Origin of the sequence: Phycicoccus jejuensis (genome assembly GCF_000720925.1) — a bacterium.
GTDB classification, from domain to species: domain Bacteria; phylum Actinomycetota; class Actinomycetes; order Actinomycetales; family Dermatophilaceae; genus Phycicoccus; species Phycicoccus jejuensis.
On sequence record NZ_JOEE01000008.1, the window covers coordinates 114,552 to 227,404 of the forward strand.

Sequence of the window (112,853 nt, forward strand, 5' to 3'; positions counted from 1 at the left end):
GCCGCGTACACGGGTTCAAATCCCGTCTCCACCTCGAGTAGGACCCCACGGGCGATTGGCGCAGCGGTAGCGCGCTTCCTTGACACGGAAGAGGTCACTGGTTCAAACCCAGTATCGCCCACCACGAGAAACGGCCCCTGACCTGCAGAAATGCGAGTCAGGGGCCGTTCGTTGTCTGCGGCGTGTCGGATACGTGTCGGACGGAGCGACGCCAGACGGCGCCGGTTGACGGTGAAACGCTGGCTTGGCGCCGCGGTTGATCAGCGGATCTCGAGAGGTCAGAGGCCGTCAGGTAGGAGACAAAGGTCACCGAGGTCTCGCCCACAGTCATTCGTCAGCGACGTGCCACAGCGAAGCGCGGCGTTCTGTCAGCTAGGGCCGAAAGATGGCCTCGCGACCTGTCAGGCGCAGTTCATCGTTGAGGTCGGGCGATGTTCGTGCGACCTCTGGCGATGAGGGGATGCGCGACTGGATTCAGCGGGAGAGGTCACGCGCGTCACCCAGCCCCGTCGCCCAGGGCTTTGCCGACGGCCTTCGTACGGTCAGCCCGAAGGAGCGGCGCCCGTCGACCTCGGCCCATGCCCCGCTCCCGGGGCCTCGACCTGGTCGCGGTGGGTCTGACGTCCGATGAGGCCCAGGGGTGTGCAGCGCTCCTGGCCGCCGGCAAGGGTCTGGACGACGCACCCGTCCCCACTGACGACGCGGTCACCGACGGCTGGCGCTCGCTCACCGACACCGCCGGTGCACTGCGTGCCGAGCTCGTGATCGGGCGGGAGGGCGCCGAGGCGAGCACCGTGCTGCCCGACGGCGACGCCGCATCAGTCCCGGACCGAAGATGTGTGCCTCCGCCTGCCGGCCCGGAGAGAGGCCCGGGAAGACGTGCCCGGCGGTGAGCACCAGCGGGCCGCGCTCGTCGCAGAGGAGCCGTGGGCCGACCGTGCCCAACGCGTGGCGTCCGGAGTTCTCGGGACCGATGCGGAACGCCGCGACCGGGCGTGGCGGTGGGAGGAAGATGAGCTCGACTCCCTCGCCGGGAGGAAGGAGCCCGTCGAGCTCACGCAGGGGACTGCTCCAGCCCCATCGCCTTCGCCGCATGAGCCACCGCCCACCCCTGGCGACGGACCCGGTCCACCAGAAGACGACGACCATGAACATTCAGACGAGCGTTAGCGTGCATGGGCGATCGACGATGGGTCGGGGGCCGGGCGTCATGGCTGAGCTCGCGTCCCGACCAGGGGTTCGAGTGGTTGCTCGTCATCCGGCGGTTCGCGCACCCTGGGTGGGGTCGGGCCAGGTCCGGGTCGTGGGGCTGTCGTCACGGACACAGATGTGCTGGGTCGGCACGACGTCGGGGAGGGCTGTGATGTGTCGCGATCGTCGGCCGCCAACCTGGGCTGCTGGCGACGTGTGCGGGACGACACGCCGGTCGTCTCTGGTGTTGATGCGACCGGCGTGCCATCCTGAAATCAGCACGGAAGGCCAAGACGATGCGCCGGCACGGGAGAGCTGGACCCCCCTTCAGCCCCGGTAGGCAGGGCGACGCACCGCCCTTCGTGCGCGAGCCGCCTTCGAGCAGGGAGGGCGGCTCGCTCACGTGAGAGGCCGCACGACGCCAGACCCTAACCTTTGACAGAGCCTTTCCCCACCGCCCTTCGACGCATTACCGTACTAACACGTTCGCGGTAGGTCTCGTGCAAAGCCTGACCGCCGGCTTGGCAGTTGCCAGGCGTGTGCCTTCAGTGCGAGTGCCGTGGACGAGGCGCCCTACCGTTCCCCTGCACGGAAGGGCGCCGCCCGTGAGCCGGCTGGCCGCAGATCGTGCGTGCGACGTCATACGGAGCGGAGGGAAGAGTCAAGCGCCGCCTTCGTGTCGGATGCTGAGCGACGCTGGTACTGCCTCGCTCGTCGTCGATGCTGTAGAGCTCGTCGGCCGCAGCCCGGGGCACTCTGGACGTCGTTGATGCGTGTCCGGGTGCTGGGCGGCACCGGTCTGCACGACGTCGTCTGCGACGTCTCAGAGTTCGCACTAGGCCGCGTTGATCAAGTGGTTCCATGGTCGGGTGGGCGAGTTTTGAACGGTGACACGACAGGAGATCTCTGACGACGGGTGGGCAGTGGTGGAACTGATGGTGCCGACGGTGACCGGGACCTTCGCGGGAACGCCGTCAACACTTCGACGGCGGCAGGCTCGATGCTATTCACGACCCTTGCGGCGCTGACCCAAACGGAGCGCGAACGCGCCCGCGACTCGGTCGAACGACGTCGCCATGTCGGCAAGAGTTTCAGCGGCCGCCCCCTCGTCTTCAGTGATGATCAAATCCGAAGAGCCGTACGTCTCGTCGAGGAAGGACAGTCAGCCGCCAAGGTCGCATTCAATCCAGGAATGTCACGCGGCACGTTCTACATGAAGTCAAATGCCGTCGAGAGATGAAGCCAGACCGCCGACACCAAGCGATCACAGAACGCCACCACCGACCGTTGGTACTCACAGTTGAGCGAGCATCGCTCAGTCCCCGCTTGTGTCTCCGTATCCTTGGCCCGTGAGTCATGACGACGCGGCACGAGTCGCCGGACTGAGCGAGGAAGCAGCTCGCTTCCTGTCAGAGAACGAGGCGAGTCGCATACCCGTCCCGCTGAGCCGCTGGAGGGCCCCCGTGCTGCGTCGACTGGTGGGTCGGAGAAGCGCCGAGTCCATTGCGATAGCTCGCTCGCGCATGTCCGGACCCTTCGAGCATGTTCAGGTCCAGGACACGCCGGTCGTTTCCATCGGCGGCGCGGATCAGGCCGGGCGAGACGACTACATGATGTTCATCCATGGCGGAGCGTTCGCGTTCGGTGCGGCCATCGATCCCATCGGCCTGCAACTGGCTACCGCAACCGGGCTGCCAACCTACTCGATTGACTACCAGTTGGCGCCCGAGGCGCGTTTCCCAAGCGCTGCATGAATGCCTGCACGTGTGGGACGACCTGTCGTCCCGTCACCCCGGACGAGGTGCGCTCGTCGGCGTCTCGGCGGGAGCGAACCTGGCACTGGGATTGCTGCAACTTCTTCGGGCGCAAGGGTCAGGGGGGCGCCTGCCCGATGCCGTGGTGGCAATGACGCCGCTCACCGACGCTCAAGAGGACCCCCGGGCCCGGGTGTCGTCAGTCATGGAGAGAGCCATGACCGATCCGCACGTCAGCATGAACGGGCCGTCGCTGCACTCGACACGCAACCCTTGAGCCCGCCACCACGTCTTGGCCTTGGTCGTAGTCTCGCCGCGGTTGGCGGCCTCGGCCGTCGACGGTGGGCTAGCACGGCAGCGCGGCCAGCTGGATCAGACCCACCATGCCGACGGGAGGGGTTGACCCCAGCCACCTGCGAGCAGGCCGGCGCGAGATATTCCTGCGCGATTCAGGACGAATGAATGACGTCTGCCCGCACGCGGCCAAGCGCGGACCCACTCACCCTGAGTGGGTGCGGGCTGTTCTCGCTCAGGGCACGTGCAGTACTTCGGTGCTGCCTGTCTCTACGATGTACTCGGCCAGGTCGCGAAGCTTGCAGTTGCCACGCATGCTGGCCTGCGCCAAGGCGTCGAACGCGACTTCCTCGGTGACATTGGTGCGTGCCATCACGATGCCGACGGCCGCGCCGATCCTGCGAGACGTGCACAGGGCGTGCCTCAGCTGTTCGGCGTGACGGGTGCTGACGAGGCCTTGGGCCTGGAGCTCAGCGATCTGCTCCTGTCCATCAGTGACCTGGCTCTCGAGTGCGTCCAAGCGGGCGCTGTTCCGGGCCACGGTGGCCAGGAGCTGGTCTATGGCGTCGGCGTCATGGCCGCGCCCTGAGGGCTGTCCGGTCATGACAGCATTGTGAACTTCCCCGCGCGGCGGGGCAACGCCGCTCCGTTCGCTTCGAGGGCTACACAACGCCGCTTGTCCTACGGGAAGTCTGCGTGCTCTGGGACGCGCTGAACGCCCGCGGGGGCTAGTCACGGTGCCTGTGCCATGCCATCCTGAAGTCAGCACGCAGGGCGTGAAAACGCGCGACGGGGATGGGCTGGTCGATCACCCCCTCTGGCCCCCATGATCCGGGATCCGCGCCCGCCCTGCGTGCGCGGGCCGCCTTCGAGCGGGGAGGGCGGCGGCCCGCTCATGTCGCCGACAGGTTCGCCCACTCTGACCTGCACGGATACCTTCACGAGCGGTCATCTCGGGTGAATAATCTGACGTGCACACGAGGTGCGGAGCGGCTGATCGGTCGTCGCGAGCGGCCATGAGCCGGTGCACGCCACCCACCCCGCGTGCAGGCGGTGTCCTTTCGCAGGGGGAGGGACACCGCCGTACGGGGTTGGACAAGACCCAGCGCCCCACCCCGTCACGGCGCTACCGTCCTTCATCGCTCATGGTTGGCCGTAAGTCGGGCGCGAGTGTCCTGTGACCCGCGCTGACCCTGCAGGGTCACCGACGTCGGTGCCGCCCGGGTGATACCTCCTCCCTGTTCCGGAGGTTCTCGCCGGGCCCTGACATGCGCATCGTTTGGGGTGAGCGAGGGGGTGCGCGCCGCACGCGTCACACCGAGGCAGCGCCTCGCTCTCGAGCCAGCGGTGGATCGTCGACGACAACCACACCGGTCGCCCCTTCGCCGTGACCCAGTCCGGCTCAGGCAGGTGCCGCCACTTCCGCACGGCCGAGTCGCTCACACCGGCCCGGCGGGCGATCGACTCGCGCGTCTCGATCCCGTCCGGAACCTGCGCCGGGCGGGGGACGGGCCGTGCGGCGTCGTGAAGCGCTGCACCGTCGCCGGCCGGACGCCGAACTGCAAGGCGATCGCCCCCAGCGAACGCCGACGCTGGCGCGCCTCCACCCACGCCTCCACGGTCTCCCGGGCGGGGTAAGGGCCCCAGCCGCTGGTCGCGCGCGTCACGGTCTGATGGTTGACGCCGTCGCGCTCAGCGATCTCCTTCACGCGCACCCCGCGCCGGCGGTCCGCGATCCACCGTTGACGCCGCTCCTCGAGCAGGAACGTAGTGAGATACGTCCGGCCAACCCGCCGATCGGCCGGCGGGAACGGCCCGAAGCGCTTCGTCGCCTTCGTCACCTCCCACGGCGAGACGCCAGCGCACTGCGCGATCAGGCGAACCGACTCGCCGGCGCGGCGTCGCGCGAGCCAGTCGAGCTCACGGTGGCTGTCGACCATGGGCGGCACCATATGACGGCCGGCGGCGCGCCACGTGTTGCACCCACGGTGCGGGCCGTGGCCGGGTGGTCGAACGGCCGCCGGCCCCAGTTGTTTCGACGTCGACCCCATGGTTACCCCTCCGCCGGCGGCGTCGTCTGACAGAAGGCGGCGTCGCCGGCCCAGCGGGGCGGTATCTGCCAGGGTCCGCGAACCAGCGACGTCCGGTGACGATCAAAGCTTGTCCGTCCTCGTCGTGGTGAGGTGTGTCCTCCTCAAGAGCGAGCTCCCACCCATCACCGCGGAGAGGCTCAGCCCAGGCTTCAACCGGACCCAGCGCAGCGCGCCAGATGAGGGCGCGGTGCATCCCCACGCCCTGGTTGCCGGTCATGACGCGAGGGGAGGTCGCGATCCCCCAGGTGCTCACCGGGTGCGTAGGAACTCGGTGATGCCCGTCTCGGCGATCTCGTCCGCCAGGTCCCGGACTTTGCGCTGGCTGTCCGTGCTGGCCTGCGTCAGGGCATCTAACGCCCGCTCTTGGTGACGGTGCGCCGGCCCATGACAATGCCCACGGCCGCACCATCCTGCGTGACGACCGCTGGGCCTGCCGAAGCTGCTCCTCGAGCGCGTCGAGGCGGGCGTTGTTCCTGGCCACCGGGGCCAGGAGGTCATCGATAGCGTCGGCCCCGTGGCCTCGCCCCGATAAGGGTCCGGTCATGGGTGTCCGTATCGGAGATCGCGCCGATGACGGGCGACCTGCCGGGGGCGGGGCGCTCCGCCGGGGTGAGCACACCGCCGCGCGGTGTTGGACAGGGCCCGCAGCGACGCCCTGGAGCACCGCCGGCCGGAGGGGTTGTCCCCCGTCAGCGGACGGTGACGGTCGGCCCACCTCGCGGCACGAGCTGCCCGACGACCGGGTGGCCGGGGACCTCGCCGGCGACGAGCAGACCACCGCTGGTCTGGGCGTCGGCGAGGAGCAGCAGCTCGTCCTCACCGACCCCGGACTCCAGGTGCGGCCGCACCCAGTCCAGGTTGCGCCGGCTGCCGCCGGGGACGTAGCCGTCGGCCAACGCCTCGCGCGCCCCCGTGACGTAGGGGACGGCGGCGGCGTCGACGACGGCCGACACGCCGCTGGCGCGGCAGAGTTTGAACAGGTGCCCCAGCAGGCCGAAGCCGGTGACGTCGGTGGCGCAGACGGCGCCGGCCGCGAGCGCGGCGCGGGAGGCGTCGCGGTTGAGGGTCGTCATCACCTCGACCGCCTCGGGGAACACCTCGCCGGTCGCCTTGTGCCGGTTGTTGAGGACGCCGAGACCCAGCGGCTTGGTGAGGGTGAGCGGGACCCCTGCGACGCCGGAGTCGTTGCGCAGCAACCTCTCCGGGTCGGCGAGCCCGGTGACGGCCAGCCCGTACTTGGGTTCCGGGTCGTCGATGCTGTGGCCCCCGGCGAGGTGGCAGCCGGCCGCCCGGGCGACGTCCCCGCCGCCGCGCAGGACCTCGGCGGCGAGGTCGAACGGCACTCGGTCGCGGGGCCACGCGAGGAGGTTGACCGCCACGAGCGGCTCGCCACCCATGGCGTACACGTCCGACAGGGCGTTGGCCGCGGCGATGCGGCCCCAGTCGTAGGGGTCGTCGACGACGGGCGTGAAGAAGTCAGTGGTCAGCACGACCGCGCGACCGCCCTCGATGCGGACCACGGCGGCGTCGTCACCGCTCTCGACGCCGACGAGCAGGTCCGGACCACCGGCCGGGGTGAGACCGGCCAGCACCCGCTCGAGCTCGCCCGGGGGCACCTTGCAGGCGCAGCCGCCCCCCGACGCGTACTGGGTGAGCCGCTGGGTCGTGGTGTCCGCCGTCATCGACCCAGTGTCCTGGCCCGCTCGGCGGCACGGGCCCGCAGCCGCTCGCGCTGTGGCTCGACCGTGTACTTCGGGTCGCGGGCCGAGGCCGTCCCGGCCTCGAAGATGCCGAAGCGGGTGAGCACCGAGGCGGCGACGCACGCCGCACCGGCGAGCACCGACACCGTGCGCGAGCGTCGCCCGGCGACGAGGGCGGCGGTGCCACCGACCGCGGTCAGCACGCGGGCCGTCCGCATCAGCCGTCCGGGACGACCCTGGCCGTAGGGCTCGCCGACCAGCCCGAGCCGACCGGTGAGCCGCTCGGCGGCGGCCAGCTCGACGAGGGCGCCGGCCGCCAACATCCGTCGGGCCGGGCCGGCCTGGTCGAGCGGGGTGAACAGGCAGGCGAACCCGCCCGCGGCCGTCGCCCCGGACCCGGCGAAGACGAAGGGCAGCTCGCGGTGCGCCTCGTGCCAGGCCGGGACCGCCGTGTTGGCCAGCAGCGCAGCCGTGTACGTCGCGAGCGGGGGGCCGAGCACGGTGGCGCCGACCCCTGCCAGCCGGCCCACCCGCGGCAGACGGCCGGTGACCGAGGAGGCCGCGGCGGCGGCCGAGAGCCCGCTGAAGGGGGCGAGGATCCACGACCCGACCGACAGGGGTGAGGTGGGCTTGAGGACCCGCAGCATGTTGAGGAAGCGCTCCGGTCGGTGCAGGTCGTGGACGAGCGCCACGGTGCCGAGGGCGGCGCCCGCACCCGCCGCGACCCGGGCGACCCGCTCGAGGTCCGGCCGGTCCGTCACCGCAGCACCCTCGGCGAGGACGGCGGACGCACCGGCCAGCCCGCCGAGGAAGAGGTAGAGCGGCACGTCCGGCGTCTTCCACGTCGGCTCCTTGATGATCGGCCGCCCGTAGTACGAGTCGGGGCTCGCCTCGGGGACCATCCGCTGCTCCCTCACCGGCGCCTCCCCAGGAAGGACGCGACCCCGAGGCCCACGAGCGCGCCGGCGGCGGCACCCACGTGGCGCCACATCGAGCCGAGGTCGCGGGTCGTGACGACCGGGTCGGGCGGCAGCCCGTAGACCTCGGGCTCGTCGAGGAGGAGGAAGAACGCCCCGTCGCCGCCGACACCGTCGTCGGGGTCCGCGCCGTAGAGGCGCGCCCCATCGACGCCCTGCTCCTGCAGCTCGCCGAGGCGGCGGCCGGCCCGCTCGCGCAGCTCGTCGAGCTCCCCGTACTGGATCGACTCGGTCGGGCAGGCCTGGGCGCAGGCGGGAGTCATCCCCTCGCCGATGCGGTCGTAGCAGAGCGTGCACTTGAAGGCGCGGCCGTCGCCGGGGCGGATGTCGATGACGCCGTATGGGCAGGCGGGTACGCAGTAGCCGCACCCGTTGCAGATGTCCTCCTGGACGACGACCGTTCCGAACTCGGTGCGGAACAGCGAGCCGGTGGGGCAGACGTCGAGGCAGGCGGCGTGGGTGCAGTGCTTGCACACGTCCGAGGACATCAGCCAGCGCACACCGCCCTCGCCCGACTCGGTCTCCTGGCCGGGGCCGGCCGGGGGAGTGGCGTCGGGTGGCGGGCCCATCCCCGGCATCCCGAGGTCGGTGCTGCGGGAGGCGCGACCGATCGGCTGCTCGACGAACGCCACGTGCCGCCAGGTGCTCGCCCCGAGGGCGCCGGTGTTGTCGTAGGACATCCCGGTGAGGGATAGCCCGTCCTCCGGGACGAGGTTCCACTCCTTGCACGCCACCTCGCAGGCCTTGCAGCCGATGCACACCGAGGTGTCGGTGAAGAATCCCATCCGGGGCGGATGGGCCTCGTGGCCGGCGTCGCCGGCCACGTCATGGAGTGGTCCGGACAGCGAGTTGCTCATGAGTCGTCCTCCTCGGCCGGGTGGGCGCCCGAGCGGCGCCGGTAGTCGTCGACGAAGTCGACCAGCGCCGGGCCGCGCGGCCGCCGCCCGGGTCGGATGTCGCACGTGCCGACCTTGTCCTGGATGTGCACGTTGGGGTCGAGCGCGATGCCGACGAGGTCGTTGACCGAGTCCCCGGTCACCAGGCCGTTGGCGCCCCAGTGGTAGGGGAGCCCCACGTGCTCGACCCACCGCTCGCCGAGCCGCAGGGAGCGCATCCGCGCCGTCACCATGACGCGCGCCTCGATGGCCGAGCGGGAGGTGACGATGGTCGCCCAGCCGCCGTGATCGAGACCGCGCTCGCGCGCCAACCGCGGCGAGACCTCGCAGAACATCTCCGGCTGGAGCTCGCTGAGGTAGGGCAGCGTCCGCGACATCCCACCCGCCGTGTGGTGCTCGGTCAGGCGGTAGCTCGTGAAGACGTAGGGGAAGACCCGGCTCTCGGGCGGGTTGAGCGGGTTGGCCGGCTCCGCGACGTCCTCGAGCGCCGGGTTGCGCTGGGGCCGGTGGGCGGCGTTGCGCACGGGCGACTCGACCGGCTCGTAGAAGGTCGGCAGCGGGCCGTCGGCCAGGCCGGTCGGCACGTACAGCCAGGCCTTGCCGTCGGTCTGCATGATGAAGGGGTCGCGCCCGCCGAGGGCGTCCGGACCCTGAGCCCCCTCCTCGGGGACGTGGTCCGGGGCCCGGTCGGCGACGAAGTCGGGCACGTCGTCGCCGGTCCACTTCCCCTGCTCTGCGTCCCACCAGACGTACTTCTTGCGCTCGCTCCACGGCTTGCCGTCGGGGTCGGCCGAGGCGCGGTTGTACAGGATGCGCCGGTTGGCCGGCCAGGCCCAGCCCCACTCGGGGGCGACGAGTGACTGCTCCCAGTGGGGCTTGCGGCGGGCGGCCTGGTTGGTCTCGTCGGCGTACACGCCGCAGTAGATCCAGCAGCCGCACGCGGTCGAGCCGTCCTTGGCGAGCTGGGTGTACGACGAGAGCGCGTCGCCGGAGCCGTCCCAGCCGTTGATCTCGCGCAGCACCGCCTCGGCGTCGGGCTCCCCGAGCGGGCCCTCGGTGGGGTAGTCCCACGTGAGGTCGAGCAGCGGCCGGTCCATCTCGTCGGTCGACCCGGCCAGCCTTGCTCGGATGCGCTGACCCAGCTCGTAGTAGAACTGGAGGTCGCTGCGGGCGTCCCCGGGCGGCTGCACCGCCTGGTGGCGCCACTGGAGCATCCGCTGGGTGTTCGTGAAGCTGCCCTTCTTCTCGACGTGCGAGGCCGCCGGGAGGAAGAACACCTCGGTCCCGATGCCCTCGGTGCTCAGCTCGCCGGACTCGATCTCCGGGCCGTCCTTCCAGAAGGTGGCGGTCTCGACCATCGTCAGGTCACGCACGACGAGCCACTCGAGGTTGGCCAGCCCGAGCCGCTGCATCTTGCCGTTGGCCGAGCCGACCGCCGGGTTCTCGCCGACGACGAAGTAACCCGGGCTGCGTCCCTCGATCTGGTTGACGACCGTGTCGTAGGTGCCGTGGTGGCCGGTCAAGCGGGGGAGGTAGTCGAAGCGGAAGTCGTTGTCCTGCGTCGCTGCGTCGCCCCACCAGGCCTTGAGGAGGCTCACGGTGTAGGCGTCCATGTTGCCCCAGAAGCCGGTCGAGCCGGCGTCCTCGGCGACGAACTCCTCGAGCGAGCGGTGCTGGGCCGCGTGCGGCATCGGGATGTACCCGGGAAGGATGTTGAACAGGGTCGGGATGTCGGTGGACCCCTGGATGCTCGCGTGCCCGCGCAGGGCGAGGATGCCGCCACCCGGCCGGCCGATGTTGCCGAGCAGGGTCTGCAGGATCGAGGCCGTCCGGATGGTCTGCACCCCGGTCGAGTGGTGGGTCCACCCCACGGCGTAGCAGAACGCGCTGGTGCGCTCGCGCCCAGAGTTCTCGGTGAGGGCCTTCGCGACCCTCAGGAAGTCCTCCTCGGAGACCCCGCACACCTCGGCGACGAGCTCGGGGGTGTACCGGGCGAAGTGCCGCTTGAGGATCTGGAAGACGCACCGGGGGTGTTGCAGCGTCTCGTCCCGGTCCGGCTTGGCCGGCACGGTCGGTCCGCCGGAGCCGGCCTGCTCGGACCGTGCGGCCTCGTGCTCCTCCGAGGCCGCCGGGCCGCCGGGCTGGCCTGGGTCGCGCATCCCCGCCGCCGCGGACTGGGGTGCGTTCTCGTACTGCCAGGTGGTCGGGTCGTACTGCTGCTCCTCCGCGTCATAGCCGGAGAACAGGCCGTCGAGGTCCTCGGTGTCGCGGAAGTCCTCGGACACGAGGGCCGCCGCGTTCGTGTAGTGCACGACGTACTCCCGGAAGTCCAGGTCGTTGTCGAGCACGTGGTGGACGAGCCCGCCGAGGAACGCGATGTCGGTACCCGCACGCAGCGGCACGTGGAGGTCGGCGACCGCCGAGGTGCGGGTGAAGCGCGGGTCGACGTGGATGATCGTCGCGCCCTTGCGCTTGGCCTCCATCACCCACTGGAACCCGACGGGATGGCACTCGGCCATGTTCGAACCCTGGATGACGATGCAGTCACTGTTGGACAGGTCCTGCTGGAAGGTGGTGGCCCCTCCCCGGCCGAAGCTCGTCCCCAGACCGGGAACGGTGGAGGAGTGTCAAATACGCGCCTGGTTCTCGATCTGCACCGCGCCCATCGCGGTGTAGAGCTTCTTCATGAGGTAGTTCTCCTCGTTATCGAGGGTCGCTCCTCCGAGGCTCGCGATGCCAAGGGTGCGGCGGGTGCGCCGGCCGTGCTCGTCCTCCCACTCCCAGTACTTCCGGCGGGTGGCGACCACGCGGTCGGCGATCATGTCCATCGCGGTGTCGAGGTCGAGGTCCTCCCACGCCGTCCCGTGCGGCCGACGGTAGCGGACCTTCGTCACTCGGTGGTCGGACGTGACGAGCTGTGTGCTGGCGCTTCCCTTGGGGCAGAGGCGACCACGGGAGATCGGGCTCGCCGGGTCCCCCTCGATCTGGGTGACCTTCTCGTCCTGCACGTAGACCTTCTGGCCGCAGCCGACGGCGCAGAAGGGGCAGACCGAGTCGACGACGCGGTCTGCGGTGCGGGTGCGAGGGGTGATCGACCGGGTGGTCGCGGACTCCACCGCGGCGCCGCGACCGAGGCGGTCACGCCCGCGCAGCTGGCGCAGCAACGGCCACTCGAGCGGTGTCGGCACGGCGGATCCTCTCGACGTCGGGAAGGGGCCCTCCCAGCACCGTAGCCCTCCCCGGTCTCGGACGGGGAAACCGGTGCGCCCCTCTCGCGGCGGGTCGGTACGCAGCGGTCTAGGGTCGGTCGCGGAGGCGTTTCTTGTCTGGTGACGGGCGCGGTCTTCAACACCGACGTGACCGGGTCACCCGGTCAGGCGGGTTCGATTCCCGTCCGCCTCCGCCAGCTTTCGCCTCGTGAGGAGCCCCGTGGACGACCGCCGCCGTGACGTGCCGCGGACCGACGCCGTCCTCGCCGAGCCCCGGGTCGCGAAGGCGGTCGGCCGGCTGGGCCGGGCGGCCGTCAAGGCGATCGTCGTCGAGGTCCTGCAGGTCTGCCGGGACGGTGGGCTCGCACCGGTGGACGTGCCCGCCGAGGTGCTCGCCCGGCTGCCGCGCTCGAGCACCTCGCTGCGCGCGGTGCTCAACGCGACCGGCGTGGTCGTGCACACCAACCTCGGTCGGGCCCCGTTGTCCCGGGCCGCGGTCGAGGCCGTGGTCGTCGCGGCGGGGGCCACCGACGTCGAGCTCGACCTCGCCACCGGACGGCGCGGACCCCGCGGCACCGGGGCGCTGGACGCCCTGCGGTCCGCCGTGCCCGACGCCGGCGACGTGCACGTCGTCACCAACGGCGCGGCGGCGGTCGCGCTGGTGTCACGCGCGCTGGCCGCGGACCGGGAGGTCGTCGTCGCGCGCGGCGAGCTCGTCGAGATCGGCGACGGCTTCCGCGTCCCCGAGCTCGTGGAGTCCTTGGGGGTGCGGCTGCGCGAAGTCGGGACGACGAACCGGGTACGCCTGGAGGACTACGCGCGGGCCGTCGGCGATCGGACGGCGTTCGTGCTCAAGGTGCACCCGAGCAACTTCCGCGTCGAGGGGTTCACGTCCTCCGTGGGGGTCGGCGAGCTCGCCACCCTGCCGGTCCCCGTCGTCGCGGACCTCGGGTCGGGGCTCCTGCGTCCCCACCCGAGGCTCCCGGACGAGCCGGACGCGGCCGGCGCCCTCCGCGCCGGGGCCGCCCTCGTCACGGCGTCCGGCGACAAGCTGCTCGGCGGCCCGCAGTGTGGCCTCGTGCTCGGCCGTGCCGACCTCGTCCAGCAGGTCCGGCGCCACCCGATGGCGCGGGCCGTCCGCGTGGGCAAGCTGACCCTCGCCGCCCTCGAGGCGACGTTGACCGGACCCGAGCCCCCGGTGGTGCAGGCGCTCGGTCGGGCACGAGAGTCGCTACGCGAGAGGGCGGACCACGTGGCATCCGCGCTCGGTGGCGACGTGGCCGTCGTCGACACCGAGGGGCGGGTGGGCGGCGGCGGCGCCCCGGGCGTGCCCCTGCCGAGTGCGGCAGTGTCGCTCCCGTCGGCTCTTGCTCCCGTCCTGCGCGCGGGCGACCCGCCGGTGGTGGGGCGCGTGCACGGCGGTCGTCTGCTCCTCGACCTGCTGACGGTGGACGAGGCGGACGAGGACGTGCTCGTCGAGGCGGTGCACCGGGCGAGGGCGAGCGCGGAAGCGGGAGGCTGACGTGCACGTCGTCGCCACCGCCGGGCACGTCGACCACGGCAAGTCGACCCTCGTGCGGGCCCTCACCGGCCAGGACCCCGACCGCCTCGCCGAGGAGGCGCGCCGCGGGCTGTCCATCGAGCTCGGCTACTGCTGGACCGACCTGCCGGGGGTCGGTGAGGTCGCCTTCGTCGACGTGCCGGGCCACGAGAGGTTTCTCGGGACGACGCTGGCCGGGCTGGGGGCCCTGCGGGTCGCCCTGCTCGTCGTGGCGGCCGACGACCCGTGGATGCCGCAGGCGGCCGAGCACCTCGCCGCCCTCGACGCCCTCGACGTGCGGCACGGGGTGCTCGTGGTGACGCGGGCCGACCTCGTGGACCCGGCGCCTGCGCTGGCCCGGGCGCGGGCGGAGGTCGCCCGGACGTCACTGCGGGACGCCCCGGACGTCGTCGTGAGTGGCCGGACCGGGCAGGGGCTGGACGCCCTGCGCGACGCGCTCGTCGGCGTGCTGGCGGCCGTTCCGCGCCCCGACCCGGCCGCCGACGTGCGGCTCTGGGTCGACCGGCGCTTCCGCGTGCGCGGCACCGGGCTCGTCGTCACCGGCACGCTCGCCGCCGGCACGGTGCGGCCCGGTGACGTGCTCGAGGCGGACGGCGAGCCCGTGCGAGTCCGCGGTGTGGAGGCGTTGGGCACACCGCGGGCCCAGGTGTCGGCGCCCGCGCGGGTCGCGCTCGACCTCGGGGGCCGGGCCCCGGCGGGCGTGCGCCGGGGGGCGCAGCTCGTCGCCCCCGGCTCGGTGCTCGCCCCGGTCGAGGTCGACGTCCGCGTGCGACCCGGCGACCGCCCACCGCGGCAACCGGTGCTCCACGTCGGGACCGACCACGTCGAGGTGCGGGTGCGACCGCTGGCCGGTGATGTCGTGCGCCTGCGGCCGACCCGCCCGCTGCCCCTGCGGGTCGGCGACCGGGCCGTCCTGCGCGACCCCGGCGACCGCCGGGTCTGGGGGGTCGAGGTGCTCGACCCGGCGCCCCCGCCGCTGCGGGGCCGCGGCGCCGCGGCGGCCCGGGCCGGCGAGCTCTCCACGGTGCGCGGCACCGTGGCCGACGAGGTCGAGCGGCGTGGCGCGGTCACGTGGGGGCTGCTGCGGCGGCTCGGTGTCGGGGGACCGGTGCCCGAGGGCAGCATCGTCGCGGGGGAGGTCGTGGTGGCGCCGCACCGTGCACAGGTCCTGCGGGAGGACGTGTTGGCCGCGGTGCGTGCGGCCGGCGCGGGCGGGCTGGCGCCGGCCGCCGCCGCACGGGCCGCGGGTCTCGGGGACGCCCTCCTCGTGGAGGCCCTGCTGGAACCGCCTCTCCGGCTGACGGGCGGACGGGTCGTGCTCGACGAGCAGGGCCGTACGACACCGGAGGACGCAGCGGCGCTCGCCGCCCTCGCGGCCGACCTCGACGAGGCGCCGTTCGGGGCCCCGACGGCGGAGCGGTTGCGCGAGCTGGGCCTGGTCGGGGCGCGGCTCGACGCCTTGGTGCGCGCGGGGCACCTCGAACGGGCCGGGCGCGGGGTGGTCCTCCTCCCCGGGGCGACGGCGGAGGCCACCCGCCGGCTCGGCGAGCTGGAGCAGCCCTTCACCGTGGCGCAGGCCCGCGTGGCCCTCGGCACCACCCGTCGGGTCGTGCTGCCGCTGCTGGCCCACCTCGACGCCGCCGGGATGACGGTGCGCCTGGCCGACGACACGCGTCGGGTCAGGCCGCCACGGGGGCCGGCCGCGGGTCGGGACGCCAGCGGCTGAGCACGGCGAGGGCCAGGGCCACCTCGGCGAGGTCGCCGAACCAGTACATGAGCTGGGCTCCCGCCATCCGGTCCGCGGCCGGGCCGGGCACGTCGACGAGCCACCCCGCGTAGAGCAGCTGGGCGAGGACGGCGTGGGCCGCGACCGCGACCGCGAGCACCACGAGGCGGCGCGGCACCGAGGGCGGTGTTGCACCGTCGAGGCTGGGCCACCCCCGAGGTGGCGCCGCAGTTCCGGCGAGAAGCCGTGACCGAGCCGCAGCATGAGGAGACCGACGTGGGTGCGCGAACGATTGGCCAGGCCGGCGGCACTACCGGTCCGTGGCGCCGCCACGCGAGCCGGTCTGGTTCTGGCGGTGGGCGGACCGGCGGCCGGGGGCGGCGAGGGCGCGCAGCCACCGGGAGCGGGCGGCGACCGCGTGCCCCTCGGCGGCCGGTGCGTCCGTGCGCCGCCAGTCCCGGACGGGAGCCTCACCCGGCAGGAGGCGGGCGGCCAGCCCGAGGGCCCGGACCGTCGTCGCCGGGGCGAGGCCGTGCACCCGGCGGGCGAGGGCCACCCACGGCGAGACGCTGACGACCGGCCGCCCCGCGAGCACGCCGTCGACGATGCGCCGGGCGGCCCGCTCGACCGGCAGGCTGACCCCGGGCCACGTCGCGCCCGGCGCGAACCACGCGTCGTCGGCGGCGGCGTCACCCGTGAAGCGGGCGTGCACGTGTCCGCCGGTGCGCATCAGCCAGGGGGTCACCGAGGTGACCGTGACCCCGGTGCCCGAGAGCTCGGCCGCGAGGCCCTCGGCGAGCCCGACGGCCCCGAACTTGGCGACCGAGTACGGGACCAGGCGGGGGACCGCGACGAGGCCGCCGACCGACGACACGATCCCGATGCGACCCTCGCGGCGGCTGCGCATCGAGGGCAGGACGGCGAGGGCGAGGTGCACCGGACCCCAGAGCATCGTGTCGACGGCCTCGTGGACGTGACCGAGCGTCACCGACTCGACCGCGCCCACCCCGATGACGCCGGCGACGTGGACGGCGGCGTCGACCCGGCCGTGCTGCTCGAGGACGGTGGTGACCACCTCGTCGACGGCGGCGGGGTCGCGCGAGTCGGCGACGTGCACGTGGTGGCGTCCGGGCGGGGCGTCGAGCAGGTCGAGCGCACGCTGCAGCGCGGCCGGGTCGCGGCCGGTGGCGTGCACGACCCATCCCCGCTCCAGCAGCACCCGCGAGATCTCGAGCCCGAGCCCGCGCGAGGCGCCGGCCACGAGGGCGACCCCGGCGCTCCCGTCGGTGCCCGTCCGTCCCGGCCGTGAGGTGGTGTCCATGCCCGTGCGCTACCCGGTTCGGATGTCGCCACACCGGTCTCGGGAATCCCCGTGTCAGGCATGCCGGTGGAGCATCGGGGTAGTGGTCCGTGCGACCAGGGGGTGGGCGGCAGGGCTGCCCCTTGGTCGTCACCCCCGGAAGGAACAGGCATGTCGCACACGGCGCTCGTCGGCGTGGTCGTCACCCAGCACCGGCGGCTGCGCGAGATGGTCGCTGACGTGGCGCGCGCAGCACCGGGGGCCCGGGACGCGGCGCTCCACCGGCTTCTGCGCCACCTCGCGGTCCACCTGGCCGCGGAGCGCGTCGCCCTCGCGGCCGACGGGGTGGCCGGGGCCGGGGACGCCGCCGAGGAGCACGAGATCGTCGAGGGGGCGGAGCGCCTCGACGACCTGGGCACGGACTGCCCGTCCTTCGTGGTGCAGCTCGGGCTCCTCGCGGCGGGGATGGTGCACCACGAGACGAGGTCGGAGCGGGAGGTCCTGCCACGCTTCGTGACGACGCACGAGGCGGGGGACCTCGACCGGGCGGCGCAGCTGCTGCTCGGGTGTGACGACCTCGCCGTGCTCGACGAGGAGGTGCCCCCCGGCACAGGGTTCGGCCACATGCTGCGCGACGCCCGGGCGGTGGTCCGCGAGTGAGCCCGGCTTCCGTCCTGAGCGGTCGGTCACGACCGCGCGAGAACTTCGCGTCACCAAACCCCCGTGCGGGACCCATCCGTGGCACCGTCGAGGTATCGGTCCAGACCCGGCCGCGTAACGGGTCAGACAGTGCGCCCTCCTTCTCCCTGATGGAGGACAGCCATGTCCAAGACCCTTCGTTCCACTGTCACCGGCGAGCGCGACCAAGTCGTCGAAGGCCTCCTCGACCGCGTCTCCGTCACGACGGATCCTGCTGAGCAGCGACGGCTGCGCGCCCAGGTCGTCGAGGAGATGCTGCCCTTGGCCGACGGTCTGGCTCATCGCTACTCCGGGCGGGGCATCGAGCGGGACGACCTCGAGCAGGTCGCCCGGACGGCTCTCGTCGCCGCCGTGGACCGCTACGCACGGCTGTGCAGCAGCGGTTTCCGCCCGGCATCGCTGGACGCGCCGGTGCTGGCCGGCGGGACCGAGGGCGACCGCCTCGCCGGCGTCGGGGACTTCTACCACCGCTTCGAGCTGCACACCGACCTGCGGCTGGCCCTGGACTCCTTGGGGGAGCGGGACCGCCGGGTGGTGCGGCTGCGCTTCGTGGAGGAGCTGACGCAGTCCGAGATCGGGTCGATGCTCGGGGTCAGCCAGATGCAGGTCTCGCGGATCCTGTCGCGCATCCTGCGCCAGCTGCGGGGGAGCCTGGACGTGGTCGCCGCCTGAGGGTCGTCACCGCCTGCGCGCAGCGGGGGAGCCGGCGGAGGAGCACTTCTCCGGGGAGAAGCGTTTCTCCATTGTTGCCCCGGGTACCTGATCGCCGCCCACCGGCACGGAGCCGGTCCGGAGACGAGGAGGTCGAGTGATGGCGACGACGTGGCGACGGTGGCTCGTGGTGGTCCCCGTGGTGGCTCTGGCCGGGTGCGCCGGCGTGGGTGGCAACCGGGGGCGGGACGAGGTGGTGTCCTCCAAGGACGACGCGCAGTCCTCCTGGGCGGGACGCGCCACCGGCTCGATGACGACGATGGGCTTTGGCGGCGAGGACGAGGTGGGCCAGTCCCGCGTCCAGGCTTTCAAGACGGCGAACCCCGACGTCGACGTCACCGTCAACCCCGGCGGCTTCGACGCCCAGCAGTTCCTCACGGCGCTCGCGAGCGGCAACCCGCCCGACGTCGTCTCGATGGACCGCACGCTCATCGGCTCCTACGCCGCCAAGGGCGCGATCCAGCCGCTGGACGACTGCATCGCCGGACAGGGCATCGACGCCTCGCAGTACCGGCCGGCCGCCATGCGCTCGGTCACCTACGACGGGCACCCCTACGGCATCCCCGAGTTCTCCATCGTCCAGACCGACCTCGTCGACGCGAAGACGTTGGAGGCCGAGGGCGTCGACCCGTCGCAGATCCAGACCCGCGACTGGGATGCCCTCGCCGCGACCGCGACGAAGCTCTACCGCGCCGACGGGTCGAACATCCAGCGCATCGGGTTCGACCCCAAGCTGCCCGACTCCTTCCCGCTGTGGGCCAAGATCAACGGGGTCGACATCGTCGGCGAGGACGGCGCCCCGCACCTCGACGACCCCAAGGCCGTCGAGGCGCTCGAGTACACCGTCGGGCTGGTCGAGGCCCAGGGCGGCTGGACGAAGTTCAAGTCCTTCCGCGACAGCTTCGACATCTTCGGTGCCGACAACCCGCTGACGCTGGGCACCATCACCGCCTTCCCGATGGAGAACTGGTACGTCAACGTGCTGCGCGACTCCATCCCGAGGGGCCTGGAGCTGGAGTCCGAGATCATCACGGACCGCCAGGGGCAGCCGGTCAGCATGCTCGGCGGTTCGGCGTGGGTGATCCCGAAGGGCGCGAAGAACCCGGTCGCGGCGTGCCAGTGGGCCAAGACGATGACCTCGACGGACACCTGGATGAAGGCCGCCGAGGCCCGCATGCAGACCGTGGAGAAGGACAAGTCGTTCTTCACCGGGCTGTTCACGGCCAACACCGAGGCCGACGAGCAGATCCGCGAGCAGTACCTCACGCAGGCACCCGACCCCGGCTTCGCGCACGCCATCGACAACTACTACTCGGTCCTCGACAAGGCCACCGCGGTCAACCCCTCGCCGGCCGGCGCCGAGATCGACGCCGCCTGGCAGAGCGCGGTCTCTCGCGCGCTCGAGGGCATACCGGCCGCGCAGGCCCTCCAGCAGGCGCAGGGGGAGGCCGAGTCCGCGTACGAGAAGGCCGCGCGATGAGCGGGCGGCTGCAGCGGCAGGAGACCCGGGCCGCCTTCGGGTTCATCTCGCCGTGGGTCGTCGGGTTCCTGCTCTTCACCGCCGGGCCGATGGTCGCGAGCCTCGTGCTCTCGTTCACCGACTACTCGATCGTCGACACCGCCCACGGGGTGGGGCTGGCGAACTACCGCGAGCTGGCCGAGGACCCGCGGGTGCGGACCGCCCTGACCAACACGGTCGTCTACGCGCTGCTCTACGTTCCTGCCGCGACGGTCGTGGCGCTCGGGCTCGCGCTGCTTCTCCACCGGGTCGGCCGCGCGGCGGGCTTCTTCCGCACCGCGTTCTACCTGCCGGTCATGACGCCGGCCGTGGCCGCGGGGGCGATGTTCCTGCTCCTCCTCAACGGCCAGCGCGGACTGCTCAACGAGGTCCTCGGCTGGTTCGGGGTGCAGGGCCCGAGCTGGACGACGGACCCGACGTGGATGAAGCCCTCGCTCGCCGTCGTCAGCCTGTGGGCGGTCGGCGGCAGCGTCGTCATCTACCTCGCGGCGCTCAAGAACGTGCCGGTCGCTCTCCACGAGGCGGCGATGCTCGACGGTGCCGGCCCGGTGCGGCGCTTCTGGCACGTCACCGTGCCGATGATCTCGGGGGCCATCTTCTTCGGGGTCGTCACGCACACCATCGCGGCGCTGCAGATGTTCGACCAGGCGTACACGATGTTCTACGGCCCGCAGCAGAAGGCCAGCGCGTCCGACTCCTCGCTCGTCTACATGGTCTACCTGTTCCAGAACGCGTTCCAGTACTTCCGGATGGGCTACGCGTCGGCCCTCGCGTGGCTTCTGTTCGTCATCATCCTCGTCGTCACGGTCGTCCAGGTGCGCATCGGCAACCGCTTCGTCCACTACGAGGGGAGCCGCTCGTGACCACGCCCACCTCGGACGCCCGTCCTGACCTCGCCCGGCTGCCGGTCGCCGACACGGAGCCGACCCCGGCAGGGCCCGTCCCCGAACCGGTCCCGCTGCGGCGCAAGCCCGCTGCCGGTCCGACGACGGTGCGCCGCCGGCTGGCGCAGGCCGCCTACCTCGTCGTGCTGCTCGGCGCGACGGCCCTGTTCGTCTACCCGCTCGCGTGGCTGGTCTCCGCGTCGCTCAAGCCCAAGTCGCAGGTGTTCGACAACTCGCTGCTGCCGGAGACGGTGCAGTGGTCGAACTTCGTCGAGGTCTGGCAGGCCGGCCCGGTGCTGCGCTGGGTGTTCAACTCGGCGACGGTCGGGCTGATGGCCGCGACGGCCGTCACGCTCTCGAGCGCATTCGTCGCCTTCGGGTTCGCCTACTTCCGGTTCCGTTGGCGCGGGCCGCTGTTCGGCCTCGTCCTCGCGACGATGATGCTGCCCGGTGCCGTGACGATGATCCCGACCTACCTCATCTGGAACCAGGCCGGTCTCGTCAATACGCAGGTGCCGCTGTGGGCCCAGAACCTCTTCGGGTCGGCGTTCTACATCTTCCTGCTGCGGCAGTTCTTCCTCGGCATCCCGCGGGAGCTGTTCGAGGCCGCCCGCGTCGACGGCGCCAGCCACCTGACGATGTTCCGCCGCATCGCGCTGCCGCTCGCCCGGCCGGCGCTCGTCATCGTGTTCGTCTTCGAGCTCCGGGCCAGCTGGTCGGACCTCATGAAACCCCTGATCTACCTCCAGACCCCGGAGTACTTCACGATGCCCCGGGGACTGAAGCAGATCGTCGACACCGTCGCCCTGTCTGGCGAGTACCACTGCGAGATCGCCATGGCCGCAACCCTCGTCGCGACGGTCCCGATGATCGTCGTCTTCGCGTTCACGCAACGCTTCGTCCTCGACGGCATCGCGACGACGGCGAGGCAGGGATGAGCGCCGCCGCCCGGCTCAGTGACGTGGGGGCCGCCTCGTGCCGCCGGTGCGGTCGCCTCGTGGGGATGCTCCGTGCCGAGGTGCCCTTGGTCCCGCGCGCCTCACCCTCGCTCTACTGGGCCGACTCGATGCGCGAGTGCCGTTGCGAGGCAACCCTCCTCCCCAGGCCGGCCTCGTTGCCCTCGTCGGTCCGCGTCCGTCTGCGGGAGGTGGTCGCCGCCTCGGCCGGCGCCCGACCCTGGGAACAGCTCGTGACGCGTGAGCCGCTCGAGATCCTCGTCTGAGGCCACCCGGGCCCGGACCGCCCGCGGCGGGGCGGGCGCGTCCGGCCCGGGTGTGACGCCGCCGGCGGCGGGTACGGGCTGGAGGTGCCGCCGGACCCGGCGGTGCCCCGAGACCGAGGAGCACCCCGATGACCGAGATCCCCGCCCAGGAGCAGCAGTGGCCCGGCACGACCGCCGCGCTCGACCCGCAGCCGGACCACGGTGAGACGTCGTGGGTGGGCCGTGACCGCCTCGTCGGCAAGCGGGTCCTCGTGACCGGTGGCGACTCCGGCATCGGTCGGGCGGTCGCCGTCACGTTCGCCCACGAGGGTGCGACGCTCGTCGTCACCCACCTGCCGGAGGAGGCCGAGGACGCCCGCGAGACGGTCGCCGCCGTCGAGGCCGCCGGCGGCCGGGCCGTCGCGGTCGAGGCCGACCTGCGCACCCACGGAGCGGTCGTCGAGGTCGTCGACCGGGTGCGCGCCGAGCTCGGCGGGCTCGACGTGCTCGTGAGCAACGCGGCCTTCCAGATGACGCACGACGGTCTCGAGGACTTCCCGCCCGAGCAGGTCGAGCGGACCTTCGCGACGAACGTCTTCGCGACCTTCTGGCTGGTCCGCGAGCTGGCACGCGACCTCGAGGAGTCGCAGGGGTCGGTGGTCGTCACGACCTCGGTCCAGGCCTACCAGCCGGCCGAGCACCTCCTCGACTACGCGGCGACGAAGGCGGCGCTGACCAACCTCGTCGTCAACCTCGCCCAGGAGCTCGGCCCGCGGGGGATCCGCGTCAACGCAGTCGCCCCCGGACCGATCTGGACCCCGCTCATCCCGGCGACGATGCCCGCCGACAAGGTCGAGGGCTTCGGGACGCAGACACCGCTCGGGCGGGTCGGCCAGCCGGTCGAGGTGGCCGCGGCCTTCGTCTTCCTCGCCTCGGACGAGGCGAGCTACGTGTCCGGGACGGTGCTCGGTGTGACGGGCGGCAAGCCGGTCTTCTGACCGGACCGGCCGTGCCGACGCACCACCCGCCACACCGGCCTGCCCCCGTCGACGCCGTCGGTCTCGCGCGTCGGCGGGCTGCCGGCCTCGTCGGCCTCGGGCTCGCTGCGCTCGGCGTCGCCGGGTTCCTGCCGGGCATCACCTCCGGGCTCGGCGAGCTCGCCCCCGCCGGCCACGCGTCCGGGGCGCACCTCCTCGGGATCCTCCAGGTCTCGGTGGTGCACAACCTCGTGCACCTGGGGCTCGGGGTGGCGGGGGTGTGGGCCGCCCGGTCGGCGCGTGCGGCCGGGGCGTTCCTGCTGACGGCCGGTGCGGTGTTCCTCGGACTGTGGGTGCACGGCCTCGTCGTCGAGCCGTCCTCCGCGGCCAACGTCGTGCCGGTCGACGACGTCGGCGGCGTGCTGCACCTCCTGCTCGGGATGGTCCTCGTCGCCCTCGTCCTGCTGCGTCCGCGCCCGGTGACGGCCGAGGACGGATGACCTCCTGGCTGCGCACATCGTCGGACGTGGAGTGCGCATCCGTTCCGGCAGAACGTTTCCGGCTCCCACCACCGGGTACGCCCCGGCCACGCCGTCGAGGGTCGACGGCGGGAGAGGACGGGCGCAGATGACCACCCAGACGAACCGGACGGACGCCGAGGGCGTCCAGGCCACGGGGGAGCACGCGAAGCAGGCGACCGCCGACGTCGCGGGCACCGCGGCCGACGAGGCGCGCAACGTCGCCCACGAGACCAAGGACCAGGCCCGACAGCTGTGGGACCAGGCCCGCTCCGACCTCACCGACCAGGCCGGGACCCAGCAGCAGCGCGCGGCCGAGGGGCTGCGAGCTCTCGCCGACCAGCTCGGGGCCATGGCCCGCGACGCCGAGGACGGAGGCCCGGCCCGGGACCTCGTCGACGACGTCGCCCGGCGGGCCGGGACCGCGGCCGGATGGCTCGAGGACCGCGACCCCGGAGCCCTGCTCGACGAGACCCGCCGTTTCGCGCAGCGCCGCCCGGGGACCTTCCTCGCGGTCGCCGCCGGGCTCGGCGTGCTCGCGGGGCGGATGAGCCGCGGCATGGCCGCCGGTGAGCCGAGCGGTTCCTCGAACACCTCCGGCGGCGGCTCCGCCACGACGGACGGAGCCGGCGGCTCGAGCGCGACGGGCAGCGGGTCCGGTGCGCGCGCAGGGTCGCCCGACGGCACGGGTGACGCCGGAGGCGCCACGCTCCCTGACGACGAGCTGCGGGGCGTCCACCGCCAGACGCAGCCCATCGACCCCGACGGACGCCCGACGCCGATCGGCGACGACGGCCTCCTCGAGGGGCCGGGCGACCTCGGCCGGAGCGGACGATGACCGAGCGGAGCACCCGGCCCGACCTGCCCGAGCCGTCGCTGCGGTCCGTCGGCGAGATCCTCGGCGAGGTCACCTCCGACCTCTCGACGCTCGTGCGGCAGGAGGTCGACCTCGCCAAGGCCGAGCTGCGCCAGAGCGCCGACCACGCCAAGGCGGGGGCCTCGATGCTCGCCGTCACCGCGGTGGCCGGGCACCTCGTGCTCGTCTTCCTGTCGGTCGCGGCCTGGTGGGGGCTCGGCCAGTGGATGGGCCGGGACTGGTCGGCGCTCGTCGTCGCCCTCGTCTGGGCGCTCGTCGCCGCCGTCACCGCCGTCCTCGGCCGCAACCGCCTGCGCCGGGCCACCCCCGTCGCCCCGCGCACCGTCGACACCACCACCGAGATCCCCGACGCCCTGAGAGGACAGTCATGACCCCGACCCAGCAGGACCCCGACGAGATCCGCCGCGAGATCGACCGCACGCGCGGGCGGCTGACGGAGGACGTCGACGTCCTCGCCGAAAGCGTCCGCCCGTCGAGCGTCGCGCGCCGGACGACCCAGCGGGCGGGCTCCCGCGCCGCCGGGCTCCGCGACCGCGTTATGGGCACGGCCCACGACGTCGCGGGCGCCGGCGGCGACACCGCGCACGGAGCGACCGACGCGGTCCGCGAGGTGCCCGGTCAGGTGCGCGAGACCGCCCGCGGCAACCCGCTCGCGGCCGGGGCGGTCGCGTTGGCCGCCGGCTGGCTCGTCGGCTCTCTCCTGCCGCCGAGCGCGGCCGAGCGCCGCCTCGCGGCGAGCGCGGCCGAGAAGGCGCAGCCCCTCGTGGACGAGGTGAAGTCGGTCGCCGGGGAGACCGCCGGCGGCCTGCAGGAGAGCGCCCAGGAGGCCGTGCGGTCGGTGCGGGACACCGCGTCCGACAGCGTCTCTCGCGTCAAGGACGAGGGCTCGTCCGCGGCGCAGGACGTGACACAGGAGGCGAAGGAGCAGACCTCCTCGGGCGGCTGAGCCACCGCCGGCACGGGCCCATGACCGCTTCGGCGGCCGTGGGCCCGTCGCCGTCCCGGGACCAGCCCTGTCAGCTCGTGCGGCCCTGGCGCTCCCAGACCCGGTGCGTCGACAGCGCCCGGACGAGGTCGCCCGCGAGGCCGTCGAGGTCGCCGGTCAGCACCCCCGGCGCCGAGGTGTCGACGCCGAGCCGCTCCGCGATCGAGGGCTCGAGGACGGCCACCGGCTTCGCGTGCCGCAGCGCCTCGCTGACGAGAGTGGTGACCCGCGGGTCGACGGCGGGCACGGTCGCGTCGACGACCGGCTCGTCACCGAGCGGCGGCGGGGCGTCGGCGAGGACGACGGCGTCGAGCTCCACCGACCGGGCCGTGTGGAGTGTGCGGTGTGCCTGCTCCGGCCGGTCCGGCCAGACCGGGCCGCCCACCGGCGCGACGAGGAGGACCGTGACGAGCGCCTCGCGCAGCGCCGTGGTCAACGCCTCCACGTCCGCGGGGTCGGTGTCGGCCGACACGACGACCCCCACCTGGCGCCCCTCGACCGGCCACTCGCGGCCGATCTGCGAGAGCGCCGGGCTCGGCTCCACCTCGGGGACGTCGACGCTCGCCGGCGCCGGCATCCCCAGTCGGGTGGCGACCCGCGCGGCCAGCCCGTCGTCCACCTGTGCGAGCGCGAGCAGCTGCCTGGTCCGGATCGTGGAGTCCCAGCACTTGCCGAGCTCGAAGGCGTACGCGGCGACGATGTGGTCCTGCTCGACCGGGCTCATGCTGACCCAGAACTGCCGGGTCTGGCTGAAGTGGTCCTCGAAGGACGCCGGGTTGCGACGGACCTTGGTCGCCTCGGCCGCGACGGCCGCCGGGAAGTCCTGCAGGGCCGGCTCGCCGGCGCCGACCGTGAACGGGCAGCCACCGTCGAGGCTGTTGGGCTTGTACGGCGCCACTCCGCCGTGGACCGCGCTCTGGTGCATGCCGTCGCGCAGCATGTCGTTGACCGGGGCGTGCGTCCGGTTGACCGGCAGCTGGTTGAAGTTCGGGCCGCCGAGGCGCGTCAGCTGGGTGTCGACGTAGGAGAAGAGCCGCGCCTGGAGCAGCGGGTCGTCGGTGACGTCGATGCCCGGCACGAGGTGCCCGAGGTGGAAGGCGACCTGCTCGGTCTCGGCGAAGAAGTTCGTCGGCGTCGCGTTGAGCGTCAGCTCACCGATCGGCTGCACCGGGGCGAGCTCCTCGGGGACCAGCTTGGTGGGGTCGAGCAGGTCGATGCCCTCGAAGGTCTGGTCCGGGGTGTCGGGGAAGACCTGGACGCCGAGCTCCCACTGGGGGAACGCCCCGGCCTCGATGGCGTCGTAGAGGTCGCGCCGGTGGAAGTCGGGGTCGAACCCGGCGAGCATCTGCGCCTCCTCCCAGACGAGGGAGTGCACCCCCAGCCGCGGCTTCCAGTGGAACTTCGCGAGCGAGCTCGAGCCGTCCGCGGCGACGAGCCGGAAGGTGTGGACGCCGAAGCCCTCCATCGTCCGGTAGGAGCGGGGGATGCCGCGGTCGGACATGTTCCACATCGTGTGGTGCTGCGCCTCGGTGTGCAGCGACACGAAGTCCCAGAAGGTGTCGTGCGCCGACTGGGCCTGCGGGATCTCGCGGTCGGGGTGCGGCTTGCCCGCGTGGATGACGTCCGGGAACTTGATGCCGTCCTGGATGAAGAAGACCGGGATGTTGTTGCCGACGAGGTCGAAGACCCCCTCCGAGGTGTAGAACTTCGTCGCGAACCCCCGCGTGTCACGGACGGTGTCCGCCGAGCCGCGGGAGCCGAGGACGGTCGAGAACCGGACGAAGACGGGGGTGAGGACGTCCTTGCCGAGGAACGCCGCGCGGGAGAGGTCGCCCGCGGTGCCGTAGCCGAGGAAGACGCCGTGCGCGCCCGTGCCCCGGGCGTGCACCACCCGCTCGGGGATGCGCTCGTGGTCGAAGTGCGTCATCTTCTCGCGGAAGTGGTGGTCCTGCAGCAACGTCGGCCCCCGCTCGCCGGCCTTGAGCGAGTGGTCGGTGTCGCGCAGCCGGGTGCCGGTCGACGTGGTCAGGTACTCGCCCTGCTGGGCGAAGTCCGTGGGGTCCGCCTCGAGGGACACCCCCGTCGGGGTGCGGGGCTCGGGGGTCCCCTGCTCCGGCTTCGGGGGCGGCGGGGGACGGGGGTCGGTGGGCTCCTCCAGCGTGGGCGGCTCCGAGGACGGGGCTCCGGGGACCGTGGCGGTCGGGTCGGGTGTCGTGTCGCTCATGCGGCGCGGATACCCCTGCGCCCCGGGGCCATGCGTCACCGTGGCGACGGGTGTCCGCGGGCTCGTCTAGGGTGAGTGACGGAGTGCCGGAGGTCCAACCAACGGCTGACCGGCGCTCCGTGCGACACGCCAGGACCTCGATGACCGACCCGTCCCCCCGGGCCCGCGCGCGCGACCCGCGCGAGAGCCCCCGGGCCTTGCTCGACTCCCTGTTCCCCGGCGGCGACGAGACCTCCGCCCTCGCCCGCTCGACCGACTGGTCGGCGACCTCGCTCGGCGATCCCTCGACGTGGCGACCGGAGCTCGCCGCGGCGATCCGAACGGTCCTCCCCGCGAGCATCCCGATGCTCCTGTGGTGGGGCGAGGACCTCGTCCAGGTCTACAACGACGCCTACCGTCCGGTCTGCGGCGTCAAGCACCCCCGCTCGATGGGCCAGCCGGCCGCGCAGTGCTGGCCCGAGGCCTGGCCGGAGCTCGGACCCCGCGTGCGGCGGGTCGTCGAGAAGGGCGTACCGGACCACGAGGAGGCGCTCCTGCTGCTCCTCCAGCGCCACGGCTTCGTCGAGGAGACGTACTGGCGCTACTCCTTCAGCCCGGTGCGGGCGGCCGACGGGGAGGTCCTCGGGGTCTTCGTCGCGACGACCGAGGTGACGCCCGTCGTCGTCGAGGGCTACCGCTCGGCCGTCGTCCGCGAGCTGGCGGCCCTGCCGAGCCTCGCGGTCGGCTCGGCGCAGGAGGCGGCCACGCGGGTCGTCGAGCTCCTCGCCGCCGACCGTCGGGCCGTACCCTTCGCGGCCCTGCACCTGCCCGACGGCGACGGCGCCCTCGTCCGGGCGGCGAGCACCGGTGTCGTGGACGGGGGTGAGGTCGTCCCCGCCCGCGTCGAGGAGGCCGGGGCGCACGCGCTCGCCGTGTCGGGACGGACCCGCTCGGCGCAGCACGTCGGGATCGGCCCGGGGGACCTCGTCGTCGAGCCCCCTCCGCTGGCCGGCCACCGCCCGACCGGTCTGGTGCACGTCCCGCTCGGGACGGCGGAGGGTCCCCTCGAGGGTGTGCTGACCCTCGGCCTCACGCCGTACCGCTCCGTCGACGAGGAGTACGAGCGCTTCGTGACCCTCCTCGCGCATCAGATCTCCACCCTCCTCGGCGACGTCCGCGGGGCGGCGGCCGAGCGGGCCCGGGTGGCGGCCTACGCCGAGCTCGACGCCGCGAAGAGCGCCGTCGTCGCCAACGTCAGCCACGAGTTCCGCACCCCGCTCACCGTCGTGCTCGCGGCCGCGCGCGAGCTGCGCGGTCTCGACCTGGCGGCGGACGAGGCGCAGCAGCACCTCGACGCCGTGGAGCGGGCCGCGGTCCGCCTCGACCGCCTCGTCGGGGCCCTGCTCGACGTCGCCCGGGCCGAGGCGGGTCGGCTCGAGGTCGAGCGTGCGGCGGTCGACCTGGGTGGGCTGACCCGGGACGTGGTGGCCATGTTCCGCAGCGCCGTCGAGGCGGCGGGCCTCGTGCTCGACGCCGACGTCGAGGACGTCGTGGCCCTCGCCCACCCCGACTCCTGGAGCACCGTCGTCGCCAACCTGCTGTCCAACGCCTACCGCTTCACCGCGGACGGCAGCATCTGCGTGGCCCTGCGGCGGGAGGGCGATGACGTCGTCCTCGAGGTCGCCGACACCGGCCGGGGCATCGCGCCCGACGAGGTCGACGCCGTGCTCGAGCGGTTCAGCCGCGGCCCCGGTCGTCCGGTCCGCGGCCACACGGGGACGGGCATCGGGCTGGCCCACGCGCGGGACCTCGTCCGGGCGCACGGCGGCTCCCTGACGCTGGAGCCGGGCGCGGGAGGAGGCACGCTCGCCCGCGTCCGGGTGCCGGTCGGCGACCCTGGCGGTGGCGGCACGCCCGCACCCGTCGTCAGCGACTCCTCTCTCGTCGCCGGGCTGCTCGACGGGGCGGTGACCGCCGGTCGTCGCGAGCCGGTCGCCGTCGACGAGGGAATGCCCGACGACCGCCCGCTCCTCGTCCTCGTCGAGGACCACGACGACGTGAGCGGCTACCTCCGGCGGATGCTCGAGGGGGACGGGTGGCGGGTGGTCGCCGTCCCCGACGTCCCGGCCGCGCTCGCCGTCCCGGTCGTCCCGGACCTCCTGCTCTGCGACGTCATGCTCCCCGGCCCGAGTGGGCTCGACCTCGTCCGCGTGCTGCGGGCCGAAAGACGCTGGAGCACGGTGCCGATCGTCCTGCTCACGGCGCGCTCCGGGGCACGGGAGGCGGCGGAGGGGCTGGCCGCCGGCGCCGACGACCACGTCGCGAAGCCCTTCGACCCCGTCGAGCTCCTCGCACGGCTGCGCACGCACCACGAGCTCGCCCGGCGGCGCAACAGGCTCGTCGACGAGGCCGAGACCCGGGCCGAGAACCTCGAGGTCGCGCTGCGCACCAACCGCAGCATCGGGATGGCCGTCGGGGTGCTCATGGCGCGCCACCGGGTCCCGAGCGAGCGGGCCTTCGAGATGCTGCGCCGGCGCAGCACGTCGACCAACCGCAAGCTGCGCGACATCGCCGAGGAGGTCGTGCACACCGGCGTGCTCCCGGGCTGATACCCCGTCCTCAGCGACGTACGCACCACCCAGTCCACTGTTCGACGCGCCTCCCCGCCCCGCGCAACGGCCCGGTCGTCTACGAATGAGGTTGAGACGCAGGGGTAGAGACCAGCCAGCACCTACTCCAAGGAGGGACCCATGTCCACGTCACCCCACAGGTCCGAGCGCGCCGACACCCACCGACCCGGCGTGCACCCCGCCCGCCGCGCCGCGCAGGTCTTCGGCGTCGTCTTCCTCGTCGTCGGCATCCTCGGCTTCGTGCCGGGCATCACGACCGACTACGACCAGCTGGAGGTCGCGGGCCACCAGTCGCACGCGATGCTCCTCGGCATCTTCCAGGTCTCGGTCCTGCACAACGTCGTCCACCTGCTCTTCGGCGTCGCCGGTCTGCTCATGTCCCGGACGGCGGGCGCCGCGCGCACCTACCTCGTCGGCGGCGGGGTCGTCTACCTCGTGCTCTGGCTCTACGGCCTCGTGGTGGACGAGACCTCGCAGGCGAACTTCGTGCCCCTCGACACCGCCGACGACTGGCTGCACCTCGCCCTCGGGGTCGTGCTCGTCGCCCTCGGGATTGCCACGACGCGCCGTGCGCCGGCCGACGGGGAGCGTGCCCGCGCATGAGCAGGGTCCTCGAGCTGCCCCTCCCGGGAACGGATCCCGGGGAGGGGCGGCCCGACGGGCTGGTCGTCGTCGGCAACGCCACGACGCTCCTCCACGTGGGGGGTCTCACCGTCCTCACCGACCCGACCTTCGTGCACCGGCACGAGTCGGTCGACCTCGGTCACGGGCTGAGCACCCGACGGCTCCTGGACCCGGCGATGGACATCGACGACCTGCCGCCGATCGACCTGGTCCTCCTCTCGCACCTCCACGGCGACCACTTCGACCAGGTGGCACAGGCCCGGCTCGACCACGACCTGCCGGTCGTCACCACCCCGGAGTCGGCCTCGGCGCTGCACGAGCTCGGCTTCCACGCGGCGCTCGGGCTCGACACCTGGGACGCGGTCGTCGTCACGCGTGGCGACAGCCGCGTGCGGATCACCTCGACCCCCGGGCGGCACGGCCCGCCCGGCGCCGGGCTCGTCCTGCCCGACGTCATGGGCAGCGTCCTCGAGTGGGAGGCGGACGGTCGTGGGCGCCGCCTCTACGTCACCGGTGACACCCTCGCGATCGACGACCTGCGGGAGGTCCCGCTGCGGCACCCCGACATCGACGTCGCACTCTTCCATCTCGGCGGCACGCGCGTCCTCGGGGTGCTCGTGACGATGGACGCCGACCAGGGTGTCGAGGCGATGCGGATGGTCGACCCGCGACAGGTCGTCCCCGTGCACCACGAGGACTACGACGTCTTCACCTCATCCCTCGACGACTTCCTCGAGGCCGCGACGGCCGCCGGCTTGAGCGACCGCGTGGTCGTCGTCGACCGCGGCCGTGAGCACCTCATGACTCCACCCGAGGACGGCACCGCCGGCGGGGTTGGTCCGCCGGGGGCGGGGTAGGACCCCTTCCGGCCGGTGAGCCCCGGTCGTCAGGAGGCGCACGATGGGCACCGGTGAGGACGACGGCACGCAGGAGTCCGGCGACCCGCCCCGGGTGGACGACGCGGACGTGGACCGCGACGGGGGCCCGCTGCTGCGGGACCCTCCACCCCCACCCGGGTGGACCGACCCCTTGGAGGACTCGCCGCTCCTGCGCGGGGCGGGCTTCACGTCCGGCTGAGCGCCGCCGTCCCGTCGGCGGCGGTGTCAGGGCCGGCGCGACGGCCGCGGGACGGGCAGCGCTCCGGTGTCCGCGACCTCGCCGGCCACGTCGCGCAGCGTGGCGTTGAGCGTCATGCTCGTGGACCGCAGGAGCGCGAAGGCGGTCTCCCGGTCGGCGCGGAAAGTGGTCATGAGGATGCCGACCGCCATCCCGATGGTCCGGCTGCTCTCGAGCGCCGCGCGCAGGTTGGTGTTGTCGGCCCGACGCACGTGCGACTCGATGACGAGTGCGGCCAGGGCCGACCCGCGCACCACGTCCGCGTGGCGTTGCGTCGCGACCTGGCGACGGCTCGGCGGGGCGCGAACGTCTCGTGCGTTGGCGGACTACGGGAGCTTGGACGCGAGGACGTCGGCCGCCAGGATCTCGGGTGCTGCGCCGAGGAGGTGCTGGTTGGCCATCAGGGCTGCGACGATGGCGCCGTTGGCGTGGGCGTCGCGAGCGGCCTCGTCGGGGAATGCATCGAAGATCCAGAAGGTGTCGGCGTGGGTCCTGACCGCGAACCAGACAATCGTTCCTACTTCCTCGTTGGCGAGCGCGACAGCGCCGGCGAGCAGATCGGCGAGCGCGTCGTGCTGTCCATCGGCCGCGACGATCTTGGCGACGAAGGCATACGGAAGTGATGCGGGTGTGGACATGAGGGGTTCTCCTAGGCGTCGAGGTTTCTTGGTGAAGCGAGTTCAGCGTATGACGACCAAGGGCATGTGAGAAGTGGCGTATACGGCAGTATTGCTATTGTTCGCGCCATGCGTATCGGACTGATCGCGATCGACGGCTGCTTCGGTTCGGCTGTCGCGTCGGTCATCGACATCGTGCGGGTGGCCGACGGAGCCCGCGGCGATGTCGACCCGCGGATCGACCCGATCGAACTCGCCATCCTCGGACCGAAACGGAGAGTGACCACGACGGCATCGATGACCCTGTCGGTGGACCACCCACTGTCGGAGTCCGCAGAGTTCGACGTGGTCGTCGTCCCTGCGCTTGGAACCCTCACGGCCGCCGCTACCAACGACGCCCTCCAGAGCCGAGATGCTCGTTCGGTTATCGCCTCGCTCGGGCGCCTCGACGACGCGACCACCCGGATCGCCGCGGCGTGCACCGGCGTGTTCGCTGTCGCCGAGACCGGACGGATGCATCGTCGGCGGGCGACGACCAGCTGGTTCCTGGGGCCGGAGTTCCTGAAGCGCTATCCGACCGTCGCCCTCGATCTCGACACCATGGTCGTGGTCGACGGGAACCTCGTCACCGCCGGCGCCGCGTTCGCCCACATCGACCTCGCGCTCTCACTCGTGCGATCGATCAGCCCCGACCTGGCCCAACATGTCGCCAAGCTCCTCATCATCGACGAGCGTCCGTCGCAGGCGGCCTTCGTCGCCTACGAACATCTCCGGCACGAGGACCCGATCGTCGTCGAGTTCGAACGCTTCGTGCGCGCCCGCCTGGACGAACCGTTCAACGTCGCCTTCGTCGCGCAGTCGCTCGGCACCAGCCGGCGCACCCTCGAACGACGAGTCCGTGCGGCGCTCAACCTCACTCCGCTCGGCTTCGTCCAACGGCTTCGCATCGAACGAGCTCGGCACCTCTCAGCAACCACGGACCTTACCTCCGCCGAGATCGCGCTACGGGTCGGCTACGCGAACGCCGAGACTCTGCGCTCCCTCCTGCGTAGGGAGCGACGCCGTTCCTGACCTATCGCCAGGCCTGTAGCCGGTGTCCTGGTTGTTGCGGGGCAGGAGGTTGATGTCGCACCCGCTCAAGCGTAGATGTATGCGAATCGCATAGAGTTTTGGCTATGGAGCCCAACCTTGAAGAAGCGATCAACGAGTGGCACGCCAGTGTCAATGCCGGCGAGCTGCAGCGATCTGCGCGGGCGGTCGGCGATCCGGTCGTCGTGCTTGGCCCGAAGGGCGCGGGTCCGATCACGCCTGCGCAGTTCGCCGAGTGGGTGGAGCGCTCGGGGATCAAGTTGATACCTCGGTCCTGGCACCCTGTCAGCGAGCGACTGATGGTGGTCGAGGAGGACGCGACCTGGCCCGAGAGCACGGAATCCATGCGGGTGGCGACGGTCTTCCGCGCTTCGGGCGGGAAGGTCACGGCTGCGCTCAGGCTGCCGGACCTGAAGGCCGCTCTCGAGCTGGCCTACATCTGCCGCGAGATGGCGGCAACGGAGTGATAGACCCCGGCCCGGGACAGGTCCTGTTCCATTTCGTCAGGCACTGGTCACGTCGGTCTGTCGCAGCGGACGCGGGCGGTGAGCAGGGGCGACTCGTGCTCGTTTGCGAGGCTGTCCATGCGCTGAGTCAGCGCGCGACCTCGGCAACGGTGAACGCAATCGCACAGGAGGTCGGGATCGACCAGAGCGGCGCGTCACGGTTGATCAAGAGTGCCACGGCAGCCGGGTATCTCGTCATGGCAGCGTCCGCGACCGATGGCCGACGACGCGAAGCATCACTCACGTCTGCGGGCCGGTCGATGCTGGACCAGGCGCACCGCTGGCAGGAAGACATCTTCCTTCGGCTGACCGAAGACTGGAGCGACCAGAAGCGCCATGACTTCCAGCAGGCGATGACCGACCTGATCGAGCGTTCCTACGCGATGGACGAATGAGCCACGCCAACGCCCCACTCAGCCTCGAGGGACGCCGCCGGCTGCTCGGACTGGGCAGGCGAAAGTTCATCGATCCTGGCGGCGACAAACAACCGCAAGCCCGGGAAGATCACCCCGCACTGGCCCGGACACATGGTGCATCTGGACGTGAAGAAGGTCGGCAGGATCCCCGATGGTGGCGGTTGGCGCATTCACGGCCGCGACAGCGACCATGCCAAGACCGTCGATCGAGCGAAGTCGGCTGGTGCGAAGCGTGGCTACACCTACCTGCACTCTGCCGTCGACGGATTTTCCCGGCTCTCCTACACCGAGCCGCTGCCCGACGAAAAGGGAGCCACCGCTGCAGCGTTCCTGGCACGAGCCAAGGTCTGGTTCGCGGCGCACGGCATCACGCACATCCACCGGGTCGTCACAGACAACGGGGCCTGCTACCGCTCTGGTGACTTCGCGCGGATCGTCGGACGACGCACGCGACATCAGAAGACCAAGCCGTACACCCCGCGCCACAACGGCAAGGTTGAGCGGTACCAGCGAATCCTCGCCGAGGAACTGCTCTACGCCCGCGAGTTCGATAGCGAGGACGCTCGCACTTCCGCGATCGCCGTCTGGAACATCCACTTCAACTACCACCGCCCGCACAGCGGAGCCGGTGGACGGCCGCCAGCATCTCGACTTCGGGACGGCGTCACCAAAGTCCAGCCCTCATACACCTAGTGCTCGACTGGAACCACCTCTCAGCACGTCGCGTCGACGCTCCGCCGACCAGCACGGCGAGCAGCCCGCCGAGGCCGAGCTCCCACAGGCGGGCGGTGGTGTCGAAGTAGGCGAAGGACTGCCGGGTCGCCGTCGTGTGCACCGACCACGCGAACGAGGCGAGGGTGACCACCGCGAGGGCGGCGACGACGGCCGCGGGGACGCCCACCCTCCGGGTGCGTCGGGCGACGGCCGCGCAGGCGAGGACGAGGAGGGGCCACACGAGGAACAGCTGCCCCTGCACCGACAGCGACCACATGTGCTGCAGCGGGCTGGCCGACCCCTTATCGGCTGCGTAGTAGTCGACGGCGCGGTGGGCGAGGACCCAGTTCTCGGAGTACGTCATCGAGCCGATGCCGTCGACGAGGACCGACCGCCAGCGCGGCGCGGGCAGGAGCAGCAGGGCGGCGCCGACCGTCGCCGTGACGACGACGGCGGCCGTCGGGACGAGGCGCGAGAAGATCCGCGCCCACCCCCGGGGCGGGCTGACCCGCTCACCCCGCTCGAGCCGGCGCACGAGCCCACCGGTGAGGAAGAAGGCCGACACCAGGAGGAAGACGTCCACGCCGCCGCTGACGCGCCCGAACCACACGTGGTAGGCGACGACGAGCAGCACGGCGAGGGCCCGCAGCCCCTCGACGTCGTTCCTGCGGGACGGGCTCGGACCGGGCACCCGGACATCCGAGCGGCCCGCGGTGACCCCCGGTCGGACACCACGTGACGCGCAGGCGAACACCTAGGCTCGGGTCCATGGCAGCACGTGCGGGCATCGTCGTCACGGGCACCGAGGTGCTCACCGGCCGCGTCACCGACCGCAACGGTCCGTGGCTCGCCGAGCGGCTGCGGCTGCTCGGGGTCGACGTGGGCCAGGTGGTCGTCGTCGGCGACCGTCGCGAGGACCTCGCCGCGGCGCTGCGCCACCTGGCGGGGGGCCACGACCTCGTCATCACGACGGGCGGTCTCGGCCCCACGGCCGACGACCTGACGGCCGAGGTCGTCGCCGAGGTGCAGGGCGCGGTCCTGCGCCTCGACCCCGACCTCGAGGCCCGCATCGCGGCCCGCGTCGCCTCGCTGACCGCCGCCCGCGGCTGGGCCACCGCCCCGGAGGCGATGGCCCGCGGGGTGCGCAAGCAGGCGATGGTGCCCGAGGGGGCGCACGTCCTGGAGCCGGTCGGCACCGCGCCGGGGCTGGTGGTCCCCTCCGCCCAGGGCCCCGCGGTGCTCGTCCTGCCCGGTCCGCCCGGGGAGCTGCGGCCGATGTGGGAGGACGCGGTGCGGGACACGCTGGTCCTCGCCGCGCTCGCCGGGCGCGAGGAGCTGCGCCAGCGGACGGTGCGCATCTGGGGCCCGCCGGAGGCCGAGCTCGCAGAGGTCCTGCGCACGCACGAGGCCGAGCGCGGGCTGGAGGGACTGGAGGTCACGACCTGTCTGCGCGAGGGCGAACTCGAGGTCGTCACCCGGTTCGCACCCGCCGCCCAGGGCGCGTACGACCGGCTCGAGGCGGCGCTCGTCGCGGCCTTCGCGGACGCCGTCTACAGCACCGACGGGCGCACCGTCGACGAGGTCGTCTTCGACCTGTTCGCCGGCACCGGCGCCACGCTCGCGACCGCCGAGTCCTGCACCGCCGGGCTGCTCGCCGGCCGTGTCGCCGACCTGCCGGGGTCCTCGGCCCACCTCGTCGGCGGCTTCGTCACCTACGCGAACGAGGCGAAGACCGCGCTCGTCGGCGTCCCCCCACGGCTGCTCGAGGAGCACGGGGCGGTGAGCCCGGAGGTCGCCGAGGCGATGGCGCGGGGGGCGCGCGAGCGGCTGGGCACCACGTGGGGGGTGGGGGTGACGGGGGTCGCCGGACCGGGGGGAGGGACGCCCGAGAAGCCGGTCGGCCTCGTCCACGTGTGCGCCAGCAGCGCCGACCGGACCGAGCACCGGGTGCTGCGGCTCGGCGGCTCGCGGGAGGCCGTGCGTCGGCGGACCGTCGTGGAGTGCCTGCACCTGCTCCGGGTGCTGCTGGACGAGGGCCGCTGACGCGCGGTCAGCCGCCCGCCCGCTCGGAGGAGTCCACGAGGCTCGCGACGTGCGGCGGCAGATCCCCGTCGAGGAGGTCCTGGAGGCTCGTGCCGTCGAGCACCTCGCTGAGGCTGGAGCGCACCGCGACCCACACCGCCGGCAGGTGCTCGGCGACGCCCTCGTAGGCGGTGTCCTGGGGCCGCAGCCCGCGGACCTCGGCGAGCGGGCCGTCGACCGCCCGGAACACGTCGCCGAGCGAGATCTCCGCGGCCGGCCGGGCGAGGACGTAGCCACCCCGCGGCCCGCGCCGGCTCGTGACGAGCCCGGCGACCCGCAGCTCGAGGAGGACGGACTCGAGGAACTTGTGGGGGAGCGACTGCCGCCGCGCGAGCAGCTCCGAGGTGAGGTGCTCGGCGCTCGCCGCCCGGGCGTCGGCGAGCGCCAGCATCGCCCGGACGGCGTAGTCGGTGCGGGCCGAGATGCCGAGCACCGCGCTGTGGCGGACCGGTCGGGGCGGCCCCTCGCGCAGCCTGCCCGTCATGCCACGGGCCCGGCGCCGACCGGCTCCTCGCTGCGCAGGGCCCACGCGACGACGTCCTCGCCGGCGGTGTACCGGCGGCGCTCCGCCTCGGCCCGGGTCACCTGGGCCACGAACCGCTCTCCGTCGTCCGCGGTCAGCTCGATGCGGACCTCGAACCCGAGCCGGACGACCCGGTCGACACGGGCGGCGACGAGCGGGCCGACCGCCCCCTCGGCGGCCTGGCGCGACGCGGCCGTCGCGTGGTCGCGCTCGAGGACGATGTCGTGCGGACGCACCAGCCGGTCGCCCAGGCGCGAGACGGCGCCGAGGAAGGACATGACGAAGTCGTTCTCGGGCCGCTCGTAGAGGCTGACGGGGTCGCCCACCTGCTCGATGCGGCCCTTGTTGAGCACCGCGATTCGGTCGGCGACGTCGAGCGCCTCCTCCTGGTCGTGCGTGACGAGGACGGTCGTCACGTGGACCTCGTCGTGCAGGCGGCGCAGCCAGCGCCGCAGGTCGGCGCGGACCTTGGCGTCGAGGGCACCGAACGGCTCGTCGAGGAGCAGCACCTGGGGGTCGACGGCGAGGGCCCGGGCGAGGGCCATCCGCTGCCGCTGCCCACCGGAGAGCTGCGCCGGGTAGCGGTGCTGGAACCCGTCCAGCCCGACGATCTCGAGCAGGTCGTCGACCTTGCGGGCGACCTCCGCCTTCGGGCGGCGGCGGATGGTCAGCCCGAAGGCGACGTTGTCGCGCACCGTCATGTGCTTGAAGGCGGCGTAGTGCTGGAAGACGAAGCCGATGCCGCGGTGCTGGGGCGGCTGGTGCGTCACGTCCTCGCCGTCGATGCGCACGTTGCCGCCGTCGAGGTCCTCGAGCCCGGCGATCGAGCGCAGCAGCGTCGACTTGCCGGAGCCGCTCGGGCCGAGCAGCGCCGTGAGGGACCCGGCGGGGATCTCGAGGCTCACGTCGTCGAGCGCGACGAAGTCGCCGTAGGTCTTGCGGGCGTCGGTCACGGTGATCATCGGTGGGTCCTCTTCCGGTCGAGCAGCGTCATGCCGAGGAGCGTGAGCAGCGCGAGGCCCATGAGGAGGGTCGCCGCGGTGTACGCGCCGTAGGTGTTGTGGTCGTCGATGTAGCGCGAGTGGACGAGGAGGGTGAGGGTCTGGCTGACGCCCGGGAAGCCGGACGACACCATGATCACCGCCCCGAACTCGCCGAGGGCCCGTGCGACGGTGAGCACGACGCCGTAGGTCAGGCCCCACCGGATGGCCGGCAGGGTGATGCGCCAGAACGTCTGCCAGCCGGACGCGCCGAGGGTGGCGGCCGCCTGCTCCTGCTCGGTGCCGATCTCGTGGAGCACCGGTTCGACCTCGCGGACCACGAAGGGCAGCGTCACGAAGACGGTCGCGATGACCATGCCGGGCAGGCCGAAGATCACCTTGATGCCGGTGCTCTGCTCCAGGCCGCCGAACCACCCGCCGACCCCCCACAGCATGATGAGGGAGACACCGACGACGATGGGGGACACCGCGAAGGGCAGGTCGACGACGGCCTGGACCACCCCGCGGAACGGCACCCGCCACCGGGCGAGCGCGATGGCGGTGACCACGCCGAAGACGACGTTGAGCGGCACGGTGATCGCGACGATGAGCAGCGAGAGGTTGAGCGCCGAGACCGCCGCGGGAGTGCGCACGGACGCCAGGAACGGGCCGAGACCCTCCCCGAAGGTGCGCCAGAGGATGACGACGATCGGGACCGCGAGGAGACCGACGAGGTAGACGAGGGCGAGCGTGCGCAGCGCGAGGGTCGCCCGACGGGAGGTCCTCATGCGGTGCTCGCCTCCCGCCGCTGGCTGAGCGTGGCCCAGACCCGCAGGACGAACAGGGTGAGGAAGGACACCGACAGCAGGGCCACCGACACGGCGGCCGCCGCGGCCGGGCTGTCGATCTCGATCTGCTGCTGGATGTACTGCGACACCACCTGCGTCTCCCGCGGGATGTTGCCCCCGATGAGGACGACCGAGCCGTACTCGCCGACCGCCCGGGCGAAGGCGAGCCCCGTGCCGGAGATGACCGCCGGCGCGAGGGAGGGCAGGACCACCCGGCGGAAGATCGTCGTGTTCGACGCGCCGAGCGAGGCCGCGGCCTCCTCGACCTCGCGGTCGAGCTCGATGAGGACGGGTTGCACGGACCGGACGACGAACGGCAGCGTGACGAAGGCCAGGGCGACCCCGAGCCCCCAGCGAGTGGCGTTGAGGTGCACGCCGATCGGGCTGTTCGGGCCGTAGAGCGAGAGCAGGACGATGCTCGCGACGATCGTCGGCAGCGCGAACGGCAGGTCGATGAGGGCGTTGACGACCCGCTGCCCCGGGAACTCGTCGCGCACGAGGACCCAGGCGACGAGCGTCCCCATCACGGCGTTGACGAGGGCGACGACGACGGAGACCCCGAGCGTGACCTCGAGGGCCGCGAGGGCGGCCGGCGCGGTGACCGCGGCCCAGAAGCCGGACAGGCCGTCGTCGAACGAGCGGACGGTGAGGGCCGCGAGCGGGAGCAGCACCATGAGGCTGAGCCACAGGCCGACGACGCCGAGACCGAGGGCGCGGCCCCCGGGACCGCCCCGGCGGCGCCTCCCTCCCTGTGAGGAGGCGCGCGCCGGGGCGGCCGACGGGGGAGCCGGGGACGGGGGAGCCCCGACCGGCTGGGTGGTGGTGGACACGCCTGCGCTCACTGCGTCGCGGCGTTGTAGATCTTCGCGACGGAGCCCTTCTCCTTGTCGAAGAGGGCCGGGTCGACCGTGCTCCAACCGCCGAGGTCGGCGATCGTCCAGAGCTTCTCCGGGGCGGGGAAGTCCGCGGCGAACTCGGCCGCGACGGTCTCGTCGACCGGCCGGAACCCCGCCTGGGCCCAGAGCTTCTGCGCCTGCGGCGTGTAGAGGAACTCGTCGAAGGCCTTGGCCTTCGCCGCGTTTTTGCTGGTGCTGAGGACGGCCACCGGGTTCTCGATCTTGAAGGTCTGCGGCGGGGTCACGTGCTCCACCGGGTCGCCCTCCCGCTCGATGAACAGCGCCTCGTTCTCGTAGCTGAGCAGGGCGTCGCCGCTGCCCTGGAGGAAGGTCTCGGTGGCCTCGCGCCCCGACTTCGGCTGCACCTTGACGTGGTCGCTCACGAGGGCGTTGACGTAGTCGAGGCCGGCCTGCACGTCCTGGCCTCCCTGGCTCTTCACGGCGTAGGGCGCCAGGAGGTTCCACTTCGCCGAGCCCGAGCTGAACGGGTTGGGCGTCACGACCTCGACGCCGGGCTTCAGCAGGTCGTCCCAGTCCTTGATGCCCTTGGGGTTGCCCTTGCGGACGACGATCGTCACGACCGACCCGAAGGGGATGCCCCGGTGCTCGCCGGAGCTCCAGCCCGGGTCGACCATCTTGGCGTCGACGAGGCGGGTGACGTCGGGCTCCACGGAGAAGCTGACGATGTCGGCCTCGGCGCCGGCGGCGACCTTGCGCGACTGGTCGCCCGAGGCGCCGTAGGACTGCTGGAACTGCACCCCCTTGCCCGCCTCGGTCTTCTGGAAGGCGGGGATCACCAGGTCGTAACCCACCTTCGGGACGGCGTACCCGTAGAGGTTGAGCGTCGTCGTGGCGCCTGCGGCCCCCCCGCCGGCGGCGGCGTCGACGTTGTCGCTGGCCCCGCCCCCGGCGCAGGCGCCCACCATCAGGGTTGCCCCCGTGAGGAGGGCAGCCAGTGCGGTTCGTCGGCTCGTCATCATGTGCTCCTGCGGCTCGTGCGTGTGTCGCGGACCCCTGCCCGCCACACGAACCCTATGGGGTTAGTAGGAATTGCCGCAAGGAAACGGAGAAAGTGGCGAGCGAGCACAGGAGCCCGGCCCGAAACCCTCAGGTCGGGACTCGTGCGACCGATGGGGCGGGCGTGGTGGACCGTCTCGACCTGCCGACTCGGCGCGCCCGGTCCATGATGGGCACACCCCCTCGTTCCCTGTCCTCGAGGTCCCGCGTGCTCGTGCGTTCCCTGTCCTTCGGTGTCGCCTACGCCCTGGCCACCGTGCTCGGGCGTGCCGTCGTCGACCCCGCGACGGGCCTGGCCCTCTTCTGGCCGGCCGCCGGGGTGGGCGCCCTCTGGGGGCTGATGGCGCGCGGACGCCGCGAGCTCGCGGTCGTGGCCGCGGTGGCCGGCGTCGTCGCCGCCGTCGCCAACGGGCTGACCGGGTTCGGCTGGGGCACCGCGCTCCTGCTCGGCGTGGCCAACGCGGTCGTCGCCGCGGGCACGCGCCTGGTCTACAGCGAGTTCCGGGTGCGCACCAGCCGCCGGCAGGGAGGCCGCCCCCGCTGGGACGCCGAGCGCTACGCGAGCCTGTCCGACTTCTGGCGGCTGATGCTCGCCGCGTTCGTCGCGACCACGGCCAGCGCCCTGGTCGCCGTCGTCGCCCTCGGGCCCGTCGGCGGCGCGCCGGTCACGCCGGCCACCGCGCTGGCGTGGGTCCTGCGCAACGGCGCGGCGGTCGCGGTCCTCACGGCGCCAGGCCTGACGACCAGGCACGCCCGCGCCCGCACCACCTGGGCGCAGCTCGCCGAGTTCGGCCTCGTCCTCGTCGTCACGGTCCCCGTCGTCTGGTCCGTCTTCGGGACCCGCCACACGCTGCCGCTCGCCTTCCTCCCCATCGCGCTGCTCCTCTGGAGCGGCATCCGGCTGCCGGTCCCGCTCGCGGCGGCCCACGGGGCGCTCATCGCGCTCGGGACCTTCCTCCTCGTGCGGTTCGCCGACGGTGGTCCGTTCGGCGCCATCGCCGACCCGGTCTCCGCGGCCCAGGTCCTGCAGGCCTACATGATCCTCGCCTCCGGGCTCGCGGTGATCCTCGCGACCGTCCAGACCGAGCGCGACCGGCTCCTGGAGTCGCTCTCGGTGTCGCGGCGCTCGGCGCGCATCCAGGCCGCGGACCTCGTCGCCATCACCCAGACCATCCCCGACGCGCTCGCGGTCGTCGACCGGCTCGGCCGGATGCGTCCGCTCAACACCGCCGCCCACCGCTGGCTCGGACCGCCGTTGCCGGACGGCTTCGCGGCGCGGCCCCCGCTGGCGCTCTCGGCCGAGAGCCTGGACCGCGCCGAGGACACGAGCGCACCCGGCCGGGCCCTGCGGGGCGAGCGCGTCGAGGACGAGCTGGTCCTCCTCGAGGACGTCGAGAGCGGCGAGACGCGGATGGTGACCGTCCACGCCGTCCCGCTGCGCGACCTCGACACCCGCAGCCCCGACCGCGCCCTCGTCGTGCTGCACGACAGCACCGAGGAGCACCGGCGCGTCACCGACCTCGACGCGGCGCGCGAGCGCTCCGAGCGGCTCGTCGCCGACGCGCCCCACGGGATCGCCGTGCTGGACCGCCAGGGCCGCATCATCCGGGCCAACGACAGCCTCGCGGAGGTCACCGGGCGGCCGCTGCACGAGCTCGAGGGCCTGCCGGTCGACGGTCTCTCGCCGCGCCACCCCGACGACGTCGCCCGCCACCTCGAGCGCGTGCTCCACGAGAACGGCCGCCCCGTCCGGGACGAGTGGACGCTCACCCGGCCCGACGGCGTCGACGTGCGCGTGGCGCTGACCAGCCGGGTGCTCTCGGCGGGGGAGGAGCGGGCCGAGACCGACGGCGTCGTGGTCATGAACGTCATCGACGTCTCCGAGCGGCACCGCTACGAGCAGCGCCTCACCCACCTCGCCGACCACGACGCGCTGACCGGCCTGCCGAACCGACGCCGGTTCGAGGAGGACCTGGAGCGCCAGCACCGCCGCGTCGAGCGGTACGGGCCCACCGGCGCCCTCATCCTCCTCGACCTCGACAACTTCAAGGACGTCAACGACACGCTCGGCCACGCGGCCGGCGACCAGCTGATCGTCTCGACGGCGAACGTCCTGCGGGCGACGGTGCCCCCGTCCGACCTCGTCGCGCGGCTGGGTGGCGACGAGTTCGCCGTGCTCCTGCCGGACGCGGACCGCGCCGGCGCGGAGATCGTCGCGGCCGAGATCGTCGAGCGCGTGCGGGCGCACACCTCCACCCTCGACGGCGTCAACCGGCGGGTCACCGCGAGCGTCGGCGTCGTGACGTTCGCCGACGCCCAGCAGCAGGACTCCGACATCCTCGCCCTCGCCGACATGCTCATGTACGACGCGAAGGACGACGGCCGCAACTGCTACGTCCTCCTCGGGGACTCGGCGCGACCGGAGCCGCGCTCGGGCGCCCGGCTGGCCTGGCGCTCCCGCCTCGAGAACGCCATCGAGAACGACCTCTTCGAGCTCTACCTCCAGCCGATCGTCGACGTCCGCACCAACCGCGTCAGCGGCGCGGAGGCCCTGCTCCGGCTCGTCGACGAGGGAGAGCCGGTCGCCCCCGGGCGCTTCGTGTACATCGCCGAGCGGACCGGTCTGGCCCCGGCCATGGACGCCTGGGTGGTGCGGCACGGGATCGCGATGCTCCGCCGCCTCCAGGCGCTGGCCCCCGGGCTCACGCTGGCGGTCAACATCTCCGGCAGCTCGATGGGGGACCCCGGCATCGAGGCCGAGCTCGTCGCCGGCCTGGAGCCGCACGACATCGACGCCGGCTCGCTCGTCGTCGAGGTCACCGAGACGGCCGCGGTCTCCGACGTGCTCGCCGCGCGGGCCTTCGCCGCCCGCCTCGGTGCCCTCGGCGTCCGCTTCGCCCTCGACGACTTCGGCACCGGGTTCGGGTCCTTCTCCTACCTCAAGCACATGCGCTTCGACGTCGTGAAGATCGACGGCGAGTTCGTCGCCGACTCCGACCAGAGCGACACCGACCGGGCCATCCTCGAGTCGATCGTCCGCATCGCGCACTTCCTCGGCAAGCGCACGGTGGCCGAGTTCGTCGGCCGGTGGGAGACCCTCGACGTCGTCCGTGACCTGGGCATCGACTACGCTCAGGGCTACCTCCTGGGGGAGCCGGTGCCGTTCGACGAGTTCGTGGCCCGTCACCTGGGGGATGAGGTGGGGGCCCCGGGGGGACGGCGCCGCGACCTCGCCCGGGCAACGACGCCGCACGTCATCGACCCGCGGAGGGATGTCCCGTGAGCAGCACGACCAACCGGCTCCAGCGGGGCACCGGCATCTTCGTCGTCCTCATGGCGACGGCCGCCGCCGGGATGCTCTGGTTCGCCCTCACGCTCACCGACCCCGAGGCGCGGCGCCCCGCCAAGGAGGGCGCGGTGTTCGGGGTCTGGCAGGTCCTCTACGACACGCAGGCTCCCTCGACCCAGCTGCTCGTCGCCGCGATCGGCCTCGCCCTCCTCCTGGCCGCCGGGGTCGCGCTCGTCGAGAGCCGCATCACCAAGCGCTACCGCCGCTCGGAGAACTCGGGCGAGACGCCGCTGGCGCCGAAGCTCGTCATGGCGCGCACCGCCGGGGTCTACCACGGCCCGGTCACGGTGACGGTCCTCATCCCCGCGCACAACGAGGAGGACCGGATCGTCGCCACGCTCGCCTCCCTCCAGGAGCAGACGACCCGTCCCGACCGCGTCGTCGTCGTCGCCGACAACTGCACCGACGCGACCGAGGAGCTGGCCCGGGCGGCGGGGGTCGAGGTCTTCACGACCGTCGACAACGCGCACAAGAAGGCCGGCGGCCTCAACCAGGCCCTCGCGAGCCTGCTGCCGGAGCTCGGCGAGAACGACACCGTCATGGTCATGGACGCCGACACCGTCATCGGCCACGAGTACCTCGAGACGGCGAAGCAGCGGATGACCGAGGACCGCGCCCTCATGGCGATCGGCGGCCTCTTCATGGGCGAGGACGGTCACGGTCTCATCGGGCAGTTCCAGCGCAACGAGTACATCCGCTACAGCCGGGACATCAAGCGCCGGCGCGGGCGGCTGTTCGTCCTCACCGGCACGGCGTCGGTCTTCCGGTCCGCGGCGCTGCGCGAGGTCGCGGCCCAGCGCGGCCGGCTGCTCCCGGGCGTCCCCGGCGACGTCTACGACACGGTCGCGCTCACCGAGGACAACGAGCTGACGCTCGCCCTCAAGTCGCTCGGAGCCCTCATGACCTCGCCGGCGCAGTGCACGGTGGTCACCGAGGTCATGCCGACCTGGCGGGCGATCTGGCACCAGCGCCTGCGCTGGCAGCGTGGGGCGCTCGAGAACCTCGGGGCCTACGGCCTGACCCCGCAGACCTCGCGGTACTGGGTGCAGCAGTTCGGCATCGGGTACGGGTCGGTCGCCCTGCTCAGCTACTACGCCGCGATCTTCACGATGGCGGTGTCGCTCGACGACTGGGTCTGGTTCCCCTTCTGGCTCGGCGTCGGTGGGATCTTCATGGTCGAGCGCGTCGTCACCGCCTGGCGTGGGGGATGGCGGGCCCGTCTCGTCGCGGCCACGCTCTTCCCGGAGCTCGTCTACGCGACGTTCCTCAACGTCGTCTTCCTCAAGGGCGTGGTCGACATCCTCGTCGGGCGGCAGGCGCAGTGGTCCCACGTGACCCGGTCGGCCGACGGCAAGGTCGTCGTCCGGGACGGGCCGCACGCATGACCGCCGTCGCCGTGCCGACCGGGCTCCTGTTCCCCGAGAGCACGATCTTCTCCCCGTGGTTCGCCGTGCTCAGTGTCTTCGTCGCCATCAACACGGTCATGTACGTCGCGCTGGCCGTCGCGAAGATCCTCCCCAAGGTCGACCCGCGCGAGTGGCTGCCGCGGCGCTACCAGCGCGCCCAGTCGCGCAGCATCCACCCGGTGGCCCCGGATGCCGCGAGGGACGAGGACGCCCTCAGGCGCTGACCTCCCGCTCCCGCCCCGCGAGGAGGGGCGCGAGCGTCGGGCCGGGCTCGTCGCCGAGCAGCGAGGCCGCCACCCACCGGGCGGCGAGGCCGTCGAACGTGCCGAGGTGGCGCAGCATCGAGTGGCTCCCGCCGGGCACGGTGACGATGCCGCCACGCGTGCCCGGCCCGAGACGCCGGGCGACGTCGCGCGCGAGGTCCGGACGGGCGACGCGGTCGGCGTCCCCGTGGACGAGGAGGACGTCGCGGCCGGACAGCGGCCCGACGGGGTCGCCGTGAGCCAGCCACGTCGCGAGGCCGACGACGGCCCGCACCCGCTCGTCCCCGGCGGCCAACAGGGCGGCGCGGCCCCCGAGGCTGTGCCCGACGAGCGCGACCGGGACGTCGCCGACCTGCTCCGTCACGCGGTCGAGCGCCCACCGCGCGTCGTCGACCGGGTTCGGGTGGCCGGACCAGCCGCGGGTCGAGTTGAGCAGCCGCCAGACCGCGAGCCGGCGCCGTCCGGTGGTGGCCAGGCGGCCCGCGACCGGCACCATCCGCAGCACGGACAGCTGGGTGGGGCTGACGGGCACGCCGCCGGTCCGGCTGCCGCCGCCGTGCAGGACGACGACGGCGCCCCGCGGCTCGGCGGGCACGGTCGTCGGCTCCAGGCGGCTGCGCACGTCGGTCACGGGTCCTGTCTACCCCGGGCGCCCGTGTCCCACCCGGCCGGCTCCGATCCGGTGGGCAGGAGCGGGCCGAACTCCCGGCGTGCCCACCCGTCGTGACCGTCCCTACCGTGCCGTCGTCGCCGCGGCGCGGTTCCTGTTCCGCGTGCTCGGCCTGCGCGTCGAGGTGCGGGGGGCGGAGCACCTGCCGGCCACGGGGCCGGTCGTCGTCGCGGCGAACCACCAGAGCTTCGCCGACTTCGCGGTCGTCGGTCTGCCCGCGGTGCAGCGGGGTCGGCTCGTGCGCTTCCTCGCCAAGGAGGCCGTCTTCCGGGCGCCCGTCGCCGGGTGGCTGATGCGCGCCATGGGGCACGTCCCGGTCGACCGCCGGGCGGGCGCGGCGGCCGCGGTCCGGGCGCTGCGGCTCCTGCGCGCCGGCGAGGTGGTCGGCGTGTACCCGGAGGCGACCATCGGCCACGCCTTCTTGCTCAAGGAGCGCGCGGACCTGCGACCCGGTGCGGCCCGGCTCGCCATGGAGACCGGTGCCCCGCTCGTCCCCGTCGCGCACTGGGGGCTGCACCGGGTCCTCACCGTCGGGGGCCGGCTCTCGGTGCGGCGCGGACGGTGGGTCGGCGTCGTCGTCGGCGAGCCGCTGGTACCCCGGCCGGGGGAGGGTGTCGAGGAGCTGACCGACCGGCTGCACGCCCGCCTCGAGACGCTCGTCGAGTGCCTCGTCGACCGCTACCCGGACCCGCCGCGGGCCCCGGTGTCCGCATGGTGGTGGCCGGCCGCCCGCGGTGGCGGGGCTCCGAACGCGGCTGACGCCGCGCGGCTGGACCGGGCCGCGATGGACGAGGCCGACGACCACGCGGCTCGTCGACGGGCCCGACAGCGTTGACATCGTTGTCGCACAGGCGGAATCGTTTACATCACACGTAACCGGTCAGTAGGTGTGAGCAGGATCTCTGGCGGTATGTCGGATGTGACGAAGGACTCCCGCGTCGAAACGCTTCGACCGTGGACCGGCCACCCGCGCCTACGGTGCAATGGCTGTCTCGCAGGGCGGGATGCACGACGTCGTGGTCCCGCCCTCGGGTTGACCTGCGTGACGACCGAAAAGGGTGAGCATTGTGGCCGACCTGGAGAAGTCCCTGGACGAAGCGGGACTGACCAACGAGAGCGTCCGGGAGTACGTCCGTCACTGGGCGGACTTCCTCGGCGCCGAGCGCATCGAGGTGGTCTCGGCGTCCGACGACGCCCGCCTCGTGCGGGAGGCCCTGGAGGCGGGGGAGATCGAGCCGGCCGGGGAGGGGCTCTACTACTCGCGCAGCTACTCCAAGGACACCGCGCGCTCGGAGGAGCGCACGATCGTCGCCACGAGCCGCCCCGAGGACCGGGGCGTCTACAACAACTGGCGCCACAGCGACGAGATCCGGCCGGTCGTCGAGGGCCACATGAAGGGCGCCATGGCCGGCAAGACCATGTACGTCATCCCCTACCTCATGGCCCCGCCCGGCAGCCCCCTCGAGCGCTTCGCCGCGGGCGTCGAGATCACCGACAACCGCACCGTCTGCCTCCACATGATCCGGATGGCGCGCGTCGGCGTGAACCACATCAACTCGCTCGCGGAGCAGGACGTGTTCGTCCGCGCCGTACACGTGACCGGCGATTTGCCGAACCTCGGCCAGGGCACGCCCGACGACCAGCGCTACTTCGTCACCGTCGCGGACGAGCGGACCATCCTCCACTTCGGCAGCAGCTACGGCGGCAACGCGCTGCTCGGCAAGATCGCCCACGGCCTGCGCCAGGCGGCGTACGACGGCTGGGCGTCGGGCGAGTTCCTCGGCGAGCAGTTCATGCTCCTCGGCATCACCGACAAGGAGACCGGCGAGACCCACCACGTCTGCGGCGGCTTCCCCAGCGCCTCGGGCAAGACGAACCTCGCGATGACGCTCGCCCCGGACGCGCTCGGCGACCGGTACCACGTCAGCTTCTACGGCGACGACATCGCGTGGCTCTGGGTCGACCCGAGCGACGGCCAGCTCTACGGGCTCAACCCCGAGAACGGCGTCTTCGGTGTCGCCAAGGACACGAACGAGAAGACCAACCCGACCGCGCTGGACTCCATCGCCGAGGGCACGCAGGCGCTCTTCACGAACGTCGCCTACAACGAGAGCACCCACGAGGTCTGGTGGGAGGGCAAGACGCCCGAGCGCCCCGCCGACGTCACCGGCTGGCGGGACTGGAAGGGCGAGCTCATCGCCGACCGCAACCCCGACGAGGCGAACGACCCCTGGGCACACCCGAACTCGCGGTTCACGACGACCCTCGCCAACGTGCCGAACGTCGCCCCCGACTTCGAGGACCCGAAGGGCGTCAAGATCGACGCGATCATCTTCGGTGGCCGCACCCGCGACCGCGAGCCGCTCGTGCGCGCCATCACCGACCTCGCCGAGGGCGTCTACGACGGCCTGACGCTCGGCGCCGAGGCGACCTTCGCCGCCGAGGGCGTCGACGGCAAGCTGCGCTACGACCCGATGTCGATGCGCCCGTTCATGTCCTACCCCGAGGGCCCCTACGCCGCGCACTGGCTGAAGATCGTCGGGGCCGCGAAGGACCAGCCGATCTTCGCGCACGTCAACTGGTTCCAGCGCGACGAGGAGGACGGCCACTTCCTCTGGCCCGGCTACCGCGAGAACCTCCGCGCGCTCCTCTGGCTCGTGCAGCTCAAGAAGGGCGAGGTGACCGGTCGCCGCACCGCGGTCGGCATCCTCCCGACCAAGGACGAGCTCGACCTCGTCGGTCTCGAGATCGACGAGGACGACCTCGACACCATCCTCGACGTCGACGTGCAGCGCTGGCGCGAGGAGATGGGCCACCGCGAGGAGCACCTGCGGCAGTTCGCGGACCTGCCCGAGGAGATCTGGGAGGCCCACCGGCGCGTGGCCGCGGCCCTCGAGGCGGACGCCAGCGTCCGCGCCTGAGCGACCTCGGACGGGCCCGGGCCCCGTGGGTGCGAACCCTCGGGGCCCGGTCCCTCCCGCGTCCACCCCTACGATGCTCGGCGTGGCGGTCGCACGGTTCGCGGGGCTCGAGGCCCGGGGCGTCGAGGCGGTCGTCCACGACCCCGACGCGCTGACCAGCGGCTTCTGGGCCGTCGTCGTCACCTTCGAGGGCGAGCTGACCGCCGTCCGGATGGGGGAGGTCAGCCGCGGGGCGCCGCCGGCCGTCGACGCCGGCTGGGCCGGCCTCGCGGGGGAGTGGCGCACGAGCCTGGACCGGGACGGGTACGTCGCGGCCGTCGAGGAGGTACGGGCGCGCATCGCCGTGGGCACGGTCTACCAGGTCAACGTCTGCCGGGTGCTCGAGCACGACCTGCCCGACGACGCCTCGATGCTGGGGCTGGGGGCGGTGCTCGCCCGCGGCAACCCCGCGCCGTACGCGGCGACCCTCGACCTCCCGGAGGCCGGACTCGAGATCGCCTGTGCCTCACCGGAGCTGTTCCTCCAGCGGCGTGGTGACCTGGTCCGCTCCGGACCCATCAAGGGCACCGCGCCGACCGCCGGAGGGCTGCTCCCCAAGGACTACAGCGAGAACGTCATGATCGTCGACCTCGTCCGCAACGACCTGGGCCACGTCAGCCGTCCCGGGACGGTGGAGGTCGAGGCGCTCTGCCGGCTCGAGGAGCACCCCGGGCTCGTCCACCTGACCTCCGACGTCGCAGGCCGCCTGCGCCCGGGCACGGGGTGGCGCGAGGTGCTCGCGGCGACCTTCCCGCCGGGCTCGGTCAGTGGCGCGCCGAAGCACACGGCGCTCCGGGCGATCGCCGACCTCGAGCCGGTGCCGCGCGGCCCCTACTGCGGCGCGGTCGGCTGGGTCGACGCCGACCGCGGCGAGGCGGAGCTGGCCGTCGGCATCCGCACCTTCTGGGCCGCCCGCACCGACGACGGACGGCGCGTCCTGCGCTTCGGCACGGGCGCCGGGATCACGTGGGGCAGCTCGCCGGAGGGGGAGTGGGCCGAGACCGAGCTCAAGGCGGCGCGTCTCGTCGCCCTTGCCGCGGGACGGCCGGTCGCGTCTGGGACAGTGTGCGCATGAACGACATCCGCGTGTGGGTCGACGGCGCCCGGGTGGCGGCGGACGGCCCGGCCGTCAGTGCCGTCGACCACGGCGTCACCGTCGGCGACGGAGCGTTCGAGACCGCGAAGATCGACGCCGGCGTGCCGTACGCCGTGAGCCGGCACCTGGCCCGGATGGACCGCTCGCTCGCCGGGCTCGGCCTGCCCGCCGCCGACCACGACCGCGTCCGCGAGGGCATCGCGGCGGTCCTCGACGGCCCCGCCATCCCCTTCGGGCGGCTGCGCTGGACGGTGACCGGCGGCCGGGGGCCGCTGGGCTCGGACCGGCTCGACGCGGGGCTCACCTACATCGTCACCGCCGTCGAGCACGCACGTCCTCCCGCCACCGGCGCGGTCGTCACCGTCCCCTGGGTGCGCAACGAGCGGTCGGCGACCGCAGGGCTCAAGACGACGTCCTACGCCGAGAACGTCGTCGCCCTGGCGCGCGCGCAGGAGCAGGGCGCCGTCGAGGCGCTCTTCGCGAACACGCGCGGCGAGCTGTGCGAGGGCACGGGCAGCAACGTCTTCGTCGTCACCGGCGGGGTCGTGCGCACCCCGCCCCTGTCCAGCGGGTGCCTCGCCGGCATCTCGCGCGAGCTCGTCCTCGAGTGGTGCCGCGCCGAGGGCGTCGAGGTGCTCGAGGAGGACCTCCCGCTGTCGGTGCTCACCGAGGCCGACGAGCTCTTCCTCACCTCGTCCGTCAAGGACGTCATGCCCGTCTCGGCGGTCGACGGGCGGCCGCTGCCGGCGCCCGGACCGCTGACCGCCGCCGTCCGGGCCGCCTGGGCCCGTCACGCCGCCGCCGAAGGAGTCGACCCGTGACCGAGACCCCCACCCGCCGACCCTTCTTCCGACCGGCCGACGACCACGACGAGTGGGCGTGGCGGCAGCGGCTGCGGGCCAACCCCGGCACGCGGTTGGCGCTGCGCCTCGTCGTCGCCGTCGTCGGGCTGGTCCTCGTACTCGGCGGCTTCGCGCTCGTGCCCTTGCCCGGCCCCGGCTGGCTCATCGTCATCCTCGGTCTCGGCGTCTGGGCCTCGGAGATCGAGCCGGCGTCCGACCTCCTCGAGTGGGTCAAGAAGCAGGTGCGCCGGTGGGAGCACTGGATGCGCCGGCAGTCCCGCGGCGTCCAGGCGCTCGTGGCCCTCGCCACCTTCCTGTTCGTCCTCGCCGTGCTCTGGGTGACGTTCCGGCTCACCGGGGTCCCCACGTTCCTGCCCGACGGGCTCGAGGCCTGGATCCACGGCCACCTCGCCCTCTGAGGGGGCCGCACCACGCCGGCCACCCCGATTTCCGCCGGGCCCCCGGCGCCGGGTATCCTCGGCAGGCCGCACGGCGCGGATGTGTAGCTCAGTTGGTCAGAGCGTTCGCTTCACACGCGAGAGGTCGGGGGTTCGAGCCCCTCCACATCCACCAGCACGACGACAGGCCCCGGACCGCGACGCGGACCGGGGCCTCACGCGTCCCACTCCTCGACGCGTGACAAACGGAGGGGTGCGACGTCGGGGCGGAGGTGTATGCATGGGGGATGCACCTGACCGTCCGGGCCATCCACACCTTCCCGGTGCGCGGTGGGGACGCCGTGGCGCACGAGTCCGTCGCGGTGGAGGCCGACGGCCTCGAGGGCGACCGGCGCAAGCGCGCGGCCGTCTCGATCGTCGGCCACGACTCGCCGCACACCCGGGCCAACTTCGTGCTCGACGCGCCGACGGCGGCCGTCGAGGGGCTTGCCGGCACCCTCGTCCGGGTCGGGGGCACGTTGCTCGCCGTCGAGGGCACCGGCAACGCGTGTCCCGGGCTCTACGCCGCGGTCGGCCGGGTCGGCACGGTGCGGGTGGGTGACGTCGTCGAGCGGGTGGAGCACGAGGCGTGAGCACGGTCGCCACCACCGCGCACGACGCGGGCGTCGAGCGGCTGCTGGCCAGCCACCGGGCCATCCCCGACGGCGCCCCCGTCCGCCTGGCCAAGCGCACGAGCAACCTCTTCCGGGGCCGCACCCCGACGGGCGTGCCCGGGCTCGACACGAGCGGTCTCGGGGGCGTCGTGTCCGTCGACCCCGACGCGCGGACGGCCGACGTCCAGGGCATGTGCACGTACGAGGACCTCGTCGACGCCACGCTGCCGCACGGCCTGACGCCCCTCGTCGTCCCCCAGCTGCGCACCATCACGCTCGGGGGCGCGGTGACCGGCCTCGGCATCGAGTCGACGTCGTGGCGCAACGGCCTGCCGCACGAGTCCGTTCTCGAGATGGACGTGCTGACCGGCGGCGGCGACATCGTCACCTGCGACGCCGGCGACCGGCACCCCGACCTCTTCCATGGCTTCCCCAACTCCTACGGGACGCTCGGGTACGCGACCCGGCTGCGCATCGAGCTCGAGCCCGTCGGCCGGACCGTGTCGCTGCGCCACGTGCGCTTCCACGACCTCGACGCCCTCCTCGCGGCCGTCGGCGAGGTGATGTCCACCGGCGCCCACGAGGGCGAGGAGGTCGACTACCTCGACGGCGTCGTCTTCAGCGCGGACGAGTCCTACCTCGTCCTCGGCCGGCGCAGCGACGAGCCCGGCCCGACCAGCGACTACACGGGGCAGCGGGTCTTCTACCGGTCCATCCAGCACGACCACCCGCGCCCGACCCGCGACACCCTGAGCACCCTCGACTACCTCTGGCGCTGGGACACCGACTGGTTCTGGTGCTCGCGCGCGTTCGGGGCGCAGAACCCGTCGCTGCGCCGGGTGTGGCCGCGACGCTGGCTGCGCTCGAGCGCCTACTGGCGGCTCGTCGCCCTGGACCGCCGGTTCGACGTCGCCGACCGCCTCGAGGCGCGCAAGGGGCGGCCTCCGCGCGAGCGCGTCGTCCAGGACGTCGAGATCCCGCTCGAGCGCACGGCCGAGTTCCTGCGCTGGTTCCTCCGCGAGATCCCGATCGAGCCGATCTGGTTGTGCCCGTTGCAGCTCCGTGACGAGCGGACGTGGACCCTCTACCCCCTGCGTCCCGGCGAGCGGTACGTCAACGTCGGGTTCTGGTCGACGGTGCCGATCGACCCGGCGCAGCCGCCCGGCGCGGCGAACCGCCGCATCGAGGACGCGGTGAGCGCCCTCGGCGGGCACAAGTCCCTGTACTCCGAGGCGTTCTACGACGAGGAGACCTTCTGGCGCCACTACGGCGGCGACCACTACCCGGCGCTCAAGGAGCGCTATGACCCCGGTCACCGGCTGCCCGACCTCTACGCGAAGGCCGTGCGCGGTGCCTGACCACCACCCAGGAGGAGAAGAGTGAGCATCGCCCAGATCGTCGAGTCCGTCGTCGACGGACCGCTGCCGCTGCGCGTCGAGGCGTACGACGGGTCGAGCGTCGGACCCGTCGGCGCCGACGTCCGGCTGCGCATCGAGAACCGGCGCGGGATGTCCTACCTCGCGACGGCGCCGGGGGACCTCGGGCTGGCGCGCGCCTACGTCACCGGCGACCTCACGGTGCACGGCGTGCACCCCGGCGACCCGTACGACGTGCTCGCCGCGATGTCGAGCATCCGGTTCCGCCGCCCGGGGCGCGAGCAGGTGCTCGAGCTCTCGCGGATGCTCGGGATGAAGGGCTTCACGCCGCCGCCCCCGCCGCCCCAGGAGAGCCTGCCGCGCTGGCGCCGGCTCGCCGAGGGGCTGCGCCACTCGACGGTGCGCGACGCCGAGGCGATCCACCACCACTACGACGTCTCGAACCGGTTCTACGAGATGGTCCTCGGGCCCTCGATGACCTACACCTGCGCCTGCTACCCGACGGCGGACGCGTCGCTCGAGGAGGCGCAGGAGAACAAGTACCGGCTCGTCTTCGACAAGCTGCGCCTGCAGCCGGGCGACCGGCTGCTCGACATCGGGTGCGGCTGGGGCGGGATGGTCCGCTATGCGGCGCGCCGGGGCGTCTCGGTCGTCGGCGCGACCCTCTCGCGCGAGCAGGCGCTCTGGGCGCAGAAGGCCATCGCCGAGGAGGGGCTGGCCGACCTCGCGGAGGTCCGGCACACGGACTACCGCGACGTGCGCGACACCGGCTTCGACGCCGTCTCGTCGATCGGCCTGACGGAGCACATCGGCGTGCGCAACTACCCGGCGTACTTCGGGTTCATCCGCGACCGGCTGCGGACCGGCGGGCGCCTGCTCAACCACTGCATCACCCGGCCGCACAACCGGCGCACCGAGACCGGCGCCTTCATCGACCGCTACGTCTTCCCCGACGGCGAGCTGACCGGCTCGGGGCGGATCGTCAGCGAGGTGCAGGACGCCGGCCTGGAGGTGCTCCACGAGGAGAACCTGCGCGAGCACTACGCGCTGACCCTCGCCGGCTGGTGCGCGAACCTCGTCGAGCACTGGGACGAGGCCGTCGCCGAGGTCGGCGAGGGCACCGCACGCGTCTGGGGCCTGTACATGGCCGGATCACGACTCGGGTTCGAGCGCAACGAGATCCAGCTGCACCACGTGCTGGCCGTCAAGACGGACGCGGAGGGCCGGCACGACCTGCCGCTGCGCCCGTGGTGGTCCGCCTGACGCGGCTCAGGGCCGCGGGCGCAGCCCGTCCCACACGAGGTCGGTGAGGTCGTCCGAGAGCTCGTCGGCGGTGCGGCCACCGGCGGCCGCGCCGTCGGCGAGCCATGCGTCCGCGGCGGCCCGGACCATCCCGACGAGCGCGACACCCCAGAGGTGGTGGGCCCCGAGCAGCCCCGCGACGTGGTCGGCGATGCGGCCGGTCATGCCGGCGGCGACGTCACCGGCCGGTCGCTCGCCCGGCGGCAGGATCGGCGCGTTGACGATGAACCGGTAGACCTCCGGGTCGTCCTCGACGAGGTGCAGGTAGGCGCCGATGACGGCGCGGACGAGCTCGCGCGTCGGGGGGACCCCGGCGGTCTCGCCGGCGGCGCGGGTGATGCCGCGGATGATCGTGCCGTCGACCCGGTCGGCGACCGCGGCGTAGAGGCCGGCGCGGTCGGTGAGGTGGCGGTAGACGACGGTTTTCGAGGTGCCGGCCTCGGCCGCGATCTCGTCCATCCCGACCTGGGCCCCGTGCCGCCGCACCGCCCGGACGGCGGCCTCGACGAGCTCGCGGCGGCGGGCGAGCCGGTGCTCGTCCCAGCGCGCGCTGCGGCCGTCCGGGGCTGCGCTCGAGGTCACGGGAGCCGACGGTAGCAGGGACCGGCGGTACCTGTTACCTTCGGTATCGGATACAAGCGGCGGGGACCCCCGCCGACCCGGCAGACCCAGGAGCCACCCGGTGCCCACCACCCGTCGCGCCGCCGTCCTCGGCGGCAACCGCATCCCCTTCGCCCGCCAGTTCGGCCCCTACGCGGAGGCCTCGAACCAGGACATGCTGACCGCCACCCTCGAGGGTCTCGTCGCCCGGCACGGGCTCGCGGGGGAGCGCGTGGGGGAGGTCGTGGCCGGCGCCGTCATCAAGCACAGCCGCGACTTCAACCTCACCCGCGAGGCGGTGCTCGGCTCCAGCCTCGCGCCCGACACCCCGGCGTACGACATCCAGCAGGCCTGTGGCACCGGCCTCGAGGCGACGATCCTCGTGGCCAACAAGATCGCGCTCGGGCAGGCCGAGTCCGCGATCGCGGGCGGGGTCGACTCGGCCTCCGACGCGCCGATCGTCGTGCCCGAGCGGCTGCGCCGCAAGCTCCTGCGCCTCTCGCGCGCCAAGACCCCGGCCGACCGCGCCCGGGCGGCGATCACGTTGCGCCCCACCGACCTCGGTATCCAGGTGCCGGCGGCCACCGAGCCGCGCACCGGCATGTCGATGGGCCAGCACATGGCGATCACCGCCGCCCGGTGGGGGGTCACCCGCGAGGCGCAGGACGAGCTCGCCCTCGCGTCGCACCAGCACCTCGCGGCCGCCTACGAGCGCGGCTTCTTCGACGACCTCGTGACGCCGTACCTCGGGCTGACACGGGACCAGAACCTGCGCCCGGACACGACGCTCGAGAAGCTGGGGTCGCTGCGCACCGCCTTCGGCTCCGGCCCCGACGCGACGATGACGGCCGGCAACTCGACGCCGCTGTCCGACGGCGCCTCGGCGGTGCTGCTCGGCTCGCAGGAGTGGGCCGCCGCCCACGGGCTGACGCCGCTCGCGTGGTTCGTCGACGGCGAGACCGCCGCGGTCGACCACCTGGGCGGCGAGGAGGGCCTGCTCATGGCGCCGGCCTACGCCGTCCCGCGGATGCTCGCCCGCCAGGGCCTGACCCTGCAGGACTTCGACCTCTACGAGATCCACGAGGCCTTCGCGGCGACCGTGCTCTCGACGCTCGCCGCCTGGGAGAGCCCCGAGTTCTGCCGCGAGCGCCTCGGCCTGGAGGCGCCGCTGGGGAGCATCGACCGGTCGAGGCTCAACGTCAACGGCTCCTCCCTGGCCGCCGGCCACCCGTTCGCGGCGACCGGTGGGCGCATCGTCGCGTCGCTGGCCAAGCAGCTGCACGAGAAGGGCTCCGGCGCACGGGGGCTCATCTCGATCTGCGCCGCCGGCGGGCAGGGCGTCGTCGCGATCCTCGAGGCGGCCTGAGATGCCGCGCTCCGACGGCTACACCTCCTTCGTCAACAGCGGCCTCGGCCGGCGGCTCGCCTCCTCGCTCGGGCTGCCGCAGCCGGTCCCGCTGCGCCGGTACTCGCCGGGCGCGCCGCTCGTCGAGGGTCCGGTCCTGGTGGGCGGCCACGACGACACCCCCGCGGTCGGGGCGCTGCGCGACGGTCTGGCCGCCGCCGGGGCCGAGCTCGTCGACACCGTGCCCGACGGCGCGCGGCTCGGCGGTGTCGTCGTCGACCTCACGGCCGCGCGTGCGCCCGAGGACCTCGAGTCGCTGCGCGCGACCCTCGGTCCGGCGCTCAAGCGGCTCGGGCGATGCGCCCGCGTCGTCGTCGTCGGCCGTCACCCCGAGGCCGCGGCCACGGTGGCCCAGAGGGCCGCGCGGCGGGCGCTCGAGGGCATCACGCGCTCGGTCGGCAAGGAGCTGCGGGCCGGCGCCACCGCCAACCTCGTGCTCGTCACCGAGGGATCCGAGGCCGCGGCGCTCGGGACGGTGACGTTCCTCCTGTCGGGCCGGTCGGCGTACGTCGACGGTCAGGTGTTCCGGGTCGGCGAGGGGGAGGCGGCCGCACCCGCGGACGCCGAGCGCCCACTGGCCGGCAAGGTCGCCGTCGTCACCGGGGCTGCGCGCGGCATCGGGGCCGACATCGCCCGCACGCTGCACCGCGACGGCGCCACCGTCGTCTGCGTCGACGTGCCCGCCGCGGGCGCCTCGCTGGCCACGGTGGCCAACGGCGTCGGGGGGACCGCACTGCAGCTCGACGTCACCGCGGCCGACGCGGGTGCCCGCATCCTCGAGCACGCCCGCACCCGGCACGGTGGCCTCGACGTCGTCGTGCACAACGCGGGCATCACCCGCGACAAGCTGCTGGCCAACACCGACGCCGACCGCTGGGACTCCGTCGTCCGCGTCAACCTCCTCTCGATCCTCGCGATGAACGAGACGCTCCTCGCGAAGGACGGTGTGCGCGAGGGCGGCCGGGTCGTGCTCGTGTCGTCGATCGCCGGTATCGCCGGCAACCGTGGCCAGGCGAACTACGCGGCGTCCAAGGCCGGTGTCATCGGTCTCGTCGACGGGTACGCGGACGACCGTGCGCTGCGCCGACGAGGCATCACGGTCAATGCCGTCGCACCGGGCTTCATCGAGACCGAGATGACCGCGCGCATCCCGCTCGGCACCCGCGAGGTGGGGCGCCGGCTCAACAGCCTCGCGCAGGGCGGGCTGCCGGTCGACGTCGCGGAGGCCATCGCCTTCTTCGCCGGTGACGCCCAGGCCGCGGTGTCCGGCAACGTCGTCCGCGTGTGCGGCCAGAGCCTGCTCGGGGCCTGACGGTGGCCGTCGAGACACTGGCGACGCTGCCCGCGACGGCGCCCCTGCTCGCCCGGGCCGCGGTCACCGCGCGTGGCCGCCGGGGGAGCGAGGTGCCCCAGCGGACGCTGCGCGTCGAGGACGTGCGCGTCGACCGGGGCCGGCTCGCGGCCTACCAGCGGCTGACCGGGTACGACGTGTCCGACACCGTGCCGCAGCCGTACCCGTGGGTGCTGGCCTTCCCGCTGCAGACGGCGCTCATGACGCGACCGGACTTCCCGCTCGCCCTGCCGGGGCTGGTCCACCTCGAGAACCGGGTCACGACGCATCGCCCCCTCGACGCCTCGGAGCCGCTGACGTTCGACGTGACGGCGGGAGACCTCCGTCCGCACCGGAGGGGGCGCACGCTCGACGTCCGCCTCGAGGCGCGCGTCGACGACGAGCTCGTCTGGACGTGCGACAGCGTCTACCTCTCCCGCGGTCGCGGCGACGAGGACGCTCCGCGCGGCGACGCCCCGCCGCAGGCCCCGGACGGGCCGGCCGTCGCCGTCTGGCGGCTGCCCGACGGGCTGGGGCGTGAGTACGCCGGCGTCTCCGGCGACGTCAACCCCATCCACCTGCACCCGCTGGCGGCGCGGGCGATGGGCTTCCGGCGGCACATCGCCCACGGGATGTGGACCTACGCACGCACCCTCGCGGCGCTCGGCCGGACCTCGCTCGGGCCCTCGACGAGCCGGGTGTGGTTCACCAAGCCCGTGTTCCTGCCGAGCACGGTCGAGCTCGTCGTCGGGCGCGCACCGGGTGCCACCACGGCCGCGCTGCGGTCGCGTCGGGACCCCCCGACGACGCACCTCGTGCTGACGCTGGAGGCCTGACCCGGCGGTTCCGTCGACCTCCGGCGGTGGCTAGGGTCGGGAGGATGACCACCCAGGCCACGACCCGCCGCGGCATCCGCGCGACCCTCGAGCGGTGGGGCGACACCGCCCGGGCCGTGCTGCGTGGCCCGGGGCCCGAGCGCGACGACGCCCTGATGCTCGTGAAGTCGGCGGCGGCCGCCGTCCTCGCGTGGCAGCTCGCCGTCGTCGTCGTCGACAGCAGCACCTCGTTCTACGCGCCCCTCGCGGCGCTCCTCGTCGTCGACCGCACGATCGTCCGGTCGCTGTGGCAGAGCGTGGAGCGCCTCGTCGCCGTCGTCGTCGGGATGAGCGTCGCCTGGGGGGTCGGCAACCTCGTCGGCGTCACGTGGTGGTCGATGGTCCTCGTCCTCCTGCTGGCGCTCGTCATCGGCCGGTGGGACCGGCTGGGGGCGCACGGCATCCAGGTGCCGACGATGGTCCTGCTCTCGCTGCTCAGCCTCCAGTGGGACAGCGTCTCGTTCACCGCGGTGACCATCCTCGACACGATGCTCGGCGGTGTCGTCGGCGTCGTCGTCAACGCGGTGGTCCTCGCCCCGATGCACCTGACCGGTCCGCGGCGCGCCGTCCTGGAGCTGACCGAGCGGCTGCGGGGCCTCCTCGACGACATGGCCGAGGGGCTGCGCGCGGGCTGGGACGCCGACGTCGCCCGGGGCTGGCACGACCGGGCGACCAGCGTCGGGGTCGACGTGCCGGCGGTCCTCGAGGCGGTCGAGACCGGTCGCGAGAGCACGCGGCTGAACCTGCGCCACCGGCTGCGCCCGGCCCGCATCGACTGGGACGGGTACGTCGGGGCCGTGCACGCGGTGCAGCGCAGCCAGTGGCCGGTTGCCGGGATCGCCCGCACCCTCGCCGACGCGGCGGCCGAGTCGCAGTGGCAGGCGTCGCCGTCGCCCGAGTGGCTCGGGTGCTACGCCGAGGTCCTCGAGCACCTCGGCGCGGCGGCGGCCCGGTTCGGCGTGCACCGCGGCGAGTCCGACCGCGAGGTGCAGGGGCACCTCGACGCCGCCGTTGCGGCCCTTCAGCAGCTCGCGGACGAGGTGCGCTCGACACCGCTGGACGACCCCCGGGCCTGGCCGGCGTACGGCAGCCTCGTCGTCGAGGCGCACCGGCTCGTCGAGGAGATCCGCGCCGGCCACGCCGGGGCGTCCGTCCCGACCGACACGGGGGCGCTGCGCGCACCGCTCGCCGAGGGCATCGCCGGGATGGCCGGAGCCCGCGCGCAGGAGGCGTTGCGGCGGCGCGATGGTGCCGACCGTGCGTCAGGTCCCGAGGCGTAGCACCCGGGTGTAGAAGGCGAGCTCGCGCTCGAGGGCGTCGACGACGGTCTCCGGGCGGCGGAAGCCGTGACCCTCGCCCTCGTAGACGGCGAGCTCGACGTCGTGGCCGGCGGCGCGCATCGCGGCGGCCATGTCCTCGGCCTGCGCCAGCGGGACGACCCTGTCGTCGGTGCCTTGGAGCAGGAGCAGCTCGCCGTGGAGGCGGTCGGCGTGGTGGACCGGCGAGCGGTCGCGGTAGACCTCCTCGCCCTCGGGCCACGGCGCGACGAGGCGGTCGCAGTAGCGCGACTCGAACTTGTGCGTGTCGCGGGCCAGGGCGGCGAGGTCGGCGACCCCGAAAAGACTCGTGCCCGCCGCGAAGACGTCGCTCGTCGTCATCGCGCGCAGGACGACGTACCCGCCGGCGCTCCCGCCACGGACCGCGAGCCGGGTCGCGTCCGCGCGCCCCGCCTCGGCGACGGAGCGGGCGCCGGTCACACAGTCGTCGATGTCGAGCACGCCCCAGCGGCCGCGCAGACGGTTGCGGTAGGCGCGGCCGTAGCCCGTGCTGCCCGAGTAGTTGACGGTGAGCACTGCGAAGCCCCTGGTCGTCCAGAACTGGGTCGAGGACAGGTACGAGGTCTCGGCTCGGCTCGTGGGTCCGCCGTGCGCGAGGACGAGCAGCGGGGGTCGCTCGTCCTCCGGCCCGGTGACGCCGTGGAGGCAGGGCGGGTTGAGGAAGCCGTGGACGGCGTCGCCGTCGGAGTTGGTCCACGACCACGGCTCCGGCTGCGAGACCGAGGCCGGGTCGGGGTCGGTGGGGGCGGAGGAGGCGAGGACGCGGAAGGGCCCGCCGGCCGGGCCGCGGACGACCTGCGGCAGCCCGTCGGTGCGGCCGCGCTTGAACGCGACCTCGTCCCCGGCGGCGGTGAGGTGGTCGTGGAAGGAGCCCGCACCGGCGCTCGGGACGACCACGCCGCTCGACGCCTCGAGGACCCCCAGGCCCTGGCCGGCCTCCTCGAACCAGCGGACGAGGACGCGGTCGGCGTCGAGGACGGCGAGGTCGCGCATCCCAAGCGACCACTGGGGCTGGGCGTGGTCGGCCTCGGTGGCGTGGACCGGGTGCGGACCGTCGCCGGCGTCGCGGTGGACCAGCCACCAGCCGGACTCGTCGGAGACGAACCACAGGGCGCCGTCGGGGCCGAAGGTCGGCTGGGCGACCGAGACCTCGTCGCCGCCCGCGACGACGTGGGGCTCGCCGGCGCCCTCGTCGGTGAGCCGGGCGCGCAGGAGCCGCGTGGTGTCCCACGGCATGTCGGGGTGGTCCCACGTGACCCAGGCGAGGTCGGTGCCGTCGGGGGAGACCGCCGGCCGGGAGACGAAGTCGCTGCCGGTGTGCAGCACGAGCCCGCCGTCGGCGTTGTCGCCGTGGAGGTCGAGGCGGACCAGCTCGTTCGCGGGCTCGCCGTCGCCGGTGTGGTCCTCACGCACGGCGAAGACGTGCTCGCCGTGGAGCACGAACCCCGCGTAGCGCCGGTTCGCCTCGGGGGTGATGGCGACGGGGTCCGTGCTGCCGGGGTCGAGCCGGTGGACGCGGTCGTCGCCGAGGTGCGAGAAGACGACGGTGCCGTCGACGACGGCGTACGCCCCGCCGCCGTACTCGTGGACGCGGGTGCGGACGTTCCAGGGCGCGGGGAGGAGCTCGGTGCTCGTCGTGCCGTCGTGGCGGACGAGGGTCTGGCGCCCACCCTCGCGCGGGCGCGACTCGAGCCAGTAGGTGTGCTCGCCGTCGGTACGCACCTCGTCCAGCATCACCTGCCCGCCGGTGAGGTCCTCGGGGGAGATCGGGGAGGGCCAGGTGCCGTAGGGGAGGGTCCGCATCGGGCGAGCCTAGGCGTCGGGGCGCTCAGGCGGGCAGGAGTGTGAGCAGGTGGTCCTCGAGGGCCGAGCGTCGGGGCGGGTCGGTGCCCCACCCGAGCAGCGGCGGTGCCGTCCCGTGGTGGGTGCGGCCGGTCGGGGTGGTCGTGCGCAGGGTGTGCGGCGGGCCGCGGACGAGGTCGACCCGCCAGCCGGGTGCCTCCTTGACCTGGTTGCAGCGGGCGCACCGACCCCCGGCGTTGACGTAGCTCGTGGGTCCGCCGAGGCGCACGGGCTCGGTGTGGTCGGCGTGCACGACCGGCGCGTCGCACCACGGGGTGGAGCAGACGTCGTCGCGCAGCACGACCATCCGGCGCAGGAGACCGGCGAAGGTGCGCCGGCGCGCGTCCATCGCGACGAGGTCGCGGCCGTCCGGCGTCGTGAAGAGCCGACGCAGCCACACCGAGGCGGGCCCGGCGTCGCGCACCCAGGCGCGGGCCACCGGGGCAGGGACCGAGCCGTGGCCGGGGACTCGGGCCGGCTCGTCGACGGAGCGGTCGGGGTCGCCGAGACCGAGGAGTGCGCGGTCGGTCATCACGAGGTGGACCTCGACGGGCTGCACCTGGCCCGGGAGGAGGCCGGCGAGCAGCCGCAGCGCGGTGTCGGCGGCCCCGGCACCCCGGCCCTCCGGGGACTCGTCCGGGCACTGCCCACCGACGACGGCGCGGGCGCGGGCGGTCAGGGCCGCGTGGGCGCCGATGACCTCGCGCATCGGCCCGAGCACGGTGAGCCAGGCCATGCCGTCGGGGGCCGGGCGGACCGACACCCGGCGCGAGCGGACGGCGGCCTCCATCCGGGCCACGACGGAGGCGGCGTCGAGCTCGGCGGCGACGCGCCGGGCCGCTCGACCGAGCGCGTGCGGGGACAGCGCCGGCATGACGGCGGCGAGGCGGGCGTCGACCTCGGCGCGGTGCTCGCGGGTGAGCGTCGCGGTCTCGCGCGTGACCTCGAGGGCGTGCCGCTCGCCGATCGCGCCCGTCGTGAGGTGGGCCAGCGTGGCGGGCAGCTCCTCGACGAGCGCCCGCGAGAGCCCGACGAACCGGTCACCGAGCGTCGGCGACTCCCGCCGGGCGAGGGCGACCTCGGAGCCCACCGAGCGCAGCGCGTCCTGCGGGGCGGCGGCCTCGCGCGAGCGGCGGACGGCGTGCACGGCGCGGGCCTGTGCCGCGGTCGCGGCACCCTTGAGCCGCTCGAGCTCGTCGACCAGCGCGAGGCGATCATGGTCGCTCATCGCCGCGATGTCAATGTGCGCCAACGACTTTCGCACGTCCGCCATCCCCTCGACCGGCCCCCGGTCGAGGGCCGCGTTGCGGGCCGTCGCCTCCATGACCCAAACCTAGACGCGACCACCGACAGAGCCCCTTCCCGGCAAGGGCAGCGGGCGCCCTCAGGTCCGAGGTCGGCCGTGCGCCGATCGTCTTGGTCGGAACGAACCCGGGTGGGGACGTCGGTGCACGCATTCGTCGGTACCGGGCCGTACGGCGTGGGGGTCGCTCAGCGTTCGGGCGATCACCCGTCTCGACGTCACACGAGGTGGCGTTCACAGTCGGACTCGTCGCTTCATCCTCGTGCCGGCCGACAGGTCGACCGAGGGTGCCTTGCCGCCGACGACCCCATGGTGCTCATGGTCACCGACACGCTGTCCCGCAACCTGAGGACCGGATGCACGGCGCCGGGTTACGTCACGGGAACCACCGACGACATCGAAGGAATCCGACCGGCGGACGGCAGACACGTCGCCCGCGGACACAGCGGGTACTGGCGGTACAAGATCGTCAACCCGCGCCTCGAGGGGAGCACGGAATTCGCCCCTCGCCGCTAGACGACCGGGCTCCACCCCGACCGGGGGCGCTCAGCGCAGGCGGACCCCGACCTCGGCCGCCACCGCCTCGACCATCGTCGTCAGGCGCGCGGCGCGGGCGGGCATCGTGCGGCGGTAGGTGGCGAGGGTGAGGATGCCGGGACCGACGAAGGACCAGGCGCGCGCCCGGGCCCACGTCGCGTCGTCGGCGCCCGCGGCCGAGCGGAACGTCGCCCGGGCGGAGGCCCCGAACAGGCCCCAGGCGTAGAGCAGGTCGACCGAGCGGTCGCCGACGCCGAGCCCGCCGAAGTCGACCACACCGGTCAGGTGGCCGTCGTCGGCGCAGAGCACGTTCTCGGGCGAGAGGTCGGTGTGCACCCAGCACGGGGGAGCGGACGCCGGTGGCACGTCCCGCAGCCGGCGCCAGGCCTCGCGGACGGCGGTCGGGTCGAGGAGGTCGGCGAGCGCATGCGCCGCCTCGTCGGCCCAGGCGTCGATCGTGTCGGTCACCGGTTCGCCGCTGCGGTACCCCCAGAGCTCCGGCCCGGCCGGCACGCCGGCGACGGGGAGCGCGTGCAGCGCGTCGACGAAGGTCCCGAGGTCGCGCGCGAGGCGTTCCTCGTCGTCGGCCGTCAGCGCCAGCGGCACCTCGCCCGGCAGCCAGGTGACGACCGACCACGGCCGGTCGAGCTCGGCGCTCGGACGTCCCACGGCGACCACCTCGGGCACCGGCGTCGGCAGGGACGGCCCGAGCTGCGGCAGCCAGCGCGCCTCCGTGAGGAGGTCCGGCACGTACCGCGCCTCGCGCGGCATCCGCACGGCGAGGTCGTCCCCGAGCCGGAAGACAGCGTTGCTGCTGCCACTCGTCGGGCTCGGGCGGACGGGCAGGTCGGCGAGGTGCGGCAGCTGGTCGCGCAGCAGCCGCGTCACCAGGCTCGGCGAGGGCGGCACGGCGGCGGGCGAGGGCGGGGGCACCGGGACATCATGCGGGCGCCGTGGTGGATGGCGGTGCCAGACTCACCGCCATGACGGACCCAAGGACGGCCCCGCGGCCCTACGACGAGCTCGACGAGGAGGGCCAGGTCGAGGCGCTGCGCCCCGCCGCGCTCGACGCCGCCGGCGAGTTCGGGCTGGACGTCGACCGGATGGAGGTCCTGCTCCACGCGTACAACACGACCTTCCGCGTCGACACCCGCGACGGCCGGCGCCTGGCGCTGCGCGTGGGGACGAACTCCAAGAGCACCCCGGCGAACGTCCTGGCCCAGCAGGCGTGGCAGGAGACCATCGCGACGGAGACCGACGTCGTCGTGCCACGGCCGCTGCGCACGCGTGCGGGGGAGTGGTTCGCCCGCACCACGCCCGCCGCGCTGGGCCGCCCGGTGCTCGTGACCGCCGCGTCGTGGCTCGAGGGCGACGACGCGCGCGACGGGGCCGGGGCGGAGTGGGCGCGCGCTCTCGGCCGCGCCACGGCCGCGCTGCACCGGCACGCCGCCACCTGGCGGATGCCCGACGGCGCCGAGCTGCCGCGGTTCGCCGAGCCGCTGTTCGGCGACGCGGACGTGCTGAGCAGCGCGCCCGGGCTCGACGCCGACGGCCGCGCGGTCGTCGCCGAGGGGATGGCCCGCGCCCGGGACGCCTTCGACCGCCTCTACGCCGGTGCCGAGGTCTTGCCGCTGCACGCGGACCTGCACGGCGGCAACCTCAAGTGGCACGAGGGACGGCTCGCGGTCTTCGACTTCGACGACGCCGGCCTGGGCCTGCCCGTCCTCGACCTCGCCATCACGACCTTCTACCTGCGGCGTGGCGGGGACGAGGCGGCCGAGGTGGCGCTGCGCGACGGGTACACCGACGTCCTGCCGTGGCCCGACGTCGCACCGGCCGATGTCGAGGCGCTCGTCGCGTCCCGCCAGCTGCTCCTGGCCAACGACCTCCTCGGGTCGAGCACGGCCTCGCTGCGCGCCATGGCCGCCGGCTACCTCGTCACGACGGTGGCGAGGCTTCGCCACTGGTTCGACACCGGCACGTTCCGCCTCGACGTCGAGGGCTGACGGCCTCGCCGCGGTCAGAGGGAGTGGTGCACCCAGACCGCCGGCTCGACGTACACCGCGTGGTCGTGCTCCAGGCTGACGTGGACCGGGTTCAGCGCGAAGGGGACCACCACCTCACCCGAGGCGTCGAAGGGCTCGCCGGTCCAGGAGCGCCACTCGGCCAGCGACCCGGAGATCGTCATCGCCCGTGGGCACACCGTCCGGATCGTCCCGCCCGCCCTCACGTGCAGCCGCAGCCACGGGTCGGTGGGGAGGCCGTCGGCCCGCACTCGCGACGCGTACTCCGTCATCGGGGTGTGCGGCTCGTCGGCCTTGCGGCTGGGCCGCACCGGCGCCACGAGGTCGCGGTACCCCAGCCCGGCGGCGTTGGCCCGCTTGTGCTCGAGGAGGACGGACGCCAGCCCCGTGCCGCGCAGGTCGGGGCGGATCGTCACCTCGAGCGCCGACACGTGGGTCGGCCGGCGACCCGCGACCTCGTCGAGCCAGGCCCACCGGATGACCCCGTCCCAGCCGTCGTCGGGCAGCTCGTCGCGGCCGGTGTCGCCTCCGAACGCGAAGGGCACCGAGCACGAGCGGGCGACCGGACGGTCGAGGTGCTCGGCGTCGAACGCGAGGAGCGTGTGGGCGGCGAACGTCGTGCCCGCCCGAGCGAAGAAGAGGTCACCGACCGGGTCCTGCTGCAGGAAGCGCGGCCAGTCGAGGGCGGGGTCCCACAGGTGGTGGGCCATGTCCGGACGCTCGGCGAGGTTGACGACGACGAGGTCCATGGGGTCAGGCTAGGTCCCTCGCGGGGGCGACGTCGCGCTCCGCCCGCAGGGGGAGGCGCCGGCTCCGCCACCGTGGTCCGATGGAGGCATCCGACACCCCCGAGGAGGCGACGATGACCCTCTCGCTGACCGACGAGCTGCTGCTGCTCGTCCTCGACCCCGCGAGCGGACGACCCGCGATCGACAGCACGCGGCTGCGTGCCGTCGTGGGAGGAGCGACCGTGGCCCGTCTCGTGCTCGACGGCGCGCTCGCGCTCGACGGCACCGACAAGCGGGCCCGGCTGCGGCGCACCGGCACCGCCGTGCCCACCGAGCCCCGCCTGCGCGAGGTGCTCGACCTCGCGGAGGGCCGGCGGCCCAAGGACGTCGTCTCGAAGCTCGGCGGCGCCGGCGCGTGGCGGGACCGCGCGGGAGCGCTGCGCGACCTGTCGTTCCAGCGGATGACGGCCGCCGGCGTGCTGCGCCACGAGGAGACCAGGGTGCTCGGGCTCTTTCCACGCTCCCGCTGGACGGTGCTCGACCCCTCGCTCGTGCCGGCGCTGCGCCACCGCGTCGCTGCCGCCCTGGCCGACGGCGCGCCGGTGCCCGACGCCCGGACGGCCGCCCTCGTCGCGCTCCTGTCGTCGGTCGACCACCTCGCCGCCCTCACCGGGCTGCCGAAGCGTGAGGCCAAGCGGCGCGCCGACGCCGTGACCGCCGGGGACTGGGCCGCTCCGGCCGTCCGGGCCGCCGTGGAGGAGGTCAACGCCGCGGTCGTCGCCGGCGTCGTCGCGGCGACGGCCGCGACGACCGCCGCCACGAGCTGAGGGTCCCCCGCCACCGGAACTGCCGCGACCGGCACGGTCGCGCCTCGCTAGCATCGGGGCGTGCCGGGATCCCGGCACGTCCACCACCGCGAGGAGACCCTCACCATGGCTGCCCAGATCACCGTCCACGTCGCCGGGAGCGAGCGATCGGTGGCCGAGGGCACGACCTACGGCGACCTCTTCGACGGCGACCGCACCGTGCTCGTCGCCCGCGTCGACGGAGAGCTGCGCGACCTCCACCTCGCCGCCGCCGACGGCGAGGCTGTCGAGCCCGTGACCGCCGCCGAGCAGGACGGCCTCGACGTCCTGCGGCACAGCGCCGCCCACGTGCTCGCGCAGGCCGTGCAGGAGGTCCACCCGTCCGCGAAGCTCGGCATCGGCCCGCCGGTCCGCGACGGCTTCTACTACGACTTCGACGTCGAGACCCCGTTCACCCCGGAGGACCTCAAGTCCCTCGAGAAGGTGATGCAGCGCATCGTCAACGAGGGCCAGACCTTCCGCCGGCGCGAGGTGTCGGACGCCGACGCCGCCGTCGAGCTCGCCGACGAGCCGTACAAGATTGAGCTCATCGGCCTCAAGGGCGGGGCGGCCGAGGACGCCGCCGAGGGGGCGAGCGTGGAGGTCGGTGGCGCCCAGCTGACCATCTACGACAACGTCCGCCGCGACGGCACCGTCGCGTGGGGCGACCTGTGCCGCGGCCCGCACGTCCCCTCCACCAAGGTCCTCGGCAACGCCTTCAAGCTGATGCGCAGCGCCGCCGCCTACTGGCGCGGCTCGGAGAAGAACCCCCAGCTGCAGCGCGTCTACGGCACCGCGTGGCCGACCAAGGACGAGCTCAAGGCCTACCTCGACCGGCTCGCCGAGGCCGAGAAGCGGGACCACCGCAAGCTCGGCGCCGAGCTCGACCTGTACTCCTTCCCCGACGAGATCGGGTCCGGGATGGTCGTCTTCCACCCGCGCGGCGGTGTCATCAAGCGCGAGATGGAGGACTACGTCCGCCGGCGGCACATCGAGGAGGGCTTCCAGTACGTCGGGACCCCCCACATCAGCAAGGACGGCCTCTTCCACACCTCGGGCCACCTGCCGTACTACGCCGACACGATGTTCCCGCCGATGGAGCTCGAGCACGCCGAGTACCGCCTCAAGGCGATGAACTGCCCGATGCACAACCTCATCTTCCGCTCGCGCGGCCGCTCCTACCGCGAGCTGCCGATGCGCCTCTTCGAGTTCGGGTCGGTCTACCGCTACGAGAAGTCCGGCGTCGTCCACGGCCTGACCCGCGTGCGGGCGATGACCCAGGACGACTCGCACTCCTACGTCACGCCCGAGCAGGCCCCGGCCGAGATCGAGCACCTGCTCAAGTTCGTGGTCGGCCTCCTGAAGGACTTCGGCCTCGACGACTACTACTTCGAGCTCTCGACCCGCGCGACCGAGGGTGACAAGAAGGACAAGTTCATCGGCTCCGACGAGCAGTGGGAGGTGGCGACCGAGGTCCTGCGCTCCACCGCCTCGACCTTCGGCGTCGAGCTCGTCGACGACCCGGGCGGCGCCGCGTTCTACGGCCCGAAGATCTCGGTCCAGGCACGCGACGCCATCGGCCGGACCTGGCAGATGTCGACCATCCAGTACGACTTCAACCAGCCGCACCGCTTCGGCCTGGAGTACCAGGCCGCCGACGGCTCGCGCCAGGAGCCGGTGATGATCCACTCGGCGAAGTTCGGCTCCATCGAGCGCTTCATCGGGGTGCTCGTCGAGCACTACGCCGGCGCCTTCCCCGTCTGGCTCTCGCCGGTCCAGGTGCTCGGCGTGCCGGTGGCCGAGGAGTTCGTGCCGTACCTGCGCGAGGTCGGGGCGAAGCTCGCGGAGCACGGCGTCCGCTTCGAGGTCGACGAGTCCGACGACCGCTTCCCGAAGAAGATCCGCACCGCGAGCAAGTCCAAGGTGCCCTACGTCCTCATCGCCGGCGGCGAGGACCGGGACGCCGGCGCGGTGTCCTTCCGCTACCGCGACGGGTCGCAGAAGAACGGGGTGCCGGTCGACGACGCCGTGGCCGAGGTGCTCGAGGCCATCCGCACGAAGGCGCAGGTCTGACCACCCGTCACGTCCGTCACACGACACGCCGACGACACGCCGCCGGCCTCACAGGTCTGACATTTCTCGTCGGAAACGCTTGCGGCGCAGGCTGACCGAGGAGCAAGATCAGACCACTCCACACTTCGGTGGCGGAGGGAACGGACCGGACGAAGGACACCAGGCCCCGCGGCCTCGCCGCGAGGAGCCACCGGGTGATGACGGTGGTGGTGACCGGGGAGCCGGACCGCGAGACGCGGAGCATCACGACGCGTCACCCGAGGCCCCGGAACCACTCATACTGGTTCCGGGGCCTCACCCATTCCACCTCCTACCAGGGCGCCGGATGGGCCATGCTGGGCACGTGGAGACGACGAGGGACGTGCGGGTGCGCGAGGCGCTGCCCACCGACGCGTTCTCGGTCGCGGCGCTGCACATCCAGGACGAGCGGGAGCAGGGGTACGCGCTGCAGCCGGGCTTCCTCGACTCCTTCGCCGACGCCTGGCTGGCCGACCGCGCCCGCCGCACCTGGCTCGCGGAGGACGGCAGCGGCCGGCCGCTCGGGCTCGTGCACGGCACCCGGGTCCAGAAGCTGCCGAGCGCCCGCCGCCCGGCGGACGCCTGGTTCCACGTCAGCCTGCTCTTCGTCACGCCGGACGCGCGCGGCGCCGGGGTGGGAGAACGCCTGCTGCGCACCCTCGTCGCGTGGGCCGTGACCGACCGCGTGACCCGCATCCAGCTCAACGCCGTGCCGGAGGCGCGCGGGCTCTACGAGCGGGTCGGGTTCGGCGCCCCGTCCGAGCGCCTCATGGAGCTGAGGCTCGACCGCCCGACCTAGGGTGGGCGGATGCAGCCCACCACCTCCCGCGGAGTCCTCGTCACCGGCGCGTCCCGAGGGGTGGGAGCCGCCGTCGCCCGGGCCTTCGCCGAGCGCGGCGACCGCGTCGTCGTCCACCACCGCGGGCCCGGCAGCGCCGACCGGGCGGACGAGGTGCTGGGCTCGCTGGCCGGGGAGGGGCACGTGCGCCTGGCGGCCGACCTCGCCGACCCGGCCGCCGTCGAGGCCGTCGCCGCGGACGCCGTGGTGGCGCTCGGGCGCGTCGACGTGCTCGTCAACAACGCGGCGATGATCGCGGAGCCCGGCTCGTCGGCGAGCCGCCGCGGCGACCACCCGCTCGACGCGACGTCGTACGAGGACTGGGTCGCGGTGTGGCAGCGCACGATCGCGACGAACCTCCTCGGCCCGGCGAACCTCACGTGGTGCGTCGCCCGGCACATGCTCGAGGTCGCCCCGGCCGACGGCGTCCCGGTCGGCCGCGTCGTCAACGTCGGCTCCCGCGGCGCGTACCGCGGCGAGCCCGACATCCCCGCGTACGGTGCGTCCAAGGCGGGCCTGCACTCCTTCGGCCAGTCGATGGCGCAGCACCTCGGCCGGCACGGCATCGCCGTCACGAGCATCGCCCCGGGTTTCATCGCGACCGAGATGGCCGGCTACGCGATGGCCGACCCGGCCGCCGCCGAGGCCACCCGCGCCCAGAGCCCCTTCCACCGGGTCGCGCAGCCGGAGGAGGTGGCGGCGGCGGTCGTCGCCCTCGCCGAGCCGGCGGCCGAGTGGGCCTCGGGCGCCGTGCTCGACTTCAACGGGGCGTCGTACCTGCGCTGAGCCCGCCGGGGCGACGCACCTAGGATCGGGGGCATGGCCGACCTCGAGAGCACCGCCGACTTCGCTGGTGAGCCGGACGGCTTCGAGCGGCTGTGGACCCCGCACCGGATGGTCTACATCCAGGGGGACCGCCCCGACCCCGACGCCGGCCACGGCTGCCCCTTCTGCGCGGCCCCGGGCAAGAGCGACGAGGAGGGGCTCGTCGTCCACCGCGGCGAGCACTGCTACGTCGTGATGAACCTCTTCCCGTACAACCCCGGCCACGTCCTCGTCTGCCCCTACCGGCACGTCCCGCTCTACGTCGACCTCACCGACGAGGAGACGGCCGAGTTCACCCTGCTGACCAAGCAGGCCGTCCGTGCGCTCGAGGCGGCGTCGGCGCCGATGGGCTTCAACCTCGGGATGAACCAGGGCGCGGTCGCCGGGGCCGGCGTCGCGGCCCACCTGCACCAGCACGTCGTGCCGCGCTGGGGCGGCGACAGCAACTTCCTGCCGATCGTCGCGCGCACCAAGGCCGTGCCGATGCTGCTGGAGGACGTGCGCGCCCGGCTCGCCGCGCACTGGCCCGCCTGAGGCACCGTCAGGCGGAGTCGGCCGTGGCCCTCAGGTGCTCACGGGCCAGGCGGTCCGGCAGCACCTCGTAGCCGCGCGGCTCGCGCCGGAAGGTCCCCGTGCCGTGCGCGAGCGAGCGCAGGGCCACGGCGTAGTCGAGCAGCTCCAGGCGCGGCACCGCCGCCGTGAGCACCGAGCGGCCGGTGTCGCCCTCGGCCGGCTCGGAGCCGATGATCTGCCCGCGTCGGGTGCTGACGTCGGTCATCACCGCCCCGAGGTGCTCGTCGTCGACCTCGACCGTCACGGTGTCGATCGGCTCGAGCAGGCACAGCGACTGCGGGGAGGCGAGCTCGCGCAGCGCGAGCCCGGCCGCGGTCTGGAAGGCCATGTCGGAGGAGTCGACGCTGTGCGCCTTGCCGTCGGTCAGGGTGACGCGGACGTCGGTGACCGGCCACCCGGCGAGCAGGCCCTTGGCCAGCTGCGCGTGCACGCCCTTCTCGACGCTGCCGATGAACTGCCGCGGGACGGCGCCGCCGACGACGACCTCGGCGAACTCGACGCCGGAGCCGCGGGGGAGCGGCTCGAGGGTGAGGTGGCAGACCGCGTACTGCCCGTGGCCGCCGGACTGCTTGACGTGCCGGCCCTGCGCCTGCGACCGGGTCACCGCGGTCTCCTTGAGCGCCACGGCCACCGGCTCCTGCTCGACCCCGACGTTGAAGCGGTCGCGCAGGCGGTGCAGGACGAGGTCGAGGTGCGCCGGGCCGGTGGTCCACAGGACGACCTGGCCGGTCTCGGGGTCGTGCTCGATCCGCAGCGACGGGTCCTCGGCCGCCAGCTCGCGGAACGCGACGGGCATCCGGTCCTCGTCGGCGCGCGTCGCGGCCCGCACCGCCGCCGGCAGGAGGGCGTCCGGCAGCGCCCACGGGGTGACGAGGAGCGGGTGCGCGGGGTCGGAGAGGGTGTCGGAGGTCTGCGCGCCGGCGAGCTTGGTCACGACCACGACCTCCCCGGCCACGGCCTGCTCCTTCGCGAGCAGCTCACCGTCGAGCGGCGACCCGAGCGACCCGGGCCGCACGTCGTCGTCGTGCGCCTCGTGCCCCTCGCCGGTCGGGCCGTCGAGCAGCTCGAGGTGGCCCGAGACGTGCACGGGGCGGTCCGCGCGCAGCGTCCCGGAGAAGACGCGCACCAGCGAGAGGTGGCCGACGTAGGCGTCGGACTCGGTGTGGACGACCTCGGCGACGAGCGGGCCGTCCGGGTCGGCCGTGATCGGCACCGGGTCGCCGCCGCCGACGGGCGTCACGGTCGGCAGCGGACGCATCCTCGGGTGCGGGAACGCCGCCTCGACGAGGTGCAGCAGCACGTCGAGCCCCGCGCCGGTCTCACCCGAGACCGGCAGCACGGGGTGGAACGCGCCGTGGGCCACCGCCTGGAGCAGGTCGCGCTCGAGCGTCTCGAACGGCAGGTCCTCCCCGGCGAGGTAGCGGTCCATCAGCTCCGGGTCCTCGGACTCCTCGATGATCCCCTCGACGAGCCCCGGACGGTGCGTGTCGAAGGCGTCGGCGTGCTCCGCGCCGGCGGGCCGCACCGTCCGCGCGCCCCCGGCGTAGTCGTGGATCTCGCCGAGCAGGAGGTCGGCGATGGAGGTCACCGCGCCGTCGGCGCCCGCCACCGGGACCCCGAGCGGCTGGATGCCCGCGCCGAAGTGGGCCCGGCAGTCCTCGAGCGTCGCGACGAAGTCGGCGTCGCGGGCGTCGAGCTGCGTGACGACGACCGCCCGTGGCATGCCGACGACCGCGCACTCGTGCCAGAGCTGGCGCGAGCGGGCGTCGGCGCCGTCCGCGGCGGAGACGACGAAGAGGGCGGCGTCCGCAGCACGCAGACCCGCCCTCACCTGCCCGACGAAGTCGGGGTTGCCCGGGGCGTCGAGGAGGGTCATCACCACCTCCCCGCACGCGAGGGTCGCGGCCCGCAGGCCGGAGGGCTCCGAGCCCTTCGACCGGGTCCCCGACCGCGGGGCGAGCTCCTCGACGACGCGGTCGAAGAGCCGCGAGGTCCCCGCGCCGCTCGGTCCGAGGAGGAGGACGGTGCGCAGGCGGGTGGTGTCCGTGACGGTCGGGGCCGGTGTTCCGCTCATGCCCCCAATCAACTCCTCCCCGGCACCCTGCACAAGAGGATCGCGGGCCCCCACTACGCTGACCGGACCATGCTCAACCGATACGCGCGCGCGTTCTTCACGAAGCTCCTCACCCCGGTCGCCTCGCTGCTCCTGCGGCTCGGCATCAGCCCCGACGTCGTCACCGTCATCGGGACCATCGGCGTGGCCGCGGGCGCGCTCGTGTTCTACCCGCGCGGCGAGTTCTTCGTCGGCACCCTCGTCATCACGGCGTTCGTCTTCTCCGACACCGTCGACGGCATCATGGCGCGGCGCCTCGGGCGCTCCAGCAGCTGGGGCGCCTACCTCGACTCCACGCTCGACCGGGTCGGCGACGCGGCCGTCTTCGGGGGCCTCGTCCTCTGGTACGCGGGCAACGGCGGGAACGCGTACATGGCCGCGCTCGCGCTCGCCTGCCTCATCCTCGGCAGCGTCGTCTCCTACGCCAAGGCCCGCGCCGAGGGCCTGGGGATGACGGCGAACGTCGGCATCGCCGAGCGCGCCGACCGGCTCGTCGCCGTCCTCGTGGCCACCGGCCTCACCGGGCTGTTCTCCATCCCCACCGTCTTCCTCGGGGTCGTCCTCGCCGTCCTCGCGCTCGCGAGCCTCGTCACCGTCGTCCAGCGCATCCTCGAGGTGCGTCGGCAGGCGCTGGGCGCCGCGTGAGGGGAGTGCCGGCGCGGCTCGGCGACGCCGCCGTGCTCGCCGGGCACCGCCTGGGCTGGGCCGCCGTCCGGCGGATGCCGGAGCGCGCCGCCTACCGGCTCTTCGACGCCGTCGCCGACCTCACGGTCGCCCGGGGCGGTGCGGCGCGGATGCGCGCCAACTACGCGCGGGTGCGCCCCGAGCTCGACGACGCCGCGCTCGACGCCCTCGTCCGCGACGGGATGCGCTCCTACCTGCGCTACTACTGCGAGGCCTTCCGGCTGCCGGAGCTCGGCCCCGACGAGCTCGCCGCGCGCGTCCGGCTCGAGGGCGACGCCCCGGTGCGCGAGGTGCTCGACGCCGGCGGCAGCGTCGTCTGCTTCCTCGGTCACCTCGGCAACTGGGACCTCGCGGGCGCCTGGTGCACGGTGCACCTCGGCCCGGTGACGACCGTCGCCGAGCGGCTCGAGCCCGAGGAGGTCTTCCGCGAGTTCCTCGCCTTCCGCGAGGGCCTCGGGATGACCATCCTGCCGCTCACCGGGGGGCCCGCCGTCTTCCCGGCGCTGCGCGAGGCCGCGCGCCGCCCCGGCCTCGTCCCGCTGCTCGCCGACCGCGACCTCACCCACCAGGGCGTCACCGTCGACCTCTGCGGCCACCCGGCGCGGATGGCGCCCGGTCCCGCGGCCCTCGCCCTCGCCGAGCGCCGGCCGCTCTTCCCGGTGTCGATCCGGCACGAGCGACGCGGCCGCGGCTGGGGCATCGTCATCACGTTCCACCCGGCGGTCACCGTGCCGGAGACCGGCGCCACCCGCGAGAAGGTCGTCTCGATGGTGCAGCAGTGCGCGGACGCGCTGGGCTCCGCGGTGCGCGAGCACACGGCCGACTGGCACATGCTCCAGCGCGTCTTCCTCGAGGACCTCGACGAGGACCGCCTGGCGCGGCAGGGTGTGACATCGTGAGGATCGGGATCGTCTGCCCCTACTCGTGGGACGTGCCGGGAGGCGTGCAGTTCCACGTCCGCGACCTCGCGGAGGTCTTCATCGGGCAGGGCCACGACGTCTCGGTGCTGGCACCGGCCGACGAGGACTCGGACCTCCCGTCGTACCTCACCTCGTGCGGGCGCGCCGTGCCGGTGCGCTACAACGGCTCGGTGGCCCGGCTGACCTTCGGCCCGGTGACCTCCGCGCGGGTCACCCGCTGGCTCGAGACGGGCGGCTTCGACGTCGTGCACCTGCACGAGCCGGTCACGCCGTCGGTCTCGCTCATGGCGCTCTGGGCGGCCGAGGAGCCGGTCGTCGCGACCTTCCACACCTCGACCGTCCGCTCCCGGGCGATGCACGCCGCCAACCCGCTGCTGCGGCCCTCGCTGGAGAAGATCCGCGCCCGCATCGCCGTCTCGGAGGACGCCGCGCGCACCGTGCGCCGGCACCTCGGCGGTGACACCTACATCATCCCCAACGGCGTGCACGTCGACGCGTTCGACGTCGCGCCCCGCCGTCCGGGATGGACCGGCACCCCGGACGCGCCGACGCTCGCGTTCCTCGGCCGGGTCGACGAGCCGCGCAAGGGCCTCGGGGTCGCCCTCGCGGCCCTGCCGGCGGTCCTCGACGTCCACCCGCGGGCCCGGCTGCTCGTCGCCGGACCGGGGGAGGCCGACGACCTGCTCAAGCGGGTCGAGCCGCGCGTGGCCGCCGCCACCGTCGTCCTCGGCGCCGTCTCGGACGCCGACAAGGCCAGCCTCCTGCGCTCGGTCGACGCCTACCTCGCGCCGCACCTCGGCGGCGAGAGCTTCGGCATCGTGCTCGTCGAGGCGATGGCCGCCGGCGCACCCGTCGTGGCCTCCGACCTCTCGGCCTTCGTGGCGGTGCTCGACGGGGGGCGCGTCGGCGTCACCTTCGAGGCGGGCTCGGCCGCCGCGCTCGGTGAGGCCGTCGTCGGCCTGCTCGCGGACCCCGCCCGCCGCGAGCACCTGTCCCGCGAGGGCCGAGACCGGGCCCGCACCTTCGACTGGTCGCGCGTCTCGGGCCAGGTGATGGCCGTCTACGAGACGGTGCTCGAGGGCGCGCACGCCGAGCTCGCGGAGCCGCCCCGCGGCCTGTGGAGCCGGTTCGTCCGCAGCGTCCCGGGGACGGGGGGCTCGTGAGCGACGTCGACATCCTCCAGGTGACGACCTTCGTCGTCATCGTCCTCATCGTCGCCGCCTGGTACCTCTCGTACGCGGCGGCCCGGCTCGACCGGCTGCACGCCAAGGCCGAGGGCGCGATGAGCGCGCTCGACGCCCAGCTCGTCCGCCGCGCCGAGGCCACCCTCGAGCTGGCCAACAGCGGCGCGCTCGACCCGGCCACCGCCCTGCTGCTCGCGGACGCCGCGACCGAGTCGGTCGAGCGCACGACGGAGCACCCACTCGCCGAGGACCTCCTCGACGGGCAGCACTTCGGCGGGCGCGAGGAGGTCGAGTCCGCACTGAGCGAGGTGCTCTCGGTCACCCTCACCGACGACGTCGTGACGCGGCTGCGGGCCGACGGCGACGAGCTCGTCGATGAGTCGCTCGACCGCATCGCCTCCAGCGCCCTGCGGGTGCGGATGGCCCGGCGGTTCCACAACGACGCGGTGCGCGAGGTGCGCCGGGTGCGCGGGAAGTGGGTCGTGCGCGTCTTCCGGCTGGCGGGTCACGCGGCGCTGCCCGAGCGGGTCGAGTTCGACGACGACCTGCCCTCCGCCCTGGCCCGCTGAGCGCTGTCGAACCGTGGTCGGGAGCACCCGCGCGACCGTCCTAGAATCGCGCCCATGACCGAGCAGCAGAGCGCCCCCACGACCACCGGCACCGGCACGACCCGCGTCAAGCGCGGCATGGCCGAGATGCTCAAGGGCGGCGTCATCATGGACGTCGTCACCGCCGAGCAGGCGAAGATCGCCGAGGACTCCGGCGCCGTCGCCGTCATGGCCCTCGAGCGCGTCCCCGCCGACATCCGCGCCCAGGGCGGTGTCTCGCGGATGAGCGACCCGGACATGATCGACTCGATCATCGAGGCCGTCTCGATCCCCGTCATGGCCAAGGCCCGGATCGGCCACTTCGTCGAGGCGCAGGTCCTGCAGTCCCTCGGGGTCGACTACATCGACGAGTCCGAGGTGCTCACCCCGGCCGACTACGCCAACCACATCGACAAGTGGCAGTTCACCGTCCCCTTCGTCTGCGGTGCGACCAACCTCGGCGAGGCGCTGCGCCGCATCACCGAGGGCGCGGCGATGATCCGCTCCAAGGGCGAGGCCGGCACCGGCGACGTCTCCAACGCGACGACGCACATGCGCTCCCTGCGCAAGGAGATCAACCGCCTGCGCTCGATGGAGCCCGACGAGCTCTACGTCGCCGCCAAGGAGCTCCAGGCCCCGTACGACCTCGTCAAGGAGGTCGCCGAGACCGGCAAGCTGCCCGTCGTGCTCTTCACCGCCGGCGGCATCGCCACCCCGGCCGACGCCGCGATGATGATGCAGCTCGGCGCCGAGGGCGTCTTCGTCGGCTCGGGCATCTTCAAGTCCGGCAACCCGGCGCAGCGCGCCGAGGCCATCGTCAAGGCGACGACCTTCCACGACGACCCCGACGTCATCGCCAAGGTCTCGCGCGGCCTCGGCGAGGCGATGGTCGGCATCAACGTCGACGAGATCCCGCAGCCGCACCGCCTCGCCGAGCGCGGCTGGTGACGGCCGGCGCTCAGGGGTGGCTCGGCGCGGGTGGGGCGCCGGGCACCTCGAGCGCCACGTCGTCGACGTAGCAGTAGAACCACTCCTCGCCGGGCTCGAAGGAGCGCACGACCGGGTGCTCCGTGGCGTGCGCGTGCGCCGTCGCGTGGCGGCCGGGTGAGGAGTCGCAGCAGCCGACGTGGCCGCACTCCTGGCACAGCCGCAGGTGCACCCACGTGCCGCCGTCGCGCAGGCACTCCACACAGCCGTCGCCGCTCGGGGTCGGGGGCGTGGGGTCGGTCAGGTGCGTACAGGGCATCGGGTCCTCCTCGGTGGTGGTGACGAGCCGGACCGGCTCGCAGTCGGGGCGGCCCGTGGCGTCGACGCGGGTCGCGAGCGGTGGCGCGCCCACCCCGGCGCAGAACGTCAGCTGCCGGTCGCCGGCCGCGGGGGCGAGGACGTCGTCGCGCACCGTGAGCCACCCGAGCACCCCGCCGGCGGCGAGGGCGGCCGCGCTGACCCACAGGGCGACCGCGAACCCGGCGTCGAAGGCGACCGGGTCGTCGTAGGCGCGCCCGGACAGCCCGGCCACGGCGGGGACGACGGCGACGGCCAGCAGGCCGGCGGTGCGGGCCACGGCGTTGTTGACGCCCGAGGCCATCCCGGCGTGCTCCGCCGGAGCGGCCGCCAGCGCCGTGGCGGTGAGCGGCGAGACCATCGTCACGAGGCCGAGGCCCAGGACGAGCACCGCCGGCAGGACGTCGAGCAGGTACGACGCCCCCGGGCCGAGCCGCAGCATGAGGAGCACCCCGGCCGCGGCGACGACCGGTCCGGCCGCCATCTGCCGCCGGGGCCCGAGACGCGCGGCGAGCGCGCCGGAGGTCGAGGAGAGCAGGAGCATCACCCCGGTCACCGGCAGCAGGGCCGTCCCGGCCGCGATCGGCGAGAAGCCGGACACCACCTGCAGCTGGACGACGAGGAGGAGGAAGACCGCCCCGAGGCCCGCGTAGACGAGGAAGGTCACGAGGTTGGCGGCACGGAACTGCGCCCCCCGGAAGGCGTCGAAGGGGAGCATCGGGGAGGGGGCCCGCCGCTCGACGACGACGAAGGCGGCGGCGGCGAGCAGCCCGGTGACACCGGCGACGAGGACGGCGGCCGAGGCGCCGGACTCGCCGGCCGAGATCAGGGCGTAGGTGGCCCCGCCGAGGGCCAGCGCGCCGAGCACCGCGCCGGCGACGTCGACCGGGCCGCTCGCGCCGGGGTCGCGGCTCTCGGGGACGTGCCGCACCGCGAGGACGACGACCACCGCGGCGAGCGGGACGTTGACGAGGAACACCCACCGCCACGAGAAGGACTGGACCAGCCAGCCCCCGAGGAAGGGCCCGACCGCGGTGGCCACGCCGCCGAGGCCCGACCACGCGCCGATGGCCCGGCCGCGGTCGACAGGGGCGATGCTCGCCTGGATCATCGCGAGGCTGCCCGGCGTGAGCAGCGCCGCGCCGACCCCCTGGAGGGCCCGGGCCGCGACGAGGAGCCCGGCGTCCGGGGCGGCTCCGCACAGCAGCGAGGCGACCGCGAACCACACCACCCCGACGACGAACACCCGCCGGCGGCCGAACCGGTCGCCGAGGACGCCGCCGAGGAGGATGAAGGCCGCCAGCGTCAGGGCGTAGGCCGAGACCACCCACTGGAGGGTCGCGAAGTCGGCGTCGAGCGAGGCCCCGACGGCCGGCAGCGCGACGTTGACCACCGTCGCGTCGATGCCGGCGAGCGCCGAGCCGAGGATCGAGGCGACGAGCAGCCACCGCCCGCCCGCCGAGGCGAGCGGGAGCCCGCGGTCGGTGGTGACGGAGGCGGCGCTCACCGGACCATCGAACCAGCCGACGGGCCTCAGGTCACCTGGGCGCGCTCCGCGAACTCGGGCCGCTCGTGCTCGCCGCCGTCGAGGACCGCGACGAGCTCCTCGGCGGCGCGCAGGACGTCGGCGTGGGTGAGGTACATCGGGCTGAAGCCGAGCCGCACGATGTCGGCCTCGCGGAAGTCGCCGACGACGCCCCGGGCGATGAGCGCCTGGACGACCCCGTAGGCCCCCTCGTGCCGGATGCTCACCTGCGAGCCGCGCCGGGCGTCGTCCCTCGGGGTCGCGACCTCGAGGTCGGGCAGGAGGGTGTCGAGGCACTCGAGGAAGTAGCCGGTGAGCGAGAGCGAGCGGGCCCGCAGGTCCGCCACGTCGACGTCGTCGTACGCGGCGAGGGCCGCCTCGAGCGCCAGCATCGACAGCAGCGGGGGCGTGCCGACGCGGCCGCGCGCGATCCCGGCGGCCGGCGCGAACTCGGGCGCCATCGCGAAGGGGGTCGCGTGCCCGTTCCACCCCGACAGCGGCTGGTCGAAGGCGTTCTGGTGGCGCTGCGCGACGTAGAGGTAGGCCGGGGCGCCCGGCCCGCCGTTGAGGTACTTGTAGCCGCACCCGACGGCGAGGTCGACCTCGTGGGCGTCGAGGTCGACGGGCAGCACCCCGGCCGAGTGGCAGAGGTCCCAGCACACGAGGGCGCCGACGGCGTGGGCCGCGCGCGTGACCGCCGGCAGGTCCCAGAGCTCGCCGGTGCGGTAGTCGACCGAGCTGTAGGACGCGAGCGCGAGGTCGTCACCGAGCTCGGCGATGCGGGCCGGGGCGTCGGCGGGGGAGACGTGCTCGACGACGAGCCCGGTGTCGCGGGCGGCGGCGGCCGTGACGTAGAGGTCGGTGGGGAAGGAGGCGGGGTCGGTGAGGACGACGCGCCGCCCCGGGCGCATCCGGGCGGCCGCGACGACGACCTTGAAGAGGTTGACGGTCGTCGAGTCGGTGCAGACGACCTGCCCGGGGGCGGCGCCCACGAGCGCCCCGACGCGGTCGCCGACGCGGGTCGGCGCACCCCACCAGTCGGCCTCGTTCCAGCTCGCGATGAGCCGCTCGCCCCACTGCCGGTGCACCACGTCGGCGACCGCGTCGGCGACACCGGTGGGCAGCGCGCCGAGCGAGTTGCCGTCGAGGTAGACGACCCCCTCCGGCAGCACGAAGCGGGAGCGCAGGTCCGTCCCAGCGTGGTCGGCGTCGAGGTCCCGGGCGCGGGCGGTCAGCACTGACGACATGGCCCGACGCTATCCGGTCCGCCCCTCGGCACCTCGCGCGCCGTCCGGCAAGCACCTCGCGCAGGTGATGGACGTTCGGCCACACTTGCGCCTCCGAGTTGCGGACATCCCTGCGGTGCAGTCACGGACGTCCCACACTCGACGTCATGCGGGGAGCCACGACGACACAGCCACCGGACTGTCCACAGGCGCGCAGCGCGGAGCACCAGGAGCTGCTCGAGGAGTCGCGCGCGCTCATCCTCACGGCGCAGACCCCGGACGCCCTCGACCGTCTCCGGCTCGAGGAGATCGCCTCGCGCGCCGCGCAGGAGGGCTGGGTCGACGTCCTCATGGTGCTGGAGTACGTGCGGCTGCTCGCCGCGGACGGTGCCGTCGAGCGGCGCCGTCACCTCGTCCGGCTGCGCGAGCGCGCGCGGGCGCAGGGCGACATCGTCTGGGAGGCGCTGGCCCTGGCCCAGGGCGCCACCGCCGAGATGTGGGACGACCGGCCGCGGCTCGACGCGGACCGCGACCTGACCCGCGCGACCGTCCTCCTGCGCGGGGCGCCGCGGGGCCACGAGATGCTCGGCTCGGCGCACGTCGAGTGCGCGACCGGCTACCTCGACCGGGACATGTGGGACCTCGCCCTCGAGCACACCTCGTCGGCCGCCGACCAGCTGGGGAGCGACGAGCGCGACGCCTGGCGGATGGCCACGGCCATGTACAACCGCGCCGAGATCCAGCTGCGCCGGCTGTGCGTGACCCGCCAGACCGGCCCGAGCGAGGACCTCCACGAGCTCGGCATCCTCGCGCGCGGCGCGGTGCAGCGGGTGCCGCTCCAGCTGCTGCCCGAGAGCTGGCAGGTGGACCTGCACATCTTCGAGAACCTCATCGACGCCATCGCGCCGCCCGCCTCCGGGACGCCGCGCCCGCCCGCGGACGAGGAGAACGCGGAGTTCGCGACCTACCTCGGTCTCGCACGCTCCTTCACCGAGCCCGACCCCCGCACGGCGCGCGAGCACCTCGCCGCCGCGATCGAGGCCTGGGACCGGGTCCGGATGCCCGAGCTGTACCTGCTGGCGCTGACCCGTGACGCCGAGCTCGAGGCCGAGGAGCTGGGCTACGAGACGGCCGGCTTGCGGGTCGCCCGGGAGCTGGCGCAGCGGCGCCAGGAGGCGCGCATCGCCGCCCTCGAGGCCATCGGCTCGCTCATCCAGAACGAGTACCTGTCGAGCGAGCACGCCCGGCTGAGGGTCGCCGCCGAGGTCGACGCGCTGACCGGGGTCGCCAACCGGCGCGGGCTCGAGGCCCACGTCGACGGGCTGCTCGGCGCGGAGCCGGGCACCGTGCGCGACGAGGTGACGCTCGTCCTCGTCGACGTCGACCACTTCAAGTCGGTCAACGACACCCACGGCCACGAGGTGGGCGACGAGGTGCTCGTCCGGGTCGCGAGCTGCCTGCGGACGGTCGTGCGCGGCACCGACCTCGTCGTGCGCTGGGGAGGGGACGAGTTCCTGCTCCTGCTCGACACCGAACGGCTCGACACCGCCCTGCACCGGTGCCTCGACCTCGCCGAGCTCGTGCGCAGCGACCACTGGGAGGACCTCGCCGACGACCTGCGCGTCACGGTGAGCGTCGGGCTCGCGGTGGGCAAGGTCGCCGACCTCGACGGCCTGCGCCACATGGCCGACCGCGCGCTCTACCGCGCCAAGGAGCGTGGGCGGGACGGCGTCTCGGTCTGACGCGGGGCGCCGTCAGGCGTCGAGGGTCATGAGCAGCACCGGCTCGCGGTCGGCGGGCAGCCAGTGCGGGCGCGCCTCGCCGACGACCCGCCAGCCGCGGCGCCGGTAGAGGTCGGCGGCGACGGAGTGCTCCTGGACGACGTCGAGCACCGGGGTGCGCCCGAGCGACCGGACGTGCCCGACGGCCACCTCGAGCAGCCGGGAGCCGAGCCCGAGGCCGCGGCGCGCGGGGGCGACGAAGAGCGTCGACACCGTGCCGAGCCGCGCGGCCGGCAGCCCGGTCGCCTCGACGAACGCCGCGGTCTCCCAGCCCTCCCCGGGCTCGAGGACGGCGACGTGCCCCGCGACCGCGTCGTCGACGGTCACGACCCAGGCGCCGAGCTCGCCCGGCCGGACGACGAACTCCTCGACGGGGAAGGGCAGCGGCCAGCGCACCGGGTAGCGCGAGGCCGGCTGCTGGGCCGCGAGCACCTCGACGAGGGCAGGGACGTCGGCGGGCCGGCGGGGGCGCACGGTGGGCTCGGGCACCGGTGCAGCCTAGGTCGCGGCGGCCCGTAGAGTCGGTCGGCGTGACCACCACCCCCACCGTCGGCGTGCTCGCCGTGCAGGGCGACGTGCGCGAGCACCTCGTCGCCCTCGAGCGCGGCGGCGCCCGCGCCGTCACGGTGCGCCGGCCCGCCGAGGTCGAGGCCGTCGACGGGCTCGTCCTGCCCGGCGGCGAGTCGACGACCATCGACAAGCTCGTGCGCGCCTTCGACCTCCAGGCGCCGCTGCGCGAGCGCATCGCGGCCGGCCTGCCGGTCTACGGCTCCTGCGCCGGGATGATCCTCCTCGCCGACCGCCTCGCGGACGGTGCGGCCGGTCAGCAGACGCTCGGGGGGATGGACATCCTCGTGCGCCGCAACGCCTTCGGGCGGCAGGTCGACTCCTTCGAGGAGGACCTGCACATCCGCGAGCTCGGCGGCGAGCCGGTGCGCGCGGTGTTCATCCGGGCGCCGTGGGTGGAGGAGGCGGGGGAGGCCGTCGAGGTCCTCGCGCGGGTCGAGCACGGCCCGGCCGCGGGTAGGATCGTCGCCGCGCGGCAGGGGGACCTGCTGGTCACGTCCTTCCACCCGGAGGTGACCGGTGACCACCGGGTCCACCGCCTGTTCGTCGACATCGTGAAGCAGAGCCAGAGGGAGCGTTCATGAGCGGCCACTCCAAGTGGGCGACCACCAAGCACAAGAAGGCGGCGATCGACGCCAAGCGCGGCAAGCTCTTCGCCAAGCTCATCAAGAACATCGAGGTCGCGGCCCGCACCGGCGGTGGTGACCCGGCGGGCAACCCGACGCTCTACGACGCGATCCAGAAGGCCAAGAAGTCGTCGGTCCCCAACAACAACATCGACAACGCGGTCAAGCGCGGGTCCGGTGCGACGGCGGGCGGGGCCGACTGGCAGACCATCACGTACGAGGGCTACGCGCCCGGCGGCGTGGCCCTGCTCATCGAGTGCCTCACCGACAACCGCAACCGCGCGGCGGCCGAGGTGCGCACCGCTCTGACCCGCAACGGCGGCCAGCTCGCCGACCCGGGCTCGGTGGCCTACGTCTTCAACCGCAAGGGCGTCGTCATCGTCCCCAAGAGCGACGACAAGGGCGAGGACGAGATCCTCGAGGTCGTCCTCGAGGCCGGGGCCGAGGAGGTCAACGACAACGGCGACGCGTGGGAGGTCGTCTCCGAGGCGACCGACGTCGTCGCGGTCCGCACCGCGCTCCAGGACGCCGGCATCGACTACGACTCGGCCGAGGCCTCGTGGGTCCCGAACCTCCAGGTCCCGCTCGACGCCGACGGCGCGAAGAAGATGATCCGCGTCATCGAGGCGCTCGAGGACTCCGACGACGTCCAGGACGTCTTCGCCAACGGCGACATCCCCGACGACGTCCTCGCCGAGCTCGACGCCGAGGACTGACCGGCGCCGCGTGTCGGTGCCGGGGGAGCGACCCGCGGGGTCGTAGCGTGGGTGTCGAACACCTGTTCCATCGGTCGGTTAAGGAGCCCGCGTGCGCGTCCTCGGTGTCGACCCCGGCCTCACCCGCTGCGGCCTCGGGGTCGTCGACGGTCGGCTCGGGCGTGCCCGGATGGTCGCCGTCGGCGTCGTCCGCACACCGAGCGACGGCGACCCGGGGGAGCGGCTGGTCTTCCTCGAGCGCGAGATGGAGGGCTGGCTCGACCGCTACCGGCCCGACGTCGTCGCCGTCGAGCGGGTCTTCGCCGACTCCAACATCACCAATGTCATGAGCACCGCGCACGCCACCGCCGTCGCGCTGCTCGCCGCCACCAAGCGTGAGGTGCCCGTCGTCTTCCACACCCCGACCGAGGTCAAGGCGGCCGTCACCGGCTCCGGTCGCGCGGACAAGGCCCAGGTGACCGCGATGGTCACCCGCATCCTCGGCCTCGCGACCCCGCCGAAGCCGGCGGACGCCGCCGACGCCCTGGCCCTCGCCATCTGCCACGCCTGGCGCGGCGCCCAGTCCGCGCGCCTCGACGCCCTCGCGAAGGCGGCCCGCGGATGATCGCCTCGCTGCGCGGGCCGGTCGGCCACGTCGGGCTCGACCACGTGGTCCTCGAGGTCGGCGGCGTCGGGATGCTGGTGCACACCACCCCGGCGACGGCCGCGGCCTGCCACCGCGGCCAGGAGGCCGCGCTCGCGACGACCCTCGTCGTCCGCGAGGACTCCCTGACCCTCTACGGCTTCGGCAGCCCGGCCGAGCGCGACATGTTCGAGACCGTCCAGACGGTCTCGGGCGTCGGGCCGCGCCTCGCCCTCGCGATGCTCTCGGTCATGGGGCCCGACCAGCTCGCGGCCGCGTTGTCGTCGGGCGACGCCAAGGCCCTGACCGCCATCCCCGGCATCGGCGCGAAGTCCGCCCAGCGCCTCGTCCTCGAGCTGCGCGACAAGGTCGGCGCCGTGCGCACCGGCGCCGGGCCCGACGCGCCCGCCCCGGTCGTGCCCGGCGATGAGCCGTGGCGCGGCCAGGTCGCCGAGGCCCTCGTCGGCCTCGGCTGGTCCGCCAAGCAGGCGGGCGACGCCGTCGAGCGGGTCGCCGGCAGCGCCCCGGCCGACGCCGACATCGCCGCGCTGCTGCGCCTGGCCCTGCGGGAGCTGCGGCCGTGAGCGCGTCGCGGGCCTGGGGGAGCGAGGTCCACGAGGCCGACGACCGCGAGGACGACGGCTCCTTCGACGCCACCGCCCGGGTCGTCGACGCCGGGGGCAGGGACGACGAGCGGGTCGTCGAGGCCGCGCTGCGCCCGCGCCGGCTCGCCGAGTTCCCCGGCCAGCCTCGCGTGCGCGACCAGCTGGGCCTGGTCCTCGAGGCCGCGCGCCGCCGCGGCAGCCCGCCCGACCACGTCCTGCTCTCCGGCCCGCCGGGCCTGGGCAAGACGACGCTGGCGATGATCGTCGCCGCCGAGCTCGAGCGCCCGATCCGCGTGACGAGCGGCCCGGCCATCCAGCACGCGGGTGACCTCGCCGCCGTCCTCTCCAGCCTCGACGAGGGCGAGGTCCTCTTCCTCGACGAGATCCACCGGATGAGCCGCTCCGCGGAGGAGATGCTCTACCTCGCGATGGAGGACTTCCGGGTCGACGTCATCGTCGGCAAGGGCCCCGGCGCCACCGCGATCCCGCTCGAGCTGCCGCCCTTCACCGTCGTCGGCGCGACGACCCGCGCCGGGCTGCTGCCGGCGCCGCTGCGTGACCGGTTCGGGTTCACCGGCCACCTCGACTACTACGACACCGCCGACCTCGTGGCCATCCTGCGCCGCTCGGCCGGCCTGCTCGGGGTCGAGGCCGACGCCGACGGCATCACCGAGGTCGCCGGCCGCTCGCGGGGCACACCGCGCATCGCCAACCGCCTGCTGCGCCGGGTGCGCGACTGGGCGCAGGTCCACGGCGACGGCCACGTCGACCACGCCGCCGCCCGGGCCGCCCTCGCCCTCTTCGACGTCGACGACGCCGGCCTGGACCGCCTCGACCGCGCCGTCCTCGAGGCCCTGTGCCGCCGGTTCGCCGGCGGGCCGGTCGGTCTCTCGACCCTCGCCGTCGCCGTGGGGGAGGAGTCGGACACCGTCGAGACGGTCGCCGAGCCCTACCTCGTGCGGGAGGGCTTCATCTCGCGCACCCCGCGCGGGCGGGCCGCGACCGCCCGGGCCTGGAGCCACCTCGGGCTGCACCCGCCGGCCGGCGCCCCGCAGCAGGGCGCCCTGCCGCTGCTCGACGACGGCCCCGGCCGGCTCGGCGGCTGACCCGCGCCGCCGCGGCGGGCCGGGCACGCGCCGGCGTGTCGGATCGTTGGTGGGGCGTCCGCGTCTCGCCTACAGTGAGTCCTCGGCCCGGTGCTCCCGGGCCGACCCACTGTTCACCACAGCGCGGGGGGACCCCCGCTCCGAAGGACCAACTCCGATGTCTTCCGGCTCCGGCTCCGGCCTCGCCTACCTCCTGATCCTGGGACTGCCGTTCCTCCTCCTCGTCTGGATGTTCTTCACCCAGCGCAAGCGCGGGCAGCAGGTGCAGGCCCTCCAGGCCTCCCTCGCGGTCGGCGAAGAGGTCGTGACGACGTCGGGTCTCTACGGCACGATCACCGCGCTCGACGACCAGGTGGCGACGCTCGACGTCGGCAGCGGCGTCGCGCTGCGGTTCGACCGCCGGGCCATCGGGATGCGCGCGGGAGAGGTGCGCTGACGTGGCGAGCACCGCACCGCGCACGCTGGCCCGCCGGGCCCTCATCGGCCTGACCGTCCTCGTCGTCGCCCTCGGCGGCGTCCTCACCGGGTCGATCCTCTGGAGCGACGGGCAGGCCACCCCCAAGCTCGGCCTCGACCTCGAGGGCGGCACCCAGATCATCCTCGAGCCGCGGGTCAGCAGCGGCCAGGCGGTCTCGGCCGAGGCCCTCGCGCAAGCGCGCGACATCATCGTCCAGCGCGTCGACTCCAACGGCGTCTCCGGCGCCGAGGTGACGACCCAGGGCGACAGCAACATCGTCGTCAGCATCCCCGAGATCCCGACCCAGGCCGTCCGCAACGCGATCAGCCAGTCCTCGCAGATGCAGTTCCGCCCCGTCCTCGCGATCGGCTCCGGCATCCCGGTGCCGACGGGGTCCCCGAGCACGTCGCCGAGCGCCTCCGCGAGCGGTGCGGCGTCCCCGTCCCCCTCTGCCTCGGCGTCGGCCACCGCCTCGCCGGCCCCGAGCGCGTCCTCGACGCAGAACAGCGCCGTCAACGAGGCGCTCACCGCGGCGAGCCCCAGCCCGTCCGCGAGCCCCTCGGAGTCCGCGAGCCCGAGCCCGTCCCCGAGCAGCAGCGGCAGCGCCGCGCCGAGCGGCCCGACCGACCTCGCGTGGATCACGCCCGAGGTCCAGCAGGCGTACGACGACCTCGACTGCGCCGACCCCAAGGCCCTCGACAACGTCCGCGACGTCGAGTCCGAGCCCCTCGTGACCTGCTCCGACGACGGCTCGACCAAGTACATCCTCGGCCCGGTCGCCGTCTCCGGCGACAAGATCACCGACGCCACCGCGGGCTACCAGACCAACCCGCAGGGTGTCGTCACGAGCACGGTCGAGATCGCCCTCACCTTCAACAGCGAGGGCGCCCGCCAGTACGCCGACATCAGCCGCACGATGGTCTCGCTGCCCTCGCCGCAGAACCAGCTCGCGACCGTCCTGGACTCGCGCGTCATCGTCGCGCCGCAGTTCAACGAGGCGATCCCCAACGGCCGCGCGAGCATCACCGGCGGCTTCACCCTCGCCGAGGCCAAGGAGCTCGCCGACCAGCTGAAGTTCGGCGCCCTGCCGCTGTCCTTCACGGAGCAGTCGAGCGTCGACATCAGCCCGACCCTCGGTGGCGAGCAGCTGCGCTACGGCTTCATCGCCGGGCTCATCGGCCTCCTGCTCGTCGTCGTCTACTCGCTCGTCCAGTACCGGGTGCTCGGGTTCGTGACGATCAGCTCGATCGTCGTCGCCGGCCTGCTCACCTACCTGGCGATCACGATCCTCGGGTGGGCGCAGAACTACCGCCTCGACATGGCCGGCGTCACCGGACTGATCGTCGCCATCGGCTTCACCGCCGACAGCTTCATCGTCTACTTCGAGCGGGTCCGTGACGAGCTGCGCGAGGGCCGCTCCCTCGCGAGCGCCGTCGAGACCGGGTGGAACCGCGCCAAGCGCACGGTCCTCATCGCCGACGGCGTCAACTTCCTCGCGGCGATCGTCCTCTACGTGCTCGCGAGCTCGAGCGTGCGCGGCTTCGCGTTCACCCTCGGCCTCACGACGCTCATCGACCTGCTCGTCGTCTTCTGGTTCACCCACCCGCTGCTCACGCTGCTGACCCGGGTGCCCTTCTTCCGCGACGGCCACCGGCTCTCCGGCCTCGACCCGCGCAGGCTCGGCGCCAAGAAGCGCACCTACGCCGGTCGCGGGCGGTTCACCCCCGTCGAACCCTCCGCCCCCGCCACCGAAGGGAGCCGCGCGTGAGCACCTCCTTCGCCGACTTCGGCAACGACCTCTACACCGGCAAGCGCTCGATCCCGGTCGTCGCCAAGCGCCGGTCGTTCTACCTCGGCTCGCTCGTCCTCATCGTCGTCGCCGTCCTCGGCCTGACGCTCCAGGGCCTCAACCTCGGCCTCGAGTTCCGGGGTGGCTCCGAGTTCCGCATCGCGACGAGCTCGGCGCCGAGCGGCTACGAGCAGACCGCCCGCGACGCCGTCGGCGCCGCCGAGGACGCCAGCGGCGTCAACGTCACCCTCGTCGGCAACAACACCGTGCGCGTCCAGACCGAGAAGCTGTCCGACACCGACAGCCAGCAGGTCCGCGGCGAGCTCGCGCAGGCCTTCGACGTCCCCGAGGAGAACGTCAGCGCGACCTTCATCGGCCCGTCGTGGGGCGCGTCGGTCAGCGGCCAGGCGCTGCGCGCGCTCGTCATCTTCCTCGTCGCCGTCGTCATCATGCTGAGCATCTACTTCCGCAACTGGAAGATGGCGGCCGCCTCGCTCGTCGCGCTCGTGCACGACCTCATCATCACCGTCGGCATCTACAGCCTCAGCGGCTTCGAGATCTCGCCGGCGACGATGATCGGCTTCCTCACCGTCCTCGGCTACAGCCTCTACGACACCGTCGTCGTCTTCGACAAGGTGCGCGAGAACACGAACGAGGCGTTCGCCAACGGCCGGATGACCTTCGCGCAGGCCGCGAACCTCGCCGTCAACCAGACGATGGTCCGCTCGATCAACACGACGGTCATCGGCCTCCTGCCGATCGCCGCGGTGCTCGCCGTCGGCACGGTCTTCCTCGGCCCCGGTGTGCTCGTCGACCTCTCGCTCGTGCTGTTCGTCGGCATCCTCGTCGGCGCGTACTCGTCGATCTTCATCGCCACGCCCGTGCTCGTCACGCTGCGCCGCCGCGAGGAGAAGGTCGTCGACCTCGAGAAGCGCGCGCGCCGCCACCAGGCGAAGAAGGCCAAGGAGGCCGGCGAGCCGGTGCCCGCGGCCGACGACGACTCCGTGCCCGCCGCCTCGGTCGCGGCCGGCCAGGTCGACCGCGAGGAGGGCGCGACCCTCACCGGTCGGGCCGTCCACGAGTACGCCCGTTCCGGCCCGCGCAACCAGCCGCGCCGGACGCCGAAGTCCAAGCGGTGACCGCGCTGCCCCACGACGGCGTCGACGAGGTCGTCGCCCGCTCGCTGCGCGACGTCGCGGACTTCCCGAGCCCCGGGGTGGTCTTCAAGGACATCACCCCGCTGCTCGTGGACCCCGTGGCCTTCGGCGAGGTCATCGGCGCGCTGGCCGACGGCCGCCGCGGCGAGGTCGACCTCGTGGCCGGCGTCGAGGCCCGCGGCTTCGTCGTGGGCGCCGCGCTGGCGCACGCGATGGGCGTCGGGTTCGTGCCGGTCCGCAAGGCCGGCAAGCTCCCCGGCGACACGGTGGCCGCGTCCTACGACCTCGAGTACGGCTCGGCGACCATCGAGGTGCACGCCGACGCCGTCCCGGCCGGCGCCCGCGTCGTCCTCGTCGACGACGTGCTCGCCACCGGCGGCACCGCCCTCGCCGCCTGGGAGCTGCTCGAGCGCGTGGGCGGGCACGTCGTCGGCTTCGACTGCGTCGTCGAGCTCGCCTTTCTCGGTGGGCGCGACCGGCTCGGCGACCGCGAGGTGCGGGCGCTGCACGTCGTCGCCTGACCCGCGACTAGACTCCCGGCATGGCGGAGCAGACGACAGCCGCCACCCCGGGGAACGGCGCGGCCGGGGTGGGGTCCCGAGCCAGGGCGCGGGCTGCCCTCGCGCGCGTCGGGCGCAACCGCCCGCCGAGCAACCCGGTGCTCGAGCCGCTCCTCCAGACCGTCCGCAGCACGCACCCCAAGGCCGACATCGCCCTCGTCGAGCGCGCGTACGCCGTCGCCGAGCGCGCCCACCAGGGGCAGAAGCGCCGCAGCGGCGACGACTACATCACCCACCCGCTCGCGGTGACGACGATCCTCGCCGAGCTCGGCATGACCCCGACGACCCTCGCGGCCGCGCTCCTGCACGACACCGTCGAGGACACCGCGTACAGCCTCGAGGCGCTGCGCCGCGACTTCGGCGACGAGATCGCGATGCTCGTCGACGGCGTGACCAAGCTCGACAAGGTCACCTACGGCCAGGCCGCGCAGGCCGAGACCGTCCGCAAGATGGTCGTCGCGATGGCCCGCGACATCCGGGTCCTCGTCATCAAGCTCGCCGACCGCCTGCACAACGCCCGGACGTGGCGCTACGTCTCGCAGGAGAGCGCCCAGCGCAAGGCCAAGGAGACCCTCGAGATCTACGCGCCGCTCGCGCACCGGCTCGGGATGAACACGATCAAGTGGGAGCTGGAGGACCTCTCGTTCCAGACCCTCTACCCGAAGGTCTACGACGAGATCGTGCGGCTCGTCGCCGAGCGCGCCCCGGCCCGCGAGGAGTACCTGGCGCAGGTGCGCGACGAGGTCGGGTCCGACCTGCGCTCGGCGAAGCTCAAGGCGACGGTCACCGGGCGCCCGAAGCACTACTACTCCGTCTACCAGAAGATGATCGTCGGCGGCCGCGACTTCGACCAGATCTACGACCTGGTGGCCGTCCGCGTCCTCGTCGACACGGTGCGCGACTGCTACGCGGCGCTCGGCGCCCTCCACGCGCGGTGGAACCCGGTCCCCGGCCGGTTCAAGGACTACATCGCGATGCCCAAGTTCAACATGTACCAGTCGCTGCACACGACGGTCATCGGCCCGGGCGGCAAGGCCGTCGAGATCCAGATCCGCACCCACGACATGCACCGCCGGGCGGAGTACGGCGTGGCCGCGCACTGGAAGTACAAGGAGGACCCCAACGGTCCGGCCCCCGGTGCCCACGCCCGCGACGGGCAGACCGGCCCGGTCAACGACATGGCCTGGCTGCGCCAGCTCCTCGACTGGCAGAAGGAGACCGCCGACCCGGGCGAGTTCCTCGAGTCGCTGCGCTTCGAGATCACCGCGAGCGAGGTCTACGTCTTCACCCCGAAGGGCCAGCTCGTCGGGCTGCCCGCCGGCGCGACGCCCGTCGACTTCGCCTACGCGGTGCACACCGAGGTCGGCCACCACTGCATCGGTGCCCGGGTCAACGGGCGCCTCGTGCCGCTCGAGAGCCGGCTCGACAACGGCGACGTCGTCGAGGTGCTCACGTCCAAGGCCGACTCGGCCGGCCCCTCGCGCGACTGGCTCTCGTTCGTGCGCTCCGCCCGGGCGCGCAACAAGATCAAGCACTGGTTCACCAAGGAACGCCGCGAGGAGATGATCGAGGAGGGCAAGGAGGCCCTCGCGAAGGCGATGCGCAAGCAGGGCCTGCCGCTGCAGCGGCTCACCTCCGTCGAGTCCCTCACCGGTGTCGCCGAGGAGCTGCGCCACCCCGGCATCGAGGCGCTCTACGCCGCGGTCGGGGAGGGGCACGTCAGCGCGCAGCACGTCGTCTCGCGGCTCGTCGCCTCCGTCGGCGGCGAGGAGGGGGCCAGCGAGGACATCGCCGAGGTCGCCTCACCCGTGCTCAGCCGCCCACGGGCGCGCCGCTCGGGCGACCCGGGCGTCGTCGTCAAGGGGATGTCGGACGTCTGGGTCAAGCTCGCGCGCTGCTGCACGCCGGTGCCCGGCGACGAGATCCTCGGCTTCGTCACGCGCGGCAACGGCGTCTCGGTCCACCGGCGCGACTGCACCAACGCCGACTCGCTGCTCGCGCAGTCGGACAAGATCATCGAGGTCGAGTGGGCGCCGACGTCGGCGAGCCTGTTCCTCGTCCAGCTCCAGGTCGAGGCGCTCGACCGCTCACGGCTGCTGTCGGACGTCACCCGAGTCATCTCCGACCACGGGGTCAACATCCTCTCGGCGTCGGTCCAGACCTCGCGCGACCGCGTCGCGATCCTGCGCTTCACCTTCGAGATGGGCGACCCGGGGCACCTCGGTCACGTCATCCGGGCCGTGCAGAACGTCGACGGCGTCCTCGACGCCGCGCGCGTCACCGGCGGGCGCCGGGACCACTGAGGTCCGCGGCGCCCCGCCGGGTGGGCGTCGGTGCGGGGCGTCAGCCGCCGAACTCGTCCAGGCCGGCGCGGGCCTGGTCGAGCCACTGCTGCTGCGACGCGAGCCGCTCGCGCGCGGCCGCGGCCTTGCGCTCGTCGCCGGAGGCCTCGGCCTTCGCGACGTCGGCCTCCGCCTTCGCGACGGCCGCCTCGAGCTGCTCGGCCATGCTCCGGGCCCGGGCGGACAGCTCGGGGTTGGTGGCCTTCCAGCGCTGGTCGTCGGCCTCCCGCACGGCGGTCTCGACGCGGCGCATCCGCTTCTCGACGCGCTCGATGTCGGCGCGCGGGACCTTGCCCGCGGCCTCCCACCGGTCCTGGATGCCCCGCAGGGACGCCTTGGCGGCCTCGAGGTCGGTGACCGGCAACAGCGCCTCCGCCTCGACGAGGAGCTCCTCCTTGACGGCGAGGTTGCCGCGGAACTCCTCGTCCTCGGCGGCCGAGGCGGCGTCCTTCGCGGTGAAGAACGCGTCCTGGGCGGCCCGGAAGCGCTCCCACAGGGCGTCGTCGTCGCTGCGGCTGGCCCGGCCGGCCTGGCGCCAGCGGTCCATCAGCTGCTTGTAGGCGCGGGCGGTGGGGCCCCAGTCGGTGCTCGTCGACATCGACTCGGCCTCGGCGACGAGCGACTCCTTGGTCGACTTCGCGTCGGCGCGGGTCGTCTCGAGCTCGGCGAACCACGCACGGCGCGCCTTGTCGAAGGCGTTGCGGGCGTGGCTGAAGCGCTGCCACAGCGCGGTCTCGGTGGGCTTGTCGAGCTTGACGTCGCTGCGCTGGTGGCCCTTCCACTCCTCGAGGAGGGCCCGCATCCGCTCGCCGCTCTGCTTCCACTGCGTGCTGCCCGGGGGCTGCGCCGCGATGGTCTCGGCCTCGGCGACGATCGCCTCGCGGCGGGTCGCGGCCTCCGCGCGGGCGGCGCGGCGCTGCTCGGACTCGGCCGAGCGCTTGGCCTCGAGGCCGGCCTCGACCCGCTCGACGGTGGCGTGCAGGGCCGGCAGGTCGCCGACGACGTTGGCCTGCTCGACGTGCTCCTTGAGCGTGCCCAGCCCGTCGGCGACCTCCTTCGCGGAGACGTCGGGGTTGGCCAGGCGGGCCTCGAGCAGGGCGGCGGACGCCGCGAGCTCGTCGTACTTGCGGGCGAAGTACTGCAGGGCCTCGTCCGGGGTCGCGCCGGGGTAGGAGCCGACCTCGCGCTCCTCGTCACCGACGGTGACGAAGACGTGGCCCTCGTCGTCGGCGCGCCCGAAGCGCGCGGACTCGGAGTGCTCGGGCACCGCGGCAGGCGGCGCCGCGGGGCGCGGGGCGACCCGCTTGGCGAGCGCGGCCGGCGAGGGCACGGGGGGACGGGGTGTGGGCTGGTCCTCGGACACGGTCAGGACTTCTCCTCGGTGACAGCAACGCTGAGGATGCTGATCGGTGCGGCAGGCGATCCGTCGTCCGGTGAGCTCGCGTTCGGAGCGACCCCTTCGGCGGCGACGCGGTCGACGATATCCAACCCGGAGGTGACCGTGCCGAACACGGTGTACCCGTCGGGGTCGGGGAGGCTCGAGTCGCCGTAGACGATGAAGAACTGGCCGCCGTTGCCCTTCTTCGGGTCCTGGGTGCGCGCCATCGCGAGCGTGCCCCGCGGGTAGCTGCCGTCCTTCGGCGCGTTCTCGACGCCGAACCCGTACCCCGGGCCGCCCTGGCCGGTGCCGGTCGGGTCACCGCACTGGAGCACCTTGAGGGTCTCGGCGGTCGTCAGCCGGTGGCAGGGGGAGTCCTTCCAGTAGCTCTCGCGGGCCAGCTGGAGGAAGGAGGCGACGGCCTGCGGGGCCTTGGCGCCGTCGAGGCGCACGACGATGTCGCCGCAGTTGGTCGCGATCGTGGCGTCGAAGACCTTGCCCTGGGCGGTCGCCTTGTCCGGCAGGGTCAGCTCGGACGCGGTCCCGAGGGGGCTGGGCGGCGGCTGGCAGCCGGCGACCACGGTCGCGGGCGTGTTGTCCGCCCCGGGCGCGGCCTCGTCGCCACCTCCGCGGCCGACCGTCACGGCGAGGACCCCGACGACGCCGAGCACGACGACGACCACGGCCACGACGGCCGAGAGCCGCTGGAGCCGCGCTCGGTCCTGCTGCCGCTGCGACTGCTTCGCCTGCTGCTTCTCCCAGCGGCGGCGGGCGCGGGCCCGCTCCTGCTTCCTGGTCACCCCGTGGTCCTTCGTCGTCGTCGTCGATCGAACAGCGGCGCCCAGTCTAGGCACGGCGCCGTTAGGCTCGCCGCGTGCTCGCCGTCGCGTTCCCCGCCGCCGCCTTCGCCACCAACTGCTACGTCCTCGCGACCGGCCCGGGGGAGGAGTGCCTCGTCGTCGACCCGGGCATCGGTGTCGAGGACACGCTGCGCGAGGTGCTCGCCGAGCACCGCCTGCGCCCGGCCGCCGTCCTGCTCACGCACGGCCACCTCGACCACGTCTACTCGGTGACCCCGGTGTGCGGCGGCGACACCGCCGCCTACGTCCACGCCGACGACCGCTACCGCCTCGCCGACCCGCTCTCGACCATCGACCCCGGCACGCTCGCGATGATGGAGTCGCAGTTCGGGCAGCGGGCGACCTGGCGCGAGCCCGAGCGCGTCGTCGAGGTCACCGACCGGCAGCGGCTCGAGGTCGCCGGGCTGCCGCTGGAGGTCCTCCACGCGCCGGGCCACACCGAGGGCTCGGTGATGTTCGCCCTCGACACCGTCCCCGACGGCCTGCCCGCCGACGAGGGGCTGGACCGCACCGTCGTCTCCGGCGACGTCCTCTTCGCCGGCTCGATCGGCCGCACCGACCTGCCCGGCGGCGACGGCGCGGCGATGCAGCGCTCGCTGCGCGACGTCGTCCTGCCGCTGCCCGACTCCACGCTCGTCCTCACCGGCCACGGCCCGGCCACGACGATGCGCCGGGAGCGGGGCACCAACCCGTACCTGCGAGGATTGGACGCGTGACTCCTCCCGCCCAGAAGGTGACGCCCATCTCGGGCTTCCCCGAGCTCCTGCCCGCCGAGCGGCTCCTCGAGCTGCACTTCCTCGACACCGTCCGCGAGGTCTTCGAGCTCCACGGCTTCGCGCCGCTCGAGACCCGGGCCGTCGAGCCGGTCGAGCGCCTGCTCGGCAAGGGCGGCGACGCCGACAAGGAGATCTACGGCATCCGCCGCCTCGCCGGCGAGGACACCGGGCGCGAGTCCGAGCTCGGGCTGCACTTCGACCTCACCGTGCCCTTCGCGCGCTACGTCCTCGAGAACGCCGGGAAGCTCTCCTTCCCGTTCCGTCGCTACCAGGTGCAGAAGGTCTGGCGCGGCGAGCGCCCGCAGGAGGGCCGCTTCCGCGAGTTCACGCAGGCCGACATCGACGTCGTCGACGTCGGCACCCTCGCGCCGCACTTCGAGGCCGAGATGCCGCTCGTCATCGCGGAGGCCTTCCGGCGTCTCCCGGTGGGGGAGTTCCGCATCCAGGTCAACAACCGCAAGGTCCCCGAGGGCTTCTACCTCGGGATCGGGCTGACCGACGTCGCCGGCACGCTCCGCGTCGTCGACAAGCTCGCGAAGATCGGCCCCGAGAAGGTCGCGGCCCAGCTCGTCGAGGCCGGTGCCACCGACGAGCAGGCGCGGCAGTGCCTCGCGCTGGCCGGCATCCGCAGCGAGGACCTGTCGTTCGTCGACGAGGTGCGCGCCCTCGGGGTCGAGCACCCCGTCCTCGACGAGGGCCTCGACGCCCTGGCCGCGGTCATCCGCGCCGGGACGGAGCAGGCCCCCGGCACGCTCGTCGCCGACCTGTCGATCGCCCGCGGTCTCGACTACTACACCGGCACGGTCTACGAGACCCAGGTCGTCGGCAACGAGGAGTGGGGCTCGGTCTGCTCCGGCGGCCGCTACGACTCGCTCGCCTCCGACGGCCGGACGACCTACCCCGGCGTCGGCATCTCCATCGGCCTCTCACGGCTCGTCCACCTCCTCGTGACCAAGCGCGGGCTGACGGCGAGCCGCTCGACCCCGGCCGCGGTGCTCGTCGCGGTCGTCGACGAGGACACGCGGGCCCGCTCGGTCGCGGTCGCGGCGGCCCTCCGGGCGCGTGGCGTGCCCTGCGAGGTCGCGCCCAGCGCCGCGAAGTTCGGCAAGCAGATCCGCTACGCCGACCGTCGCGGCATCCCGTTCGTCTGGTTCCCCGGGGCCGGTGACGACGGCGGCGACCAGGTCAAGGACATCCGCTCCGGCGACCAGGTCGACGCCGACGCCGCCAGCTGGGAGTGCCCCGCGGCCGACCTGCGCCCGGGCGTCGTCATCCCGCAGCACTGACCGGCGGCGGGCGCAGGCCGACCTCCTTGAGCTCGAGGACGGCCAGCGCCCGCACGACCTCCGGGTCGCCGCGCCGCCACGCGCCGGCGGGGTCGGGGGAGATGCGCGCGAGCCGGGTCATCGGCTGGTTCGCCATCGCCCGCAGCGCGAAGAGGTCGAGGTCCGGTGCGCCGTCGACGAACCGCTGCGCCGCCGTGGCCCGCCGGACGAAGCGCCAGCGCAGCACGAGCCACAGGCCGACGACGAGGACGATCGGGGTCAGCGCCGTGACGAGCCCGAGCACCGTCGCGAAGCGCTCGACCGCCCCGACGAGGTCGCGCCCGGCGGAGGCGAAGTCGTCGCCGACCCCGGCCGCCGACCGGAAGGGGGTGGCGATCCGGTCGTCGAGCAGCGGCAGGTCGTCGACGGAGTCGCCCGCCTGGTTCATCCGGCCGGTGAACCCGGTGCCCGCGGCCTCCAGCCGGCGTCCCGGCTCGGCGAGCCCGAGCGTCGCGTCGTGCACCCGCTGGGCGACCCGCACGCAGAGGTACACCCACGCGACCACCCCGAGGTCGGCGAGCACCTGGACGGTGCGGCGGGCGGGGAGGTCGCTGTAGAGCTTCACGGTGGTCTCCTGCGGTGTCGGGGCCGGTCCGGCTCGGCACTAGACTTCCACCGCACTCCAGCAGGAGGCACCACCACGGGCAGCGTCGCCCGCGGTCATCGACACGAGACAGGGCTGGTATCCGTGAAGGTCGGCATCCCCACCGAGGTCAAGAACAACGAGTTCCGCGTCGGGATCACCCCCGTCGGCGTCCACGAGCTCGTCCGCCGCGGGCACGAGGTCCTCGTCCAGAAGGGCGCGGGGCTCGGCTCCTCGATCACCGACGACGAGTACGTCTCGCAGGGCGCGACGATCATCGACTCCGCCGACGACCTCTGGGGCGCGTCGGAGATGGTCATGAAGGTCAAGGAGCCCGTCGCCGAGGAGTACCACCGCCTGCGCGAGGGCCTCACGCTCTTCACCTACCTCCACCTCGCCGCCGACGAGCCGCTCACGAAGGAGCTCGTCGACAAGAAGGTCACCTCCATCGCCTACGAGACGGTCCAGCTGCCCTCGGGCCTGCTGCCGCTGCTCTACCCGATGTCCGAGGTCGCCGGCTGCCTCGCGCCGCAGGTCGGCGCGCACTCGATGATGAAGGCGCAGGGCGGCCGCGGCGTCCTCATGGGCGGCATCGGCGGTGTCGCGAACGCCAAGGTCGTCGTCCTCGGCGCGGGCGTCGCCGGCCAGAACGCGGCGAACATCGCGCTCGGCATGGGCGCCGACGTCACGCTCCTCGACACCGACCTCGACAAGCTGCGGATGAGCTTCTGGCGCTACGACAACCGCGTCGCGCAGATCGCGTCCTCGGCGATGTCGGTCCGCGAGCAGGTGCTCCAGGCCGACCTGGTCATCGGCACCGTCCTCATCCCCGGTGCCAAGGCCCCCAAGCTCGTCACCGACGAGATGGTCGCGCAGATGAAGCCGGGCTCCGTGCTCGTCGACGTCGCCATCGACCAGGGCGGCTGCTTCGAGAACTCGCGCCCGACGACCCACGCCGAGCCGACCTTCGAGGTCCACGACTCGATCTACTACTGCGTCGCGAACATGCCCGGCGCGGTGCCCCACACCTCGACGTGGGCGCTGACCAACGCGACGCTGTCGTACGCCACGAAGCTCGCCGACCACGGCTGGCTCGAGGCCTCGCGCGCGGACCGCTCGCTGGCCCTCGGCCTCAACACGCACGCCGGCCACATCACCTACGGCGCGGTCGCCGAGGCCTTCGGGATGGACAGCATCTCGCTCGACGAGGCGCTCTCCTGACCCATCACACCCCGCCGCCGACGGCCCGCCCCACCCCCGTGGGGCGGGCCGTCGACGCATGGCTGACCCACCTCGACGTCGAGCGTGGCGTGTCGGCCAACACCCTCGCCGCCTACCGGCGCGACCTCGCCCGGTGGAGCGCCCACCTGACCGCTCGCGGCGTGCAGCGGCCCGAGGACGTCACGCAGGCCCACGTCGCGGACTTCCTCGCCGGCCTGCGCGAGGGCGACGACGACCACCGGCCGCTCGCCGCGTCGTCGGCGGCGCGGACGCTCGTCGCCGTCCGCGGCCTGCACCGCTTTCTCGCGCTCGAGGGCGTGCTCGACGCCGACCCCTCGCGCGACGTCGCCCCGCCGCGCACGCCCGACCGGCTGCCCAAGGCCATCCCGCTCGCCGACGTCGAGCGCCTGCTCGAGGCCGCCTCGCTCGGCGACACCCCGGCGGCGCTGCGCGACCGCGCCCTGCTCGAGGTGCTCTACGGCACGGGGGCGCGCATCTCGGAGGCCGTCGGGCTCGACGTCGACGACCTCGACACGCAGGAGCGCGTGGTGCGGCTGCGCGGCAAGGGCGGCAAGGAGCGCATCGTCCCGCTCGGCTCGTACGCCGCCGAGGCCCTCTCGGCCTGGCTCGTCCGGGGCCGCCCCGCGCTCGTGGGGCAGGGGAGGGGGACGCCGGCGGTGTTCCTCGGGGTCCGCGGCGCCCGGCTCTCGCGGCAGAGCGCCTGGGCGGTGCTGCGCGCAGCGGCCGACCGCGCCGGCCTGCGCGGTCACCTCTCGCCACACACCCTGCGGCACTCCTTCGCGACCCACCTGCTCGAGGGCGGCGCCGACGTCCGGGTCGTCCAGGAGCTGCTCGGGCACGCGTCGGTGACGACGACCCAGATCTACACGCGGGTCACCGTCCAGCAGCTGCGCGAGGTGTACGCCCAGAGCCACCCGCGCGCCCGAGGGGTCCCGGGCGGGGACGCCGCACGCTGATAGGGTCGACACCGATCAGCGAGAGGCTGACCGACGCACGAGAGGGACCGGGGAGTACACAGGTGGCCGAGACCGAGGCGGCGTTCCAGATCCGCATCGACGGGCAGGTCGGGCCCACCGGGCGCCCGATGCCGGAGTTCCCCCAGCCCGAGCCCCTGGCCTCCCACGGCCCCGCGCGCATCATCGCGATGTGCAACCAGAAGGGCGGCGTCGGCAAGACGACGACGACCATCAACCTCGGTGCGGCCCTCGCCGAGCTCGGGCGCAAGGTGCTGCTCGTCGACTTCGACCCCCAGGGTGCGCTCTCGGTCGGCCTCGGCATCCCCACGCACGACCTCGACACGACGATCTACAACCTGCTCGTCGAGCGCGGCCTCGACGTCCGCGACGTCATCAAGCACACCAAGGTCGCGAACCTCGACGTCGTCCCCGCCAACATCGACCTCTCCGCCGCCGAGGTCCAGCTCGTCGGCGAGGTGGCCCGCGAGCAGATCCTCGCCCGCGTGCTGCGCCCGGTCCTCGACGACTACGACGTCGTCCTCATCGACTGCCAGCCCTCGCTCGGCCTGCTCACCGTCAACGCCCTCACCGCGGCGCACGGGGTCGTCATCCCGCTCGAGTGCGAGTTCTTCGCGATGCGCGGCGTCGCCCTCCTCGTCGAGACGATCGAGAAGATCATCGACCGGCTCAACCCCCGCCTGCAGATCGACGGCATCCTCGCGACGATGTACGACGGGCGCACGCTGCACTCGCGCGAGGTCGTGGCCAGCGTCGTCGAGCACTTCGGCGACCAGGTCTTCCACACGGTCATCTCGCGTACCGTCAAGTTCCCCGACGCCTCGCTCGCGGCCGAGCCCATCACGACGTACGAGTCGGCCCACAAGGGCGCCGACTCCTACCGTCAGCTGGCCCGCGAGCTCATCGCGCGGGGCGGGGCGGCCTGACCCGATGTCCTCGCCCGCCGGGGCCGCGGAGCACGAGGCGGTCGTCCCCGGCGGGGTCATCACCCGCCGGGCCGCGGCCACGCCCTTCGAGGTCCACCTCGAGAACTTCACCGGCCCGTTCGACCTGCTCCTCGGGCTGATCAGCAAGCACAAGCTCGACGTCACCGAGATCGTCCTCGCCACCGTCACCGACGAGTTCATCGCGTTCATCCGCGCGGCGCGCGAGCAGGGCGACGCGTGGGACCTCTCGCAGGCCACCGAGTTCCTCGTCATCGCCTCGACGCTGCTCGACCTCAAGGCCGCCCGTCTGCTGCCGCAGTCCGGGCCGGAGGACGAGGAGGACCTCGCCCTCATCGAGGCCCGGGACATCCTCTTCGCGCGGCTGCTGCAGTACCGCGCGTTCAAGGACATCGCCCGCACCTTCGCCGACCGGATGGCCACCGCCGGCCGGCGCCACCCCCGCGCCGTCGCGCTGGAGCCGCACCTCGCGGCGCTGCTGCCCGAGCTCGTCATGACGGTCTCGCCGGACCGGCTCGCCATCATCGCCGCGCGGGCGCTGACCCCGAAGCCGGTCCCGACGGTGGGCCTGGCCCACCTGCACGCGCCGCAGGTCAGCGTGCGCGAGCAGGCGGCCGTCATCGGCGAGCGGCTGCGCCGCGACCGGGTCGCGTCCTTCCGCAGCCTCGTCCAGGACGCCGACAGCACCCTGGTCGTCATCGCCCGCTTCCTCGCCCTCCTCGAGCTGTTCCGGGAGGCCGCGATCGGCTTCGAGCAGGCGGAGGCGCTCGGGGAGCTGACCGTCCGCTGGACCGGACCCGACGACGGCGAGGTGCAGGTGACCGACGAGTTCGACGACCTGCCCGACACCCCCGAGGAGACCCCCGATGAGTGACCCCGCGCCCGACGTCGTCCCTGAGGTCGTGCCCGAGGCCGTGCCCGAGGACCAGCTGGCCTTCGACGTCGCCGACTTCCCGGGGGGCATCCGCGGCGCCCTCGAGGCCGTGCTCATGGTCGTCGACGAGCCGGTGACGACGATGGCCCTCGCCTCCGCCGTCGAGCAGCCGGTCGGCGACGTCGAGGAGGCCCTCGCCGAGCTCGAGGCCGGCTACGCCGAGCAGCTGCGCGGCTTCACGCTGCGCCAGGTCGGCGGCGGCTGGCGGATGTACAGCCGCCACGAGTACGCCCCGGTCGTCGAGAAGTTCGTGCTCGACGGCCAGCAGGCCCGCCTCACGCAGGCCTCCCTCGAGACCCTCGCCGTCATCGCCTACCGCCAGCCGGTGTCCCGCTCCCGCGTCGCGGCGGTGCGCGGCGTCAACGTCGACGGCGTCATCCGCACCCTCCTGACCCGCGGCCTCATCGAGGAGCTGGGCCAGGACGAGGAGTCCACCGCGACGCTGTACGGCACCACCAGCTACTTCCTCGAGCGCCTCGGCCTGCAGTCGATCGACGACCTGCCGGCGCTCGCCCCCTACCTGCCCGAGGTCGACGTGCTCGACGAGATCGCCGAAGGAGGCCGCGCATGACGCCGCCGAAGAACCGTGGGAACGCCGGACGAGGAGGCCGCCCGCAGGGAGGCCGCCCGCAGCAGGGCGGCCGCCCCCCGCAGGGCGGCGGCTCCGGCCGGGCCCGCGGCACCGGGACCACCCGGGCCAGCCAGCCGACCCAGACCAAGCGCGAGCCGCAGCGGCCCGTCGTCGACGTCCACGACCCCGACGGCGTGCGCCTCCAGAAGCTGCTCGCCGCCGCCGGCGTCGGCTCGCGGCGCGTCTGCGAGGACCTCATCGCGCAGGGCCGCGTCGAGGTCGACGGGCAGGTCGTGCGCGAGCTCGGCGTGCGCATCAAGGCCACGCAGACGGTGCACGTCGACGGCGAGCGCGTGCAGCTCGACGAGTCGCGCGTCTACCTCGCCTTCAACAAGCCGCTCAACGTCGTCACCTCGATGAGCGACGAGCTCGGCCGGGTCGACATCGGCGACTACTTCGGCGACCGCAAGGAGCGGCTCTTCCACGTCGGCCGGCTCGACGCCGACACCGAGGGCCTGCTGCTGCTGACCAACGACGGCGACCTCGCCCACCGCCTCCAGCACCCGCGCTACGGCGTCCTCAAGACCTACCTCGCGCAGATCCCCGGGCCGGTGCCGCGCGACCTCGGCAAGCGGCTGCGCGAGGGTGTCGAGCTCGAGGACGGACCGGTGCGCGTCGACTCCTTCCGGGTCGTCGACTCGCAGCCGGGCAAGGCGATCGTCGAGGTCGTCCTCCACGAGGGCCGCAAGCACATCGTTCGCCGGATGCTCGCCGAGGTCGGCCACCCCGTGCTCTCGCTCGTGCGGACGCAGGTCGGGCCGGTGCGCCTCGGCGAGACCAAGCCGGGCAAGTTCCGCGCCCTCTCGAGCGCGGAGGTCGCCGCCCTCTACAAGGCCGCAGGGCTCTGATGCGCGTCCACGTCGTCGGCACCGGGCTCATCGGCGCCTCGCTGGGGCTCGCCCTGACCTGGCACGGAGACGACGTGACCCTCGAGGACGCCGTGCCGACGCACGCGGCCCTCGCCCGCGACCTCGGGGCCGGGCGGCTGCCGTCGGACGGCGAGGAGCTCTCGCCCGACCTCGTCGTCGTCGCGGCACCGCCGGACGTCACGGCGGGGTGCGTCCTCGACGCCCTGCGCCGCTGGCCGTCCGCGGCGGTCACCGACGTCGCGTCGGTCAAGGGCGCGGTGCTCGCGTCATTGCGGGCGGCCGGCGCCGACCTCGGCCGGTACTGCGGCTCGCACCCGATGGCCGGACGCGAGCGGTCCGGCGCGGTGTCGGGGCGGCACGACCTCTTCGACGGCCGCGCGTGGGTCGTCACGCCGACCGACGAGACGCTGCCCGAGGTCCTCGACCTCGTGACCGCCGTCGCGACGGCGGCCGGCGCCGCGGTGCGCCGCCTGCCGCCGGACGCGCACGACCGCGCCGTGGCCGCCGTGTCGCACGTGCCGCAGCTGGCCGCGAGCCTCGTCGCCGCCCGGCTCGAGGACCTCGACGAGCCGGCCGTCGCCCTGGCCGGCCAGGGCCTGCGCGACGTCACGCGCATCGCCGCGAGCGACCCGCACCTGTGGACGCAGATCCTCGCGGGCAACGCCGGCGCGGTGCGGGCCGTGCTCGCCGACCTCGCCGACGACCTCACCGCCGTCGTCGACTCGCTCGCGGCGCTCGAGGCCGGGGGGGACCCGGTCGGGGCCCGCGGCACGTTGGCGCGCACCATCGCCGCCGGGAACGCCGGCCACGCCCGCATCCCCGGCAAGCACGGCGCCGCGCCGACGGCGTACACGACCGTGCGCGTGCTCATCCCCGACGAGCCGGGCCAGCTCGGCCGGCTCTTCGCAGACGTCGGCGAGATCGGCACGAACATCGAGGAGTTCCACCTCGACCACGGGCTCGGCCAGCCGTTCGGGCTCGCCGAGGTCGACGTCGTGCCGAGCGCGGCCGCCGGGCTCGCCGAGGCCCTCGCGGACCGGGGCTGGCGCCTGCACGGCTGACCGTCGTCAGTAGGCTCTCCACCCATGACCACGCCGCTCACCATCGCCATCGACGGTCCCTCCGGCTCCGGCAAGAGCAGCGTCGCGCGGGCCGTGGCGCGGCGCCTCGGCATCGGGTTCGTCGACACCGGCGCCACCTACCGGGCCCTCACCTGGTGGTGCGTCGAGCGGGGCATCGACCTCGCCGACACCGTGGCCGTCGCGGCGGCGGCGCGGGAGCTGCCGCTCGAGCTGGGCACCGACCCGTCCTCGCCGCGGGTGCTCGTCGACGGCACGGACGTCACCGAGGCGATCCGCACCTCCGAGGTGAGCACGGCCGTCTCCGCGGTGGCCACCAACCGCGAGGTGCGCCCGGTCCTCCAGCAGCTCCAGCGCGACCTCATGGCGAGCGCCGCCGAGCGCACCGGGGGAGTGGTGGCCGAGGGCCGCGACATCACGACCGTCGTCGCGCCGGACGCCCGCGTGCGGGTGCTGCTCACCGCCTCCGAGGAGGCCCGGCTGCGCCGGCGCAGCAAGGAGCTGCACGGCACCGCCGACGCCGCCGCCGTCGAGGCGACGCGCGACCAGGTCGTGCGCCGCGACCGCGACGACTCGACCGTCTCGACCTTCACCGAGGCCGCGGAGGGCGTCGTCCTCGTCGACACCTCGGACCTCGACCTCGACGAGAGCATCGAGGCCGTCCTCGACGTCGTCGCCGCAGCCGACGAGCCGCCGGCCTGACCTCCCCGCCCGGCGCGATTCGGGGGAGCGGGCCCCCGTGCGGGAGGATGGACCCGTGAGCACCGACGACCCGACGCAGACGCAGGACCCCGAGGCCGTCGAGCGCGCCCTGCGGGCCGGACTCGAGGACTTCGACCTCGACGACGACGACCGCGCCCTCCTCGACTCCGAGGGCGACCCCGACGCCGACGAGGAGCGCGGCGGCCCCGCGCCGGTCGTCGCGATCGTCGGCCGCCCGAACGTCGGCAAGTCGACCCTCGTCAACCGCATCCTCGGCCGTCGCGAGGCCGTCGTCGAGGACGTCCCCGGCGTCACCCGCGACCGCGTCGCCTACGACGCCGAGTGGACCGGGCACAGCTTCACCGTCGTCGACACCGGCGGCTGGGAGGTCGACGCCACCGGCATCCACCTGCGCGTCGCCGAGCAGGCCGAGATCGCCGTCGAGCTCGCGGACGCCGTGATGTTCGTCGTCGACGCGACCGTCGGCGCCACCGACGACGACGAGGCCGTCGTCCGGATGCTCCGCCGCGCCGGCAAGCCGGTCGTCCTCGTCGCCAACAAGGTCGACGACCAGCGCACCGAGGCCGACGCCGCGGCGCTGTGGAACCTCGGCCTCGGCCAGCCGTGGCCGGTCTCGGCCCTCCACGGCCGGGGGAGCGGTGACGTCCTCGACGCCCTGCTCGAGGTGCTGCCCGAGGTCTCGGCCGTCGGCGCCTACGCCCGGGGCGGGCCCCGCCGCGTCGCCCTGCTGGGCCGACCGAACGTCGGCAAGTCCTCGATGCTCAACAAGCTGACCGGCACCGACCGCGTCGTCGTCGACGACGTCGCCGGCACGACGCGCGACCCGGTCGACGAGGTCGTCGAGCTCGGTGGGCGCACCTGGCGCTTCGTCGACACCGCCGGCATCCGCCGCCGCGTGCACCAGACCCGGGGCGCGGACTTCTACGCCTCGCTGCGCACGCAGACCGCCCTGGAGAAGGCCGAGGTGGCCGTCGTCCTCGTGGACTCGAGCGCGACGATCGCCGAGCAGGACGTCCGCGTCATCCAGCAGGTCATCGACTCCGGCCGTGCCCTCGTCATCGCCTACAACAAGTGGGACCTCACCGACGAGGAGCGCCGCCACTTCCTCGAGCGCGAGATCGAGCGCGACCTCGTCCAGGTGCCGTGGGCGCCGCGGGTCAACGTCTCGGCCCGCACCGGCCGCCACCTCGAGAAGCTCGTCCCGGCGATCGACCGCGCGCTCGACTCGTGGGAGACCCGCATCTCGACCGGGCGCCTCAACGCCTTCCTCGGCGAGATCGTCGCGGCCCACCCGCACCCGGTGCGCGGCGGCAAGCAGCCGCGCATCCTCTTCGCGACCCAGGCGGGCACCCGCCCGCCCCGCTTCGTCCTCTTCGCGTCGGGCTTCATCGAGGCCGGCTACCGCCGCTTCGTCGAGCGCCGCCTGCGCGAGGAGTTCGGCTTCGAGGGCACCCCGATCGAGATCTCGGTCCGGGTGCGCGAGAAGCGGCGCGACCGGCGCTGACCCGGTGCGCGCGTCCGCGGGGCAGGCCGATTGGGTCGCGCGGGCGCGCGTGGGATAAGGTTTCGACGCTCCCGCGAGGGGGCGAGCCACGGGCTGTGGCGCAGCTTGGTAGCGCACTTGACTGGGGGTCAAGGGGTCGCAGGTTCAAATCCTGTCAGCCCGACAGAACGAGAGCCGCTGCGGATCGACGGAGTCGACCGCAGCGGCTCTCTCGTTCCCGGCATCCTGTCAGCCCGAGCCGGCGCGTCCGTGAAGTTCCGCGTCGTCACGGTGACGGCGCGGAAAGTCGCCGCGGACGGGGATGCATCCGCGTCCGCGCGGAACTTCCGAGCCATCACGGTGATGACCCGGAAGCTCGGCCCGGATCAGCCGACCACGGTGGCCATCCGCCGGACGGCCTCCTCGAGGATGGCGGGCGAGGTGGCGAAGTTGAGCCGGACGAAGCCGCGGCCGGCCTGCGTCCCGTAGCGCGGCCCGGAGCCGAGGGCGACTCGGCCCCGCTCGCGGAAGGCGGCGGCCGGGTCGTCGCCGAGGTCGAGCGCCCGGCAGTCGAGCCAGCCCAGGTAGGTGGCCTGCGGCACCGTCCAGCGCACGCCGGGCAGGTGCTCGGCGAGCAGCCGGCCGACGAGGTCGCGGTTGGACCTCAGCTCGGCCCGCAGCCGGGCGTGCCAGTCCAGGCCGTCGCGCATCGCGGCCACGTGCGCGATCTCGCCGAGGTGCGAGCTGCCGTGGGTGTGGACCTCGGGCAGCCGGGCGAGGTCGTCCTGCGCCTGCGGGCCGGCGACGACGACCGCGGACTTGAGGCCGGCGAGGTTCCAGCCCTTCGAGGGCGAGAAGACCGCGAAGGCGTCCTCGGCGCCGGGGACGGTCAGGTAGGGGGTGAACGCGGGCCCGTCGTCGTGGACGAGCGGCGCGTGGATCTCGTCGGCGACGACGCGCACACCGAACTCGCGGGCGAGCGCGGCGAGGGTCGCGAGCTCGTCGGGGGAGTGGACCGTCCCGGTCGGGTTCTGCGGGTTGCACAGGAGGTAGCCGACCCGGCCGCCGCCGGCGGTCGCCTCGCGGAACGCCGACCGCAGCGCCTCCGGGTCCAGCCGCCCGTCGGCGCCGAGCGGGGCGTCGACGCGGCGCCGGCCGATGGCGTCGACGAAGCCGAAGAACGAGTCGTAGACCGGCGGCGAGACGACGACCGCGCCGCGCTCGTCGGTGAGCATCCGCAGGACCTCGCTCGCGCCGATCATCACGTCGGTGACGACGAGCATCGACGACGGGTCGACGTCCCAGCCCCAGGTCTCGCCGGCGTAGCGCGCGACCTCGCCGGCGTAGCGGGGGGCCCAGCCGTAGCCGGTGTCGCCGCGCGAGACGGCGGACGCGACGGCGTCGGCGACCGCGGGGCACGGGTCGCAGTCCATCTCGGCCACCCACAGGGGCAGCACGTCGGGCGGGTAGGCGAGCCACTTGACGCTCGTGCGGTCGCGCCGCAGCTCCGCCTCGGAGGCCCCCAGGATGCTCGTGGTCGTCATCCCGCCACCCTAGGTCGCGGACCCGCGCCCGACCGGCGGGGCGACGGCGCGCCGACCGGCCACCACCCCATACAGTGGCGCGCATGACGCACGAGGGGTCCCCGGCACCGGCCAGCTCCCGGGTCCTCACCCTCCCCAACGTCCTCAGCTCGCTGCGCCTGGTCGGGGTGCCCGTCTTCCTCTGGGCGATCGTCACCGAGCACGACGTCCTCGCGCTCGTGCTCCTCATGGCGTCGGGCGTCACCGACTACCTCGACGGCAAGATCGCCCGGGCCTGGGGCCTGGAGTCGCGCCTCGGCCAGCTGCTCGACCCCGTCGCCGACCGGCTCTACATCGCCTCGACGCTGCTCGGCCTCGCCTACCGAGACATCCTCCCGTGGTGGGTCGTCGTCGTCCTCTTCGTCCGCGAGGCGTTCATGGCGGTCGTCGTGCTCGTGGCCAAGCGTCACGGCTGGGTCGGGCTGCCGGTGCACTTCGCCGGCAAGGCCGCCACCTTCAACCTCCTCTACGCCTTCCCGCTGCTCCTGCTGGCCGACGGTGACGGCACCCTCGCCCGCGTCGCCGAGCCGGTGGGCTGGGGCTTCGCGTGGTGGGGGATCGTCCTGTACTGGCTCTCGGCGTTCATCTACGCCGCGCAGCTGCGCCACCTCCTCGCCCACGAGCGGGCGGTCCCGGCGTGAGCGCCGCGGGCGAGCGCCGACCGGACGCGTCGATGACGCTCATCCGGACGATGATGGAGCGCCCGCTCGACCCGGGGTACGCCGCCGCCGCGGCCCGCCGGGAGGCGGCCGGCCTGCCGGGCTCGACGTCGCTGCGCGCGCCCCGGCTGCTCGCCGCGACGCTCGCGCTCGGGCTCGTCGTCGGGGTGGCCGCCTCCAACCTCACCGCCCCGGACACGCCGCGCTCCGCCGCCCGGGCCGACCTCGTGCGCCAGATCGAGGAGCGCCGGACGCAGGTCGAGCAGCTGTCGGCGCAGCAGCAGGGCCTCCAGGCCGAGGTGTCCACGCTCGAGGCCGCCCAGCTCGGTCCCTCGGCCGCGGGCGGTGCCCGCGGCCGGACCCTGGCGCAGGCCGTCGGAGCCGTCGCGATGACCGGCCCGGGGATGGTCGTGACCCTCGACGACGCCCCGGCCGGCGACACCGGCGACGGCACCGACGGCACCGAGGAGCAGCGCGTGCTCTCCAAGGACCTCCAGTACGTCGTCAACGCCCTCTGGCAGGCGGGGGCGGAGGCGGTGAGCATCAACGGCAACCGGATGACGTCGGTCTCGGCCATCCGCTTCGCGGGGTCGGCGCTCGTCGTCGACTTCCGGCCGCTGGCCCGCCCGTACCGGATCACCGCGATCGGCGACCCGCGCTCGATGCCCGCCGCGTTCGCCGACGGCGTGGGCGGCAGCTACCTCTCGACGCTGCACTCGACCTTCGGCATCCGCGCCGACACCGACGTCTCCCAGGACGACCTCACCGTGCCCGCCGGCCGGGGCCTCACGCTGCGCGAGGCGACGCCGGTGGATACTGGGGCGTCCCCGAGCGGCGGGGAGCGCAGCGACCAGGAGGAGGGCCCGTCGTGATCCCTGCCCTCGGCCTCGCCGTCGGCGTCCTCGTCGGCCTGCTCCTCCAGCCGACCGTGCCGGTGTGGCTCCAGCCCTACCTGCCGATCGCGGTCATCGCGGCCCTCGACGCGGTGTTCGGGGCGGTGCGCGCCATCCTCGACGGCATCTTCAGCGACAAGGTCTTCGTCGTCTCGTTCCTCTCGAACGTCGTCGTCGCCGCGTTCATCGTCTTCCTCGGCGACAAGCTGGGGGTCGGCAGCCAGCTCTCCACCGGCGTCGTCGTCGTGCTCGGCGTCCGGATCTTCTCCAACGTCGCGTCCATCCGGCGCCACCTGTTCGACGCATGAGCGAGCCCCACGACTCCACGCCGACGGGACCCCGGGACGCGCGCCACGCGTGGGCCCGGCTGCGTCGCGCCGGCTCGCCGCGCCCGAGCCGCTCCAACCTCCTCGCGATGCTCCTCGCGCTGGCGCTCGGTTTCGCGATCATCGCCCAGGTGCGCCAGACCTCCATCCAGGGGCTGGAGACCCTCCGCGAGGACGAGCTCGTGCGCATCCTCTCCGACGTCGACCAGGACGGCGACCAGCTCTCCGGCGAGGTCCGCGACCTGCAGTCCTCGCTCGAGCTGCTCAAGAGCCGCACGACCGGCGAGCAGGAGGCCCAGCGCGCCGCCCAGGAGCGCCTCGACGCGCTCGGCATCCTCGCGGGTACGGCACCCGCGAAGGGCCCGGGCATCCTCCTGCGCATCGAGGACCCGCAGCGCCTGGTCCGCCAGAACCTCCTCCTCGACGCCGTCCAGGAGCTGCGGGCCGCCGGCGCCGAGGCGATCCAGGTCGGGGACGTGCGCGTGGTGGCCTCGACGTGGTTCGCCGACACCGACGGCGGCGGCATCTCGGTGTCCGGGTCCGAGGTGACCCCGCCCTACGTCATCCGGGCCATCGGCGACCCCAACACCCTCGCCGGGGCCATGCAGATCCCCGGCGGCGTCACGGCCACCGCGCGCCGGGCCGGCGCCGAGGCCTCCGTCGACATCCGCGACGAGGTGGAGGTCGACGCGTTGCTGAGCGTCACCACGCCTCAGTACGCTCGCCCCGTACCCACGAGCACCCCCTGACGCGACCGCGTCCGAGACAGGAGAACCATGAGCGACCTCGAGTACCCCGCCGGCCTGCGCTACACCGCCGAGCACGAGTGGGTCCGCGAGGAGGACGGGGTCGTGCGCATCGGCATCACCGCCTTCGCGCAGGAGGCCCTCGGCGACGTCGTGTACGTCAGCCTGCCGGCGGTCGGTGACTCCGTCGTCG

The 112,853-nt window shown here is 73.6% G+C and carries 106 protein-coding genes, 5 tRNA genes and 3 pseudogenes (2 of these 114 cut by a window edge); 82 read left to right on the top strand and 32 right to left on the bottom strand.

Going from position 1 to position 112,853, the window contains the following annotated elements:
• A tRNA-Cys gene (locus tag IG69_RS0115300) sits at positions 1-34 on the top strand; it begins 37 nt to the left of the window's first position.
• A 15-nt stretch (positions 35-49) separates the two neighbouring features.
• Positions 50-124, top strand: a tRNA-Val gene (locus IG69_RS0115305).
• A 933-nt stretch (positions 125-1,057) separates the two neighbouring features.
• On the opposite strand, the pseudogene IG69_RS23035 reads toward IG69_RS0115305, so the two are convergent.
• Positions 1,058-1,177: pseudogene (locus tag IG69_RS23035) on the bottom strand (leucine zipper domain-containing protein); the annotation flags it as partial.
• Positions 1,178-2,191: 1,014 nt separating this feature from the next.
• Between IG69_RS23035 and IG69_RS21740 the strand changes: the two are divergent.
• Together IG69_RS21740 and IG69_RS23305 are read left to right on the top strand one after the other, a co-directional pair.
• Positions 2,192-2,431, top strand: a complete 240-nt coding sequence (locus IG69_RS21740; protein ID WP_084696852.1) for a helix-turn-helix domain-containing protein — start codon at positions 2,192-2,194, stop codon at positions 2,429-2,431.
• 373 nt (positions 2,432-2,804) lie between these two features.
• A pseudogene (locus tag IG69_RS23305) lies at positions 2,805-3,222 on the top strand (alpha/beta hydrolase fold domain-containing protein).
• A gap of 252 nt (positions 3,223-3,474) precedes the next feature.
• Here the strand turns inward: IG69_RS23305 and IG69_RS0115320 are convergent.
• The 6 genes from IG69_RS0115320 to fdh all read right to left on the bottom strand — a co-directional run bounded on the left by IG69_RS0115320 (position 3,475) and on the right by fdh (position 12,093).
• Positions 3,475-3,843, bottom strand: a complete 369-nt coding sequence (locus tag IG69_RS0115320) for an ANTAR domain-containing protein (RefSeq protein WP_030529049.1) — start codon at positions 3,841-3,843, stop codon at positions 3,475-3,477.
• A gap of 835 nt (positions 3,844-4,678) precedes the next feature.
• On the bottom strand, positions 4,679-5,179 hold the full coding sequence (locus tag IG69_RS0115325; RefSeq protein WP_030529050.1) for a hypothetical protein: 501 nt from the start codon (positions 5,177-5,179) through the stop codon (positions 4,679-4,681).
• Positions 5,180-6,021: 842 nt separating this feature from the next.
• Positions 6,022-7,014: a selenide, water dikinase SelD gene (selD, locus tag IG69_RS0115330; RefSeq protein ID WP_030529051.1), complete on the bottom strand. Its 993-nt coding sequence runs from the start codon at positions 7,012-7,014 to the stop codon at positions 6,022-6,024.
• Positions 7,011-7,949 carry an NrfD/PsrC family molybdoenzyme membrane anchor subunit gene (gene nrfD / locus IG69_RS0115335; protein ID WP_245616167.1) on the bottom strand — a complete coding sequence of 313 codons (939 nt, stop codon included), beginning with the start codon at positions 7,947-7,949 and terminating at the stop codon, positions 7,011-7,013. The genes selD and nrfD overlap by 4 nt, the downstream gene beginning before the upstream one ends.
• Positions 7,946-8,866, bottom strand: a complete 921-nt coding sequence (locus IG69_RS0115340) for a 4Fe-4S dicluster domain-containing protein (RefSeq protein ID WP_030529053.1) — start codon at positions 8,864-8,866, stop codon at positions 7,946-7,948. Before IG69_RS0115340 ends, nrfD begins: the two co-directional genes overlap by 4 nt.
• On the bottom strand, positions 8,863-12,093 hold the full coding sequence (gene fdh / locus IG69_RS0115345) for a formate dehydrogenase (RefSeq protein ID WP_245616168.1): 3,231 nt from the start codon (positions 12,091-12,093) through the stop codon (positions 8,863-8,865). The genes IG69_RS0115340 and fdh overlap by 4 nt, the downstream gene beginning before the upstream one ends.
• A gap of 123 nt (positions 12,094-12,216) precedes the next feature.
• Here fdh and IG69_RS0115355 point away from each other — a divergent pair.
• From IG69_RS0115355 to IG69_RS0115365, 3 genes are all read left to right on the top strand, one after another.
• Positions 12,217-12,311, top strand: a tRNA-Sec gene (locus IG69_RS0115355).
• Between the two features lie 23 nt (positions 12,312-12,334).
• Positions 12,335-13,636, top strand: coding sequence for an L-seryl-tRNA(Sec) selenium transferase (gene selA / locus IG69_RS0115360; RefSeq protein WP_030529056.1), 1,302 nt, complete (start codon positions 12,335-12,337; stop codon positions 13,634-13,636).
• Between the two features lies 1 nt (position 13,637).
• On the top strand, positions 13,638-15,401 hold the full coding sequence (locus tag IG69_RS0115365; RefSeq protein WP_030529057.1) for a selenocysteine-specific translation elongation factor: 1,764 nt from the start codon (positions 13,638-13,640) through the stop codon (positions 15,399-15,401).
• Here IG69_RS0115365 and IG69_RS0115370 read toward each other — a convergent pair.
• Positions 15,355-15,579, bottom strand: coding sequence for a cytochrome c oxidase assembly protein (locus tag IG69_RS0115370; RefSeq protein WP_030529058.1), 225 nt, complete (start codon positions 15,577-15,579; stop codon positions 15,355-15,357). The two genes, IG69_RS0115365 and IG69_RS0115370, sit on opposite strands and share 47 nt — an antisense overlap.
• 132 nt (positions 15,580-15,711) lie before the next feature.
• Positions 15,712-16,722 carry an SDR family NAD(P)-dependent oxidoreductase gene (locus tag IG69_RS0115375; RefSeq protein ID WP_036830335.1) on the bottom strand — a complete coding sequence of 337 codons (1,011 nt, stop codon included), beginning with the start codon at positions 16,720-16,722 and terminating at the stop codon, positions 15,712-15,714.
• A 150-nt stretch (positions 16,723-16,872) separates the two neighbouring features.
• On the opposite strand from IG69_RS0115375, the gene IG69_RS0115380 reads away from it, so the two are divergent.
• The 11 genes from IG69_RS0115380 to IG69_RS0115430 all read left to right on the top strand — a co-directional run bounded on the left by IG69_RS0115380 (position 16,873) and on the right by IG69_RS0115430 (position 25,033).
• Positions 16,873-17,361 (top strand): hypothetical protein, encoded by a 489-nt coding sequence (locus IG69_RS0115380; RefSeq protein ID WP_030529060.1) that lies wholly within the window; start codon positions 16,873-16,875, stop codon positions 17,359-17,361.
• 162 nt (positions 17,362-17,523) lie between these two features.
• Entirely contained in the window at positions 17,524-18,072 is a 549-nt protein-coding gene (locus IG69_RS22215; protein WP_030529061.1) for a sigma-70 family RNA polymerase sigma factor, read from the top strand.
• Between the two features lie 139 nt (positions 18,073-18,211).
• On the top strand, positions 18,212-19,591 hold the full coding sequence (locus tag IG69_RS0115390; RefSeq protein WP_030529062.1) for an ABC transporter substrate-binding protein: 1,380 nt from the start codon (positions 18,212-18,214) through the stop codon (positions 19,589-19,591).
• Positions 19,588-20,493, top strand: a complete 906-nt coding sequence (locus IG69_RS0115395; RefSeq protein WP_030529063.1) for a carbohydrate ABC transporter permease — start codon at positions 19,588-19,590, stop codon at positions 20,491-20,493. Before IG69_RS0115390 ends, IG69_RS0115395 begins: the two co-directional genes overlap by 4 nt.
• Positions 20,490-21,452 (top strand): carbohydrate ABC transporter permease, encoded by a 963-nt coding sequence (locus tag IG69_RS0115400; protein ID WP_245616169.1) that lies wholly within the window; start codon positions 20,490-20,492, stop codon positions 21,450-21,452. The genes IG69_RS0115395 and IG69_RS0115400 overlap by 4 nt, the downstream gene beginning before the upstream one ends.
• 65 nt (positions 21,453-21,517) lie before the next feature.
• Positions 21,518-21,736, top strand: a complete 219-nt coding sequence (locus IG69_RS0115405; RefSeq protein ID WP_157577650.1) for a hypothetical protein — start codon at positions 21,518-21,520, stop codon at positions 21,734-21,736.
• A 128-nt stretch (positions 21,737-21,864) separates the two neighbouring features.
• A complete protein-coding gene (locus IG69_RS0115410) occupies positions 21,865-22,713 on the top strand; it encodes an SDR family oxidoreductase (protein WP_030529066.1) in 849 nt (282 codons plus the stop codon).
• Between the two features lie 11 nt (positions 22,714-22,724).
• On the top strand, positions 22,725-23,192 hold the full coding sequence (locus tag IG69_RS0115415; protein ID WP_051750623.1) for a DUF4383 domain-containing protein: 468 nt from the start codon (positions 22,725-22,727) through the stop codon (positions 23,190-23,192).
• A gap of 127 nt (positions 23,193-23,319) precedes the next feature.
• Positions 23,320-24,048 (top strand): hypothetical protein, encoded by a 729-nt coding sequence (locus IG69_RS20400; RefSeq protein ID WP_051750624.1) that lies wholly within the window; start codon positions 23,320-23,322, stop codon positions 24,046-24,048.
• The gene (locus IG69_RS0115425; protein WP_051750625.1) at positions 24,045-24,458 is read left to right on the top strand and encodes a phage holin family protein; all 414 of its coding nucleotides are present in this window, start codon (positions 24,045-24,047) and stop codon (positions 24,456-24,458) included. The genes IG69_RS20400 and IG69_RS0115425 overlap by 4 nt, the downstream gene beginning before the upstream one ends.
• Positions 24,455-25,033: a DUF3618 domain-containing protein gene (locus IG69_RS0115430; protein WP_030529070.1), complete on the top strand. Its 579-nt coding sequence runs from the start codon at positions 24,455-24,457 to the stop codon at positions 25,031-25,033. Before IG69_RS0115425 ends, IG69_RS0115430 begins: the two co-directional genes overlap by 4 nt.
• 70 nt (positions 25,034-25,103) lie before the next feature.
• Here IG69_RS0115430 and IG69_RS0115435 read toward each other — a convergent pair whose 3' ends face one another.
• Positions 25,104-27,296, bottom strand: coding sequence for a catalase (locus tag IG69_RS0115435; RefSeq protein ID WP_030529071.1), 2,193 nt, complete (start codon positions 27,294-27,296; stop codon positions 25,104-25,106).
• 140 nt (positions 27,297-27,436) lie between these two features.
• On the opposite strand from IG69_RS0115435, the gene IG69_RS0115440 reads away from it, so the two are divergent.
• The 4 genes from IG69_RS0115440 to IG69_RS22220 all read left to right on the top strand — a co-directional run bounded on the left by IG69_RS0115440 (position 27,437) and on the right by IG69_RS22220 (position 31,606).
• Entirely contained in the window at positions 27,437-29,884 is a 2,448-nt protein-coding gene (locus IG69_RS0115440; RefSeq protein WP_051750626.1) for an ATP-binding protein, read from the top strand.
• 141 nt (positions 29,885-30,025) lie between these two features.
• On the top strand, positions 30,026-30,508 hold the full coding sequence (locus tag IG69_RS0115445; protein WP_051750627.1) for a DUF4383 domain-containing protein: 483 nt from the start codon (positions 30,026-30,028) through the stop codon (positions 30,506-30,508).
• On the top strand, positions 30,505-31,386 hold the full coding sequence (locus IG69_RS0115450; protein ID WP_084696855.1) for an MBL fold metallo-hydrolase: 882 nt from the start codon (positions 30,505-30,507) through the stop codon (positions 31,384-31,386). Before IG69_RS0115445 ends, IG69_RS0115450 begins: the two co-directional genes overlap by 4 nt.
• Before the next feature lie 43 nt (positions 31,387-31,429).
• Positions 31,430-31,606 carry a hypothetical protein gene (locus tag IG69_RS22220; protein WP_157577652.1) on the top strand — a complete coding sequence of 59 codons (177 nt, stop codon included), beginning with the start codon at positions 31,430-31,432 and terminating at the stop codon, positions 31,604-31,606.
• Positions 31,607-31,632: 26 nt separating this feature from the next.
• Here the strand turns inward: IG69_RS22220 and IG69_RS0115460 are convergent, their stop codons facing one another.
• Together IG69_RS0115460 and IG69_RS0115465 are read right to left on the bottom strand one after the other, a co-directional pair.
• On the bottom strand, positions 31,633-31,899 hold the full coding sequence (locus tag IG69_RS0115460; protein ID WP_030529075.1) for an ANTAR domain-containing protein: 267 nt from the start codon (positions 31,897-31,899) through the stop codon (positions 31,633-31,635).
• A gap of 72 nt (positions 31,900-31,971) precedes the next feature.
• The gene (locus IG69_RS0115465) at positions 31,972-32,283 is read right to left on the bottom strand and encodes a putative quinol monooxygenase (protein ID WP_003941073.1); all 312 of its coding nucleotides are present in this window, start codon (positions 32,281-32,283) and stop codon (positions 31,972-31,974) included.
• A gap of 108 nt (positions 32,284-32,391) precedes the next feature.
• Between IG69_RS0115465 and IG69_RS0115470 the strand changes: the two genes are divergently transcribed.
• From IG69_RS0115470 to IG69_RS21755, 4 genes and pseudogenes are all read left to right on the top strand, one after another.
• Entirely contained in the window at positions 32,392-33,333 is a 942-nt protein-coding gene (locus IG69_RS0115470; RefSeq protein WP_030529076.1) for a GlxA family transcriptional regulator, read from the top strand.
• A 104-nt stretch (positions 33,334-33,437) separates the two neighbouring features.
• On the top strand, positions 33,438-33,818 hold the full coding sequence (locus IG69_RS0115475; protein WP_030529077.1) for a hypothetical protein: 381 nt from the start codon (positions 33,438-33,440) through the stop codon (positions 33,816-33,818).
• A 95-nt stretch (positions 33,819-33,913) separates the two neighbouring features.
• Positions 33,914-34,252, top strand: a complete 339-nt coding sequence (locus tag IG69_RS0115480) for a MarR family winged helix-turn-helix transcriptional regulator (RefSeq protein ID WP_211251023.1) — start codon at positions 33,914-33,916, stop codon at positions 34,250-34,252.
• Between the two features lie 44 nt (positions 34,253-34,296).
• Positions 34,297-34,966: pseudogene (locus IG69_RS21755) on the top strand (integrase core domain-containing protein); the annotation flags it as partial.
• On the opposite strand, the gene IG69_RS0115485 reads toward IG69_RS21755, so the two are convergent.
• Positions 34,938-35,678 carry an acyltransferase family protein gene (locus tag IG69_RS0115485; protein ID WP_169742079.1) on the bottom strand — a complete coding sequence of 247 codons (741 nt, stop codon included), beginning with the start codon at positions 35,676-35,678 and terminating at the stop codon, positions 34,938-34,940. The pseudogene IG69_RS21755 and the gene IG69_RS0115485 sit on opposite strands and share 29 nt — an antisense overlap.
• Positions 35,679-35,755: 77 nt before the next feature.
• On the opposite strand from IG69_RS0115485, the gene IG69_RS0115490 reads away from it, so the two are divergent.
• On the top strand, positions 35,756-37,030 hold the full coding sequence (locus tag IG69_RS0115490) for a competence/damage-inducible protein A (protein ID WP_030529080.1): 1,275 nt from the start codon (positions 35,756-35,758) through the stop codon (positions 37,028-37,030).
• Positions 37,031-37,037: 7 nt separating this feature from the next.
• Here IG69_RS0115490 and IG69_RS0115495 read toward each other — a convergent pair whose 3' ends face one another.
• From IG69_RS0115495 to IG69_RS0115515, 5 genes are read right to left on the bottom strand one after another with little or no spacing between them, the layout of a single operon-like run.
• Positions 37,038-37,553, bottom strand: a complete 516-nt coding sequence (locus tag IG69_RS0115495; protein WP_051750628.1) for an RrF2 family transcriptional regulator — start codon at positions 37,551-37,553, stop codon at positions 37,038-37,040.
• On the bottom strand, positions 37,550-38,554 hold the full coding sequence (locus tag IG69_RS0115500; protein ID WP_030529082.1) for a sulfate/molybdate ABC transporter ATP-binding protein: 1,005 nt from the start codon (positions 38,552-38,554) through the stop codon (positions 37,550-37,552). The genes IG69_RS0115495 and IG69_RS0115500 overlap by 4 nt, the downstream gene beginning before the upstream one ends.
• A complete protein-coding gene (locus IG69_RS0115505) occupies positions 38,551-39,360 on the bottom strand; it encodes a sulfate ABC transporter permease (RefSeq protein WP_030529083.1) in 810 nt (269 codons plus the stop codon). Before IG69_RS0115505 ends, IG69_RS0115500 begins: the two co-directional genes overlap by 4 nt.
• Positions 39,357-40,250 (bottom strand): sulfate ABC transporter permease subunit CysT, encoded by an 894-nt coding sequence (cysT, locus tag IG69_RS0115510; RefSeq protein ID WP_030529084.1) that lies wholly within the window; start codon positions 40,248-40,250, stop codon positions 39,357-39,359. Before cysT ends, IG69_RS0115505 begins: the two co-directional genes overlap by 4 nt.
• 8 nt (positions 40,251-40,258) lie before the next feature.
• Positions 40,259-41,293, bottom strand: coding sequence for a sulfate ABC transporter substrate-binding protein (locus IG69_RS0115515; RefSeq protein WP_157577654.1), 1,035 nt, complete (start codon positions 41,291-41,293; stop codon positions 40,259-40,261).
• Positions 41,294-41,541: 248 nt separating this feature from the next.
• On the opposite strand from IG69_RS0115515, the gene IG69_RS21200 reads away from it, so the two are divergent.
• The 3 genes from IG69_RS21200 to IG69_RS0115530 are packed head-to-tail and all read left to right on the top strand — an operon-like array spanning position 41,542 to position 46,312.
• Positions 41,542-44,616 (top strand): bifunctional diguanylate cyclase/phosphodiesterase, encoded by a 3,075-nt coding sequence (locus tag IG69_RS21200; protein ID WP_051750629.1) that lies wholly within the window; start codon positions 41,542-41,544, stop codon positions 44,614-44,616.
• Positions 44,613-46,067 carry a glycosyltransferase family 2 protein gene (locus IG69_RS0115525; RefSeq protein ID WP_245616170.1) on the top strand — a complete coding sequence of 485 codons (1,455 nt, stop codon included), beginning with the start codon at positions 44,613-44,615 and terminating at the stop codon, positions 46,065-46,067. The genes IG69_RS21200 and IG69_RS0115525 overlap by 4 nt, the downstream gene beginning before the upstream one ends.
• Positions 46,064-46,312 carry a hypothetical protein gene (locus tag IG69_RS0115530; protein WP_030529088.1) on the top strand — a complete coding sequence of 83 codons (249 nt, stop codon included), beginning with the start codon at positions 46,064-46,066 and terminating at the stop codon, positions 46,310-46,312. Before IG69_RS0115525 ends, IG69_RS0115530 begins: the two co-directional genes overlap by 4 nt.
• Here IG69_RS0115530 and IG69_RS0115535 read toward each other — a convergent pair.
• On the bottom strand, positions 46,302-46,982 hold the full coding sequence (locus tag IG69_RS0115535; RefSeq protein ID WP_084696858.1) for an alpha/beta hydrolase: 681 nt from the start codon (positions 46,980-46,982) through the stop codon (positions 46,302-46,304). The two genes, IG69_RS0115530 and IG69_RS0115535, sit on opposite strands and share 11 nt — an antisense overlap.
• Positions 46,983-47,061: 79 nt before the next feature.
• Between IG69_RS0115535 and IG69_RS0115540 the strand changes: the two genes are divergently transcribed.
• The 9 genes from IG69_RS0115540 to IG69_RS0115580 all read left to right on the top strand — a co-directional run bounded on the left by IG69_RS0115540 (position 47,062) and on the right by IG69_RS0115580 (position 55,609).
• On the top strand, positions 47,062-47,856 hold the full coding sequence (locus tag IG69_RS0115540) for a lysophospholipid acyltransferase family protein (protein ID WP_051750630.1): 795 nt from the start codon (positions 47,062-47,064) through the stop codon (positions 47,854-47,856).
• Positions 47,857-48,088: 232 nt separating this feature from the next.
• Entirely contained in the window at positions 48,089-49,942 is a 1,854-nt protein-coding gene (locus IG69_RS0115545) for a phosphoenolpyruvate carboxykinase (GTP) (protein ID WP_030529091.1), read from the top strand.
• 82 nt (positions 49,943-50,024) lie between these two features.
• A complete protein-coding gene (locus IG69_RS0115550; protein WP_245616171.1) occupies positions 50,025-51,056 on the top strand; it encodes a chorismate-binding protein in 1,032 nt (343 codons plus the stop codon).
• On the top strand, positions 51,053-51,898 hold the full coding sequence (locus IG69_RS0115555) for an aminotransferase class IV (protein WP_211251024.1): 846 nt from the start codon (positions 51,053-51,055) through the stop codon (positions 51,896-51,898). Before IG69_RS0115550 ends, IG69_RS0115555 begins: the two co-directional genes overlap by 4 nt.
• On the top strand, positions 51,895-52,338 hold the full coding sequence (locus IG69_RS0115560; protein ID WP_051750631.1) for a TIGR02611 family protein: 444 nt from the start codon (positions 51,895-51,897) through the stop codon (positions 52,336-52,338). The genes IG69_RS0115555 and IG69_RS0115560 overlap by 4 nt, the downstream gene beginning before the upstream one ends.
• Positions 52,339-52,415: 77 nt before the next feature.
• Positions 52,416-52,492 (top strand) — tRNA-Val (locus tag IG69_RS0115565).
• A 112-nt stretch (positions 52,493-52,604) separates the two neighbouring features.
• Entirely contained in the window at positions 52,605-52,949 is a 345-nt protein-coding gene (locus IG69_RS20405; RefSeq protein WP_051750632.1) for a hypothetical protein, read from the top strand.
• Entirely contained in the window at positions 52,946-54,328 is a 1,383-nt protein-coding gene (locus IG69_RS0115575) for an FAD-binding oxidoreductase (RefSeq protein WP_030529096.1), read from the top strand. Before IG69_RS20405 ends, IG69_RS0115575 begins: the two co-directional genes overlap by 4 nt.
• A gap of 21 nt (positions 54,329-54,349) precedes the next feature.
• Positions 54,350-55,609, top strand: coding sequence for a class I SAM-dependent methyltransferase (locus IG69_RS0115580; RefSeq protein WP_036830344.1), 1,260 nt, complete (start codon positions 54,350-54,352; stop codon positions 55,607-55,609).
• Between the two features lie 6 nt (positions 55,610-55,615).
• On the opposite strand, the gene IG69_RS0115585 is transcribed toward IG69_RS0115580, so the two are convergent.
• A complete protein-coding gene (locus tag IG69_RS0115585) occupies positions 55,616-56,230 on the bottom strand; it encodes a TetR/AcrR family transcriptional regulator (protein WP_030529098.1) in 615 nt (204 codons plus the stop codon).
• A 100-nt stretch (positions 56,231-56,330) separates the two neighbouring features.
• On the opposite strand from IG69_RS0115585, the gene IG69_RS0115590 reads away from it, so the two are divergent.
• The 4 genes from IG69_RS0115590 to IG69_RS0115605 are packed head-to-tail and all read left to right on the top strand — an operon-like array spanning position 56,331 to position 61,138.
• Positions 56,331-57,614 (top strand): acetyl-CoA C-acetyltransferase, encoded by a 1,284-nt coding sequence (locus tag IG69_RS0115590; RefSeq protein WP_030529099.1) that lies wholly within the window; start codon positions 56,331-56,333, stop codon positions 57,612-57,614.
• 1 nt (position 57,615) lies between these two features.
• Positions 57,616-58,965 (top strand): 3-oxoacyl-ACP reductase, encoded by a 1,350-nt coding sequence (locus tag IG69_RS0115595; protein WP_030529100.1) that lies wholly within the window; start codon positions 57,616-57,618, stop codon positions 58,963-58,965.
• Between the two features lie 2 nt (positions 58,966-58,967).
• A complete protein-coding gene (locus IG69_RS0115600) occupies positions 58,968-59,819 on the top strand; it encodes a MaoC/PaaZ C-terminal domain-containing protein (RefSeq protein ID WP_030529101.1) in 852 nt (283 codons plus the stop codon).
• 44 nt (positions 59,820-59,863) lie between these two features.
• Entirely contained in the window at positions 59,864-61,138 is a 1,275-nt protein-coding gene (locus IG69_RS0115605) for an aromatic acid exporter family protein (RefSeq protein WP_030529102.1), read from the top strand.
• On the opposite strand, the gene IG69_RS0115610 is transcribed toward IG69_RS0115605, so the two are convergent.
• The 3 genes from IG69_RS0115610 to IG69_RS0115625 all read right to left on the bottom strand — a co-directional run bounded on the left by IG69_RS0115610 (position 61,121) and on the right by IG69_RS0115625 (position 65,810).
• Complete coding sequence (locus IG69_RS0115610) at positions 61,121-62,998, bottom strand: alpha/beta hydrolase family protein (protein ID WP_030529103.1); 1,878 nt, start codon at positions 62,996-62,998, stop codon at positions 61,121-61,123. The genes IG69_RS0115605 and IG69_RS0115610 overlap by 18 nt on opposite strands.
• A 25-nt stretch (positions 62,999-63,023) precedes the next feature.
• Positions 63,024-64,361 (bottom strand): DUF222 domain-containing protein, encoded by a 1,338-nt coding sequence (locus tag IG69_RS0115615; protein ID WP_051750633.1) that lies wholly within the window; start codon positions 64,359-64,361, stop codon positions 63,024-63,026.
• Between the two features lie 525 nt (positions 64,362-64,886).
• The gene (locus IG69_RS0115625) at positions 64,887-65,810 is read right to left on the bottom strand and encodes an aminoglycoside phosphotransferase family protein (RefSeq protein WP_030529106.1); all 924 of its coding nucleotides are present in this window, start codon (positions 65,808-65,810) and stop codon (positions 64,887-64,889) included.
• Between the two features lie 50 nt (positions 65,811-65,860).
• Between IG69_RS0115625 and IG69_RS20410 the strand changes: the two genes are divergently transcribed.
• Positions 65,861-66,883, top strand: a complete 1,023-nt coding sequence (locus IG69_RS20410) for a phosphotransferase enzyme family protein (RefSeq protein WP_036830348.1) — start codon at positions 65,861-65,863, stop codon at positions 66,881-66,883.
• Between the two features lie 14 nt (positions 66,884-66,897).
• On the opposite strand, the gene IG69_RS0115635 is transcribed toward IG69_RS20410, so the two are convergent.
• Entirely contained in the window at positions 66,898-67,650 is a 753-nt protein-coding gene (locus IG69_RS0115635) for a hypothetical protein (RefSeq protein WP_030529107.1), read from the bottom strand.
• An 80-nt stretch (positions 67,651-67,730) separates the two neighbouring features.
• Here IG69_RS0115635 and IG69_RS0115640 point away from each other — a divergent pair, with 80 nt between their 5' ends.
• From IG69_RS0115640 to IG69_RS0115660, 5 genes are all read left to right on the top strand, one after another.
• Positions 67,731-68,456, top strand: coding sequence for a GOLPH3/VPS74 family protein (locus tag IG69_RS0115640; RefSeq protein ID WP_051750634.1), 726 nt, complete (start codon positions 67,731-67,733; stop codon positions 68,454-68,456).
• Positions 68,457-68,561: 105 nt separating this feature from the next.
• Positions 68,562-70,547 carry a threonine--tRNA ligase gene (thrS, locus tag IG69_RS0115645; RefSeq protein WP_030529109.1) on the top strand — a complete coding sequence of 662 codons (1,986 nt, stop codon included), beginning with the start codon at positions 68,562-68,564 and terminating at the stop codon, positions 70,545-70,547.
• A gap of 343 nt (positions 70,548-70,890) precedes the next feature.
• Complete coding sequence (locus IG69_RS0115650) at positions 70,891-71,364, top strand: GNAT family N-acetyltransferase (RefSeq protein ID WP_169742081.1); 474 nt, start codon at positions 70,891-70,893, stop codon at positions 71,362-71,364.
• A 9-nt stretch (positions 71,365-71,373) separates the two neighbouring features.
• Positions 71,374-72,189, top strand: coding sequence for an SDR family NAD(P)-dependent oxidoreductase (locus tag IG69_RS0115655; RefSeq protein ID WP_030529111.1), 816 nt, complete (start codon positions 71,374-71,376; stop codon positions 72,187-72,189).
• A 33-nt stretch (positions 72,190-72,222) separates the two neighbouring features.
• Positions 72,223-72,762 (top strand): HIT family protein, encoded by a 540-nt coding sequence (locus IG69_RS0115660; protein ID WP_030529112.1) that lies wholly within the window; start codon positions 72,223-72,225, stop codon positions 72,760-72,762.
• A gap of 7 nt (positions 72,763-72,769) precedes the next feature.
• On the opposite strand, the gene IG69_RS0115665 is transcribed toward IG69_RS0115660, so the two are convergent.
• On the bottom strand, positions 72,770-74,875 hold the full coding sequence (locus IG69_RS0115665; RefSeq protein WP_030529113.1) for an elongation factor G: 2,106 nt from the start codon (positions 74,873-74,875) through the stop codon (positions 72,770-72,772).
• Between the two features lie 69 nt (positions 74,876-74,944).
• On the opposite strand from IG69_RS0115665, the gene pgsA reads away from it, so the two are divergent.
• The 5 genes from pgsA to pdxS are packed head-to-tail and all read left to right on the top strand — an operon-like array spanning position 74,945 to position 79,237.
• Positions 74,945-75,559, top strand: coding sequence for a phosphatidylinositol phosphate synthase (pgsA, locus tag IG69_RS0115670; RefSeq protein WP_030529114.1), 615 nt, complete (start codon positions 74,945-74,947; stop codon positions 75,557-75,559).
• Positions 75,556-76,497, top strand: coding sequence for a phosphatidylinositol mannoside acyltransferase (locus IG69_RS0115675; protein WP_051750636.1), 942 nt, complete (start codon positions 75,556-75,558; stop codon positions 76,495-76,497). Before pgsA ends, IG69_RS0115675 begins: the two co-directional genes overlap by 4 nt.
• Positions 76,494-77,681 carry a glycosyltransferase family 4 protein gene (locus tag IG69_RS0115680; RefSeq protein WP_030529116.1) on the top strand — a complete coding sequence of 396 codons (1,188 nt, stop codon included), beginning with the start codon at positions 76,494-76,496 and terminating at the stop codon, positions 77,679-77,681. The genes IG69_RS0115675 and IG69_RS0115680 overlap by 4 nt, the downstream gene beginning before the upstream one ends.
• Entirely contained in the window at positions 77,678-78,271 is a 594-nt protein-coding gene (locus IG69_RS0115685; RefSeq protein WP_051750637.1) for a hypothetical protein, read from the top strand. Before IG69_RS0115680 ends, IG69_RS0115685 begins: the two co-directional genes overlap by 4 nt.
• A 54-nt stretch (positions 78,272-78,325) precedes the next feature.
• Positions 78,326-79,237, top strand: coding sequence for a pyridoxal 5'-phosphate synthase lyase subunit PdxS (pdxS, locus tag IG69_RS0115690; RefSeq protein WP_030529118.1), 912 nt, complete (start codon positions 78,326-78,328; stop codon positions 79,235-79,237).
• A 10-nt stretch (positions 79,238-79,247) separates the two neighbouring features.
• On the opposite strand, the gene IG69_RS0115695 is transcribed toward pdxS, so the two are convergent.
• Complete coding sequence (locus IG69_RS0115695; protein WP_157577660.1) at positions 79,248-81,080, bottom strand: DHA2 family efflux MFS transporter permease subunit; 1,833 nt, start codon at positions 81,078-81,080, stop codon at positions 79,248-79,250.
• A 26-nt stretch (positions 81,081-81,106) separates the two neighbouring features.
• The gene (gene kynU, locus IG69_RS0115700) at positions 81,107-82,345 is read right to left on the bottom strand and encodes a kynureninase (RefSeq protein ID WP_030529120.1); all 1,239 of its coding nucleotides are present in this window, start codon (positions 82,343-82,345) and stop codon (positions 81,107-81,109) included.
• 146 nt (positions 82,346-82,491) lie between these two features.
• Here kynU and IG69_RS21205 point away from each other — a divergent pair, with 146 nt between their 5' ends.
• The gene (locus tag IG69_RS21205) at positions 82,492-84,066 is read left to right on the top strand and encodes a GGDEF domain-containing protein (protein WP_051750638.1); all 1,575 of its coding nucleotides are present in this window, start codon (positions 82,492-82,494) and stop codon (positions 84,064-84,066) included.
• A gap of 12 nt (positions 84,067-84,078) precedes the next feature.
• Here the strand turns inward: IG69_RS21205 and IG69_RS21210 are convergent, their stop codons facing one another.
• The gene (locus IG69_RS21210; protein ID WP_051750639.1) at positions 84,079-84,594 is read right to left on the bottom strand and encodes a GNAT family N-acetyltransferase; all 516 of its coding nucleotides are present in this window, start codon (positions 84,592-84,594) and stop codon (positions 84,079-84,081) included.
• Positions 84,595-84,635: 41 nt separating this feature from the next.
• Between IG69_RS21210 and pdxT the strand changes: the two genes are divergently transcribed.
• The 10 genes from pdxT to IG69_RS0115760 all read left to right on the top strand — a co-directional run bounded on the left by pdxT (position 84,636) and on the right by IG69_RS0115760 (position 94,613).
• On the top strand, positions 84,636-85,256 hold the full coding sequence (gene pdxT / locus IG69_RS0115715) for a pyridoxal 5'-phosphate synthase glutaminase subunit PdxT (RefSeq protein ID WP_030529123.1): 621 nt from the start codon (positions 84,636-84,638) through the stop codon (positions 85,254-85,256).
• Positions 85,253-86,014: a YebC/PmpR family DNA-binding transcriptional regulator gene (locus IG69_RS0115720; protein WP_030529124.1), complete on the top strand. Its 762-nt coding sequence runs from the start codon at positions 85,253-85,255 to the stop codon at positions 86,012-86,014. The genes pdxT and IG69_RS0115720 overlap by 4 nt, the downstream gene beginning before the upstream one ends.
• Positions 86,015-86,105: 91 nt before the next feature.
• Complete coding sequence (gene ruvC / locus IG69_RS0115725) at positions 86,106-86,618, top strand: crossover junction endodeoxyribonuclease RuvC (RefSeq protein WP_030529125.1); 513 nt, start codon at positions 86,106-86,108, stop codon at positions 86,616-86,618.
• Positions 86,615-87,220 carry a Holliday junction branch migration protein RuvA gene (gene ruvA, locus IG69_RS0115730; protein ID WP_030529126.1) on the top strand — a complete coding sequence of 202 codons (606 nt, stop codon included), beginning with the start codon at positions 86,615-86,617 and terminating at the stop codon, positions 87,218-87,220. The genes ruvC and ruvA overlap by 4 nt, the downstream gene beginning before the upstream one ends.
• Positions 87,217-88,347, top strand: coding sequence for a Holliday junction branch migration DNA helicase RuvB (gene ruvB / locus IG69_RS0115735; RefSeq protein WP_030529127.1), 1,131 nt, complete (start codon positions 87,217-87,219; stop codon positions 88,345-88,347). Before ruvA ends, ruvB begins: the two co-directional genes overlap by 4 nt.
• Positions 88,348-88,504: 157 nt before the next feature.
• A complete protein-coding gene (yajC, locus tag IG69_RS0115740; protein WP_030529128.1) occupies positions 88,505-88,783 on the top strand; it encodes a preprotein translocase subunit YajC in 279 nt (92 codons plus the stop codon).
• Position 88,784: 1 nt separating this feature from the next.
• On the top strand, positions 88,785-90,572 hold the full coding sequence (secD, locus tag IG69_RS0115745; RefSeq protein ID WP_030529129.1) for a protein translocase subunit SecD: 1,788 nt from the start codon (positions 88,785-88,787) through the stop codon (positions 90,570-90,572).
• On the top strand, positions 90,569-91,732 hold the full coding sequence (gene secF, locus IG69_RS0115750; RefSeq protein WP_030529130.1) for a protein translocase subunit SecF: 1,164 nt from the start codon (positions 90,569-90,571) through the stop codon (positions 91,730-91,732). The genes secD and secF overlap by 4 nt, the downstream gene beginning before the upstream one ends.
• 5 nt (positions 91,733-91,737) lie before the next feature.
• Complete coding sequence (locus IG69_RS0115755; protein WP_030529131.1) at positions 91,738-92,271, top strand: adenine phosphoribosyltransferase; 534 nt, start codon at positions 91,738-91,740, stop codon at positions 92,269-92,271.
• Positions 92,272-92,291: 20 nt separating this feature from the next.
• A complete protein-coding gene (locus tag IG69_RS0115760; protein WP_030529132.1) occupies positions 92,292-94,613 on the top strand; it encodes a RelA/SpoT family protein in 2,322 nt (773 codons plus the stop codon).
• Positions 94,614-94,653: 40 nt separating this feature from the next.
• Here IG69_RS0115760 and IG69_RS0115765 read toward each other — a convergent pair whose 3' ends face one another.
• Positions 94,654-96,015: a DUF349 domain-containing protein gene (locus IG69_RS0115765; RefSeq protein WP_169742082.1), complete on the bottom strand. Its 1,362-nt coding sequence runs from the start codon at positions 96,013-96,015 to the stop codon at positions 94,654-94,656.
• A gap of 2 nt (positions 96,016-96,017) precedes the next feature.
• The gene (locus IG69_RS0115770) at positions 96,018-96,830 is read right to left on the bottom strand and encodes a peptidylprolyl isomerase (protein ID WP_030529134.1); all 813 of its coding nucleotides are present in this window, start codon (positions 96,828-96,830) and stop codon (positions 96,018-96,020) included.
• Positions 96,831-96,904: 74 nt separating this feature from the next.
• Between IG69_RS0115770 and IG69_RS0115775 the strand changes: the two genes are divergently transcribed.
• Positions 96,905-97,606, top strand: coding sequence for an MBL fold metallo-hydrolase (locus tag IG69_RS0115775; RefSeq protein ID WP_030529135.1), 702 nt, complete (start codon positions 96,905-96,907; stop codon positions 97,604-97,606).
• Positions 97,603-98,952: a histidine--tRNA ligase gene (hisS, locus tag IG69_RS0115780; protein ID WP_030529136.1), complete on the top strand. Its 1,350-nt coding sequence runs from the start codon at positions 97,603-97,605 to the stop codon at positions 98,950-98,952. Before IG69_RS0115775 ends, hisS begins: the two co-directional genes overlap by 4 nt.
• Here the strand turns inward: hisS and IG69_RS0115785 are convergent.
• Positions 98,936-99,556: a hypothetical protein gene (locus tag IG69_RS0115785; protein ID WP_030529137.1), complete on the bottom strand. Its 621-nt coding sequence runs from the start codon at positions 99,554-99,556 to the stop codon at positions 98,936-98,938. The genes hisS and IG69_RS0115785 overlap by 17 nt on opposite strands.
• Before the next feature lie 123 nt (positions 99,557-99,679).
• On the opposite strand from IG69_RS0115785, the gene ald reads away from it, so the two are divergent.
• From ald to IG69_RS0115835, 10 genes are all read left to right on the top strand, one after another.
• Positions 99,680-100,795, top strand: a complete 1,116-nt coding sequence (ald, locus tag IG69_RS0115790; protein WP_030529138.1) for an alanine dehydrogenase — start codon at positions 99,680-99,682, stop codon at positions 100,793-100,795.
• Between the two features lie 38 nt (positions 100,796-100,833).
• Positions 100,834-101,772 carry a site-specific tyrosine recombinase XerD gene (gene xerD, locus IG69_RS0115795; RefSeq protein ID WP_036830354.1) on the top strand — a complete coding sequence of 313 codons (939 nt, stop codon included), beginning with the start codon at positions 100,834-100,836 and terminating at the stop codon, positions 101,770-101,772.
• A 128-nt stretch (positions 101,773-101,900) separates the two neighbouring features.
• Positions 101,901-102,716, top strand: a complete 816-nt coding sequence (locus IG69_RS0115800; RefSeq protein ID WP_030529140.1) for a ParA family protein — start codon at positions 101,901-101,903, stop codon at positions 102,714-102,716.
• A gap of 4 nt (positions 102,717-102,720) precedes the next feature.
• Positions 102,721-103,608: a segregation and condensation protein A gene (locus tag IG69_RS0115805; RefSeq protein WP_051750641.1), complete on the top strand. Its 888-nt coding sequence runs from the start codon at positions 102,721-102,723 to the stop codon at positions 103,606-103,608.
• The gene (gene scpB / locus IG69_RS0115810; RefSeq protein ID WP_030529142.1) at positions 103,601-104,239 is read left to right on the top strand and encodes an SMC-Scp complex subunit ScpB; all 639 of its coding nucleotides are present in this window, start codon (positions 103,601-103,603) and stop codon (positions 104,237-104,239) included. Before IG69_RS0115805 ends, scpB begins: the two co-directional genes overlap by 8 nt.
• A complete protein-coding gene (locus tag IG69_RS0115815) occupies positions 104,236-105,147 on the top strand; it encodes a pseudouridine synthase (RefSeq protein ID WP_030529143.1) in 912 nt (303 codons plus the stop codon). Before scpB ends, IG69_RS0115815 begins: the two co-directional genes overlap by 4 nt.
• Positions 105,147-106,229: a prephenate dehydrogenase gene (locus tag IG69_RS0115820; protein WP_030529144.1), complete on the top strand. Its 1,083-nt coding sequence runs from the start codon at positions 105,147-105,149 to the stop codon at positions 106,227-106,229. The genes IG69_RS0115815 and IG69_RS0115820 overlap by 1 nt, the downstream gene beginning before the upstream one ends.
• 24 nt (positions 106,230-106,253) lie before the next feature.
• Positions 106,254-106,949, top strand: a complete 696-nt coding sequence (gene cmk, locus IG69_RS0115825) for a (d)CMP kinase (RefSeq protein WP_036830356.1) — start codon at positions 106,254-106,256, stop codon at positions 106,947-106,949.
• Positions 106,950-107,004: 55 nt separating this feature from the next.
• Positions 107,005-108,474, top strand: a complete 1,470-nt coding sequence (gene der / locus IG69_RS0115830) for a ribosome biogenesis GTPase Der (protein ID WP_051750642.1) — start codon at positions 107,005-107,007, stop codon at positions 108,472-108,474.
• Between the two features lie 89 nt (positions 108,475-108,563).
• Positions 108,564-108,637 (top strand) — tRNA-Pro (locus tag IG69_RS0115835).
• Positions 108,638-108,839: 202 nt separating this feature from the next.
• On the opposite strand, the gene IG69_RS0115840 is transcribed toward IG69_RS0115835, so the two are convergent.
• Positions 108,840-109,997 carry a MalY/PatB family protein gene (locus IG69_RS0115840; RefSeq protein ID WP_030529147.1) on the bottom strand — a complete coding sequence of 386 codons (1,158 nt, stop codon included), beginning with the start codon at positions 109,995-109,997 and terminating at the stop codon, positions 108,840-108,842.
• Between the two features lie 83 nt (positions 109,998-110,080).
• Here IG69_RS0115840 and clsA point away from each other — a divergent pair, with 83 nt between their 5' ends.
• The 5 genes in view from clsA to gcvH are tightly spaced (at most 27 nt apart) and all read left to right on the top strand, a layout consistent with a single transcriptional unit that may run on beyond the window.
• Positions 110,081-110,677 carry a cardiolipin synthase ClsA gene (gene clsA / locus IG69_RS0115845; RefSeq protein ID WP_030529148.1) on the top strand — a complete coding sequence of 199 codons (597 nt, stop codon included), beginning with the start codon at positions 110,081-110,083 and terminating at the stop codon, positions 110,675-110,677.
• Positions 110,674-111,567, top strand: coding sequence for a DUF881 domain-containing protein (locus IG69_RS0115850; protein WP_036830359.1), 894 nt, complete (start codon positions 110,674-110,676; stop codon positions 111,565-111,567). Before clsA ends, IG69_RS0115850 begins: the two co-directional genes overlap by 4 nt.
• Entirely contained in the window at positions 111,564-111,896 is a 333-nt protein-coding gene (locus tag IG69_RS0115855) for a small basic family protein (RefSeq protein ID WP_030529150.1), read from the top strand. The genes IG69_RS0115850 and IG69_RS0115855 overlap by 4 nt, the downstream gene beginning before the upstream one ends.
• On the top strand, positions 111,893-112,663 hold the full coding sequence (locus tag IG69_RS0115860) for a DUF881 domain-containing protein (protein ID WP_036830361.1): 771 nt from the start codon (positions 111,893-111,895) through the stop codon (positions 112,661-112,663). Before IG69_RS0115855 ends, IG69_RS0115860 begins: the two co-directional genes overlap by 4 nt.
• Positions 112,664-112,690: 27 nt before the next feature.
• Positions 112,691-112,853 carry the start of a glycine cleavage system protein GcvH gene (gene gcvH, locus IG69_RS0115865; protein ID WP_030529152.1) on the top strand. The gene runs 224 nt beyond the window's last position, so only the first 163 of its 387 coding nucleotides appear in the window; its start codon is at positions 112,691-112,693; the stop codon falls past the right edge of the window.

Bases quoted from the DNA above. Each gene is read 5' to 3' on its own strand.
- IG69_RS21740 (WP_084696852.1), top strand. From the start codon at position 2,192: ATGCTATTCACGACCCTTGCGGCGCTGACCCAAACGGAGCGCGAACGC.
- IG69_RS0115320 (WP_030529049.1), bottom strand. From the start codon at position 3,843: ATGACCGGACAGCCCTCAGGGCGCGGCCATGACGCCGACGCCATAGAC.
- IG69_RS0115325 (WP_030529050.1), bottom strand. From the start codon at position 5,179: ATGGTCGACAGCCACCGTGAGCTCGACTGGCTCGCGCGACGCCGCGCC.
- selD (WP_030529051.1), bottom strand. From the start codon at position 7,014: ATGACGGCGGACACCACGACCCAGCGGCTCACCCAGTACGCGTCGGGG.
- IG69_RS0115340 (WP_030529053.1), bottom strand. From the start codon at position 8,866: ATGAGCAACTCGCTGTCCGGACCACTCCATGACGTGGCCGGCGACGCC.
- IG69_RS0115375 (WP_036830335.1), bottom strand. From the start codon at position 16,722: ATGGACACCACCTCACGGCCGGGACGGACGGGCACCGACGGGAGCGCC.
- IG69_RS0115380 (WP_030529060.1), top strand. From the start codon at position 16,873: ATGTCGCACACGGCGCTCGTCGGCGTGGTCGTCACCCAGCACCGGCGG.
- IG69_RS22215 (WP_030529061.1), top strand. From the start codon at position 17,524: ATGTCCAAGACCCTTCGTTCCACTGTCACCGGCGAGCGCGACCAAGTC.
- IG69_RS0115390 (WP_030529062.1), top strand. From the start codon at position 18,212: ATGGCGACGACGTGGCGACGGTGGCTCGTGGTGGTCCCCGTGGTGGCT.
- IG69_RS0115395 (WP_030529063.1), top strand. From the start codon at position 19,588: ATGAGCGGGCGGCTGCAGCGGCAGGAGACCCGGGCCGCCTTCGGGTTC.
- IG69_RS0115405 (WP_157577650.1), top strand. From the start codon at position 21,518: ATGCTCCGTGCCGAGGTGCCCTTGGTCCCGCGCGCCTCACCCTCGCTC.
- IG69_RS0115410 (WP_030529066.1), top strand. From the start codon at position 21,865: ATGACCGAGATCCCCGCCCAGGAGCAGCAGTGGCCCGGCACGACCGCC.
- IG69_RS20400 (WP_051750624.1), top strand. From the start codon at position 23,320: ATGACCACCCAGACGAACCGGACGGACGCCGAGGGCGTCCAGGCCACG.
- IG69_RS0115425 (WP_051750625.1), top strand. From the start codon at position 24,045: ATGACCGAGCGGAGCACCCGGCCCGACCTGCCCGAGCCGTCGCTGCGG.
- IG69_RS0115430 (WP_030529070.1), top strand. From the start codon at position 24,455: ATGACCCCGACCCAGCAGGACCCCGACGAGATCCGCCGCGAGATCGAC.
- IG69_RS0115435 (WP_030529071.1), bottom strand. From the start codon at position 27,296: ATGAGCGACACGACACCCGACCCGACCGCCACGGTCCCCGGAGCCCCG.
- IG69_RS0115440 (WP_051750626.1), top strand. From the start codon at position 27,437: ATGACCGACCCGTCCCCCCGGGCCCGCGCGCGCGACCCGCGCGAGAGC.
- IG69_RS0115445 (WP_051750627.1), top strand. From the start codon at position 30,026: ATGTCCACGTCACCCCACAGGTCCGAGCGCGCCGACACCCACCGACCC.
- IG69_RS0115450 (WP_084696855.1), top strand. From the start codon at position 30,505: ATGAGCAGGGTCCTCGAGCTGCCCCTCCCGGGAACGGATCCCGGGGAG.
- IG69_RS22220 (WP_157577652.1), top strand. From the start codon at position 31,430: ATGGGCACCGGTGAGGACGACGGCACGCAGGAGTCCGGCGACCCGCCC.
- IG69_RS0115465 (WP_003941073.1), bottom strand. From the start codon at position 32,283: ATGTCCACACCCGCATCACTTCCGTATGCCTTCGTCGCCAAGATCGTC.
- IG69_RS0115470 (WP_030529076.1), top strand. From the start codon at position 32,392: ATGCGTATCGGACTGATCGCGATCGACGGCTGCTTCGGTTCGGCTGTC.
- IG69_RS0115475 (WP_030529077.1), top strand. From the start codon at position 33,438: ATGGAGCCCAACCTTGAAGAAGCGATCAACGAGTGGCACGCCAGTGTC.
- IG69_RS0115490 (WP_030529080.1), top strand. From the start codon at position 35,756: ATGGCAGCACGTGCGGGCATCGTCGTCACGGGCACCGAGGTGCTCACC.
- IG69_RS0115495 (WP_051750628.1), bottom strand. From the start codon at position 37,553: ATGACGGGCAGGCTGCGCGAGGGGCCGCCCCGACCGGTCCGCCACAGC.
- IG69_RS0115500 (WP_030529082.1), bottom strand. From the start codon at position 38,554: ATGATCACCGTGACCGACGCCCGCAAGACCTACGGCGACTTCGTCGCG.
- IG69_RS0115505 (WP_030529083.1), bottom strand. From the start codon at position 39,360: ATGAGGACCTCCCGTCGGGCGACCCTCGCGCTGCGCACGCTCGCCCTC.
- IG69_RS0115515 (WP_157577654.1), bottom strand. From the start codon at position 41,293: ATGACGAGCCGACGAACCGCACTGGCTGCCCTCCTCACGGGGGCAACC.
- IG69_RS0115530 (WP_030529088.1), top strand. From the start codon at position 46,064: ATGACCGCCGTCGCCGTGCCGACCGGGCTCCTGTTCCCCGAGAGCACG.
- IG69_RS0115555 (WP_211251024.1), top strand. From the start codon at position 51,053: ATGAACGACATCCGCGTGTGGGTCGACGGCGCCCGGGTGGCGGCGGAC.
- IG69_RS20405 (WP_051750632.1), top strand. From the start codon at position 52,605: ATGCACCTGACCGTCCGGGCCATCCACACCTTCCCGGTGCGCGGTGGG.
- IG69_RS0115595 (WP_030529100.1), top strand. From the start codon at position 57,616: ATGCCGCGCTCCGACGGCTACACCTCCTTCGTCAACAGCGGCCTCGGC.
- IG69_RS0115605 (WP_030529102.1), top strand. From the start codon at position 59,864: ATGACCACCCAGGCCACGACCCGCCGCGGCATCCGCGCGACCCTCGAG.
- IG69_RS0115610 (WP_030529103.1), bottom strand. From the start codon at position 62,998: ATGCGGACCCTCCCCTACGGCACCTGGCCCTCCCCGATCTCCCCCGAG.
- IG69_RS0115615 (WP_051750633.1), bottom strand. From the start codon at position 64,361: ATGGAGGCGACGGCCCGCAACGCGGCCCTCGACCGGGGGCCGGTCGAG.
- IG69_RS20410 (WP_036830348.1), top strand. From the start codon at position 65,861: ATGACGGACCCAAGGACGGCCCCGCGGCCCTACGACGAGCTCGACGAG.
- IG69_RS0115635 (WP_030529107.1), bottom strand. From the start codon at position 67,650: ATGGACCTCGTCGTCGTCAACCTCGCCGAGCGTCCGGACATGGCCCAC.
- IG69_RS0115640 (WP_051750634.1), top strand. From the start codon at position 67,731: ATGGAGGCATCCGACACCCCCGAGGAGGCGACGATGACCCTCTCGCTG.
- thrS (WP_030529109.1), top strand. From the start codon at position 68,562: ATGGCTGCCCAGATCACCGTCCACGTCGCCGGGAGCGAGCGATCGGTG.
- IG69_RS0115655 (WP_030529111.1), top strand. From the start codon at position 71,374: ATGCAGCCCACCACCTCCCGCGGAGTCCTCGTCACCGGCGCGTCCCGA.
- IG69_RS0115660 (WP_030529112.1), top strand. From the start codon at position 72,223: ATGGCCGACCTCGAGAGCACCGCCGACTTCGCTGGTGAGCCGGACGGC.
- IG69_RS0115665 (WP_030529113.1), bottom strand. From the start codon at position 74,875: ATGAGCGGAACACCGGCCCCGACCGTCACGGACACCACCCGCCTGCGC.
- pgsA (WP_030529114.1), top strand. From the start codon at position 74,945: ATGCTCAACCGATACGCGCGCGCGTTCTTCACGAAGCTCCTCACCCCG.
- pdxS (WP_030529118.1), top strand. From the start codon at position 78,326: ATGACCGAGCAGCAGAGCGCCCCCACGACCACCGGCACCGGCACGACC.
- kynU (WP_030529120.1), bottom strand. From the start codon at position 82,345: ATGTCGTCAGTGCTGACCGCCCGCGCCCGGGACCTCGACGCCGACCAC.
- IG69_RS21205 (WP_051750638.1), top strand. From the start codon at position 82,492: ATGCGGGGAGCCACGACGACACAGCCACCGGACTGTCCACAGGCGCGC.
- IG69_RS0115720 (WP_030529124.1), top strand. From the start codon at position 85,253: ATGAGCGGCCACTCCAAGTGGGCGACCACCAAGCACAAGAAGGCGGCG.
- ruvA (WP_030529126.1), top strand. From the start codon at position 86,615: ATGATCGCCTCGCTGCGCGGGCCGGTCGGCCACGTCGGGCTCGACCAC.
- yajC (WP_030529128.1), top strand. From the start codon at position 88,505: ATGTCTTCCGGCTCCGGCTCCGGCCTCGCCTACCTCCTGATCCTGGGA.
- IG69_RS0115760 (WP_030529132.1), top strand. From the start codon at position 92,292: ATGGCGGAGCAGACGACAGCCGCCACCCCGGGGAACGGCGCGGCCGGG.
- IG69_RS0115800 (WP_030529140.1), top strand. From the start codon at position 101,901: ATGCCGGAGTTCCCCCAGCCCGAGCCCCTGGCCTCCCACGGCCCCGCG.
- IG69_RS0115805 (WP_051750641.1), top strand. From the start codon at position 102,721: ATGTCCTCGCCCGCCGGGGCCGCGGAGCACGAGGCGGTCGTCCCCGGC.
- scpB (WP_030529142.1), top strand. From the start codon at position 103,601: ATGAGTGACCCCGCGCCCGACGTCGTCCCTGAGGTCGTGCCCGAGGCC.
- IG69_RS0115815 (WP_030529143.1), top strand. From the start codon at position 104,236: ATGACGCCGCCGAAGAACCGTGGGAACGCCGGACGAGGAGGCCGCCCG.
- IG69_RS0115820 (WP_030529144.1), top strand. From the start codon at position 105,147: ATGCGCGTCCACGTCGTCGGCACCGGGCTCATCGGCGCCTCGCTGGGG.
- cmk (WP_036830356.1), top strand. From the start codon at position 106,254: ATGACCACGCCGCTCACCATCGCCATCGACGGTCCCTCCGGCTCCGGC.
- IG69_RS0115840 (WP_030529147.1), bottom strand. From the start codon at position 109,997: ATGACGACCACGAGCATCCTGGGGGCCTCCGAGGCGGAGCTGCGGCGC.
- clsA (WP_030529148.1), top strand. From the start codon at position 110,081: ATGACGCACGAGGGGTCCCCGGCACCGGCCAGCTCCCGGGTCCTCACC.
- IG69_RS0115860 (WP_036830361.1), top strand. From the start codon at position 111,893: ATGAGCGAGCCCCACGACTCCACGCCGACGGGACCCCGGGACGCGCGC.